The sequence below is a fragment of the Paraburkholderia sp. D15 genome, from assembly GCF_029910215.1.
GTDB lineage: Bacteria > Pseudomonadota > Gammaproteobacteria > Burkholderiales > Burkholderiaceae > Paraburkholderia.
On the sequence record NZ_CP110396.1, the window covers coordinates 1,887,368 to 2,002,710 of the forward strand.

Annotated in this window: 84 protein-coding genes (2 of these 84 running past the window's edge); 50 read left to right on the forward strand and 34 right to left on the reverse strand. The window is 65.1% G+C overall.

What is annotated here, in order from left to right; translation table 11 throughout:
* Positions 1 to 666 carry the 3' portion of an AraC family transcriptional regulator gene (locus tag LFL96_RS28300; RefSeq protein WP_281001200.1) on the forward strand. It extends 252 nt beyond the left edge of the window, so 666 of the gene's 918 nt are visible here — the last part of the coding sequence; its start codon lies off the left edge, out of view; the stop codon is at positions 664 to 666.
* 79 nt (positions 667 to 745) lie between these two features.
* Positions 746 to 1,363: a hypothetical protein gene (locus LFL96_RS28305; RefSeq protein ID WP_281001201.1), complete on the forward strand. Its 618-nt coding sequence runs from the start codon at positions 746 to 748 to the stop codon at positions 1,361 to 1,363.
* Between the two features lie 64 nt (positions 1,364 to 1,427).
* Here the strand turns inward: LFL96_RS28305 and LFL96_RS28310 are convergent, their stop codons facing one another.
* From LFL96_RS28310 to LFL96_RS28365, 12 genes are all read right to left on the reverse strand, one after another.
* Entirely contained in the window at positions 1,428 to 2,603 is a 1,176-nt protein-coding gene (locus tag LFL96_RS28310) for a serine hydrolase (protein ID WP_281001202.1), read from the reverse strand.
* Positions 2,604 to 2,727: 124 nt separating this feature from the next.
* Positions 2,728 to 3,561, reverse strand: a complete 834-nt coding sequence (locus tag LFL96_RS28315; protein WP_281001203.1) for an AraC family transcriptional regulator — start codon at positions 3,559 to 3,561, stop codon at positions 2,728 to 2,730.
* Between the two features lie 122 nt (positions 3,562 to 3,683).
* A complete protein-coding gene (locus LFL96_RS28320; protein WP_281001204.1) occupies positions 3,684 to 5,147 on the reverse strand; it encodes a DHA2 family efflux MFS transporter permease subunit in 1,464 nt (487 codons plus the stop codon).
* Between the two features lie 233 nt (positions 5,148 to 5,380).
* Positions 5,381 to 6,058 (reverse strand): glutathione S-transferase, encoded by a 678-nt coding sequence (locus tag LFL96_RS28325; RefSeq protein WP_281001205.1) that lies wholly within the window; start codon positions 6,056 to 6,058, stop codon positions 5,381 to 5,383.
* A gap of 151 nt (positions 6,059 to 6,209) precedes the next feature.
* Positions 6,210 to 7,850, reverse strand: a complete 1,641-nt coding sequence (locus tag LFL96_RS28330; protein WP_281001206.1) for an AMP-binding protein — start codon at positions 7,848 to 7,850, stop codon at positions 6,210 to 6,212.
* Between the two features lie 93 nt (positions 7,851 to 7,943).
* Positions 7,944 to 8,339, reverse strand: a complete 396-nt coding sequence (locus LFL96_RS28335) for a RidA family protein (protein WP_281001207.1) — start codon at positions 8,337 to 8,339, stop codon at positions 7,944 to 7,946.
* A complete protein-coding gene (locus LFL96_RS28340) occupies positions 8,336 to 8,779 on the reverse strand; it encodes a thioesterase family protein (RefSeq protein WP_281001208.1) in 444 nt (147 codons plus the stop codon). Before LFL96_RS28340 ends, LFL96_RS28335 begins: the two co-directional genes overlap by 4 nt.
* Positions 8,776 to 10,011, reverse strand: a complete 1,236-nt coding sequence (locus LFL96_RS28345) for an acyl-CoA dehydrogenase family protein (RefSeq protein WP_281001209.1) — start codon at positions 10,009 to 10,011, stop codon at positions 8,776 to 8,778. The genes LFL96_RS28340 and LFL96_RS28345 overlap by 4 nt, the downstream gene beginning before the upstream one ends.
* A 1-nt stretch (position 10,012) precedes the next feature.
* Positions 10,013 to 10,864: an enoyl-CoA hydratase family protein gene (locus LFL96_RS28350; RefSeq protein ID WP_281001210.1), complete on the reverse strand. Its 852-nt coding sequence runs from the start codon at positions 10,862 to 10,864 to the stop codon at positions 10,013 to 10,015.
* A 51-nt stretch (positions 10,865 to 10,915) separates the two neighbouring features.
* Positions 10,916 to 11,473, reverse strand: a complete 558-nt coding sequence (locus LFL96_RS28355; RefSeq protein WP_281001211.1) for a MarR family transcriptional regulator — start codon at positions 11,471 to 11,473, stop codon at positions 10,916 to 10,918.
* A complete protein-coding gene (locus LFL96_RS28360; protein ID WP_281001212.1) occupies positions 11,470 to 12,246 on the reverse strand; it encodes an SDR family NAD(P)-dependent oxidoreductase in 777 nt (258 codons plus the stop codon). The genes LFL96_RS28355 and LFL96_RS28360 overlap by 4 nt, the downstream gene beginning before the upstream one ends.
* Positions 12,243 to 14,615: a bifunctional salicylyl-CoA 5-hydroxylase/oxidoreductase gene (locus tag LFL96_RS28365; RefSeq protein ID WP_281001213.1), complete on the reverse strand. Its 2,373-nt coding sequence runs from the start codon at positions 14,613 to 14,615 to the stop codon at positions 12,243 to 12,245. The genes LFL96_RS28360 and LFL96_RS28365 overlap by 4 nt, the downstream gene beginning before the upstream one ends.
* Before the next feature lie 341 nt (positions 14,616 to 14,956).
* On the opposite strand from LFL96_RS28365, the gene LFL96_RS28370 reads away from it, so the two are divergent.
* Positions 14,957 to 15,799 (forward strand): M24 family metallopeptidase, encoded by an 843-nt coding sequence (locus LFL96_RS28370; protein WP_281001214.1) that lies wholly within the window; start codon positions 14,957 to 14,959, stop codon positions 15,797 to 15,799.
* A gap of 50 nt (positions 15,800 to 15,849) precedes the next feature.
* Here the strand turns inward: LFL96_RS28370 and LFL96_RS28375 are convergent, their stop codons facing one another.
* A complete protein-coding gene (locus tag LFL96_RS28375) occupies positions 15,850 to 16,743 on the reverse strand; it encodes a LysR substrate-binding domain-containing protein (RefSeq protein WP_281001215.1) in 894 nt (297 codons plus the stop codon).
* Between the two features lie 1,062 nt (positions 16,744 to 17,805).
* On the opposite strand from LFL96_RS28375, the gene LFL96_RS28380 reads away from it, so the two are divergent.
* The gene (locus LFL96_RS28380) at positions 17,806 to 19,365 is read left to right on the forward strand and encodes a hypothetical protein (RefSeq protein ID WP_281001216.1); all 1,560 of its coding nucleotides are present in this window, start codon (positions 17,806 to 17,808) and stop codon (positions 19,363 to 19,365) included.
* A 234-nt stretch (positions 19,366 to 19,599) separates the two neighbouring features.
* Here the strand turns inward: LFL96_RS28380 and LFL96_RS28385 are convergent, their stop codons facing one another.
* Entirely contained in the window at positions 19,600 to 20,472 is an 873-nt protein-coding gene (locus LFL96_RS28385) for a LysR family transcriptional regulator (RefSeq protein WP_281001217.1), read from the reverse strand.
* 228 nt (positions 20,473 to 20,700) lie between these two features.
* Between LFL96_RS28385 and LFL96_RS28390 the strand changes: the two genes are divergently transcribed.
* From LFL96_RS28390 to LFL96_RS28415, 6 genes are all read left to right on the forward strand, one after another.
* On the forward strand, positions 20,701 to 21,666 hold the full coding sequence (locus LFL96_RS28390; protein ID WP_281001218.1) for a sugar ABC transporter substrate-binding protein: 966 nt from the start codon (positions 20,701 to 20,703) through the stop codon (positions 21,664 to 21,666).
* 71 nt (positions 21,667 to 21,737) lie between these two features.
* Positions 21,738 to 23,342 (forward strand): sugar ABC transporter ATP-binding protein, encoded by a 1,605-nt coding sequence (locus tag LFL96_RS28395; protein ID WP_281001219.1) that lies wholly within the window; start codon positions 21,738 to 21,740, stop codon positions 23,340 to 23,342.
* A 12-nt stretch (positions 23,343 to 23,354) separates the two neighbouring features.
* Positions 23,355 to 24,356 (forward strand): ABC transporter permease, encoded by a 1,002-nt coding sequence (locus LFL96_RS28400; RefSeq protein ID WP_281001220.1) that lies wholly within the window; start codon positions 23,355 to 23,357, stop codon positions 24,354 to 24,356.
* A gap of 31 nt (positions 24,357 to 24,387) precedes the next feature.
* Entirely contained in the window at positions 24,388 to 25,326 is a 939-nt protein-coding gene (gene rbsK, locus LFL96_RS28405; protein ID WP_281001221.1) for a ribokinase, read from the forward strand.
* A gap of 134 nt (positions 25,327 to 25,460) precedes the next feature.
* The gene (locus LFL96_RS28410; protein ID WP_281001222.1) at positions 25,461 to 26,564 is read left to right on the forward strand and encodes a nucleoside hydrolase; all 1,104 of its coding nucleotides are present in this window, start codon (positions 25,461 to 25,463) and stop codon (positions 26,562 to 26,564) included.
* A 102-nt stretch (positions 26,565 to 26,666) separates the two neighbouring features.
* A complete protein-coding gene (locus LFL96_RS28415; protein WP_281001223.1) occupies positions 26,667 to 26,978 on the forward strand; it encodes a hypothetical protein in 312 nt (103 codons plus the stop codon).
* A gap of 39 nt (positions 26,979 to 27,017) precedes the next feature.
* On the opposite strand, the gene LFL96_RS28420 is transcribed toward LFL96_RS28415, so the two are convergent.
* The 3 genes from LFL96_RS28420 to LFL96_RS28430 all read right to left on the reverse strand — a co-directional run bounded on the left by LFL96_RS28420 (position 27,018) and on the right by LFL96_RS28430 (position 28,934).
* Positions 27,018 to 27,431: a transcriptional repressor gene (locus LFL96_RS28420; RefSeq protein WP_281001224.1), complete on the reverse strand. Its 414-nt coding sequence runs from the start codon at positions 27,429 to 27,431 to the stop codon at positions 27,018 to 27,020.
* A 228-nt stretch (positions 27,432 to 27,659) separates the two neighbouring features.
* Complete coding sequence (locus LFL96_RS28425) at positions 27,660 to 28,079, reverse strand: histidine kinase (protein WP_281001225.1); 420 nt, start codon at positions 28,077 to 28,079, stop codon at positions 27,660 to 27,662.
* Between the two features lie 63 nt (positions 28,080 to 28,142).
* Positions 28,143 to 28,934, reverse strand: coding sequence for a hypothetical protein (locus tag LFL96_RS28430; RefSeq protein ID WP_281003882.1), 792 nt, complete (start codon positions 28,932 to 28,934; stop codon positions 28,143 to 28,145).
* A 241-nt stretch (positions 28,935 to 29,175) separates the two neighbouring features.
* Here LFL96_RS28430 and LFL96_RS28435 point away from each other — a divergent pair, with 241 nt between their 5' ends.
* The 14 genes from LFL96_RS28435 (at position 29,176) to LFL96_RS28500 (ending at position 40,048) form a co-directional block, all read left to right on the forward strand.
* Positions 29,176 to 29,958 carry a helix-turn-helix domain-containing protein gene (locus LFL96_RS28435; protein WP_348638427.1) on the forward strand — a complete coding sequence of 261 codons (783 nt, stop codon included), beginning with the start codon at positions 29,176 to 29,178 and terminating at the stop codon, positions 29,956 to 29,958.
* Positions 29,959 to 30,076: 118 nt separating this feature from the next.
* The gene (locus LFL96_RS28440) at positions 30,077 to 30,478 is read left to right on the forward strand and encodes a VOC family protein (RefSeq protein WP_281001226.1); all 402 of its coding nucleotides are present in this window, start codon (positions 30,077 to 30,079) and stop codon (positions 30,476 to 30,478) included.
* A 55-nt stretch (positions 30,479 to 30,533) separates the two neighbouring features.
* Complete coding sequence (locus tag LFL96_RS28445; protein ID WP_281001227.1) at positions 30,534 to 31,406, forward strand: SDR family oxidoreductase; 873 nt, start codon at positions 30,534 to 30,536, stop codon at positions 31,404 to 31,406.
* A 131-nt stretch (positions 31,407 to 31,537) separates the two neighbouring features.
* Positions 31,538 to 32,119 carry a sigma-70 family RNA polymerase sigma factor gene (locus tag LFL96_RS28450; protein WP_281001228.1) on the forward strand — a complete coding sequence of 194 codons (582 nt, stop codon included), beginning with the start codon at positions 31,538 to 31,540 and terminating at the stop codon, positions 32,117 to 32,119.
* A gap of 12 nt (positions 32,120 to 32,131) precedes the next feature.
* Complete coding sequence (locus LFL96_RS28455) at positions 32,132 to 32,443, forward strand: hypothetical protein (protein ID WP_281001229.1); 312 nt, start codon at positions 32,132 to 32,134, stop codon at positions 32,441 to 32,443.
* A 2-nt stretch (positions 32,444 to 32,445) separates the two neighbouring features.
* The gene (locus tag LFL96_RS28460) at positions 32,446 to 32,748 is read left to right on the forward strand and encodes a ferredoxin family protein (protein ID WP_281001230.1); all 303 of its coding nucleotides are present in this window, start codon (positions 32,446 to 32,448) and stop codon (positions 32,746 to 32,748) included.
* Positions 32,749 to 32,868: 120 nt separating this feature from the next.
* The gene (locus LFL96_RS28465) at positions 32,869 to 33,666 is read left to right on the forward strand and encodes a sulfotransferase (protein WP_281001231.1); all 798 of its coding nucleotides are present in this window, start codon (positions 32,869 to 32,871) and stop codon (positions 33,664 to 33,666) included.
* Between the two features lie 281 nt (positions 33,667 to 33,947).
* Positions 33,948 to 35,882, forward strand: a complete 1,935-nt coding sequence (locus LFL96_RS28470; RefSeq protein WP_281001232.1) for an EAL domain-containing protein — start codon at positions 33,948 to 33,950, stop codon at positions 35,880 to 35,882.
* Positions 35,883 to 35,947: 65 nt separating this feature from the next.
* Entirely contained in the window at positions 35,948 to 36,367 is a 420-nt protein-coding gene (locus LFL96_RS28475) for a hypothetical protein (RefSeq protein ID WP_281001233.1), read from the forward strand.
* A gap of 115 nt (positions 36,368 to 36,482) precedes the next feature.
* Positions 36,483 to 36,704, forward strand: coding sequence for a hypothetical protein (locus LFL96_RS28480; protein ID WP_281001234.1), 222 nt, complete (start codon positions 36,483 to 36,485; stop codon positions 36,702 to 36,704).
* Between the two features lie 45 nt (positions 36,705 to 36,749).
* A complete protein-coding gene (locus LFL96_RS28485; RefSeq protein ID WP_281001235.1) occupies positions 36,750 to 36,983 on the forward strand; it encodes a hypothetical protein in 234 nt (77 codons plus the stop codon).
* Between the two features lie 53 nt (positions 36,984 to 37,036).
* A complete protein-coding gene (locus LFL96_RS28490; protein ID WP_281001236.1) occupies positions 37,037 to 38,728 on the forward strand; it encodes a metallophosphoesterase family protein in 1,692 nt (563 codons plus the stop codon).
* Positions 38,729 to 38,850: 122 nt separating this feature from the next.
* Entirely contained in the window at positions 38,851 to 39,291 is a 441-nt protein-coding gene (locus LFL96_RS28495) for a hypothetical protein (protein WP_281001237.1), read from the forward strand.
* A gap of 154 nt (positions 39,292 to 39,445) precedes the next feature.
* A complete protein-coding gene (locus LFL96_RS28500; protein WP_281001238.1) occupies positions 39,446 to 40,048 on the forward strand; it encodes a nucleoside 2-deoxyribosyltransferase in 603 nt (200 codons plus the stop codon).
* 10 nt (positions 40,049 to 40,058) lie between these two features.
* Here LFL96_RS28500 and LFL96_RS28505 read toward each other — a convergent pair whose 3' ends face one another.
* Both LFL96_RS28505 and LFL96_RS28510 read right to left on the reverse strand, forming a co-directional pair.
* Positions 40,059 to 40,616: a cupin domain-containing protein gene (locus LFL96_RS28505; RefSeq protein ID WP_281001239.1), complete on the reverse strand. Its 558-nt coding sequence runs from the start codon at positions 40,614 to 40,616 to the stop codon at positions 40,059 to 40,061.
* Positions 40,613 to 41,350, reverse strand: a complete 738-nt coding sequence (locus LFL96_RS28510) for an NAD(P)-dependent oxidoreductase (RefSeq protein WP_281001240.1) — start codon at positions 41,348 to 41,350, stop codon at positions 40,613 to 40,615. The genes LFL96_RS28505 and LFL96_RS28510 overlap by 4 nt, the downstream gene beginning before the upstream one ends.
* A 135-nt stretch (positions 41,351 to 41,485) precedes the next feature.
* Here LFL96_RS28510 and LFL96_RS28515 point away from each other — a divergent pair, with 135 nt between their 5' ends.
* Complete coding sequence (locus LFL96_RS28515; protein ID WP_281001241.1) at positions 41,486 to 43,105, forward strand: PLP-dependent aminotransferase family protein; 1,620 nt, start codon at positions 41,486 to 41,488, stop codon at positions 43,103 to 43,105.
* Here the strand turns inward: LFL96_RS28515 and LFL96_RS28520 are convergent.
* Positions 43,085 to 43,996 carry a LysR family transcriptional regulator gene (locus tag LFL96_RS28520; RefSeq protein WP_281001242.1) on the reverse strand — a complete coding sequence of 304 codons (912 nt, stop codon included), beginning with the start codon at positions 43,994 to 43,996 and terminating at the stop codon, positions 43,085 to 43,087. The genes LFL96_RS28515 and LFL96_RS28520 overlap by 21 nt on opposite strands.
* A gap of 113 nt (positions 43,997 to 44,109) precedes the next feature.
* Between LFL96_RS28520 and LFL96_RS28525 the strand changes: the two genes are divergently transcribed.
* Complete coding sequence (locus tag LFL96_RS28525) at positions 44,110 to 45,372, forward strand: MFS transporter (protein ID WP_281001243.1); 1,263 nt, start codon at positions 44,110 to 44,112, stop codon at positions 45,370 to 45,372.
* Positions 45,373 to 45,483: 111 nt separating this feature from the next.
* Here the strand turns inward: LFL96_RS28525 and LFL96_RS28530 are convergent, their stop codons facing one another.
* Complete coding sequence (locus LFL96_RS28530; protein ID WP_281001244.1) at positions 45,484 to 45,987, reverse strand: AidA/PixA family protein; 504 nt, start codon at positions 45,985 to 45,987, stop codon at positions 45,484 to 45,486.
* A 71-nt stretch (positions 45,988 to 46,058) separates the two neighbouring features.
* Positions 46,059 to 46,562 carry an inclusion body family protein gene (locus tag LFL96_RS28535; RefSeq protein WP_281001245.1) on the reverse strand — a complete coding sequence of 168 codons (504 nt, stop codon included), beginning with the start codon at positions 46,560 to 46,562 and terminating at the stop codon, positions 46,059 to 46,061.
* Positions 46,563 to 46,912: 350 nt separating this feature from the next.
* On the opposite strand from LFL96_RS28535, the gene LFL96_RS28540 reads away from it, so the two are divergent.
* Entirely contained in the window at positions 46,913 to 47,971 is a 1,059-nt protein-coding gene (locus LFL96_RS28540) for a flippase-like domain-containing protein (protein ID WP_281001246.1), read from the forward strand.
* Positions 47,972 to 48,009: 38 nt separating this feature from the next.
* On the opposite strand, the gene LFL96_RS28545 is transcribed toward LFL96_RS28540, so the two are convergent.
* Together LFL96_RS28545 and LFL96_RS28550 are read right to left on the reverse strand one after the other, a co-directional pair.
* On the reverse strand, positions 48,010 to 48,771 hold the full coding sequence (locus LFL96_RS28545) for a glycosyltransferase (RefSeq protein WP_281001247.1): 762 nt from the start codon (positions 48,769 to 48,771) through the stop codon (positions 48,010 to 48,012).
* A gap of 158 nt (positions 48,772 to 48,929) precedes the next feature.
* Positions 48,930 to 50,156, reverse strand: coding sequence for an NAD(P)/FAD-dependent oxidoreductase (locus tag LFL96_RS28550; RefSeq protein ID WP_281001248.1), 1,227 nt, complete (start codon positions 50,154 to 50,156; stop codon positions 48,930 to 48,932).
* A gap of 39 nt (positions 50,157 to 50,195) precedes the next feature.
* Between LFL96_RS28550 and LFL96_RS28555 the strand changes: the two genes are divergently transcribed.
* On the forward strand, positions 50,196 to 50,651 hold the full coding sequence (locus LFL96_RS28555; protein WP_281001249.1) for a MarR family transcriptional regulator: 456 nt from the start codon (positions 50,196 to 50,198) through the stop codon (positions 50,649 to 50,651).
* Positions 50,652 to 50,742: 91 nt separating this feature from the next.
* Here the strand turns inward: LFL96_RS28555 and LFL96_RS28560 are convergent, their stop codons facing one another.
* The 4 genes from LFL96_RS28560 to LFL96_RS28575 all read right to left on the reverse strand — a co-directional run bounded on the left by LFL96_RS28560 (position 50,743) and on the right by LFL96_RS28575 (position 57,294).
* Positions 50,743 to 53,070 (reverse strand): hypothetical protein, encoded by a 2,328-nt coding sequence (locus tag LFL96_RS28560; RefSeq protein WP_281001250.1) that lies wholly within the window; start codon positions 53,068 to 53,070, stop codon positions 50,743 to 50,745.
* 1,060 nt (positions 53,071 to 54,130) lie between these two features.
* Positions 54,131 to 54,982, reverse strand: coding sequence for a carbohydrate ABC transporter permease (locus tag LFL96_RS28565; protein ID WP_281001251.1), 852 nt, complete (start codon positions 54,980 to 54,982; stop codon positions 54,131 to 54,133).
* The gene (locus LFL96_RS28570; protein ID WP_281001252.1) at positions 54,979 to 55,869 is read right to left on the reverse strand and encodes a sugar ABC transporter permease; all 891 of its coding nucleotides are present in this window, start codon (positions 55,867 to 55,869) and stop codon (positions 54,979 to 54,981) included. Before LFL96_RS28570 ends, LFL96_RS28565 begins: the two co-directional genes overlap by 4 nt.
* A 192-nt stretch (positions 55,870 to 56,061) precedes the next feature.
* Positions 56,062 to 57,294, reverse strand: coding sequence for a sugar ABC transporter substrate-binding protein (locus LFL96_RS28575; RefSeq protein WP_281001253.1), 1,233 nt, complete (start codon positions 57,292 to 57,294; stop codon positions 56,062 to 56,064).
* A 336-nt stretch (positions 57,295 to 57,630) separates the two neighbouring features.
* Between LFL96_RS28575 and LFL96_RS28580 the strand changes: the two genes are divergently transcribed.
* The 6 genes from LFL96_RS28580 to LFL96_RS28605 all read left to right on the forward strand — a co-directional run bounded on the left by LFL96_RS28580 (position 57,631) and on the right by LFL96_RS28605 (position 65,558).
* Positions 57,631 to 58,404, forward strand: a complete 774-nt coding sequence (locus tag LFL96_RS28580; protein WP_281001254.1) for an SDR family oxidoreductase — start codon at positions 57,631 to 57,633, stop codon at positions 58,402 to 58,404.
* A gap of 47 nt (positions 58,405 to 58,451) precedes the next feature.
* Positions 58,452 to 59,552 carry a sn-glycerol-3-phosphate ABC transporter ATP-binding protein UgpC gene (ugpC, locus tag LFL96_RS28585; RefSeq protein WP_281001255.1) on the forward strand — a complete coding sequence of 367 codons (1,101 nt, stop codon included), beginning with the start codon at positions 58,452 to 58,454 and terminating at the stop codon, positions 59,550 to 59,552.
* A gap of 100 nt (positions 59,553 to 59,652) precedes the next feature.
* Positions 59,653 to 60,516, forward strand: a complete 864-nt coding sequence (locus tag LFL96_RS28590; protein ID WP_281001256.1) for an SIS domain-containing protein — start codon at positions 59,653 to 59,655, stop codon at positions 60,514 to 60,516.
* A gap of 204 nt (positions 60,517 to 60,720) precedes the next feature.
* Complete coding sequence (locus LFL96_RS28595) at positions 60,721 to 61,473, forward strand: hypothetical protein (RefSeq protein WP_281001257.1); 753 nt, start codon at positions 60,721 to 60,723, stop codon at positions 61,471 to 61,473.
* Positions 61,474 to 61,537: 64 nt separating this feature from the next.
* Positions 61,538 to 62,791, forward strand: a complete 1,254-nt coding sequence (locus tag LFL96_RS28600) for a DUF3142 domain-containing protein (RefSeq protein ID WP_281001258.1) — start codon at positions 61,538 to 61,540, stop codon at positions 62,789 to 62,791.
* On the forward strand, positions 62,778 to 65,558 hold the full coding sequence (locus LFL96_RS28605; RefSeq protein WP_281001259.1) for a hypothetical protein: 2,781 nt from the start codon (positions 62,778 to 62,780) through the stop codon (positions 65,556 to 65,558). The genes LFL96_RS28600 and LFL96_RS28605 overlap by 14 nt, the downstream gene beginning before the upstream one ends.
* 127 nt (positions 65,559 to 65,685) lie before the next feature.
* On the opposite strand, the gene LFL96_RS28610 is transcribed toward LFL96_RS28605, so the two are convergent.
* Both LFL96_RS28610 and LFL96_RS28615 read right to left on the reverse strand, forming a co-directional pair.
* On the reverse strand, positions 65,686 to 66,606 hold the full coding sequence (locus LFL96_RS28610; RefSeq protein ID WP_281001260.1) for a helix-turn-helix domain-containing protein: 921 nt from the start codon (positions 66,604 to 66,606) through the stop codon (positions 65,686 to 65,688).
* Positions 66,603 to 67,523: an IclR family transcriptional regulator gene (locus LFL96_RS28615; RefSeq protein ID WP_281001261.1), complete on the reverse strand. Its 921-nt coding sequence runs from the start codon at positions 67,521 to 67,523 to the stop codon at positions 66,603 to 66,605. Before LFL96_RS28615 ends, LFL96_RS28610 begins: the two co-directional genes overlap by 4 nt.
* A 270-nt stretch (positions 67,524 to 67,793) precedes the next feature.
* Between LFL96_RS28615 and LFL96_RS28620 the strand changes: the two genes are divergently transcribed.
* The 5 genes from LFL96_RS28620 (at position 67,794) to LFL96_RS28640 (ending at position 73,119) form a co-directional block, all read left to right on the forward strand.
* Positions 67,794 to 68,753 carry an MBL fold metallo-hydrolase gene (locus tag LFL96_RS28620; protein ID WP_281001262.1) on the forward strand — a complete coding sequence of 320 codons (960 nt, stop codon included), beginning with the start codon at positions 67,794 to 67,796 and terminating at the stop codon, positions 68,751 to 68,753.
* Positions 68,754 to 68,802: 49 nt separating this feature from the next.
* Positions 68,803 to 70,554 (forward strand): FAD-dependent oxidoreductase, encoded by a 1,752-nt coding sequence (locus tag LFL96_RS28625; RefSeq protein ID WP_281001263.1) that lies wholly within the window; start codon positions 68,803 to 68,805, stop codon positions 70,552 to 70,554.
* A gap of 107 nt (positions 70,555 to 70,661) precedes the next feature.
* Positions 70,662 to 70,898, forward strand: a complete 237-nt coding sequence (locus LFL96_RS28630; RefSeq protein ID WP_281001264.1) for a DUF2783 domain-containing protein — start codon at positions 70,662 to 70,664, stop codon at positions 70,896 to 70,898.
* A 63-nt stretch (positions 70,899 to 70,961) separates the two neighbouring features.
* Entirely contained in the window at positions 70,962 to 72,287 is a 1,326-nt protein-coding gene (locus LFL96_RS28635) for an MFS transporter (protein ID WP_281001265.1), read from the forward strand.
* 124 nt (positions 72,288 to 72,411) lie between these two features.
* Entirely contained in the window at positions 72,412 to 73,119 is a 708-nt protein-coding gene (locus tag LFL96_RS28640) for a 4'-phosphopantetheinyl transferase superfamily protein (protein ID WP_281001266.1), read from the forward strand.
* A 7-nt stretch (positions 73,120 to 73,126) separates the two neighbouring features.
* Here the strand turns inward: LFL96_RS28640 and LFL96_RS28645 are convergent, their stop codons facing one another.
* From LFL96_RS28645 to LFL96_RS28655, 3 genes are all read right to left on the reverse strand, one after another.
* A complete protein-coding gene (locus tag LFL96_RS28645) occupies positions 73,127 to 74,017 on the reverse strand; it encodes a hypothetical protein (protein WP_281001267.1) in 891 nt (296 codons plus the stop codon).
* Positions 74,018 to 74,028: 11 nt separating this feature from the next.
* Entirely contained in the window at positions 74,029 to 74,508 is a 480-nt protein-coding gene (locus tag LFL96_RS28650) for a hypothetical protein (RefSeq protein ID WP_281001268.1), read from the reverse strand.
* 139 nt (positions 74,509 to 74,647) lie between these two features.
* Positions 74,648 to 75,319 (reverse strand): nitroreductase, encoded by a 672-nt coding sequence (locus LFL96_RS28655; protein ID WP_281001269.1) that lies wholly within the window; start codon positions 75,317 to 75,319, stop codon positions 74,648 to 74,650.
* Positions 75,320 to 75,579: 260 nt separating this feature from the next.
* On the opposite strand from LFL96_RS28655, the gene LFL96_RS28660 reads away from it, so the two are divergent.
* A complete protein-coding gene (locus LFL96_RS28660; RefSeq protein ID WP_281001270.1) occupies positions 75,580 to 76,851 on the forward strand; it encodes a YbfB/YjiJ family MFS transporter in 1,272 nt (423 codons plus the stop codon).
* A 60-nt stretch (positions 76,852 to 76,911) separates the two neighbouring features.
* Here the strand turns inward: LFL96_RS28660 and LFL96_RS28665 are convergent, their stop codons facing one another.
* Positions 76,912 to 78,570 carry a cyclic peptide export ABC transporter gene (locus LFL96_RS28665; protein WP_281001271.1) on the reverse strand — a complete coding sequence of 553 codons (1,659 nt, stop codon included), beginning with the start codon at positions 78,568 to 78,570 and terminating at the stop codon, positions 76,912 to 76,914.
* Between the two features lie 220 nt (positions 78,571 to 78,790).
* Between LFL96_RS28665 and LFL96_RS28670 the strand changes: the two genes are divergently transcribed.
* The 10 genes from LFL96_RS28670 to LFL96_RS28715 all read left to right on the forward strand — a co-directional run.
* Positions 78,791 to 80,929: an AMP-binding protein gene (locus tag LFL96_RS28670; protein WP_281001272.1), complete on the forward strand. Its 2,139-nt coding sequence runs from the start codon at positions 78,791 to 78,793 to the stop codon at positions 80,927 to 80,929.
* Positions 80,929 to 89,169: a non-ribosomal peptide synthetase gene (locus tag LFL96_RS28675; protein WP_281001273.1), complete on the forward strand. Its 8,241-nt coding sequence runs from the start codon at positions 80,929 to 80,931 to the stop codon at positions 89,167 to 89,169. The genes LFL96_RS28670 and LFL96_RS28675 overlap by 1 nt, the downstream gene beginning before the upstream one ends.
* 262 nt (positions 89,170 to 89,431) lie before the next feature.
* Positions 89,432 to 91,630, forward strand: a complete 2,199-nt coding sequence (locus tag LFL96_RS28680; RefSeq protein ID WP_281001274.1) for a TonB-dependent siderophore receptor — start codon at positions 89,432 to 89,434, stop codon at positions 91,628 to 91,630.
* 51 nt (positions 91,631 to 91,681) lie between these two features.
* Positions 91,682 to 92,476, forward strand: coding sequence for an ABC transporter ATP-binding protein (locus LFL96_RS28685; RefSeq protein ID WP_281001275.1), 795 nt, complete (start codon positions 91,682 to 91,684; stop codon positions 92,474 to 92,476).
* A complete protein-coding gene (locus tag LFL96_RS28690; protein WP_281001276.1) occupies positions 92,473 to 94,554 on the forward strand; it encodes an iron ABC transporter permease in 2,082 nt (693 codons plus the stop codon). The genes LFL96_RS28685 and LFL96_RS28690 overlap by 4 nt, the downstream gene beginning before the upstream one ends.
* Positions 94,554 to 95,693 carry a siderophore-iron reductase FhuF gene (gene fhuF, locus LFL96_RS28695; protein WP_281001277.1) on the forward strand — a complete coding sequence of 380 codons (1,140 nt, stop codon included), beginning with the start codon at positions 94,554 to 94,556 and terminating at the stop codon, positions 95,691 to 95,693. The genes LFL96_RS28690 and fhuF overlap by 1 nt, the downstream gene beginning before the upstream one ends.
* Positions 95,686 to 96,639 (forward strand): iron-siderophore ABC transporter substrate-binding protein, encoded by a 954-nt coding sequence (locus tag LFL96_RS28700; RefSeq protein WP_281001278.1) that lies wholly within the window; start codon positions 95,686 to 95,688, stop codon positions 96,637 to 96,639. Before fhuF ends, LFL96_RS28700 begins: the two co-directional genes overlap by 8 nt.
* A gap of 395 nt (positions 96,640 to 97,034) precedes the next feature.
* Positions 97,035 to 105,248 (forward strand): non-ribosomal peptide synthetase, encoded by an 8,214-nt coding sequence (locus LFL96_RS28705; protein ID WP_281001279.1) that lies wholly within the window; start codon positions 97,035 to 97,037, stop codon positions 105,246 to 105,248.
* A gap of 71 nt (positions 105,249 to 105,319) precedes the next feature.
* Positions 105,320 to 114,160: a non-ribosomal peptide synthetase gene (locus tag LFL96_RS28710; RefSeq protein ID WP_281001280.1), complete on the forward strand. Its 8,841-nt coding sequence runs from the start codon at positions 105,320 to 105,322 to the stop codon at positions 114,158 to 114,160.
* A 44-nt stretch (positions 114,161 to 114,204) separates the two neighbouring features.
* Positions 114,205 to 115,343 carry the 5' portion of a SidA/IucD/PvdA family monooxygenase gene (locus LFL96_RS28715; protein ID WP_281001281.1) on the forward strand. It continues 232 nt past the right edge of the window, so only the first 1,139 of its 1,371 coding nucleotides appear in the window; the start codon lies at positions 114,205 to 114,207; the stop codon falls past the right edge of the window.

Here is a 115,343-nt window from a genome sequence, read left to right on the forward strand (position 1 = left end):
GGCGTCGAGATGCCGGCGCCCACCCCGCTAGGCAACAACGAATTCAGAATCGGCGCAGCGGATAACCCGATCGACTCGCGAATGATGGTGGGCCATTGCAGCTTCGGTTCGCCGGATGCCGCGCTGCTGGTGTCGCTGCTGCCGCAATACGTGCATGTGCGCGGCGAACATCGGTTGGCGACGCTCGTGCAACTGGTGCGAGAGGAATCGCGCGAGCAACGTCCGGCGCGAGAGGTGGTGCTGTCGCGTTTGCTCGAAGTGCTGCTGATCGAGGCATTGCGCTCGGCCGCGGGCACGAATGCGTCGCCGGGTCTCGTGCGTGGACTCGCCGATGGACGCCTGGCGGCCGCGATTCGCGGCATGCATGAACACCCGACGCGCGCGTGGACCGTCGCGCAACTGGCGAAGGAAGCCGCGCTATCGCGCTCGACGTTCTTCGAACGCTTCAGCCGCGCGGTTGGCGTGGCGCCGATGGAATATCTGCTCGGCTGGCGCATGGCGCTCGCGAAAGATCTGCTTCGTCGCAATGAAGGGCGCGTCGCCGAAATTGCGCAGCGTGTCGGCTATAGCTCCGCGAGTACATTCAGCGTCGCGTTCACGCGGCATGTCGGTCGTCCGCCCGCGCAATACGCGCGCGAACAGCAGGCGGTATTGAGTGGCGAGTAAACCGCATTCATCGTCATGAGCGGTCGACCTATGCAAAAATGCCGGGCATTCAATAAAACTTAACGACACGGAATCGCACATGGGCCTTCGCGAAGAACTCGCCGACTTTTATCGCCGTAGCGGATTCGGGCCGGTGGTCGGTGCAAGGCCGCGCACGGTGCCGGTATTTACGGGGTGCATGCTGGTGCCGCTGCCCAATATCGAAGTGCGGCGCCGTTATCTGAAGTACCACGACCTTCATCATCTGATTACCGGCTATAGCGTCGGTCGCATTGGCGAAGGAGAAGTGAGCGCGTGGGAGTTGGGAACCGGCTCGGCGTTCGTGTCGCCGACGCTCGGTGTCATGAACCTGATTGCATTGTCGACCGGGCTTGTGTTGAAACCAGGGCGTATGTGGGCCGCGTTCAAAAGCGGTTGCACGAGCCGCAATCTGTACCGCCAGGCGGTGCGCGCCGAAATCGATCGGGACCACTGGCAGGACGTGGACGCGCTCCGCGCGGACTTCCTTCATTCACGAAAGCGCCGAGGTATCGCCCCGTTGCGCGCGATCGAATTCGCGTGCTATTCGATCGCCGCGATGTTCATTCACGCACTGATTGCGATACCCGCGGTCATCATGCGGTTCGTGACCGATATCACCTTGGGGTATTCGTTTTTTCAGGCAGTGAAGCCGAAGAAGCGCACGGATCTTTACTGAGAACTTGAGAATTTGAGAACTCGAAGCGCTCGCCGGCTTCAATCCGGTTCACCGGAGAACAACCTCAACGCGCCCCGGGTTCCGCGCCGATTCCGCTGGCGTTCTCAGCGGCCTCGGTCAACCATACGAGCCGTTCCATCTTCGATTGCCCCATGCGTTTCGACGTGAGCCGCGAATCCACCAGATTCACCACCACGAGATCGAGCGACGGCACCACCACCGCGTATTGACCCAAATGACCATCGGCCCAGAACGTGGGTCGCAAGAGCGCCATCTTCGGCGTGCGGATGCCATCCGCCGGCGCGCTGGTCCACCACATGTACCCATAGCCGCCGGTCGGCGTATCGGATACCGCGCGCGTCGATTCGGCGACCCATTGCGCCGGCACGATCTGCTGGTCGCGCCAGCGGCCGTCATGCAGATACAGCAGCGCGAATCGCGCGAGATCGCGCGCGCTCATATTGAACGGATAAGCGGGGTAACGCGTGGCGAGACCGCCCGAAACATAGTGCCCATCCGACGGCCGGTAATCCTGCATGCCGACAGGCTTCGCGATCTCCGTTTGCAGCGCCTGGAAAATATCCGCGCCGGTCGCTTTCTCATAGATCGCACCGACCGTATTGAAGTCCCAGTTGTTGTAATACCAGAACGTCCCCGGTGGATGACTGTAACGCGGTGGCTTGGACGCCTCCATCTGCGCCGTTTCATAGACGGTCGGATGATAGACGCCCGAGCGTGCCTCCAGCAGCATGCGCACGGTCGCCTGCTTTTCGGTTGGCGTAAGCGCGGGCTCGTTGTCGTCGATACCGAGTTGTGCGAGCGTGTCGTCGAGGTGGATCTGTCCGCGCTCGACGGCTATGCCGATCAGTGCGCTCATGAAGCTCTTGCGTGCCGAGTGGAGATTCGATTTCCTCGATACGTCGCCCCATTCCGCGAGCACGACGCCATCGTGAACGATCATGCCGGACGTCGAGCCCTGCTGTTTCGCGTAGGCTACGGCGCGGTCGATTCCTTCCTGCGAGAAGCCATGCATGGGCGGCGCGGCGTGCGTCCACTCGGCGCCGGGATAGATGGATTGCGGCGTGTAGGAGACGGGCGCTTGCGCGGCGGATGCCGGCGATTGCTGCTCCGCTGCGCAAGCGCCGAGCATCGCAACGATGCCGGCGGCGAGCGCGCCGCGCGCGATGTGGGACACCCGATGGGTTGTGCAACGGCCCGACATTTCGTTCTTGTGTGGCATGCGTGGTCTCGCTGGCGGTTCGACTGCTGACTTTAACGTGATTCGCCGAAAAATCCGTCGTCGCATCGCCAGTCAGTTTGAACCATCGGCGTGACCACGTCGATGACGAAGGCCTACGCGCCGCTCAACGCTTCAGCGGCAACCAGATTTCGAATCCACCCATGCCGCTGATCGGATCGAACTTCTCGTCGTAACGTTCGAAGTTCGGCGCATCCGCCGGCGTGTGTCCCGATGCGGGCAGCCATTGATTCCAGATCGTATTCACGGTGCGCCGGATCGTCGACACGTGATCGCGATGACTGAACACCGCGTACCGTTGCGCGGGTATGCGCACCCGAGCGAATTCGGGCGGCAGTGCCGAAAAATCGCCGACTTCGACGCCGCATAGGTAGTCGAAGTTACCCGCGTCGTCGGCGTTGCAGCAGACGCCGTAGGCCACGCCGCCTACTTGCCCCGGCACCTTGCCGAAGTACGCGTTAAAGCGCTGCCACTGCGACGGAATGGCCGTGCTGGTATCGCACGTATAACGCTCGCTCAGTCCCGCGACGAGCAACGGCCGGCCGTCCTCGAAGCGAGGCGGTTCGAGATGCGTGAGTAAGGATTCGTCCATTTTGATCGGCTCCACGATGGCAAGGTTGTCGAGATGACCTCGTGCGCGCAACGCGTCGGGCGTAAGCCCGAACTGCTCGCGAAACGCGCGCGTGAATGCTTCGTGTGAGCCGTAGCCGGCTTCGATCGCGACCGCCAGGATATCGGGCGCGCCGTCGGCGAGCCGGCGTGCGGCTTCGCTCAATCGACGCGCACGCACGTAGCGCATCACCGACAAACCCGTGGCCGCTTCGAATGCCCGCGCCATGTGAAAGCGCGAGACGCAGCCACCATTGGCGATGTCGTCGAGCGTCAACTCGCCGGCAAAATGGCTTTCGATAAACCAGAGCGCTTTCCCCACCGGATTCATATCGGCCCTCACGTCAGCATGAAACCAGCTTAATCAAGCGCGGACGCACGCATTTGATCGGAATTGCGGTTGCGGCGTCGGCAGATCGAAACGCGTTTTCAAGGCGAGGGCGAATGCAATCGTCAGTTCTGCGTCGCCGCTTTGCCTTGCGTCGCGGAGGCGGATGTCTCGTCATGTTGAGCCGGGCGGCCCGCGCGCAACAACAAGCCGCCGAGAATGCCCGCTGCCGCCGCGAAAATCGCCCCGAACAGAAACGCCACGTGATACCCGCTATTGAGCGCCGCCACCGTGCCTTGCGACGCCTGCATCGCGTCGCTGCGCGCGGCGGCAAGACTCGCCAGCACCGCGAGACCGAGTGCGCCGCCCATCATGAACGACGTATTGACGATACCCGACGCAAGACCCGAATCGCTCGGATCGACATCGCTCATCGCGGCGAGCAGCACCGGATTGAACGCGATGCCCGCGCCGAAGCCGAGCAGGATCATGCCCGGCATCACGTCGATTACAAAGCTGCCGTCCACCGGTGCGCGAGCGAACAACGCGAGACCGCACGCGGCAACCAGCAGGCCGACGGCGAGCGGAATGCGCAGACCGAAGCGCATCACCGCGCGCGCCGAAAGGCCCAGCGAAAACAGACCCATGATCAGATTGGCCGGCAGGAACGCGAGCCCGACCTGTAGCGGCCGATAGCCGAGCACACGCTGCAGATACAGCGCCGAGATAAAGAACCACGCGAACATCGCCGCGGCCCACAGCACGCCGACCACATTCGCGGTCGCGACATTGCGCAGGCGAAACAGCGCGAGCGGCATCAACGGATGCTCGACGCGCGCCTCGATGATCAGGAACACGGTCAGCAACGCGAGCGCGGCGAACAGCAGGCCGAGCGTCTGCAGCGACGTCCAGCCGGCTTCGTTGCCGTTGACGACCGCATACACGGCGAGCATCAGCGATGCCGTCACCGACACCGCGCCCGCCACGTCGAGCTTTTCGCCGTGCGCGTGCCCCGGCGCCGACGGCAGCAGCGCGACGCACAGCGCGTACACCGCGATGCCGATCGGCAGGTTGACGAGAAAGATCCAGTGCCAGCTGAGCAGATTGGTCAGCAGACCGCCGAGCAACACGCCGATGCTGCCGCCGCCCGCACACACGAAGCCGTAGACGCCCATCGCCTTTGCGCGTTCGCCGGGTTCGGTGAACAGATTCATGATGAGCGACAGCGATACGGCCGATACGACAGCGCCGCCCAAACCCTGCACCGCCCGCGCGCAGACCAGCAGTACCTGCGAATTCGCGAGGCCGCACGCGAGCGAAGCCAGCGTGAACAACGTGATGCCGCCGAGGAACAGTTTGCGATGGCCGTACAGATCGCCGAGCCGCCCGCCGAGCAGCAGACAGCCGCCGAACGTCAGCATGTACGCATTGACCACCCACACGAGCGAGGTTTCGGTAAAGCCGAGGTCCGCCGCAATGGACGGCAATGCGACGTTCACGATCGTCGTGTCGAGCACGATCATGAGTACGCCGAGGCACAGAACGACGAGTGCCAGCCAGCGCTGCCTGCCGTGGAGGGAATGGGTCATGCGGGGACTCCTGTGGGGCGATCGACCGGTCTTGTTGCCGGGCTTCGGGCCGGCCGGTTCACGCGGATGGCGGACGGCACCGCTCGCTGCGAGCGGTGCCGGCAACCCGTTGACGACTATGGGTTTTTCAGTCTAGCACCCGCCAGTTTCGCGTCACAACTACGAGTTTCTGGGTGCAATGCGACACGCCGCGCCACACCACACCGCTCAGTGGTCAAGCCCCGTTACCAAACTCAATCGCCGCTGACCATTTCGTACTTGCCGCCGCGTTCCAGCGCTCGTTGATACGCCGGCCGCGCGTGAATCCGTTTGAGGAACGCATCGATCGCGGGAATCTGGCCGGCCATGCCGCCGCGCGCGGTGGCGGCTTCGAGCGGGAAGCTCATCTGCACGTCGGCCGCTGTGAAATCGTCACCGACGAACCAGCCGGTCGCACTCAATTCCTTATCGATGTAGCCGAGATGCAGCTTCAACTGCGGGTCGATAAAGCTGGATTGCAACGTGCCGGCGATCTTGCGCGCGATCGGCTTCGCGAAGAAGGGCATCGGCGCGCTGGCGATGCGCAGCGCCACCAGCTTCAGCAGCAGCGGCGGCATCGCCGAGCCTTCCGCATAGTGCAGCCAGTACGTGTAGCGCAGATGCTCGGGCGTACCTGGCGCCGGCGCGAATCGCCCCTGGCCATATTTACCGATCAGGTACTCGACGATCGCACCGGATTCGGCAATGGTCTGGCCTTCGTCGGTAATAACCGGCGATTTGCCGAGCGGATGCACCGCGCGCAACTCGGGCGGCGCGAGCATGGTCTTCGGATCGCGCTGGTAGCGCTTGATTTCGTACGGGACGCCAAGCTCTTCGAGTAGCCACAGCACGCGCTGCGAGCGGGAGTTGTTCAGATGATGGACAGTGAGCATGGTCAGGGGGCGAGGGTCGTGTTGGCGAATGGAGTGCCCATCATAGGGGCGTTGCGCAGAGGCGGGGCTCTAGTCGCACGTCGTCTCGCATGACTGTCGACGCATCGCGCTCATGCGGGAACGTAGGAACCGGACACGACCGTCCGGTCCCTTACGCCATCGCCCGTAACTCGAAGCGCTTCAGCTTGCCCGTCTCAGTACGCGGCAGCGCGCCGACGAAGCTGATCACGCGCGGATATTTATACGGCGCCACGCTGCGCTTCACGTAGCCCTGCAACTGCTCGACCATCGCGTCGCCGGCCTCATAGCCCGGATTCAGCACGACGAACGCCTTGACGATCTGGCCGCGCGTTTCGTCTGGCACGCCGATCACGCCGCATTCGGCCACCGCCTCGTGCTGCAGCAACACGCTCTCCACCTCGGGGCCGGAAATGTTGTAGCCGGCGGAGACGATCATGTCGTCGGCGCGCGCCTGGTAAAACACATAGCCGTCCGCGTCGAGATAGACCGAGTCGCCGGGCAGATTCCAGCCGTCGCGCACGAACTTCTTCTGCCGTTCGTCGGCGAGATAGCGGCAGCCGGTCGGGCCGCGCACCGCGAGCTTGCCGATCGTGCCGGGCGCGACCGGCTGCATGTCGTCGTCCACGGCTTGCACGACGTAGCCCGGCACCGCGCGGCCGATCGCGTGCGGGCGGATCGCATCGCCCTGCGCGGCAATGAAAATATGGATCAGCTCGGTACCGCCGATGCCGTCGATCATGTCGATGCCGGTCGCGTCGTGCCATAAGCGGCGCGTCGAATCGGGCAATGCCTCGCCGGCCGACACGGTCTTCTTCAAACTCGACATGTCGTGATGCGCGGCAAGCGGCGCCATCTGCCGGTAGAAAGTCGGCGCGGTGAACATCACCGTCGCGTGAAAACGTCCGACGGTTTGCAGCAGCGTCTCGGGCGTGAGCTTCTCGATCAACACGGTCGAGGCGCCCGCGCGCAGTGGGAAACACAACAGGCCGCCGAGCCCGAATGTGAAGGCGAGCGGCGGCGTGCCGCAAAAGATGTCGCTCGATGTGGGCTTCAACACGTGACGCGGAAACAGATCGCACATCGCCACCACGTCGCGATGAAAATGCATGCAGCCCTTCGGCGCGCCGGTGGTGCCGCTGGTGAAGGCGATCAGGCAGACGTCGTCGGCGGCGGTGTCGCACGCGGCGAAATGTTCGGGTTTGTTGACGGCCAGTGTTTCGAGCGAATCCGCGGCGTCGTCGTGAAAGAAGCGGGTTTGCTTCAGGCCCGCGCAATAGAACTCGTCGTTCGGGTCGGTGCAGCGGGCCAGTTCCCCGGTCAGGCGCACGTCGCACAACGCCGCGCCGACCTGCGCCTTGTCGATGATCTGCTTCAGTTCCTTCGCGCGCAGCAGCGGCATGGTCGGCACCACCACGAGCCCGGCCTTCAACGCGGCCAGCGCGGCGACCGCCATCTGCAACGTATTGGGGCCGCGCAGCAGCACGCGGTTGCCGGGCTGCAGACCCATCTCGTCGACCAGCACGTGCGCGCTGCGATTCACCAGCGTCAGCAACTCGCCGTACGTGGTTGCGCGCGGCGCGCCCTCGACGTCCGACCAGATCGCCGGGCGGTCGCGATGCCCCGCCTCGATGCTGCGTTCGAGCAGTTCCGTCGCGCAGTTCAGCCGCGCAGGGTAGGTCACGTCCGGGTTGTCGAGCAGAAGGACAGGCCATTGATCCTGCGGCGGAAGATTGTCGCGCGCGAAGGTATCGACGTGTGCTGACGGTTCCATCATGGTCTCCGGGGCGTGAGCCGGCTGAAGCGCTGGGGTTGGCTTGGTGAGCGTGCTCGTGCTGCGTGATGCTGGGTCGTTACGTCATGCGTGTTACTGCGGGATCACGGCGGTCGCCTCGATCTCCACCTTGGCCTCGTCTTCGATCAACGCGACGACCTGGACCGCGCTCATCGCGATGTCGTAGTCGCCGATCAGCGCGCGAAACGCGTGACCGATCTCGCGCAACGACGCGAGGTATTCGCGTTTGTCGGTGACGTACCACGTCATCCGCACCAGATCCTTCGGCGCGCCACCCGCCTCGTGCAGCACCGCGACGACATTCTTCAGCGCCTGGATCGCCTGGCCGGCGAACTCGCTGGTCTGGAAGCGCGCCTGGTCGTCCCAGCCGATCTGACCGGCGATGAACACCTGCGTGCCGGTGGCCGCGACGCCGTTCGCGTAGCCGCGCGGTTTGACCCAGCCGGCGGGAAGAAGAGCTTTTTTCATGAGCGATGCGCCTCGATAGAGTCGGGCTGAGGGGTGAACGCCGCGAGCGCACTCGCGATGTCCGGGGGAATGTCGATGGATGTGCCGCGGTCGAGCGAGGTCGTCACCAGCACCTGCTTCGCGCGAAAACGTGTCTCGCCGTTGCAGTGACCGACGATCTCGATGCCGATCGAACGGCGGCCGATCGTATTCACGGTCAGCGTCAGCATGATCGTCTCACCCATCTGGCTCGGCCGCGAAAACTCGCAGTCGAGCTTGACGATCGGCAGGCCGACGCGGCGCTGCGCGATCATGTTTGCGTAGTCGATCTGCAAGCCTTCGTTGAACCAGTCTTCGACTAGCGCGTTGGTCATCACCAGATACTGCGGAAAGAACACGATGCCCGCCGGATCGCAGTGCGAAAAGCGGATACGTACCGGCCTGTCGAAGCGCGCGCTCATGATGTGCCGTCCCGCGCGGTGCCGGCCGCATACGCCTTCAACAGATCGCGGCCGACGATCAATTGCTGCACCTCGGTCGCGCCTTCGTAGATGCGCAGCGCGCGGATCTCGCGATACAGCATCTCGACGGCGGTGCCGCTTTGCACGCCCATGCCGCCGAACAACTGCACGGCCGCGTCGATCACCTGCTGCGCGCCTTCGCTCGCGTGCCACTTCGCCATCGCGGCTTCGCGTGTGACGCTTTCGCCTTGATCACGCAACCAGGCGGCGCGGTAGACGAGCAGGGCGCTGCTGTCGATGGTCAATGCCATCTGCGCGAGCTTCGCCTGCGTCAGTTGAAAGTCGCCCAAGGTCTGGCCGAACATCTTGCGCGACGATGCGCGTGCGAGTCCCTCCGCCATGGCATGACGCGCGAAACCGAGCGACGCCGCCGCCACCGACGTGCGGAAAATATCCAGCGTTCGCATCGCCAGCTTGAAACCTTCGCCGGGCGCGCCGAGCATCTGGCTGCGCGGCACGCGTGCCCCCGCGAAATGCAGACGCGCGAGCGGATGCGGCGCGATCACGTCGATGCGCTCGGCTATTTCAAGCCCAGGCGTGTCCGCATCGACGATGAACGCGGTGATGCCGCGCGCGCCGGGCGCCTCGCCGGTGCGGGCGAACACCACGTAGAAGTCCGCGATGCCGCCGTTCGAGATCCACGTCTTGTCGCCGTCGAGCACGTAGGCGTCGCCGTCTTCACGCGCAGCGAGCGACATCGCGGCGACGTCCGAGCCCGCGTCGGGTTCCGACAGCGCGAATGCGGCGAGTGCCGTGCCGCTGGCGACGCGCGGCAGATAGCGCAGCTTCTGCTCGTGCGTGCCGCCGAGCGAGATCGCGCCGGAACCGAGGCCCTGCATCGCCAGCGCGAAATCCGCGAGCCCCGAATGTCTGGCGAGCGTTTCGCGCAGCAGGCAGACGGCGCGCGTATCGATCGTGTCGCCGTGGCCGCCGTAAGCGACGCCGCCCACGCCGTATTTCAGCCAGCCGGCCGAGCCGAGTTCGCGCACCAGATGGCGGCAGGTGGCGTCGACATCGTCATGCGATGGGTGCGATTGGGACGATTGGTGCGAGAGATTCGTCGCGCACCATTGTTCGATGCCGGCGGCGAGTGCGCGATGACGTGCGTCGAAAAACGGCCATGCCAATGCGCTGTGCAGGTCCGTGTGCGTGTCGTGATTCGTGGCGCTCACGTCAATCTCCCTCGAACACCGGCCGCGATTTCGCCGCGAACGCCTGGTATGCGCGCTCGAAATCGCGCGTGCTCATGCAGATGGCCTGCGCCTGCGCTTCCGATTCGATCGCTTCGTCGATGCTCATGCTCCATTCCTGGTGCAGCATTTTCTTCGTGATGCCGTGCGCGAAGGTCGGTCCGGCGACGAGATCGGCGGCGAGTTTTTGCGCGTCGTCGAGCAGCGAGGTGGGCTCGCACAGCCGGTTGTAGAAGCCCCATGCATGCCCTTCGTCGCCGCTCGCCGAGCGGCCCGTGAAGAGCAGTTCGGCGGCGCGCCCCTGGCCGATGATGCGCGGCAGGATCGAGCACGCACCCATATCGCAGCCGGCCAGGCCGACGCGCGAGAACAGGAACGCGAGCTTGCTGCGCGCGGTGCCGAGACGCATGTCGGAGGCCATCGCGAGGATGGCGCCCGCGCCGGCGCACACGCCGTCGACGGCGGCGATCACCGGTTGCGGACAGTGACGCATGGCCTTCACGAGGTCGCCGGTCATACGCGTGAAGAGCAGCAACTCGGGCATCGGCAGATCGATCAGCGGTGCGATGATGTCGTGCACGTCGCCGCCAGAGCAGAAGTTGTCGCCCGCGCCGTGCAGCACCACGGCCTTGACGTCGGTCGCGTAGCCCAGTTGGCGGAACAGGTCGCGCAACTCGGCGTACGACTCGAACGTCAGCGGATTCTTGCGTTCCGGACGGTTCAGCGTGATCGTCGCGACCTTGGCGGTGACCTGCCAGCCGAAGTGGCGCGCGTTGTAGTCGGCGAGCGTCAGGCGGTTGCCGGCCAGCAGCGCGTCGGCGTTGGATCGTGTCATGAGGGATGTCTCCAGTCTGTGTGTGCCGGTGCGGATCGCGTTGCGTGCGGCTCAGTCCTTCAGCGTGTCGAGCAGATGCTGCTTGAGCTTGCCGAGCCGCTGATGGGTCCGCGATTTTTCGTCGAGGCTCAAGCCGCCGAACAGTTCCACCACCCACTGTTCATGCGCGACCGCCATCCGGTCGAATGTCTTGCGGCCGGCCGGCGTGAGACACACGCTGATCGAGCGACGGTCGTTCGGATCGGTATCGCGCGATACCAGGCCTTCTTTTTCGAGCTGATCCGTGATGCCGGTGACGTTGCCGCCCGTCACCATCAAGCGGCGCGACAGCTCGGTCATCTTCAGGCCTTCGGGATGACGTTCGAGTTGCGCCATCAGATCGAAACGCGGCAACGTGGTGTCGAATTCGTTGCGCAGACGTTTGCGCAGTTCGGCCTGCACGAGGTTGGTGGTGGTCAGCATGCGCAGCCACAGACGCAAGCCCATGTGGCTATCGGCGCCGGTACTCATTTCGAGGTCCACGACGTTCTCCGCGGGGTTGGCGATGCCTTTGCGCGGCGGCCGGGTTTCGGTCGCGGCGGTTTTCCTTGCGTGGGTTGTCTTGCTCACATCACTTCTCCACCGGAGATGGATAGGGATTGCCCCGTGATCGCGTCCGAGCCGGGCTGGCACAGCCAGAGCACGGCGTCGGCGACTTGTTGCGGCGTCACGAAGCGGCGTTGCGGGTTGGAGCGCAACAGGGTGTCGCGCGCCTGTTGTTCGGTGCGCGCGGTCTTGCTGGTGATCTGCTCCAGCGATGCGTGCAGTAGTTCGGTTTCCGTGTAGCCTGGGCACACCGCGTTGACGGTCACCCCTTTCGTCGCGACTTCGAGGGCAAGCGAGCGCGTCAGGCCGATCACGCCGTGTTTCGCCGCGCAGTACGCGGCCACGTACGCATAGCCGATCTGGCCCGCGGTGCTGGCGATGTTGACGATGCGCCCGTGCCCGCGTTCGAGCATGCCGGGCAGCACTGCTCGCGTACCGAGGAACACGCCGGTGAGGTTGACGTCGAGCATGCGTTGCCAGAGCGCCATGTCGGTGTGCGCGAACGGCGCGGCCTGTGCTTGCCCTGCGTTGTTAACCAGAATGTCCACCGCGCCCGCCTGCGCGAATGCGGTCGTCACGGACGCTTCCTGCGAGACATCGACGCCGATGCAGGCGACGTCGCCGAGCGCGGCGCACGCTTCGCGCTGCGCTTCGAGCCGATCCGCGTTGCGGCCCATCAACGTGACGCGCGCGCCGGCACGCAGCAGCGTCATCGCGACGGCCGCGCCGATGCCGCTGCCGCCGCCCGTCACCACCGCGTGCTGCCCGGCGAGTGTGTTTGACGTGGTTGTACTCACACCGTGCCCTCCGCGCGCTGTGCGCGTTCTTGCGGCGACAAACCCGCGTTCGCTGCCGCCTGCGCGCGTTCGCGTTCCAGATTGCGCTCCAGCTGCGATTTCGCGGCCGTGTATGGCTTCGGCCACATCACATCGAAATAGCCTATTTTTGCGGCCTCGTTCAGCGTCCACGACGGATTCGCCAGATGCGGCCGCGCAATCGCGCAAAGATCGGCACGACCCGCCGCGATGATGCTGTTGACGTGATCCGCCTCCGAAATCGCGCCGACTGCAATGGTCGCGATGTCGGCCTCGTTGCGGATGCGGTCGGCGAACGGCGTCTGGAACATGCGCCCGTAGACGGGCTTTTCCGCCTTGCTGACCTGCCCCGACGACACGTCGATCATGTCCGCGCCCGCCGCTTTGAACGCACGCGCGATCTGCACGGCGTCGTCGGGCGTAGTGCCGCCTTCGACCCAATCGTTCGCGGAAATCCGCACCGAGATCGGCTTGTCCTGCGGCCAGACGGCGCGGATCGCGTTGAAGACTCGCAATGGGTAGCGCAAACGGTTTTCCAGCGAGCCACCGTATGGGTCGGTGCGATGGTTCGTCAGCGGCGACAGGAAGCTCGACAGGAAATAGCCGTGCGCGCAGTGCAGTTCGAGCCAGTCGAAACCGGCTTGCGCGGACATCTGCGTGGCGCGGACGAATTGCGCTTCGATCTCGTCGAGTTCATCAGGCGTGGCCTCGTGCGAATGCTGGCTGACGCCCGGCAGATATTGTTGCGGCGAAGCGGATACGAGCGGCCAGTTACCTTCCGCAAGCGGTTGATCGATGCCTTCCCACGCGACGCGTGTCGAACCTTTCGCGCCGGAGTGACCGAGCTGGATGCCGATTTTCGCGTCCGATTGCCGATGCACGAGATCGACGATGCGGCGCCACGCGTGCAGATGTTCAGGCGCGTACATGCCGGGGCACGCGGGCGTGATACGCGCTTCGGGCGACACGCAGGTCATTTCCGTCATGACCAGCGCGGCGCCGCCCATCGCGCGCGCGCCGAGGTGCATCAGGTGATAGTCGCCCGCGATGCCGTCGACAGCGGAGTACTGCGCCATCGGCGAGACCACCACGCGGTTTTTCAGCGTCACGCCGCGCAGCGTGAAAGGCGTGAACATCGGCGGGACGGAGTGCTTGTCCGGCGCGCGCGTCACGCCTGAGCGTTCGGCGAGCCAGTCTTCGAAACCGGATAGATAACGCGCGTCGCGCTCGCGGAGATTTTCGTGCGAGATACGTTGCGAGCGGGTGAGCAACGAGTAAGCGAATTGCTCCGGTTCGAACGACGTGTAACGGTCGACGTGTTCGAACCACTCGGTCGAATTGCGCGCGGCGTTTTGAATGCGCAGCACGTCGATGCTGCGCACGTCCGTGTAATGCTGGAGCGCTGCGGGCAGATCGCCCGGATGCGCGCCGATGCTGTTGGCGAGTTCGATGGAATCTTCAAGAGCGAGCTTGGTGCCCGAGCCGATCGAAAAGTGCGCGGTGTGCGCGGCGTCGCCCATCAGTACGATCGGCGTACGCGTGCCGTCGGCGTTATCGCGCCAGTGAACCCATTCCTGGTTGACCACGCGCGGAAAGCGGATCCATTGCGACGAGCCGCGCAAATGCGCGGCGTTCGAGAGCAACGGGTTGCCATCCAGATACTTCGCGAACAGCTTCTCGCAGAAGGCGATGCTGTCTTCCTTGCTCATCTCGTCGAGACCGGCGGCGCGCCACACGCGCTCGGGTGTTTCGACGATAAAGGTGGAGGTTTGATCGTCGAAGCGGTAGGCGTGCGCCTGGAACCAGCCGTGTTCGGTTTCCTCGAACGCGAAAGTAAAGGCGTCGAAGAGTTTCTTCGTGCCGAGCCACACGAAGCGGCAGTCGCGCATGTCGATGGCGGGCTGATAAGTCGCTGCGTATTGTTGCCGGATCGCACTGTTGGCGCCGTCGCACGCGACGATCAGGTCGGCTTCGTAGATCGAGTCGTCCGTGACCTGGGTTTCGAACACCAGTTTGACGCCGAGCGCCTCGCAACGCGCTTGCAGGATATTCAGCAGACGTTTTCTACCGATGCCGCAGAAGCCGTGACCCGACGAACGGACCGTCTCGCCGCGGAAATGGATTTCGATGTCGTCCCAGTGGTTGAACGCGTCGAGGATCGCGTCGGCGCTGGGGGCGTCCGCGGTGCGCAGATTGCCGAGCGTCTGGTCGGAGAACACCACGCCCCAGCCGAAGGTGTCGTATGGACGGTTGCGTTCGACGACGATGACTTCGTTCGCCGGGTCGCGGCTTTTCATCAACAGGCCGAAGTACAACCCGGCAGGGCCGCCGCCGATGCAGACGATGCGCATGCTTGTTCCCCAAGGTGATTCCGCTTGGAGGGTAATTTAGGCTTCGATAGTTTAGATGTCAAGTAAATGCGCGGGTGCTCCCGAAACGGGCGGATAGGGGTGCCACTCTTGAGCCCGTGCAAATTCGTTCACAACAGACGTGAAAAACCATCGTTGGACGGTGAGCGCCACCGAAATCAATACTTTGGACATGTCGAGGCGCTTCAACGGCGGCCGGCACGAAGTTGCGCTTGATGGTGTTTGTTCAACTTTCGCCGCACACACCGGGTCTGGTGGATGTATCGGAGGCGCGATCAATGCCGGGCGCAGCGTACGACTAACTGATGAACATAGGGCGATATATGAGCCACAACGTCGATTACAACGAGATCTCCATCAAAACCCCGGAAGAGATTGCAATGCTGCGCGTCGCGGGTCGTATTGCCGCACAAGTCCTTCAGGATCTGACTCCTCACATTCGGCCTGGCATTACGTCCCGTCAAGTCAACGACATCGCTTACGACTTGATCGTCAACAAGTACCACGCGGAGGTCGATCGCGAGGATCTCGCGGGCTACGACTCGAGCCAGTACGCGTGCATCTCGATCGCGCACAACGAGAACGCTTTCAGCGGCGAACCGAATGATCTGCCGTTGCAGAAGGGCGATCTTTTCGGCGTTGACGTGAGCATCAAGAAGGAAGGCTGGTGTGGCGATACTCAACGCATGTGGATCGTCGGCGAGGAGACGAGTTCGGAAGCGCGTCTCCTGATGTCGGTGGGCTACCAGGCCATGTGTCTGGGTATCAGCCTTGTTCGTCCAGGCGCGAAACTCCAGGATATCGCCCGTCGCGTGCAAGAGTATGTGGAATCTTTCGGATTCTCAATGCTTCGCGTTCCGAGCGGCACCGGTCACTCGATCGGTCAGGTTCATGCCGATGGCTGGCTTATTCCGTACTACGACTGCCCAACGAATGAAGGCCGTGTGCTCGAAAAAGGCATGGTGATCACGGTCGAACCGTTCATCTGCGCGGGCTCCGGAGACGGTATCCGACTGAATAACGTCACCCGCTCCGCGCAGACGGCAGATAAATCTCTCGCCGTATATTGGGAGCACGTTGTTGCAGTGACTGACAACGGTTGCGAAATTCTTGACCTGCGTGAAGGCGAAGACACGACGTTTTACGATGCGCGTTCGCGCCGTTAATCGCAGGTGGCTCCGCTCTCCAAAAGCGCCGTGATCTGACGTCTACGAAGTTAGTCTGATTCGTTGACTATTTCCGCAAGCCATTCTGCAAACTGCAGGATGGCTTCGCGCCTGGGGTTATCTTGGCGCCAGCAAACATGGTAGGGAAGCGTTGACGGAAGCCGGGCGCTACTGATTCGCACTAGCGTGCCGTCCCGCAGATAGGAATGGATGAGGCGCTCCCGAAGCATCGCTACGCCTTGGCCGGCGAGCGCTGCTTGCAGCAGCGATGCTGCGTCGCTGAACATGGGACCATGATTCGGCGCGCTGGCGCTAATTCCAGCGATATCGAAGAACTCTTGCCATGAGCGTCCTGCGAACCTCAATAACGGCACATGAGCGAGATTGTCGGTATCCAGCGGTGCGTGCCTGTCAAAGAACGCCGGGGTGCATACCGCGACAACCGAATCATCGAGCAGCTTCCTCGATTGAAAACCATCTCTATTAACGGGTCTATGCCAGATGCCAACGTCTGTCTCGTAGCGCTCAGGGACGTCCAGCGTATTGCGTATCGTGATTGAGAGGTCAAGATGCGGTTTGACCGCTGAGAATGCCTCGAGCCTTGGAATCAACCAGACGTTGGCAAAATCGGCCATTACGCTGATCTTGAGGACAAGCCGCGGTTGTTGCTTCGAGCTTTTGGCTTCGAGCAACGCAAACTCGAGATCGGCAAGGTTCTTGCGCACACGTTCTGCAAGTCGCGTGCAGGCCGCCGAGGGGATCATTTGCGTTTGTGCACGCTCGAACAACGGAATGTCGAGCAACGCTTCAATCTGCCGGATCTGATGACTGACGGCGCTGTGTGTCAGGTTCAGCTCATTCGCGGCCAGGGTGAAGCTGCGGCAGCGTTCAGCTGTTTCAAGCGCACGAAGCGCGGCAATGTTGAGGCGCAGTCGGTCGGTCATTGCGGTTGTCGAAAACGTAGGTTGGCAATTTGAAAATGCCGGCTCGGTGCGGGTCCGCACATTGTGCATTCCCCAATCCATTGGTGTTATGTCACCGCCGCCGGGCGGCGCCAGGCAGTGCGGAAGATTCGCGGTCGAATGCGGGAAGTCCGGTTCAATATGTCGATTTGAATAATCAATATTTACATTTATTTTAACTTCAATATTATTCGATCAACGCATCGCCTGCTTCTCTCTACCGACATTCAGCCTGAGGTTTGACCATCATGCGCTACACAAGGCTGCGCGCTTTCGCCGCCGTCGTTACCCTTTCTTCGCTCTCGCTGGCGTCGACCGCGATCCACGCATCGACCCACGACCCGCTGATGTCGATTGAACGATCTGATACGCCCGCGTGCTTCGTATGTCGGCACTGCACCGATACCCGCAGGGGAAAGGCTCCCGGAAACCGAACGAACGCGATCCAGATAAACGCCGCATACGAACATACGTGAAGACGGAACGTTTGCGAGCGCGCCTTATAGCGAGTGAGGAAGGCAGGGTGGATCGAAATGGCTTGGTGAAGAAACCGATAAATGGATCTGTAACGGTTCTGTCACGGCCCATATGCTGAAATAATCTGGGTGGCGCAAGAAAATTTATACGGACTTCCGTAAGTCGCCTGAGTTCTTAACGCATCGCTTATGTTTTCAGTGACGCTGCCTGACTTACAACAGCTTTGTCGAAATGCCGGTCATGGAAAGCCTGTCGCACGCGAGCCCGGGCTTTACTCGCGCACTGCTGGCAGCCGGCGCCGATCTGGACGGTCCGCTTTATCACGGGAAAACGGGATGCGAGAGGTGAGTGCGCAGGCTGCTTTGCAAGGCCTCTGGGCGTTTCCGGGTTTAAGAATCTCTACAGTGCAGCCGTAATAAGGTAATCGAAACGGCGGCTACTTCGAACATTCAAAATTCGGCATCTTTTCCGTCAACCGGACATTGTTTACCGGCACGTGAGTCTCGAATTGAAGCCGGCCGCTGTGCAACAGAGCATGTGCGTTCCCAGAATCTGAGAGAGGTCACCATGAGTACCGTATCGTCGTTGAACGCGAGCCTGTCGTCCAATCTGTTGCCGGCACTGAACGCGCCGGGCAAGTCGGCGGCGCTTGCCGACGTCACGTCCGCGGACATCGACGCGGCGTCGCCTTCGACGATCGTCACCATTCCGTCGGCGGTTGCCGAATCGCCGATCGTCTATACGCCGCAAGGGGCGTTGTTGGGTCTGGAGCCGACCACGACGTGGGCGCAAAGCAACAACACCGACGCCGTTTCGCTGGCCATGGCAGGCAATTACACGGCCAACACGATATCCGGCCAGTTCTACAACCTGGGTAGCACACTGCTCAATCGCTTCAAGACCACTGGCAGCGACTTTTCGCAGTCGGTCACGCTCGGTTCGACGGGTGCAGCGGGTGCTGCGAGCGCAATCGGCGCTTCGTCCACGCCGCAAGGTGATGCCAGGCTGACGGTCAAGACCGCGAGCGGCGTGACTGTCGTCATCGAGATGGATAGCGGCAACGGCACGTTGGGCGTCAGCGTGAACAGCAGCGGCAAGCTCAGCGACACCGAGCGCAGCGCGCTGGCCAAACTTGCCGATGGTTTCCAGAAGGCGATCAACGGACTGAGCGCGTCGCCGCCGACGGTCGATTTGAGTGGTTTGACGCAATTCGACACGTCGGTGTTGTCGTCGGTGAACTTGCAGTTCAATGTCACGGGTAGCGGACAACAAGATATCTCGGCCAGCTTTTCGCAGAACAGTTCGGCGAGAAGTTTCAGCGTGACGGATTCGCTCGGCACGATGAACGTCAAGGTCGATACGAGCAATGCCGCGCTGCTGGGCTCGGGCGCGCAACACGATCAGGCTATCGCAAGCTATCTGGCGCAGTTCGACAATGCCAGCGCGCGCGGGCACGGAAACGCGCAACTGATGAGCATGTTCAAAGACGCGTTCACGCAGTTGAACAGCAATGAGGGCACGCCGACGCAACAGCTTCCGGGTACGGCGTACGCGCCGTGGCTCGCGCAATCGGATCAGTCCATGCTGACGGGGCTCGCCGATTTCAGCGCTTCGATTACCGATACGCCGGTCTCGTCGAATCCGTACCGGCTAAGCGAACAGGACACGTTTTCCTATCAGGTCTCGCAAACCACCAGCACGCAAGGCAATCAATTCGACAGCCGGATTTCGCAAATGCAGCAGTCGCATCTTCAGGCGAGCTATCACCTGGCGTTGTCCGGCGGCGGCGCGCCCACGCTGGACGCGACGTTGGCCTCGCAGAACTACGACTACATGCGGATCGACGACAGCGCCAGTAGTGCCGTCAACATCGCGACTAAACAGGGCAAATTGCTGGCGGCGACGCTGGATCAGTCGTCCAGTCAGTCCACACGCCAATCCGAATATGTGAAAGGCGTGTTGACGTCGGATGTCACGACGCCGACTGAAACGTCGAATTCAAAAGATCTGCTGGCGCTGCTGAAACCTTTTCTGGAAAACGATCAGGCCGCGCAGAACAGCGACGGTTGGCAGAATGCGCTTTCCAGCATTCACGGAATGATTTTTCTGAACGCGAACGCTGCTTGAAAGACGCGATTCTGCCTCGGTAAATTCGGAACCGGCGGCAACCACCGGCATGGCGTGGTCAGCCGCGGTTAAAAACCGTCAATGCATTTTCGACAAGGCGATGAGCGTCCTGTTCGATAATCGCATTATGGGCGACGACCACGCGCGTAAAAGGCCACGCGAGAATGCGCACGCACCGGTAATGTCAAGGGATGCCGCATATGAGTCGAACGTGAGTTTTCCCGCCCGCAAAAACTACCGGAAAATCTCCGCAATCAAATTCGCCACCGTCCGGATCCGCTCGCTATCCCGCAACGCCGGATGCAGCACCATCCACACATCCTGATCCAGGGTCTTGATGTGCTTCTCCACGCACACCAGATCGCTAGTCGTATCCCCCGCCAACTGCGCGAGCACCCCCAATCCCGACCCGCCCAGCACGCCATCGAACACCCCCATCCCATAGCTGCTGCGCAACGACGGTGCCGGCGCGCCGGGTAGGGTTTTCAACCATTGGGTCGCCGGATGGTCCGGCTGCCGGTCGTCATAGCCGACGAAGGACAGTTTGTCCCATTCCTTCCTGGCGATCGCCGCTTTATGGCGCAGATAGTAGTCGCGCGACCCATACAGCCCGAAGCGAATCCGCCCGATCCGCCGTACATATAGATCGCCTTCTTCGGGACACTCCGACCACAGCGCAATATCCGCTTCGCGCCTCGCGAGGCTATACGGCCGGCGCGAGGTCAGCACCTCGATGGCCAGCCCGGGCAGCCGGTCCTGAAACGAGCCCAGCAGCTTCAGCAGAATGTACGACGGCCATTCCACCGCGTTGATCCGCACCGTGCCATGCGCCGCCGCCCCGCCATTGACGTCCGCCGCGCGCTCGATGCGGTGCGCCATCTCCTCCATCTGCTCCGCCCACGCCAACACCTTCGCGCCGAACGCCGTCACCGTGCAGCCCGACGGCACCCGGTCGACCAGCGGCTCGCCGAGCCGCCTTTCCAGCTCGGTCAGCCGCCGCGACAAGGTCGGCGCGCTCAGCTCGCAAGCCGTGGCGGCCGCCCGCATCGTGCCGCCACGGGCGATCGCCACCAGAATCCGCAGGTCGTCCCAATCGACGTGTTCCATTTTTGAAACATAAGGTTTTGAAATTTGGCATAGCATAACCCACTTACCGAGGATAGGATTGGTTTTGCCATGCTTGCCAGATACTGGGCAGGCCAGCCACGCGGGCCTTCAGGGCCCTTGCTGGCCATGTCGAAGGCGGCGGGTACGGCGTTCCAGACCATCACACGACCCAACAACGACTCAACGCAACGGCTCGCAGTCGAGCGAATGAGCGACACGGAGACATCAATGATTCGCCATTTCCAACCGGCGCGGCGCCGCGCCATCGTAGCCAGCGCAGCGTTCCTCGCTGTATCGATCCTCCCGATGCAAACGGCATTCGCCCAGGCGGCCCACAAGCCCAAGGTCGCGCTGGTCATGAAGTCGCTGGCCAACGAGTTCTTCCTGACCATGGAAACCGGCGCGAAGGATTACCAGAAGCAGAACCCGACCAAGTTCGACCTCGTGACCAACGGCATCAAGGACGAGACGGACACGGCCAACCAGATCCGTATCGTCGAGCAGATGATCGTGTCGAAGGTCGACGCGCTGGTGATCGCCCCGGCCGACTCGAAGGCGCTGGTGCCGGTTCTGAAGAAGGCGGTCGATGCCGGCATCATCGTGGTCAATATCGACAACAAGCTGGACTCGGACGTGCTCAAGTCGAAGGACCTGAACATCCCGTTCGTCGGCCCGGATAACGCGAAGGGCGCGCAGAAGGTCGGCGACTACCTCGCGAAGCACCTGAAGTCGGGCGATCCGGTCGCCATCATCGAAGGCGTGTCGACCACCACCAACGCGCAGCAGCGCTCGGCCGGCTTCAAGCAGGCCATGGCGACGGGCGGCATGAAGGTCGTCTCGCTGCAATCGGGCGAATGGGAGATCGACAAGGGCAACGCCGTGGCGAGCCAGATCCTCAACGCGAATCCGGACGTGAAGGCGCTGCTGTGCGGTAACGACAACATGGCGATCGGCGCGGTCTCCGCGGTGCGCGCGGCAGGCAAGGCCGGCAAGGTGCAGGTGGTCGGCTACGACGACATCAACGCGATCAAGCCGATGCTGGCCGACGGCCGCGTGCTCGCCACCGCGAATCAGTACGCGGCGAAGCAGGCCGTGTTCGGTATCGACACCGCGTTGAAGGCGCTCGCCGAGCACAAGAAGCAATCCGAGTTGTCGGGCGTCGTCGAAACGCCTGTCGATCTGGTTACCAAATAAGACCGCTCAGCGCGTGGCCGGCTCGTCCCGAGCGGCCACGCCGGGCGGTATCTGTCTGTTTTTTCCATCCGATGTCTACTCCGATCCCCTCCGTCGCCGCCGCCGCGCCCGTGTTACGGGTGCACGGCGTCGGCAAGACCTATGCCGAGCCGGTACTCGCCGACGTGTCGCTCGACCTCCACGCCGGCGAAGTGCTGGCGCTGACCGGCGAGAACGGCGCGGGCAAGAGCACGCTGTCGAAGATCGTCGGCGGGCTGGTCACGCCGACCGCCGGCACGATGTCGCTGAACGGCGCGGCCTACGCGCCGGCCAGCCGCAAGGAAGCCGAGGCGCTCGGCGTGCGCATGGTCATGCAGGAACTGAATCTCCTGCCCACGCTCTCGGTCGCCGAGAACCTGTTCCTGAACCGTCTGCCGCGGCGCGGTCCGTTCGGTTGGATCGACCGCGCCAAACTGCGCGAGGACGCGCGTCACGCGATGGCGCAGGTCGGCCTCGACGCGATCGATCCCGACACGCTGGTCGGCACGCTCGGCATCGGGCATCAGCAGATGGTCGAGATCGCGCGCAATCTGATCGGCGATTGCCGCGTGCTGATTCTCGACGAACCGACCGCCATGCTGACCGCGCGCGAAGTCGATCTGCTGTTCGAGCAGGTCGAGCGGCTGAAGGCGCACGGCGTCGCGCTGGTGTACATCTCGCACCGGCTCGAAGAGCTGAAGCGCATCGCGCGGCGTGCTGCCGTGCTGCGCGACGGCCGCCTCGTGCACGTCGACGAAATGGACAATCTGAGCACCGACCGCCTTGTCACGCTGATGGTCGGCCGCGATATCGGCGAGCGCATCGATCTCGGCGAGCGGCGGATCGGCAACGTGGCGTTCAAGGTGAACGGCATGACGCGCGAACCGGCGGTGCGCGACGTGTCGTTCGAGGTCAAGGCCGGCGAGATCTTCGGCATCAGCGGGCTGATCGGCGCGGGCCGCACGGAACTGATGCGGCTCATCTACGGCGCGGATCGCGCGGATGCCGGCACGGTCGAGGTGGCGCGCAACGGCGGCGCACCCGCGCCCGTCAAGATCGGCTCGCCGACGGACGCCGTGAAGAACGGCATCGCCTTGATCACGGAAGACCGCAAAGGCGAAGGCCTGCTGCTCACGCAACCGATCGCGGCCAACATCTCGCTGGGCCATCTGCGCGCGGTGTCGAGCAAGGGCGTGGTGGACGGCCGCCGCGAGTCGGCGCTCGCCACCCGGCAAATCGACGCGATGCGCATCCGTACCTCGGGACCGGCGCAGGCCGTGTCGGAGCTGTCCGGCGGCAATCAGCAGAAAGTGGTGATCGGCCGTTGGCTCGCGCGCGATTGCTCGGTGCTGCTGTTCGACGAACCGACGCGCGGCATCGACGTCGGCGCCAAGTTCGACATCTATGCGCTGATGGGCGCGTTGGCGCGGGAAGGGCGCGCGCTGGTCGTGGTGTCCAGCGACCTGCGCGAACTGATGTCGATCTGCGACCGCATCGGCGTCATGTCGGCGGGTCGCATGACGGGCCTTTTCGAGCGTGGCGCCTGGACCCAGGACGCGCTGCTGGCGGCGGCCTTCGCGGGCTACGCGAAGCGCGACGAGCTGCTGCACGCGCCGATCGAGCCCGACGCCCAGGCGCCCGATCATCAAGTCAATTAGTGGAGTATCAGCATGACCGCACCAACCAGTCTGCCCACCGCGCAGAGCGAACCCCCCAAGAGCGCACGGCCGGTCGGCACGCGCCTCGGTTTCTCGAACTACCTCGGCCTGCTCGGCGCGCTGCTCGGCATGATCGTGCTGTTCTCGCTGCTGAGTTCGCACTTCCTGAGTTACGACACGTTCAGCACGATCGCCAACCAGATTCCCGATCTGGTGGTGATGTCGGTCGGCATGACCTTCGTGCTGATCATCGCCGGCATCGATCTGTCGGTCGGTTCCGTGCTCGCGCTCGGCGCCGCGCTGACTAGCGTCGCCGCGTTGCAGTGGCATTGGCCGGCGCTCCCTTCGGCACTGCTCGGCATGGCCGGCGCGACGCTGACCGGTTGCCTGACCGGCGCGATCACCGTGGCATGGCGGATTCCGTCGTTCATCGTGTCGCTCGGCGTGCTCGAAGCGGCGCGCGGCGTCGCGTATCAGCTCACCAATTCGCGCACCGCCTATATCGGCGATGCGTTCGATTTCCTGTCCAACCCGATCGCGCTCGGCATTTCGCCGGCGTTCCTGATCGCCATCGTCGTGATGGTCGCCGCGCAGTTTCTGCTGACGCGCACGGTGTTCGGCCGCTACCTCGTCGGCATCGGCACGAACGAGGAAGCGGTGCGGCTCGCGGGCGTCAATCCGCGTCCGTACAAGATCGCCGTGTTCGCGTTGATGGGCCTGCTGTCCGGCCTCGCGGCGCTGTTCCAGATCTCGCGTCTCGAAGCCGCGGACCCGAACGCCGGCTCGGGCATCGAGCTGCAGGTGATCGCGGCGGTGGTGATCGGCGGGACGAGTCTGATGGGCGGGCGCGGCTCGGTCATCAGCACGTTCTTCGGCGTGTTGATCATCTCCGTGCTGGCCGCGGGCCTCGCGCAGATCGGCGCGACCGAACCGACCAAACGCATCATCACGGGGGCCGTCATCGTGGTGGCTGTCGTGCTGGATACCTATCGAAGCCGGCGTCGCGCCGCTTGAACCGGCCATTCGGTGAATGGCAAGCAGGAGAATGAACGTGTCAAAAGAGACGAAGCCGGGCCGCGTCCTGGTCGTGGGCAGCATCAATACCGATCTGGTCGCGCGCTCGCCGCATCTGCCGCGCCCGGGCGAAACGATCGGCGGCCATGAGTTCTCGCAGGTCGCGGGCGGCAAGGGCGGCAACCAGGCGGTCGCGGCCGCGCGCATGGGCGCGCAGGTGGCGATGGTCGGCTGTGTCGGTACCGACGCGAACGGTGCGCAACGGGTCAAGGATCTGGAAACCGAAGGGATCGATTGCAGCGGCATCGAAGTGCATCCCGCCCAGCCGACCGGCGTGGCGATGGTGACGGTGTCGGACGACGGGCAGAACACCATCGTCGTGGTCGCGGGCAGCAATGGCGAATTGACGCCGGAAGGCATCGCGCGTCATGAAGCCGCCGTCAAGGCGTGCGACGTGGTGGTGTGCCAACTGGAGACGCCGCCCGAAGCCGTGCACGCGACCCTCGCGCTGGCGCGCCGGCTCGGTAAGATCACCGTGCTGAACCCGGCGCCGGCCACCGGTCCGCTGCCGGTGGAATGGCTGCCGCTGGTCGATTACCTGGTGCCGAACGAAGTCGAAGCCGCGATTCTGGCGGGCCTGCCGGTCGAATCGGAAAGCGGCGCGCGGCGCGCGGCGACCGAACTGCAACGCGGCGGCGCGCGCAACGTGATCGTCACGCTCGGCGCGCAAGGCGCGTATCTGCTGGTGGACGGCGGCGAGGGCCGTCATTTCCCCGCGCCGCAAGTGCAGGCGATCGACACGACCGCCGCCGGCGACACCTTCATCGGCACGTTCGCCGCGCAGATTGCCGCGCGGCAGTCGCTGGACAACGCTATCGGCCTCGCGCAACGTGCGGCCTCCATCTCCGTGACGCGCGCCGGTGCGCAGCCGTCCATCCCGAATCGCGCGGAAGTCGATAGCGCAGCCTGACGCGTTCGCCCGTGGCGACACGCGGCGGCCCGTACCGCCACCCCACGAAGGTGGTTCGACGTTGACGTTGATTCACCGGCGCGCTCGCACGAGGGCGCCGGCTCCCCGATCACGATCTCGACTGGACGAAAAACATGAAATCACCATGTCTAGGTATCCTGATGATGTCGATGGTGCTGGGCGGTTGCGGCGGCACCATTGCACCCACCGATCCGCTGGCCAACGCGCCGAAAATCATCATCGATTCCGACTTCAATACGATGGGCGACGACGGTCAGCTGTTCGCGATGACCACGCAGTTGATGGGACAAGGCAAGGTCAATCTGCTCGGCTTGACCGTCGTTACCGGCAACGACTGGCTGCTGCAGGAAGAATCGGACGCGTTGAAGGCCGTGGAGCGCATGGGCGTGCAGAACGTGGTGGGCGTCTACGGCGGCGCGGACTACCCGCTGCAATACGACGTGGCGAGCATTCGCGCGCAGCAGGCCGCCAATCCGCAGGGCTATTTCGGCGCATGGAGCCGGCCCGAGCCGACCCAACAGTCGCAGCTCGTGGCGCCGCCGGACGGCTTCGCGGTGTCGACCAAGCTGCAAGCGCAGAGCGCCTCGGATTTCATGATCCAGACCATCAAGCGCTATCCGAATCAGGTCACGATTCTCGAAGTCGGGCCGCCGACCAACCTCGCCACCGCCATCATGAAAGCGCCGGAGATCGTGCCGCTGATCAAGCGGATCGTCTACATGGGCGGCGCGATGGCCGTGCCGGGTAATGCGAACGCGGTGGGCGAACTCAACTGGTGGTTCGATCCGCTCGCGGTGCGCACGGTGTTGCAGACGACGATTCCGCAAGCCGTCATTCCGCTCGACGTGACGAACACCGTGCCGCTCACGCAAAGCGTGTATGACCAGATCGTCAACAACCCGGCCAAACAGACGGCGGTGACGCGGGCGTACGGCATCGCCAATGCGGGCGCGTTCGCCACCAATACCGATCTGTTCGATACGTTGACCATCGCGTACTTCCTCGATCCGACGTATGCGACGCAGACCCACAGCGCTTACCTCGACATCGACACCACGAGCGGCGAAGATCAAGGGCACGTGATGGTCTACCCGGATCAGCCGGCCGCGGGCGCGTCGCCGAACAAGATTACTTACGTCACGCAGTTCGACAACGCACGCTTCTTCAATCTTTACGTCGATCTGTTGACGAGTCCGGTGCCGATTACGCTGCCGTGACGAGCGACAGGCTGGACGTGGCTGAATCGAAGCAGTAGTCTGAGCGTGCGGGACGACGTAGTTTGGCGATGCTGGTCCTAACCGACAACGTGGAGCCGGAATATGAACGTAAGCACCGAAACGCTCGTTGACATGCTGCGGGAAGTCGAAGCCGACGATCCCATCGATTACGCGGACCTGCCGTTCGGCGAGCAGGAACTCAGGCGCCTCGTCATGAGTTCACTCGTCGAGCGGCATCAGCAGGTCGAAGCGGGCGACATGAGCGTGTCCGACATTCACGCGCTCTATCTGCTGAGCACCGCCAAGCTGGTTCTGGAGAACACGGTGTTGCATGCGCGGCTGCTACTGCTTCAGGGGCAACATGTGGATGTGCAGGCGCTGCTGGCGCCGTTCACGCTGAAGGGCAAGTCCTGAACGAATGGCGTGGAGCATGGCTCGCCAGGCGGCGAGCCATTATTTGCCGGCGCCGCGCCGGATCGGCGTGCCGCGTTTTCTGCAGTCGGCGCACAGACCGAACAGGACGAGCCGGCGTCCCGATACCTCGAAGTCGAATTGTTCCGCGACCGCCCGTTGCCGCGCGTCGATCTCCGCATCGAAAAACTCGCTGATGCTGCCGCATCCGCCGCACACGACATGATCGTGCGGCTTGCCGTCGTTCAGTTCGTAGACCATGCGTCCGTCGCCGAACATGACGCTCGACAGCAACTGCGCGTCGACGAGCTGGCTCAGCACGCGATACACCGTCGCGAGACTCATGTTGCGCGAATCTTCGTTGAGCAGCCGGTAGACCTCCTCGGCGGCGAGGTGGGCATGCGCGTGGGCGTGAAAATACTCCAGCACCAGCACGCGCGGAAACGTGGACCGCAATCCGGCTCGCTCGAGGACTCTGTGAATGTTCATGGATCGGGTGAAAACGCAAGGCAGGCGGGGCGGCAAGACGGCGTGGGTCGCATCGCCAGTGGCCGAACTATGCGTGCCCGTTCCTTAAGGGAACCTTAACCGGGCGCTTTCGCCCCGGTTCATCCGCTTTCACGCGCTTTCCCCCGGTGTCCCCTATCGGCGATTTCGAGGTTCGAACCGGCAGGCAAGCTGGCGTCACGCCTTGCCGCTCATTCGGTCCATGATCGCCAGCAGGTCGTCGAGCGACTGCCTGCATTCGGCGGCGTTCGGTGTGCTCGCACGCAACGCACTCAGCGCGCGATCGATCGCCTTGTCGACCGTGTGCCAGTCCGCTGCCGCGCGCGGTTTCAACGACGGCTCGGCGTCGTCCCACGCGAGTTCCAGGTCTTTGATGCGTGTCTTGCCGCCGGCGAGATCGCCCTTGACGACGAGCGCGTGCGTGTCGGCGGCGATCTTGCGGAAAGGCGCGAGGTCGCCCAGTCTGGATGCTTTCGCCGGTTCCGCGGCGTCGGCGGAAAGGAGCACGCTGTGGCCCGATCCGATATGCCCGAAACTGAGGGCGGAAATGGCGATGAACGAAGCGATGACTGCCTTGCTGAGGGTCGATTGATTCATGAAGAATGCTTCCTGATGAGGTGAAGGGGTTGAACGCGGGACTATCGTGCGGCTATCGAGGGGTTACCGGATCTGACGCTTCGAACGTTGCGGGTTCAAGTTTCTTGCCGCGGCAGCGCGCAGTTGGAGCGCACGCTGTTCGACCGTGCTGACGTAGACGACCAGCGCGACGATTGCACTGAGAAACAGCAGACTCGTGTCGATCACGCCGAGCCCAATGCCGCCGTAAGCGCGCGGCTGCGCGAGCAGGTCGCCGAGCGACGCACCGAGCGGCCGCGTCAGAATGTAGGCGAGCCAGAACGTCAGTACGGGATTGGCGCCGGCGTAAAAGGCCGCGCTCACCAGTGCGATCAGCGCGCCGAACACGACCGCGCCGATCATGAAGCCGAGGCCGAGCGCTTCCGTCGCGAGATCGCCGGCCGCCGTGCCCAACGCAAAGGTGCACAGAATCGCGGACCAGTAGAACAGCTCGCGGCGCGTCGTGTTGATCGTGTGAATGGAGAGGGTCCGCTCACTGCGATACCAGAGCCCGAACACGATCGCGAGGGCCAGCGCGAATGCGATCGTGCTCGCGTAGAGACTGACGCCGAGCTGGTCGGTCAATGCGTCGGTGATCTGGGTGCCCACTACGCTGACCAGTACCACGGTCAGCCAGTAAATCCACGGTACGTAATGGCGCATACGCAACTGCGCGACGAGCGCCGCAAGCAGCAGCACGAGCATCATGCCGCCCGTCAGCGCGGTGCCCAGGCCGACGTGCACGGCCAGATAGTCGGCGCCGGTTTCGCCGACCGTGGTCGCCATGATCTTGATGGCCCAGAAGACGAGGGTCGCTTCGGGGACTTTGTTGCTCATCGTGCTGACACGATAGCGGGAGGTTTCTAGCACGGCGTTTCTCCTGTCGATAGCGAGCGATGCGATCACGCCTCGCCTCGCCTGTGCATCGACTATGCAATGGAGAACCTTATGCGGGCCTTATGAGACCTTATGCAGGCTTTGCGCGTGAGAGGCCAGCAAACGCCGCTACTGACGCGCCGCGCGATATTGCATAGACTGCAGCCTTGACCGTGTCCACTCCGACATCTTCGATCGCCGCATGCCTCGCCAGCCCAACGCCTCTCCGCTCAAACCGCGCCGCGCGCCCACCCAGCCGCGCTCGGAGCGCATGGTCGCGACCTTGCTCGAAGCCGCCGCCCAGGTGCTGGAAAGCAAGGGACTCGAAGGCTTCAATACAAATGCGGTCGCGGAGCGCGCCGGCGTGAGCATCGGTTCGCTTTACCAGTACTTCCCCAGCAAGGACGCGTTGACCTTCGCGCTGATGCAGCGCGAAAGCGATCTGTTCTATCGCGATGCATTGGCCGCACGCGATCATGCTGGCGGACCCGATGCGCTGGATCATCTGATCAGCGTGTCCGTGCGCCAGCAATTCGCGAGACCGACGCTCGCGCGCTTGCTCGATGTCGAGGAAAGCCGGCCGCACATGCGCGCGGCGTTGTCGGCGAAAGGATCGATGCGCACGCTGCTGATGGAGATCATTGAGCGTGAGGGTTTGCCGCCGCAGGAGAACCTCGTGGTCGCTTCGCGCGATCTGATGGCGATCATTCGCGGTCTCGTCGACGCCGCCGGCGAGCGGGAAGAGACCGACATGGCGAGCCTCATCCGTCGCGTGACGGCGGCCGTGCTCGGCTATTTGACGATGATGTCGAACACGGCCGAAGCCCTGCCACGCGCGCAAGCGCAATCCGATGCCGGGCGCAACGACGAGGACGGAGAACGCGCCGCTTCGCCGCAAGCGCCGGCGCAACCTGCCCGCCACGCATCGGGCAAACGCGAGCAAGCCGCGCGCAAGACCGCGCCGCGTGCCCGCAAACGCCCGTAGCACGGGCCTGAGCGACCGTCCACGTAACCGCCGTCGACGCGAGTATTGAACGCGAGCTTTTACTCGTAACATTCTCCGTACGGAACGCAACGAGCGATCCGCTTCAACGGAGATCGACATGAGCGATAGCACTACCATGAAGCTCAACCACCTGAGCTTCCCCTCGACCGATGCCGGTACGACCGCGGCATTCTTCATCGACCATCTGGGCTGTACCGGGACCTCGTTCGGCGCAAGCTGGATTCTGAAGCGCCCCGGCTTCGACATCGTGATCGAAGACGCAACGGACCGTGCGGTCGCATGGCCGGGCAATTTCCACATCGGCTTCGAACTGGATACCGTCGACGACGTGCGCGCCCTGCACGCACGCATGGCCGGCGCAGGCGTCGCGATGAAAACCGACGTGTTCAAACACGAACGCGGCTCGCGCTTTTTCTGCGAAGTGCCGGGCGGCGTGCTGGTGGAGATCAATACGCGCTCCGACGCCGACGAGCGATATCGCGGCACTTTCGAACATTGACAGGCCGGCTGCGTTGCCGGAAAGAACCGGCCGCGCACGGCAGGAGAACAAGCACATGCAAGTATTCGTAACCGGCGCCACCGGATGGGTGGGTTCCGCGGTCGTTCAGGAGTTGCTGCGCGCCGGTCATCAAGTGACCGGCCTCGTTCGCTCCGAAACCAATATGGCCGCACTGACCGCAACCGGCGCGCAAGCGATCCGCGGCACGCTCGCGGATGTCGATGCCTTGCATCGCGCTGCCTCGTCGGCCGACGCGGTCATCCACACCGCGTTCAATCACGACTTCTCCCAATTCGCCGCGAACGCCGAGGAGGAACGGCGCGCGATCGAGGCGATTGGAAGCGCATTGCAAGGTTCGAGCCGTCCGCTGCTCGTGACTTCGGGACTTGCGCGAATCGCATCGGGCCGTCTCGCGACCGAGGAGGACGTGCCCGATCCATCGTTTCTCCGCAAATCGGAGACGGCCGCGAGAGCCCTGGCGGCACGCGGCGTACGCGCCGCGACGGTCAGGCTGGCGCCGTCGGTGCACGGCGTCGGCGATCATGGTTTCGTGCCGATGCTGATCCGTATCGCCCGCGAGACCGGCGTATCCGCCTATCTCGACGAGGGCGCCAATCGCTGGGCCGGCGTGCATCGGCTGGATGCGGCGCGCGTGTATCGGCTGGCGATCGAGCAGGGCGTCACCGAGTCCGCGTACCATGCGGTCGCGGACGAAGGCGTGCCGTTCAAGGAGATCGCCGCCGTGATCGGGCGGCAGCTCGGTGTGCCGGTCGAAGCGCGAGGACGCGAGCACTTCGGCTGGTTCGCCGACTTCGTCGGGCTGGAAATGGCCGCGTCGAGCGAACGGACACGCGCCCGGCTGGATTGGTCGCCGGTCGGCCCGGACTTGCTTGCCGACATCGATCAAGCGGCTTATTACGCGAGCTGATCGGATTGAAAGGCGATCTGGCGCATCGGTATGACACGACTGTGCGCCAGATTCCAGCCGGCCTTATCGACGACCCAAATAAATATCCAGCCGTTTCACAATATCCGCGATCCTGACACGTCTTCAGGCGCATGGAACCGCAGCCCACCCCGGACACGATGACCGATCAAGACAGTGAAATCACCGCGACCGTGGTGCGCGAGCGCACGAGGCTCGGGAATTTCATCCGGCGTCGTGTGCGTGATCCCAACGAAGCGGAAGACATTCTGCAGGACGTCTTCCACGAATTCGTGCAGGCATATCGCCTTCCCGCACCGATCGAACAGGCGAGCGCGTGGCTGTATCGCGCCGCGCGCAATCGCATCATCGATCGCTTCCGCAAGAAGAAAGAGCAGCCGCTCTCCGAGCTCGCCGATCACGGCGACGACACGGACAACGAGTACCGACTCGATCTCGCGCTGCCCGCGCACGATGCGGGCCCCGAGGCGCTCTACGCGCGCGCGGTGTTGCTCAAGACCTTGCAGGAAGCGCTCGACGAACTGCCGCCGGCGCAACGCGACGTGTTCATCGCGCACGAACTCGAAGGGCGAACGTTCAAGGACATGGCGGCGGAAACGGGCGTCACGATCAATACGCTGCTCGCGCGCAAGCGCTATGCGGTGTTGCATCTGCGTGCGCAGTTGCAGATCGTGTACGACGAACTGGATCTTTAAAGGAGTCGACGGATGAAATGGCGGATGAGATGTCTCGCGAAGGTGCTGCTCGTCATAGTCGGGATCGCGGTACTCGGCTGGGCAGTGATGATGTTGTGGAACTGGGTGGTGCCGGCGCTGTTCGTCGGTGCGCGCGCGATCGATTTCGCGCACGCGTTGGGACTGCTGGTGTTGAGCCGCATTCTGTTCGGTGGCTTCCGTGGCCACGGCGGATGGCGCGGACGCCGTCAATGGCGCAAATGGCAATCGATGACGCCTGAAGAGCGCGAGCGATTCCAGGCGGAGTGGAAATCACGTCATGGCTTTCGCTCGGGAGATGAATGACCATGCGCCAAAAATCCGCCGCTGATGTCCAATGCAAGCAGAGCCCCGGTGTGATCGTGCCGGTGGTCGATCTGCGCCGCTGCGAAGGCAAGGGCGACTGCCTCGACGTGTGTCCGGAGAACGTGTTCGAGATCCGTCGCATCGACGACGCCGACTACCGCGAGCTTGGTGTGCTCAACCGCTTCAAGCTGCGCGTGCACGGCATGAAGGTCGCCTATACGCCGAACGCGGATGCGTGCCGCTCGTGCGGTCTTTGCGTGACGGCGTGTCCCGAGCACGCGATCAAACTGGCCCGGGCGTCCTGATCGCGGTTCTGGTTCTGCTGCAACCTGCGCGGCCGATGTGGCCAATCCGGCCATGGCCGCGTCAGGTTCGCGCCATCTCGATTGCGTATGCTCGAAACAGCGCGATCGTCAGGAGGGCAAATGGAACCATTCCCGCTATTCATCGTGGGCTCGCCGCGGTCCGGCACCACCTTCCTGTGCTCCGTACTGAACGTCCATCCGCTCATTCAACTGACCAATGAGTGCCGCGTCTTTGCGCTATTGAAGGACACGCTCGATGTCGGCAGCCGGCGACCGGATCTGCTGAGCGTCGCGTGTCGCGACCGCTTCAACCACTTCAGCCGACGCACGCTTGGCGCGTGGGTCGAACGTTTCTACCGCGAAGAACTCGGCTTGACGGCACCGATCTGGGGCGACAAGCATCCGTCCTACGCCGATCCCTCGGTGCTGTCCGGCCGCACGGGATCGATCGAACGTTTGCCGCGTTCCGGTTCGTGTCTGCGGCTGATACGCGAGCTCTTGCCGCGCGCGCGTTTCATTCACATTCATCGCGATCCGCGCCACGTGGCGAATTCGTTACTGCACAAACACTGGGCCGGTTCGATGGAAGACGGCGTCCGCGTGTGGGGGCAGTATGTGGCAGAGATCGTGGAATTCTTCGACGAGGTGCCCTCGCAACAGGCGCTGACGCTCGGCTATCGAACCGTGATCGAAGATCCGCACGCCACGGCGGCCAGCATCGGGCAGTTCCTCGGTCTTGCCGACGCATCGCCGATCAGCGACTTCCTGATCGCGCAACGTCACGCGCCGACGCCGTTCAGCGACCCCGTGACCGACATCGCCGATCTCTACGTCATTCCGCGTGCGTCGACGGTCGACGCGCGGCTTCTCGCGCTGGCGGGCAGCACGGCGGCTTATCTGGGGTATGCGGCGGCTTGACCGGAATACGCCGCAACGGCGTGTATCCGCTTCGGCAATTCACCGGCCATTCAGAGAATGGGACGCGGCGGCAATACACAATAAAGCAATAAAAAAGAACGCCGCAGCGCCGGTTGGGCAAGGCTTCCTCACTTTCCATAAGCCCGTCCGGGCACGGTATTTATTCAATTTTCCTGAATCCGAGTGCTTTCGCACACGGATTCAACCTTATTCATTGTGTTTACGTAATAATCCGGCAGCATAGCGGTATTGATCCACCAACCGATAAGAATGTGCAGGTCATGGCTTTCAGCGAACCAAGGTCTCCATTTTTCAAGTGGATCGTCTCTTCCGCGCAGAATCTGAGCGTGGACAATCGTCAGGTACTCCTCGCCAATCTGTTCACGCGCACCGCGTCGATCATTTTTGCGTCGATCTGCGAAATCAGTGTCTGCGCAACTGCTTTCTACCTCTATCCGAATGCGCTGTACGCGAGCTGGGGCAGTGCCGTCGTCGCGTTGCTGATCGCGCGCCTCGTGCTGATCTGGTTGTGCTGCACCCGCAGCGCGCGCGGCCAGCCGACTCCCACGTCCGCCTTCTTATTCGCCAGCGTGCTCTGGAGCGCGTTGTTCGGCTACGGTTCGCTGCTCTGCAATATCAGCGGCGACCCCACACTTTTTCTGCTCGGAAACGTTTGCGCGGTCGGTGTGATCGGCGGTTTGGCGGGACGCAATGCCGGCACGCCGCGTCTCGTGATGTTGCAGATCATCTTCATTCTGAGTCTGCTGGGTGTCGGCGCCGCATTGTCGCCCGGCTCGGGCAAACTCGTGTTGCTGTTTCAGGCGCCGTTCTGCGCGGCGGGTTTTTTCACCGTCGCGTTGCGCAGCAATCGCGACACGGTGGCTTTGTTGTCGGCGCGCGAAAACAGTCATCGTCTGGCGCGGCAGGACAGTCTCACCGGCTTGCCGAATCGCGCGCGGATCAGCGAGCTGCTGTCGGAGCGCACCGAATTGGGCGTGCTGCGCGAGGGGCAGTCGTTCGCGGTGCTGTTGATCGATCTGGATGGGTTCAAGGCGATCAACGACAGTCTCGGCCATGCAGCCGGCGATCAGATTCTTCAGGAAGCCGCGGGTCGTCTGCGCGACGTGCTGCCGGTCGGTGATCTCGTTGGCCGGCTGGCGGGTGACGAATTCGTCGCCATTTCCGACGGCACCGTGGAAGCGCGCGACGTTCGCATTCTCGCCGACCGGATCGTCAAGGCGCTGGCCCGTCCGTTCTCGCTGAGCGAAGCACTCGTGCATATCGGCGCGAGCGTTGGCGTGTCGCTCTATCCCGAGCATGCGCAGACCGGACCGCAATTGCTGATTTGCGCCGACCGCGCGTTGTATTCCGTCAAACGCAGCGGCAAGAGTGCGTATGCGTTATTCGATGCGTCAAGACATGCTTCGGATGAGAGCTTGAGTCTGCTGCGCAGCGACCTGGAAGGCGCATTGCAGTCGTATAGCGGCCTACGCATGGAGTATCAGCCGATCGTCGATCTCGCCAGCGGTATCGTGGCCGGACGCGAGGCGCTGATTCGCTGGACGCATCCGAGTCGCGGCGAACTGTCTCCTTCCGCGTTCATTCCAACCGCCGAACGTACCGGCCTGATTCTGGCGCTCGGCGAATGGGCGCTGCTGCAAGCGTGCAAGGAAGCGGTCACCTGGCAGGACAAGGTGACGGTCGCGGTCAACGTGTCGCCCGTGCAATTGCGCGAGGAATCGTTCGCGTCGAGCGTGGCGGCGATTCTGCGCAAGACGCGGTTGCCGCCGGTCAGATTGAATATCGAAGTGACGGAAACAGTATTGCTGAACGACGATGTCGTGACGCGGCGCAACGTCGCCAGGTTGCGCGCGTTGGGTATCGGCCTGGCGCTCGACGATTTCGGCACCGGTTTCTCGACCATGTCCACACTTGTGCGCTTTTCGTTCGACAAGCTGAAGATCGACAGTTCGTTCGTGAAGGAATCGGTGCATCGCCGCGAGTCGGCCGCCGTGGTGCGCGGGATCGTTGCGTTGGCACGGGAGATTGGCATACCGACCACCGCCGAAGGCATCGAAACGCAGGAGCAACTGGACTTCGTGCGCGTGTGCGGTTGCACGCATGCGCAGGGTTTTCTGCTCGGCAGACCGGTACGGGGTGAAGATATCGCGCGCATCGACGAGCGGTTAGACGCGCCTTCTATCGCGAAGCAATGAACGGTGGCGTGAATGGAGGTTGAAGCCGGATTGGCTTCGACATCGGCACAAGAGGCAGAACGACCATGACGTCTACATTGCAATTCCAGTTGAGACTCACGATCTCGCTCGAGCATGCGGATGCGTTACGCGCCGATTCGTCCGGCGCATCGCACCCTGCATTGCGTGATGTGCTGCACCGGCACCATGCGACGCTGAAGTGTCAGTACGATGCATTCGCCGATTACGTCAGCGAGGCGGAGCAGTCCGGAACGGAAAACTATCCGCTTTACGAGTGGACACGCGCGACGATCGAGAATCCGCAAAAGAAAGCAAAGTACCTTCGATCGTTCACGGTCTATGTGAACGATGCCGAGGTCTACGATCAGTCCGTTGCCGATAGCCTGGAAATGGCCCTGCGAAATCTGATCGGCGAGTACGGTATCGAGGGCGTCTCGCGCTTCGATACGAACCCCGCGAACAATCCGCAACCGCCCGCGCGTTAACGTGCAGATGACCGGCTAGTATCCCGTCGCCATTTGTCATGCTCGTTTGACATTTGACGACAAGCCGCCGGGATCGTGAGAGGATGCTATTTCACTTTTTCTCGAGGAGAGCGCCATGGGACTCTTGGACGAAGCAGGAAAGATTGCAGGGGCTATTGCGGCCGTCGAAGCAGCTGAAAAAGTGGACCCGGAAGCCGGTTTGCTGACCAAAGGCATTGCGGCTGTAGCCGGTTTCGAAGGCGCCGGTAAGCTGGAAGAAATGGTCGAAAAGAAAGACGACCAGAAACAGGACGACGCCGACGCGCAAGCCACCGACGACACCGCTCCGCAAGCTTAAGGCATCACGAAGAATCACGAAGTCCGCTGGCGCTGGATCCATCTGATGGATCTGGCGCGCAGCGGACTTTTTCATTGCGGCTTCGTCATGGCGCTCTCGCGCATTCGCACGCCCTCATCCGCATTCCGCAAGCAATCGATTCCTTTCATTAAGTTGATCGAATCACGAAATACGTCGGTGATTTGTAATCGACCCGCGAATCGTACCGTTGCACTCACCCGCCGCATTCCCGCACGACTGTTTTCATCCTTCATCCGGCTGTCATCGGCGCGCGGCTAGGATCGTTGCTGGCCGTTGCCGACATCCTTCCACCCCGATAAAAGAAAACAGACATGTCGAACAAAAAAGTTGCCGAAAACGCGTCTTCCGAACAAGGCGCCTCCATCGTTTCGCGTCGCGGTTTCCTGAAGTTTGCCGGTGCGTCCGGTTTCGCCACCGCCGCGAGTACATTCACGTCGGCGGCACGCGCCACCGACAGCGTGCCGGACGGCACGCCCGAACAGATCCATCTGACGTGGGGCAACGATCCGTCGAGCGAAGCAACGGTGTCGTGGGTCACACTCGCGCAGGCCGTGAAGCCGCTCGTTCGCTTCGGCGGCGCAAGCGGCAACAAGCACACGGTGCATGCCGTACAAAGCACCTACACCGACGGCCTCAATGGCGAGACGGTGTTTGCGTATCACGCGCGGCTGCGTGACCTGAAGGCCGACACCAGCTACGAATACGAAGTCACCGCCGAGAACGACAGCAACGCCGCGCAACCCTTCACCGCGAGTTTCCGTACCGCGCCGCGCGGCCGTGCGCCGTTTCGCTGGACCAGCTACGGCGATCTCGCGACGCCGAACACCGGCTGGGTGTTGTCCTCGCCGCAGAGCCGCTTCGCGGTGCAGGCCGTCGAACGTTTCCAGCCGCTGTTCCATCTGCTCAACGGCGACCTGTGCTACGCGAATCTGAATCCGATGCATCAGCCGGACGTGTGGCGCGACTTCGGCAACAACTGCCAGAGCTCGGCCGCGAACCGTCCGTGGATGCCGTGCCCCGGCAATCACGAACTCGAATTCAATAACGGCGAGCAAGGCCTCGCGTCCTACCTCGCACGCTATACGCTGCCGGACAATCACTCGCGCTTTCAGGGGCGCTGGTACAGCTTCCGCGTGAGTTCGGTGCTGTTCATTTCGCTCGACGCGGACGACGTCGTCTACCAGGACGCGGCCGCTTTCGTCGCCGGTCCCGCTCCGCTGGTGCCCGCGGCCAGCACCGGCAATCCGCCGATCCAGCCGGGCACGTCGCTCTATGTGCGCGGCTATAGCGAGGGCGAACAGACGCGTTGGCTCGAACGGACCCTGCGCCATGCATCCGAGGACGGCGAGATCGACTGGATCGTCGTGCAGATGCATCAGGATGCGCTGAGTTCGTCGAAGACCGGCAATGGTTCGGACAAGGGCATCCGCGAGGCATGGTTGCCGCTGTTCGATCGCTACGGCGTGGACCTCGTGCTGTGCGGGCACGATCACGATTACGAGCGCAGCTATCCGGTACGTGGTTGCAATCACAACAAAGGCACGGACATCGCAACGGGCCGCCCGGTCGATACGTTGCAGCCGAAGCCGGTGATGTCCGCGGTGTCGCCGGGCGCGTCGACGTTCGATACGAGCCACGGCACGATCCACCTGATTCTCGGCGGCGGCGGCACGAGCGCGCCGCTCGATGTGTACGGTGTCGATGCCGGCACGGGCCTGCCGCAAGCGCGCATTTTCACGCGCCCCAATCGTCCGGCACCGGCCGCGGCGGCCGGCACGTTCGCGCGCGCCAACGCCGATGCGGTGGAAGATGCGATCTGGTCCGCGCAGCGCGATACGGGCACGGGTTACGGCATCGCGGTGTTCGACCACGATCCGGGCGAGCGCGGCGGCGAAACGACGATCACGATGAACTACTATCACGCGCCCGGCGCGGATCAAACGCCGACACCGGATTACGAGCTCTTCGAAACCATCGAACTGAAGAAGAAACGGCGCGGATAACGCGACCGAATGGCATTGCATCTTTTGTTACACGTCTTACGGACAGGCGTTTTGATCGTTACAAAACGCTTTCATTTTGCCGGTTATACTCGGCGCCGTCCTCAACACAAAAGAGCTTTGCCATGTCGAAGAAACTCGTTCAGATGCTCGGTATCGCGGTACTCGCAACCGCCGCGTCCTTGCCGGCCATGGCCGGCGACATGAACAACGCGCTGGGCGGCGCACTCGGCGGCGTCGCCGGCGCGGCCCTCGGCGGTGCGATGGGCGGCAGTACCGGCGCCATTCTCGGCGGTGCGGTGGGTGGCGGTGCGGGCGGCGCGGTGACGTCGAATCGTCGCGAGCGGACCGGCGCGATCATCGGCGGCGCATTGGGCGGCGGGGCAGGCACGGCGGCCGGCAATGCGATGGGCGGCCGCTCCGGCGGTCTCGTCGGTGCAGCATTGGGCGGTGGTGCGGGCTCCGCGCTCGGCGGCAACATGTCGCGCTCGAACTCGTACTCGGACGACTATTCGCGTGGCTATCGTTCGGGCCGGCGTCATCATCGGCATCGTCACTACGATTGAGTGTCCCGTGACGGCGTGAGCGCGGCGAACGTCGATTGACGTTATTCTCCCTGCAGCAAGCGGGACGACGCACGCGGCGCTCGCCGCCGAAATCGCCGTGACGTCTCGCGTTTTAACGGCGGTTTTAACGCCACCTGCGAGGAGACGCATCAACATGCCACGAGTGTATTGCGCAGGTCCGCTCTTCAATGCGGCCGAACGCGCGGAAATGGATTCGATCGCGCACACGCTGGAAGCCGCGGGCTTCGCGACATTTCTCCCCCACCGCGACGGCCTGGAGTTTGCACGACTCAAGCCGGAACTCGAAAAACTCGGCGCGTCGGTGGACGAGGCCGCCCACATTCTCGATCGGGCGATCTTCAGCCTCGATACCCATCAATTGCTCGAACGCTGCGACGCCGTCGTCGTCAATCTGAATGGACGTGTGGCCGACGAAGGCACGGTGGTGGAAGCGTCGCTCGCCTGGCACGCGGGTAAGCCGTTAGTGCTTTTCAAGGCCGATGCGCGCTCCATGCTCAGCGGCTCCGACAATCCGATGCTGAGCGGACTCGGCGATTTTCACGTGATCGATCGGATCGCGGCGTTGCCGCAAGCGGTGCGCGCAAGCATCGACGAAGATCGTGCGGGGCGCGTCGCTCATACGCTTGCCACCGGCGCACGAATCGCTTCACTGCGCGAGCGCGGCGGTGACCTCGACGCGCTCGCGCGGACCTTGTTCGACGCGTTCAAACAGGCGTCACCGCGCGCGGCCGATTAAGCGCGGGCGATCAAGGCGGCAGCACCAGCGCGCCGCATCCGGTATCCGTGACGAAGGTCGCCAGCAGTTGCGCTGGATGCACCGGATCGGGATTTTCCGCGAAGGTGTGCAACGTGCCCGGCGGTTCGAACCACGTTTGCCCCACTTTGTAATCGATCGCGGGACCGCTGTTCAACTGCGAGCGGACAGTCCCCTGCAGCACGACCGCCGTCACCGAACCCGGATGACGATGCGCGGGCGTGAACGCGAGCGGCGGATAGTCGACGGTGATCGTTGTGATCGATTTGCCGGGCACATTCGGCAGCGCTTCGCACGACAACACCTTGACCACCGATGTGGGCCGGCTCGCAGCGCCGGCATTGGCGCCCGACGATGCCGCGGCCAGCAGCGGCGTATTGCCGCCGTCGTTTACCCCCGCACCGCAGAGCGTTGCCAGCCAGTCGATCGCGGAACGCGGCGCCGCCGGGCCGAGCGATAGCGTGGCGACGGCGACAGCCGCGAAAAGCGCAGGCTTGCCGAGTGCTGGATTGAACCGGTGGAACGAGCGTGACCTCGGTCGTGTGTTCATACGCGCACCGTCCGGCGCATATCGGCATGCCAGCCCAATGTGCGTTTGGCTTTCGCGCTGGTGACTTCGGCGTCGTCCTGCGCGAAGTTGTACACGCCGAACTTGTCCTGTTGCAGCACCAGCAGCGCCGCATAGGCCGCCGCATCGACGTGCAACGGACTGGCCCCCCTAGGCGCATCGGCGCCCGTACCGGGACCGTAGAGATGGCCGTAGCGCAGCACAGCGGCAGTCAGGGTCTGCACTTCGAGTACCTGCCGTTCGAGCGACACGACGCCCCGCACGCTGATGCCGCGCATGCCTTCGGCGTCGATGTCGAGCGGACTCTCTTCGTCGTATGGCGTGACGCCAGGCCGATAAGCCCACGCAATGCTTTGCGCGATGATCCGCTGCGCGCCCGCCGCACGTGCGGCGGCAAGCAGATTGCGGGTGCCCTCGTCGCGAATCCGCGCGTTGCCCTGCACGGCTTCGGCCATGCGCGCGGGATCGAGGCCAGCGGGCAGATCCGTCAATTGATGAATCACGCTCTGCGGTGCGATCGCGACGAGCGCGTCACGCAACGCGTCCGCGTCGAATACGTCGACGACGACCGGTTCAACGCCCGCTTTTTCCAGCGCTTTCGCACGCTCGGCGCGACGCGTGCTGCCGAACACGGTGTAGCCGGCATCGATCAACAGCGGCACCAGCGCGCTGCCGATCGCACCCGTTGCGCCCGCAACGAAGACCTTGTGTGCCATTTTCCCCTCTCTTCCGTAAGCGATATAAGCGATAGCGAATGTCCGCGACGGCCTGCCGTGCGTCCGATGAAGAGCAGAATAGGGCTGTTAATGGTTGGCAAAAAGGTCCATTATCGATAAATTGATTAGGCCAATTTGACGAGGGAAGACGTGCGGCGAGCGGAGCGGATCGAACTGGTATTGGCGCCAAGGCCGGAGGGCGTGTCGTTGCAGCGCTGGCTTTACGACGAATTGCGCGCGGCGATTCTGACGGGACGGCTGGCGCCGGGCGCGCGTCTGCCGTCCACGCGCGATCTTGCGGCGCGCTTCGGTCTTTCGCGTGGGACCGTGCTCGGCGCGTTTGCGCAGCTCGACGCGGAAGGCTACCTCGCGGGCGCCGTCGGGCGCGGGAGCTATGTGGCGGCCGAGTTGCCGGATCGGCGTATTGACAGCGGCGTGCGTGGCGGCCGTAGCGCCGATAGCGATCGCGGCGATCCCCACGAGCGTCAGTCGCTCAAAAAGCACGATGGCCGACCTTCGCCGCGCGCAGCCAATACCAGAGGTGACGACGCGGGACATCGGCATCAGCCGGCCGTTACGCTATCCGCTCGTGGACGTCTGCTCGCGCGCAGCGCGTTTCAACTGAGCGGCCGCTCGATTCCCGCACGCGCGTTCCGCGCGAGCCAGCCTGACCTCGACGCGTTTCCCTTCGATCTATGGGCGAGGCTGGCAGCCAAACGCACGCGCCGCACGCAGCGCGACTTACTTGGCGATGGTGAAGCGCAAGGTTACCGGCCGCTGCGTGAAGCGATCGCCGCTTACGTGGGCATGTCGCGCGGCATCGCGTGTTCGGCGGATCACGTCGTGGTGCTGGGCAGCGTTCAGCAGGCAATCGATCTGAGCGCGCGTCTGCTGCTCGATCCGGGCGATGTCGCGTGGATCGAAGACCCCGGCTATCTGGGCGCGCGTTTCGTCTTCGAGGCGGCGGGTGCGCGGGTGGTCGGCGTGCCGGTCGATGCGGGCGGACTCGATGTGGAATGGGCGCGTCGGCACGCCCCAGATGCGCGTCTCGCGTTCGTGACGGCGGGACGGCAAGCGCCGCTCGGACCGCCGCTCGCACTCGAACGCCGCCTGTCGCTGCTCGAATGGGCGCGCTCGCGGGGTGCGGTCGTCATCGAGGACGACTACGACAGCGAGTATCGGTTCGCGGGTCATCCGCTTGCCGCGCTGAAAAGTCTCGACGACGACGGTCACGTGATTTACTGCGGCACGTTCAGCAAGCTGCTGTTCCCCGCGTTGCGCACCGCGTATGCGATCGTGCCCGATCGCCTGGTCGAGCCGTTCGTGACGGCGTTGTCGCTGACGACGCGGCATGTGCCGCTGGATCAGCAATCGGTGCTGCACGAATTTATCGCCGACGGCCATTTCGGCCGGCACATCCGGCGCATGCGCGTGCTGTATGGCGAACGCGCCGAGGCGTTGGCGGCGGGCGTCGCGCGGCATCTCGCCGGTTTGCTCGAGGTGGCGCCGATCGTCGCGGGACTCGACGCGCCCGCGTTCCTGCCGCCCGGCACCGACGACAACGAAGCCGTGCGCCGCGCGGCGAATGCGGGCATCGAGACGCGCGCGCTATCGCGTCATGCGGTCGATCGGCCCGCGCCGGCGGGACTGGTGCTTGGGTTCGCGTCGGTGGGTGTCGAGGACATCGAGTCGGGTTTGATTACGCTGGCTCGCGCTATCAGTCCGATGCGGCGTTCACACGGAAATCGCGGATAAACGATCCAACGAGGCGGGAATTTCCTTTTCCAGCACGCTCATGATGACGCGCGTTCTTGACGGAACAGGACGCGCGCACAGTGCGTTCAATTCAAAGCCCGGCACCGTGTAATGCGGAAGCACTCGCACCAACTGCCCGCACTCGATTGCATCGGCGCAGACCGGCTCCTGAAGTACGCCGATTCCCGCACCCGCGATCAGCAACTCATGGACCGGTCGCCAATGACTGACGCTTATCGCTGGCGATACCGGCGCGGAAACCGGCGTCTGCCCGTCGAGTAGACGAAGCATGCCATCGCCGAAAAGACCCATCACGCGAATGAATGGATGCGCGATCAGTTCATCCGGATGAGCCGGTATTCCACATCGCTCCAGATAAGCCGGCGACGCGACCAGTACGCGCCGAACATGTCCCAGTCGACGCGCGGTAAAACTGCCTTCGCCCAATTGACCCAATCGCAACGAAATATCGACCCCTTCGGTCACGGGATCGACCATGCGGTCGTTGAGGATCAGATCGATGTCGAGTTGCGGATGCTGCTCGCGAATGCCCAACAGGATGCGCGGGAGGACGGTTTCGCCGAGCCCTTGCGGCGCGGCGATCCGGATCACGCCACGGAGTTGCGCGAGATCCGGATGCGAAACGGCGGCACAGGCTTCGTCGGTGGCGGCGACGATCTGCTTGCATCGTTCGTAGAAGAGCTTGCCTTCGTCCGTGCACGACACGACGCGCGTACTGCGCCGGAGCAGCTTGACGCCAAGATGTTGTTCGAGCCGTTCGATGCGCTCGCTCACGGCAGGTTGTCCAATGCCGAGGTCGCGCGCGGCCCTCGACATATTGCCGCGCTCCACTACCCGCACATAGATTCGCATCGCCGCCAGTAGATCCATGCGCCGTATCCTATCAGTTCCACCGATAGCTGTTATCGGGCGCGGCGGCCTACCGGCATGAAGGCGTCGAACGTTACCGTGACGAACATCGACACTTCGTTACGTTCGCGCTTATGTCCCGACTCGATTTCAAGCTTCTCGGTCCGTGCCTGCTCGCCATTGCGATCGACGCAATGGGATTCGGCCTCGTCTATCCGATGATGTCGGCTATCTTCAGCGACCCGCACGCGGGTGTGCTCGCCAGCAATACCTCTATCGCCACGCGCAATTTCTACCTCGGATTGGGCTACGGCATCTATCCGTTCTTCATGTTCTTCGGGTCGTCGCTCATGGGCAATCTGTCCGATGGGTACGGCCGCCGAAAGATCCTGTTGCTGTGTATCGCCGGACTCTCTGCCAGCTACTTCCTGATGGCGTTCGGTGCGCTGTACGCGAGCGTCTGGCTGCTGCTGGGCGGACGCGGGTTGAGTGGACTGATGGCCGGTTGTCAGGGTATCGCGCAAGCTGCCATCACCGATATGAGTACGCAGCAAAACAAGGCGTACAACATGAGCATCATGTCGCTGGCGTTCAGTGCGGGCGTGATTGTCGGGCCGGTGCTGGGCGGCGTCACGTCGGACCGGACGCTCTCGCCGTTGTTCAACTACGGCACACCGTTTCTGCTGGTCGGCGCGCTGTCGGCGGCGTGTGCGATCTGGACCGCGTGCTCGTATCGCGATGCGGTCGCGGCGCCGGGAAACGCGCGCGTCGATTTGCTGCTGCCGCTGCGCATCATCTATCAGGCCGCGACGCACGGGAAGGTCGCATTTCTGTCCGTGGTTTTCTTTCTGATGCAGGTGGGTTACGGACTTTATCTGCAAACGATCATGCTGTTGCTGCAAACGCGGTTCCACTATTCGGGTTCGCTGCTCGGCCTGTTCAGTGGTTTGATCGGCGTGTGTTTCGTGCTCGGTCTACTGTTCGTCGTGCGCTGGATGCTGCGGGTCTGGAACGTGGTCGAGATTGCCATGACGGGGTTGTTGATTGCGGGTGTCGGTCAGATTCTGTCGGCACTGTTTCCACGCGAGATGGTGTTGTGGTGCCTCGCCATGCTGGTCGGTTGTTTCGATATGGTCGCGTACACCACCATGTACACCGCGTTCTCCGATGCGGTCAGCGCGGAACGTCAAGGTTGGGCGCTGGGCATTGCGGGCTCCGTGATGGCGCTCGCGTGGGTCGTCACCGGCTTGCTGACCAACCTGTTGCCGGTGTTCGGAGAAACGGGTTTGCTTCTGGTCGGCGGCGTCAGCTTTCTGGTGAGCTTTGTGATGATGTGGGCCTATGGACGTCTGCACTCGCGTTCGCATTCGACGAGTCATACGAGCGCGAGCGCTTGACCGGATAGAGGGCACTGACTGTTTTGTCTGCGTTTCCCGGCGAAAGAAGACGAATGTGCCGGGCCTGCGGCGAAACGCGGGCCCGGCATGCCGGCAGGCTGTTGTTTCGCGCTACACGTCTATCTCGATGTCGATCTCCCAACTGAAGTAACCGCGAATTTTTTCATCGCCCCCAAGCACGATGAAGTCCGCGGTGCAGGACACTTTGCCGGCCGCCAGCACTGCGGCGCGCCAGTAGTGCTCGCTGATCTTCTGGCTCGTCGGTTGCAGCAGATCGGCCGGGTCGGGCACGGAAAGCGTGGCGTCGCGCGTTACCGCTTCCCAAGGTGCGATGACATTCGCGTCGCTCAACGTGAAGCGATAGAAGACCACGCTTTCGTGCGCCCGCAACGACAATGCGCTCGCACGCAGATGCAGTTCGTCCCCGGCGTTCAGCGTGGCGGCGATCCGGCTGTCGTTGTGGCCGATCTGCTGCGCGTCGGCGGCATTCACGACGTAGACGTGCACGCCGTCGATCGGCGTCGGCGCGTCGGCATCGAGACTGACGTCGGGATACGCAGTCAGCAGCGTAGCGGCATCGACGATGACGAGGACATCGTCATGCTGACCTGACATAGGCTCTCTCCCGCGTGACAAGTGACGAAAAGCGGGCGAGCCGCCGCGTGGCGGCTGCCCGCTCTACGGCATCAGTTGTGGATCGAGATGAACGGATCCCACGAGAAGCAGCCGTTGGACTTGCACGCGCGGTCGATGATCTGGAAGTTGAAGTGATACGTCACACGACCTTCCTTCAGCATTTCCGACGACCAGTAGTAGTTCGCGACCTTTTGGCAGGTCGGCACGGCCGGATTGCTCGTATTCGGCACCGGGATCGACGCTTCCGCCATCCGCGGCGTCGGCGTCGAGATCAACTCGTTGCCCACGTTGCCGATAAACCGATAGAAAATCGCCTGCGTTTCGAAGCCCAGCGAGAGGCTCGTTTCACGCCACCGGATCAGATCGCCCACTTGCGCCTTGATGTCGAGTTCGCCACCGGCCTGACCGGAGATCACGTTGTCCTGATTCGTGATCATGTAGACGTAACGCGGATCGATCTGCGTCGGCGCGTCAGGGTTTTTGCTAGGGTTCGGGTACGCTTGCAGGATGGTTGCGGTATCGAATGAGACGAGAACATCGGTCACGCGTGACATAGGAACTCCTAATTAATGTAGAGGGTCTTGCCGCTGCACGAACTCGCGTCGGGCGGTTCTGGACGCATGGTGTTCATGCTTTTTCCGAAAGAACCGCAGACGAAATATAGGTCGATGGATTCAGGTACGTAGCTGCCAGAACAGACAGGTACACCGCGTGTCGAAATAGCCTATGGTCGATTTTTTTCGCCGGCCGGCCTTGAAGCGATAGAGTTTGAAACCGACGTTTGTATGGGGCACGCAACCTGCGCTATCTGAGATGCGTGACAACTTCAAGTCAGTGCGAGCGTTGTCACGCCAATCACGAATCCGACATTTTTCCGACACGCGCATGTCGTAGCGTTCCAGTTTTGCAAAGCGTCGCGGCTCTTCATTTCCAAAAAAGCCTTGCCGGAATCTTACTTTTGACGAAACCACTTGCATTCGGCGTCACGCTACTCCTCGCTGTCGTGGGTGTCGTCTTCGCGATCGGCGCGCCGTTCCTGCTGGATTTTCACGCGACACTGACCGGACTGAAAGCCGCCCCGCCGAATCTGATCGTGGCGCTGGCGGCGAGCGCATTCATCAGTGCAGCGGCCAAAGCTGGCAAACAGCAATTGATGCAAACGGCGCTGGGTCTGCGCATTCGCCTGCGGCGCACGCTAGCGATTACATTCATCACCGACGCGGCGTTCCTGAGTTCACCATTCGGCGCGGCCGGTTACGGCGTGAACCTCGGACTGTTGCAACGCGCGGGCGCTTCGTGGACGCAAGCCACCACGGTCGTGAGCGGCGATCAGGCACTCGATCTCGCATTCTTCGCCGTTGCGGTGCCGGTCTCTTTTATTTCCTGCATTGGATTGCTGGCCGGCGTGATGTCGCCCAAATCTCTGCAGATGGTTGCGGCCGCATTCTTTACGATGCTCGTATTAGCCTGCGTGTTGTGGGTCGGCAGGCGAAAACTCGTGGCATGCACCGGCGGCGCGATGAGACGCGTCGGCATCACGTCCCGGTTTCCTGAAAAGTGGCGCGGTTTTGTGATCAACGTGCGTGACGAGTGGCGTCACCTGTTAAGTGGCTCCCGCTGGCGGCTCGGCGCGCTGCTGCTTCTAACGACAACGCAATGGCTGCTCCGCTACGGCGCGCTGTGGTTCATTCTGCTGAAGCAGGGTTATGCGTTGCCGCCAGGTTTCGTGGTGGCCGTTCAGGCGCTGGTGCTGCACGCCGCGTTATGGACAGGTATTCCGGCGGGTGGGGGTGGCGGCGATCTGGGACTTGCTGCCGCGTTCGGCGCGTGGGTGCCTCACGCGGCGGTCGGCGCGGCACTCATTCTGTGGCGCTTCGCGACGCTTTTCTGTCCGTTGGCCTTGGGGGGAGTGGGCATGCTTGCGTTGACCCTCGCCCGGGTTCGGGTCAACGGACGCGGTTGAACCTGAAGCGTGCTTGAGCCGCATTGGCTCGCCATGCACTATCGCGAACTGTCGGGCGTACCTTTCATTCGCGTGGCGAACGAGACGCGTCCGTGACGCACTCTGAGTTGCAGCAACTGGATGGTTTGTGAAATCAGTGCAAGCGGATAAACCGCTTTCAGCAGATCGGAGATCATCCGGCACTCGGCACGCACGCCGCGCCAATAGCCGAGCTTTTCCGTCTTGCGTGCCTGAGTCACGTGAGGCCAATGCGTGACCGCGATTCTCATGCGCCGCTCGATAATCAACCGGTTCATGAATACCTCGATGCCGAAACGCGGCAGCGCCTGAATCTGTTCGAGCGCCGCATACAGCAGCGCTTTCTTGACGACGCGTTCGCCCGAAACGAAATCGAGCCCGATTGCGCGGAATAGCGCGAGGCTGTTTTGCCTCAGGCTGATGCTGACCTCCGCGCGACCCTTGAGAACCGGTGCGGCAAGCGCGCTGATGTGCTCGGCGGCGAGTCCTTTGAGATCCGCGTCGAGCAGCATGAGCAGATCGCCCTGTGCCGCCGCGATACCGTCCACCATGGCGGCGCTTTTCCCGCCGTTCTTGCCGCGACGTATCAAGCGAACATTGGGAAACTGTTCGACGACTTCCACTGTGCCGTCGCTGGAACCGTCGTCGACCACGATCACTTCGCCTAACGCCGGATGCACGGCGGCGACCGCCAATACCTTGGCGATACGCGGTGCTTCGTTGTACGCGCAAATGATGCAGGAAATGAACTGCGAATTGTGAGCAGACGGGCTGGCTGTCATAGTTGGGCAGAAGCCGCACCTTGATCGCAACAACGACTGCGCAAGGCGCAATGGAAGGGTTCGTGATTGGCGTAATACCTGATTGCAATCACGAGCGTTTGATACGTCGCATCATCATACGCGAGACCTGGCCATCTGGTTCGTTGCTATCGGGAGGATCAGGCGATATCGCGTTGCGTTTCGCTGTTTGCGTCGACTTCATGCGTGCGCAGATGGGTTAGCACGTGCGCCAGCTCGTCGTGCGAGAGCTTTACGGCAGCGGCCAGGGCAGACATCTTTGCGGGTTCGACGACGCGATCGAACATGCGCGTTTCGTAATCGGCCACCGCGGCTCTCCAGTCGCTGCCTTTCGCGAGGCTGTCGGCCAGATTGCCGGCCAGTTCGGCGGCGTCGAGCATCGCCGCGTTCACACCTTCGCCGCCGAATGGCGACATCACGTGGGCCGCGTCGCCGATCAACGTCAAACCGTGCTGGTTTGGCCATCGGTGTCCCACAGGCAACGCGTAGATGGGCCGTGCGGCGAAGTGCTCGTTGCTCGCATGAATCAGCGCGAGGATGTTCGGTGCGAATCCCTCGAACTGATCGAGCAGCGCGCGGCGCATGGCGGGTGCGGATGAAAAATCGAACGTGTCGGCCACCCAGTTCGGACGTACGCGAAAGACGGCATACACGCGAATGTGCGCGTTGCCGTTGCGTTGAGCGATCAATGATCGCGCATTCCCTATCGCGGCCATTTTTCCGTGACCGACCAATGCCGCAATGTCCGGATGACGCGTATCGACTTCATCGATCCCGAACTCAATGAAAGTCAAACCGCTGTACTGTGGCTGGTAATGGGACAGGAGCGGCCGCACACGCGACCACGTGCCGTCCGCACCGACGATCAGACCGGCACTGGTTTGCCGGCCGTCGGCGAAACTGAGTTGCCAGTTGCCGCCGTCGAGCCGGCGCACGTCGTGCAACTCGCTGTTCCAACGCACCACATCATCGGGCAATGACGCCAGCAGCATGTCTCGCAACGCGCTGCGGTCGACCTCGGGCCGATCGCGGCTCGACGCATCCGCGCTTTCGAATCGAAGCGTTCCTGTTTTGTCGAACAGACGCGAGCCTTGATCGTCGTAACGCGCTATCCGTTGAAACTCCGTTGTAAGGCCGGCGCGCCGCAGCGCTAATTGGCCGGACTCCGCATGCAGATCCAGTGTGCCGCCTTGGGGGCGGTCGCTGGGGTTGGCCTCGCGTTCGAACACCGTCGACGCGATGCCATGACAATGAAGAATGCGTGCCAGCGTGAGGCCACCCGGGCCGCCGCCGACAATAGCGATACGAGGGAATGCATCCATGAACCGGCTCCAGACATATAATAGGCACCTATGTAGTTTAAACATAGGCGACTATGTTTCGTCAAGAAGAGAGCGAGGTGGACGATGCCGACCAGAAAACAGCTTCCCAATCCGATACCGCTTATCGGTCTCATCAGCCGTGGATACACGCGCATCTTCGACGCGCGCTTGCGTCAATTCGGCTTCGCGGTCGGACAGATTCCGGTACTGGTGGCATTGAAAGGAGGCAATGCATTGCCTCAGGCCGAGCTTGCGCGGCTGGCGAAAGTGGAACAACCGACCATGGCGCAGTTGTTGAATCGCATGGAGCGGGATGGGATCGTCGATCGAATTCCCGATCCGGCGGACAGGCGCAGCCGGTTGATTTCGCTCACGGCCGAGGCGGAGAAACGCATGCCGAAAGCGCGCGCGATCATGTTTGCGGGGAGCGATGAAGCGTTGTCGGGACTCAGCGACGCCGAAGTCGTGCAACTCTTCGATCTGCTGCAGAAGGTGAATGCCAATATAGAAAAAATGAGCGAGCAGGCGGAGGATGCCTGACTCGCTCATTTGGAATGGGCCGACGCGTCGCCGCTTTTAGCGGCGGCGCGTCGCGGTCTTCAGTGAAACTGTCGACCGGTTTGCGGTCTGCTTACTGACCCGTGTATCCGACCGGAACAGTCGAATTGGCCTTGGCGACCGTCGCGTTGCTCGACACGATGTACTGAGGCACTTCGGTGAGCGTCAGCGTGACTTGACCGTTGCTGTACGGCAGCGTGGTCACATTGCCGTAACCGTCGATGTCCGTCACGTTACCCGACGTCCCTGCGTTGTCGACCTTCAGCGTGTAGGTGGTCGAATAGCTCTGGCTATAGACACCGCCGCTCGTCGGCCATTGCGCATTGCTGTGCGCCCACGCCGCGGTCACGACCTTGCCGTTGCCGAGTTGCTGGAACGCATAAGCGTAGATGCCTTGCGGCGTGCCGTTCACGCGGCCCAGCGTATTCGTGCCGTCCAGCGCACGCGTCATCGTTGCGAAGGCCATCGCTTCAGGCTTCGGCGACAGGTTCGTCGCACCGAACGCGCCTTGTGCGTCGTTCAGGTCGAAGAACGAACCGTAGCCGACTTCACCCGGATAGTCCGGACCGTAGAACAGCGTCGTCATCTGTGCGCCGCCGCCCAGGATGATGATGTGCGCGCGCACGCCAACCGCTGCCTGCGCGAACAACTGGTTCTGCGACGGTACGTTCGGACCGTAGTTCAGACCCGGGTCGTAGCTCACGCCTGCTTCCGTGAAGAACAGCTTCATGTTCGGCTTGCCGGCTTGCATGATCGAACGCAGTTGCGCCATCTGGTTGTCGAGCGCGTTCGCCTGGTTCGCGGTGCTCGGATCCGAATCCTGCAACTCAGGCGGATGCGCCGGATAGGTGCCCGCGTTCCAGTAGCCGTGCGTGGCCACTGCATCGATGTAGTTCCACAGACCCAATGCGCCGAACTTCTGCAGATAGCCGGTGGTGCATGTATCGCAGTTCGCCGCGAACGGATTGGCGGTGCCCATCACGACCGCGTTCGGATCGGTCGAGTGAATGCCTTGATAGGCTGCCTTGTACATGGCGACGAAGTTTGCATCGCTATCGGCCCAGCCCAGGCTCGGCTCCCACGTCACCTGATAGTAGTTGCTTTGCTGGTTCGGATAGTTCGCGGCGCGGATCGCGCTCGTGTCGGTACCGACCTTGGCCATGAAGCTCTGGTACTCGGTCATGTTGACCGGCGCGTAGTAGCTGTCGGTGTACTGGCCGGTCTTCGAGTTCCATGCGGGAATGCCGTCGAGACGCACGATACGCATCTGATCCGGATTCGCCTTGTAGAACGGGTCGAGGTCGCTGACGCTCGGCGTGTACGTGTTCGGACCGTTCGGTTCCATCGTCGATTGTTCGCGGTCGTCGATCGTCCACGTAATGCCCAGATCGTGCAGCGCGGCGATGTTGCCGTTGAAACCCTGCATGCCGAAGCGATGCTGGTCCTGATGCGCGTACGTCACCGTGCCGAGCACCGAGCTCAGGTTCGGCAACACGCCGAACGTGGCGATGCCCGTCGGACGCGTACCGCTGTTCGGCAGCGTGCCGCCGTTCGAACGCAGCGTCGCGGTAAGCGCACCGTAACCCGACCATGTCGAGGTACACGGAATCGTGTTGGTTTGCACGCCGGTGCTGACCGGGAAATTACCTTGTGCCTTGATCGCGCCGTTCGAGTCGGCGACGGACCATACGACGGTGTCTGCGCTCGATACGTTGGTCGTGATGGCGAGCTTGAACGGTGCGTTGTTCTGGAACACACGCATGCCGTCGGTCGTCGGCGTGTCGGCGCTGATCACGCCCTTCGCGGTGCCGCCGGCGGTTTGTGTCGGTGCCGCGCACGACAGGGTCGAAGTGCCCGGAGTCGGGGTGGGCGTCGGCGTCGGAGCGGGTGCGGGCGTCGGGGTCGGTGCGGGGGCCGGTGTGGGCGTCGGCGTCGGCGTTTGCGTCTTGGCCGGAGCAGGTGTCGGCGTCGGGGTCTTCGACGGTGCCGGGGCAGGCGTAGGCGTCGGGGTCTTCGACGGCGTCGGCGCAGGCGCCGGTGCCGGTGCCGGAGCGGGTGCGGGCGCCGGAGTCGGCGTGGCGGAGACGGCTCTCACCCAGCACGACTTGCCGTAACCATATGCAGGGTCGCTCTGCGCAACCGCACCGACATAGCAGCCGACGCCGTTACTGAAAGTAGCGGGAGCGCTCAGCATGACCGACGGCGCGTTCGGCGGCACTGCGCCGAACACAACCGAGCCGGTGCCGAGGAACGAGCAGTTACCGTTTTCCTGGCCGCACAGCTTGTACTGTTGACCTGCCACGGTGATGGTGCTGCTTTGAGCCGCATGCGCGCTTTCCGCGCCAAACGATGCCAATACTGTTGCCGATGCAACCCCTACAAATTTCCAATATCTCATCATTGTCCGTATATCGCTAAAAGCTGGTTTTCCCCGAGGAATCTGCAAGATCGATCGAAGCCGTCCCGCGTTTGCGTTATTGAGTGCTGCGAGGTCAATCAGAAAGCGCGGCCGGTCGAGCGCACGAGGCTCGCCATGGCATCTGCCACGTTAAATTACGTAATCCTTACTATTCACTAGAAAAGATTCATTTGACGAAGCGCTCTCGGTGATTGCACCTTGGATGTGCAGCGCTGAAGATCGCGCGCTGCATGCGGATGAGCGTCACGTTGCTCATCCGCGATGGAGTCGAATCGACTGTCCAGGCTCCGCCCTCCAGCTCGCGAAAACGCGACCGGATAGACGGACACAAACGGCGATGACATGCCGATGACGTGACTTGTAACTGCTGGCGAGGCTCGCCCCAAACGCTGGCTTGCCGCGTATTGACCAACAACTTTCTGAAGGCGAGCGCGAGCGAAGAACTAAGGACAGCTGATGTTCGAGCTAAGTCCCTGTCCTTCGATATTGACTGCCTGACGCCGATACGAATCTGTCGATGCGACGACTGTCGAAGCTAACCCGAAGTCCACATGGGGCGCCGGAATGCACGCCATTTCCGTCGACGCAATAATTACCTGCGCGAAGACGAATTCACGCGTATCGAGTATTACTTACAGACCCTTTCGGCAGAGGAATTATAAACGTTTCACCGGTGCAACGTGGCGGCATTTCGAGACGATAAGTCATATTGCGAAGTATCGTCCGCGAGACGGGGCAGATGGCCTAGCAAAGTCCGCTCACGGGGGAACTCAGCCTCACCATCGCGGGGAAAAGATAAATGTTTGATTTGTCAGCGGATTGAAGCGTTTGACAATTGCGATGCTGTCAGGCTGATTGATATTATTATTATCAAATATAAAACGCAATTCGCAAAAGAGGAATAAAAAGGGTGCAAATAATCGTTTGATGTTGTGTCGCCATTTTAAGCGATATTTAATTGAATTCGCACCCTAATTTGAAGCGTAATTTAATCGTCAGGAAATGGGCGTGATTTGCGGATTTCAAATCACGCCAGCGCCTGTCATTTGACCGCGCCCAGCGCGAGCCCCTTGACGAGGTATCGCTGCAACCAGGCGAACACGATCGAAACCGGCAGCGTCGCGCACAGCGTCGCGGCCATCACCAGATGCCACTCGACGACGTACTTGCCCGCCACCATGTCGGTCACCTGCACGGTGAGCGTCTTGTTCTCCGGCGAACGGATCAGCGTATAGACGACCGCGAACTCATTCCATGCATTGATGAACGTGAAGATCGCGGTGACCACGATCGCGGGGACGGCAAGCGGCAGGAAGACCTTGAACACGGCTTGCGTGCGTCCGCAGCCTTCGAGCCACGCGGATTCTTCGAGATCCCGCGGGACCGTCTGGAAGTACGAAGACAGCATCCACACGGCGAAGGCGATGTTGAATGCGGCATACGAGACGATCACACCGATCTTCGAGTCGACCAGATTGCCGTCGCCATAAGGAATCATCGCGGCGAGACGGAACAGACCGACGACGAGCAGAATCGGCGACAACATCTGCGTGACCAGCAGAAACTGTCGATACAGACCGCGTCCGCGAAACGGAAAGCGGGCGAGCGCGTAGGCGGCCGGCAAGCTCACCGCGAGCGCGAGTGCGGTGGAAAGCAGGCTGATCACCGTGCTGTTACGCAACGCGACGCCGAAGTTCGCCGCCACCCACATGTCGCTGAAGTTGCTCCATTGCCAGTGCACGGGCAACCAGCGCGCCGGATAAACGAAAATCTCCGTGGCCGGCTTCAACGCAGTGAACAGCATCACCGCGAACGGAAACAGCACTACGACGACCAGCGGCGACAACGCGAGCCAGCACCACAGCGAGCGCTTCATCTTGATGCTGACACTCATGAAGGATCTCCTTCTTTCGCGGGTTGCAGTCGCAGATAGGCGATCGAGAAAACGAACAGCATGACGAGCATGATCAGCGATACGGCGGCGGCCTCGCCGGGCCGTCCGAGCCGGAAACCCAACTCGTAGAGATACGTGACGAGAATATGCGTGCTGTTGTCCGGTCCGCCCTGTGTCATGACCCAGATGATCGGAAACGAGTTGAACACGTAGATCACGTTCAACAGAATCGTCATGTTGATGAAGGGCCGCAGCAGCGGCATGGTCAACTGGCGGAACTGCTGCCACGCGCTCGCGCCATCCATGCGTGCGGCTTCGTAAATGTCGCCGGGAACGGAGGACAAGCCGCCGAGCAGAATCGTCACCGTGAACGGGATCGACACGAGTATGCCGACTGCGATCTCGACCGGAAATGCGAGCTCCGGCGTCGCGAGCCAGTGGATCGGGCCGTTGATCAAACCGAGCCGCTGCAACGTGACGTTGACCATCCCGTAGTCGTCGTTGAAGGCCCAGCGCCAGACCACGGCGGTCATGGTCAGCGAGACGGACCACGGCAGCATCACGATCGTGCGTGCAATGCCGCGGCCGTAGAAGTCCTGATTCAGAATCAGCGCGACAGGTACCGAGAACAGCACGGTGCCGCCTACCACGCACACCGTCCAGATGACGGTTCGTCGAGCGGCCGCGAGAAACGCGGGATCGCCGAAGATCGTATAGAAGTTCTGCAGACCGGTGAAATCGCGAATCGCGCCGAAACGCGACACCTCGTGCAGCGATTGCCACACGATGTTGAAGATCGGATAGCTGATGATGAAGAGCGCGAGGACAAGACTCGGCGCAATCAGCAACCAGGGCGCCCGCAGGCGCGAAGAAGCGGAACGGCTCATGCGTGCTCGATCGTAAGACGCGCTCGCGCTGTTTAGCGCACGCGCCGGGATGGGCCGGATAGTGCATTACGACCGAAACGCGCACCGCCTTCACAGCAGCAGCGCGCGTTCCGTGTTCAGCAAATCACCTCGAGATCATTCGGCAATCGAACGAATCGAACCGAACCGAAACATTCAATGCCGGCGGCGCGATCAATGACCGAGCGACTTGTTCGCCTGCGCAGCCGCTGCATTCAGTGCGTCGGCCGGCTTGGCCTTGCCGAGGTAGATCGATTGCATTGCGTCGGTCACGGCTTTCGCGGTGTCTTCCCAGCCGGTGACGGTCGGCGCGAAATGCGCGGTCGGCAGCAGGGCGACGAATGCCTTGGTGTCCGGATCGTTGAATGCCGGGTCGGTCGCTTCAGCCTTGGTGGTCGGCAGGAAGCCTTCGGTCGTCGTGAACTCGACGCGCGGTTCCTTCGTGAACAGATAGTCGAGGAACTTCCACGCGCTCTTCTTGACCTTCGAGTTCTTGAACATCACGATCGAATCGGTCACCGCGTAGGTGGCGTGCGTCGTGCCCATCGGGATCGGATCGATACCGTACTTCAGGTTCGGCGCTTCCTTCTTGATCTGCTTCGACAGGAACGGTGCGGAGATCACCATGGCCACACGGCCTTGCTTGAAGAGGTTCTGGACGTCTTCGCGGCTATAGCCGGTCACGCCGGGTTGCGTCAGCCCTTGATCGATCATCGATTTGTACAGCGTAGCTGCCTTGATGCCGGCCGGCGAATTGAACGCCGCCTTGCCGTCCTTGCCGACCACGTCGCCGCCATTGGTCCACAGCGCGTAGTAGTAGTAGACGTCCGTTTCGATTTCCTTGCCTTGCAGACCGAAGCCGGCAATGCCCTGCGCCTTCAGTTTCTTCGACGCGTCGATCACGTCGTTCCATGTCTTCGGACCGTCGGGATAGCCGACCTTCGCGAGCAGATCCTTGTTGTAGTACAGCGCGCGCGCGGATGCCGCGATCGGCAGGCCGTAGACCTTGCCGTTGATTTCACCCGGCGCGAGGAACGGGCCGATGAAGCGGCTCTTGAAGCTCGCGTCCATGTAACCGTCGAGCGGTTCGGCCACGTCGTCCTTCACGAAGTCGAGCAGCCAGCGCGTGCCGACGATCGCGAGATCGGCGTTGGCGCCGCCGGAAATATCCGTCTGGAGTTTCTGTTGCAGCGTGTCCCAGTTCACGTCTTCGATCTTGATCGTCGTGCCGGGATTGGCCTTCTCGAAGTTGCGGGCCATTTTCTCGAAGTACGGTGCGGTCGCATCGCTGTAGTGAGCGACCGTGACGCGGACCGTGTCGGCGTGAGCCGCGACGGCGATACCTGCAAACGCGAGCGCGACGGCGACTTTGCCTAGCGCGAGGGAAGCACGGGCATGCAACGACATTCTCTCTCTCCTGTGTCGATCGGAGTCGGCGCGCGAGCGATGGCTCCGGTCCCATCCAATGAAGGTGGGGGTGGTCTGCTGCCGTCGCCGGCCGCTTTGGGTTAAATTGTTTGAAAAAATCCTACATGACGAAAATTGGCTTGTCACGTAGGGTCTGCCATATTTTTTCTGGGCCGGTTTTGTGCCTAAGATGCTGTAAAGCAGGGATATTCTGCATATCGAGAAGTCACGGATTCCCAATCTTCGGGATGGCTAGACAACTACCTGATTTCAGCTTTGTAGGAAATTTACAGGCTGGTACGGGTAGCGAAACGAGGCTGGAAGAGCGAGGCGGACATGAATCGTGTGGTGCTGGTGACGGGCGCGTGCGGCGGGATCGGCAGCGTGTTGTGCAAACGTTTCGTGGAACAGGGCGACACCGTGCTGGCGCTCGACATCGACGCAACCGCGTTGCAGGCGTTGACCGGCCAGCTCGGTGCGGCGCGTGTCACCCCGATCGCCGTCGATCTTGGCGATGCTGCCGCCGTGCGTCAGGCCGTTGCGGATGCAACGAAGACGCGGGGCCCGGTCGACGTGCTGGTGGCGAACGCGGGCGCCGCGCAGGGGTTGACGCTGGCGAGCACGGACGCCGCGAGCTGGCAGCGCGACATCCATCTGAATCTGAATGGCACGTATCACACGGTGGAAGCCGTGCGCGCGTCGATGATCGAGCGGCAACGCGGTGCCCTCGTGCTGATCGGCTCGGTGAACGGCATGGCCGCGCTCGGGCATCCCGCGTATAGCGCGGCGAAGGCCGGGCTGATCAGTTATACGAAGGCGCTCGCGATGGAACTGGGCCGCTACGGCATCCGCGCGAACATCGTGTGTCCGGGCACGGTGAAGACGCAGGCGTGGCAGGCGCGCGTCGACAAGAACCCGCAGGTGTTCGAAGACCTGAAGAAGTGGTACCCGTTGCGCGACTTTGCGACGCCCGACGATATCGCCGACGCGGTGCTGTTTCTCGCGTCGCCGATGGCGCGCGTGATCACGGGCGTCGCGTTGCCGGTCGACGGCGGTCTGATGGCCGGCAACCGTTTGATGGCGGAAGAGTTGACGCTCGAATCGATTTGAGTCCGCGATACCCGATCGACTGAACCAGGCACGACGATGAGGACAGCATGGCAGCAGTGCAACTGAGCGGCATCTTCAAGCGCTACGGCGACACGCAGGTGGTACACGGCATCGATCTCGACATCGACGACGGCGAGTTCGTCGTGCTGGTCGGCCCGTCGGGCTGCGGCAAGAGTACGTTGATGCGAATGGTGGCGGGTCTCGAGGAGATCAGCGGCGGCGATCTGATGATCGGCGGCACGCGGGCGAACAGCCTCGCGCCGCAGCAGCGCAATATTTCGATGGTGTTCCAGAGCTACGCGCTCTATCCGCATCTGTCGGTCTACGAGAACATCGCGTTCGGTCCGCGCATTCGCAAGGAAACGCCGGCGAGTTTCAAACCGCGTATCGAAGCCGCGGCGAAGATGCTCAACCTCGGCAGCTATCTGGACCGTTTGCCGCGCGCGCTGTCCGGCGGTCAACGTCAACGCGTCGCGATGGGACGTGCGGTAGTGCGCGAACCTTCGCTGTTTCTCTTCGACGAACCGCTGTCCAATCTCGACGCCAAGCTGCGCGTGCAGATGCGCACGGAGATCAAGGCGCTGCATCAGCGCCTGAAGAACACGGTGATCTACGTCACGCACGATCAGATCGAGGCGATGACCATGGCCGATCGCATCGTCGTGATGAACGCGGGGCGGATCGAGCAGATCGGCCGGCCGCTCGAACTGTACGACCATCCGGCGAATCTGTTCGTCGCGAGCTTCCTCGGCTCGCCGTCGATGAATTTCGCCGAGGGCGTGGTGGCGAATCGCGCACAAGGGCAAGGTCAAGGTCAAGCGCAGGGCCTGACGCTGCAACTCGCGGGCGGCGGCGAGATCGCGCTGGAAAGCGCGCCCGTTTCGGTGGCGCCAGGCGCGAAGATCACCCTCGGCGTGCGCCCCGAACACATCGAGACGATGGCCCAGACGCCGGACGCGACGATGGAAGTCGAAGTGGTCGAACCGACCGGCGCGGAGACGCATCTGTACGGCAAGATCGGCGGCAGCACATGGTGCGTGACCACGCGTCAGCGCTCGAAAATCGAACCCGGCCAGCGGGTCGCGTTGCGCCTGCCGGCCGAACACATCCATCTGTTCGATACGGAGAGTGGGCGCAGGTTGGGTTGAACCGCGTGCCGTCGTGCGGGATCGTGCGCATCTTGCGGCGTGTTTCGCGACGTATCCGTTCGCGACGTACCAAGTCTGAGGCGATTTTAAGGAATACCGGGTGTCCGCACCGAATCTGATTCCCCACATCCGCGGCGCGCTGGCCAATCTGCGGCCCGCCGAGCGCAAGGTCGCCGACATGGTACTGAGCGATGTCGACTTCGCGATGCGTGCGAGCATCACCGAACTCGCGCAGCGCGCGGACGTGTCCGAGCCTTCGGTCACGCGCTTCTGCCGCGCGATCGGTGCGCATGGATTGCGCGACTTCAAGATGCAGCTCGCGCAGAGCGTGGCGGGCGGCGTGCCGTATGCGTCGACCGCGGTGGCGCGCGACGACGACGTGCAGACCTTGATGGACAAGGTCGGAGAAGCGGCCATCGACGGTATTACGCATGCGCGCGGCGCGTTGGACCCGGCGGTGGTGGAGAGCGCGATCGCCGCGCTATCCAGCGCGGGGCGCGTGTTTTTCTTCGGCGTCGGGTCCGGCTCCGGGCTCGTCGCGCAAGATGCCGCGTTGCGTTTTCTGCGGCTCGACATTGCATCGACCGCGTTTACGGATGGGCATCTGCAGCGTCTTTACGCGGGCTTGATGGAACCCGGCGACGTCGCATTTGCGATTTCGCATTCGGGCCGCAGCGTCGAAGTCAACGAAAGCATCCAGATCGCCAAGGAGCGCGGCGCGACGACGATCGCGCTGACCAATGTCGGCTCGCGGCTCGCGTGGCTCGTCGACATTCCACTGCTGCTGCGCGTACCGAGCCCGATCGATCCGAATACGCCGGGCGTGTCGCGCCTCGTGCATCTGTGCATCATGGACGCGCTGGCGATCGGCGTGGCGCTCAAGGCCGGTCCGAAGACGCTGGAAAAGATGCGCCATGCGAAGGCGAGACTGTCCTCGCATGAGCCCGAGGCCACGGGAGACTGAGTGTCGTCCCGCGACGCCAGTTCCTGATTTTCCGCCGACGGCGCGTTCGCGCCGAAGCACTCGGCTACGTTCACACGCCCGCCTCATCACTGTTTTACAACAGTCCCCGCTCGCCCTAAAATCCGCCGCAGCGTCTCGATCCGCTGACTAGCCGCGTCTGTCGCCTTTATCGCCTCTATTCACAAGAAGCAAACCGGAACAACAATGAAAAAAATCATCGCCTGCGCCGTGCTGTGCCTGCCTTTGTTCGCCCATGCCGATACCGAAACCGACGCGGCCTGCCAGGCGAACCTCGCTAAATGGATGAAAGCGCTCCACCCCGGCCGTCAACTCGACACCGAACATGCGTTGTGCAAGGTCTGGCCGGCAGATCCGTCGTTGACGCTCGCGGTGCAGCCGCTTCCGCAAGCCGGCGTGAATGACGACGGCGGCGTGTACGACCTCGAAGTGCTGGTCGCCGACAGCCAGTCCGGTGCGCTCGTCGCGCACTTCTACCAGCCGTCCGCAATTACGTCGGACGCGATCCGCTTCAGTTCCATCGACCTCGACACCGCGCGCTACCAATTGACGCCGCAGCTCCGCGCATTCGGCGTGCGCGTGACGTACGAGGGTTCGTCGCGCGTGAATCCCTACGGAGCGCAGGTGTTGAGCCTCTATGTACTGGACGGTCATGCGGTGCGCCGCGTGCTCGGCGACATGGTCGTCTCGTCCAACTCCGGCGAGTGGGATGACAATTGCGCGGGCTCGTTCTCGACGGTCGCGCGCACGCTGGCTGTGGGACCGGCGAATGCTTCCGGCTATGCAACGCTCAAGGTCGGCGAAACGTCGAAAGACAGCGTTAGCAAGAAGACCCGCAGCGATTGCAAGACGACGGAGAGCGCGCCCAAGCGCACGAGCACGATGTTGAACTACAGCGGCAGCGCTTATAACGTGCCGAAAGCCATGAAGTATGAGTGACAGCGGGCTACCGCTGGCGCATCGACGGCAGCGACCGCATTCGCGCCGCGCATTCGCCGATGCGATGGCTGCGGGTGCCGTGTTCATCGCGTTGTCGCTGATGTTCGCGCTCGGCGCATGCTCGCGTGCGCCGGCACGGTTGCCTGACGACGCATACGTCTGGCAACGCAAATGGACGCCGCCGGTTGCGGCCGCGATCCGGCAAAGCCAGGACCTCGTGCAGACATGGCATGTGCTGGCGGCCGAGCAGGACAAAGGCAGCGACTGGATGACCGTGACGCCGGATTGGCCGGCGCTGGCGGCAACCGGCAAACCGGTCGTCGCGGTGATACGGCTCGATGGCCAATTCGGCAGCCAGCCCGGCAGCCAGCCTGGCAGCCAACGCGACGAACCGGACGCATCGACGCTGCAACGCATCGTCAAACTCGCCGCCGACTGGAAACAACACGGCGTCAGGCTCGCCGCGATCGAAATCGATCACGACTGCGCGACCTCGCGCCTCGCCGCCTACACGCAGTTTCTCGCGTCGTTGCGCGCGCAACTGGACCCGGCCGTCCAGCTCACGATCACGGCCTTGCCCGCCTGGCTCGACAGCCCCGCGCTCGACGCGTTGCTGACACACGCCGATGCGTCGATCCTCCAGGTCCACGCGGTCATGAATCCCGTGCAGGGCTTGTTCGACCCCGCGCGAGCCCGCACGTGGCTGCACGCGTACGCGCGCCGCACGCAACGGCCATGGCGCGTCGCGTTGCCTACTTACGGCTCGCGCGTGACGTGGGGCGACGACGGCCGCGTGGCCGGCATCGAAAGCGAACGGCCGATGTTGCTCGCCAGCGGTTTCGCGCAAGGTCTGTCGCATGAGCTGGTGGCGCAGCCCGAACAGATCGGCGCGTTCGTCGCGCAGATCGAGCGCGATGACTTGCCGGGATTGAGCGGCATTGTCTGGTTCCGCTTGCCCACCGACGTCGACGAACGCGCGTGGAGCGTCGCCACCTGGCGCGCGGTATTGACTCGCGCGCCGCTGAACGCCGATCTCTCCGCCGATGTCCGCGCGAACGCGCAGCAACCGGGGCTATTCGACGTGTCGCTGGTAAGCGGCGGCAACGCCGACGCGATGCTGCCCGCCGTGGTCCGCGCCGATGCCGCGTGCGAAGCGGCCGACGGCATCAACGGCTACGCACTCGATTACGACGCGCGCGGCATGCTGCTGCGTCGCGTTCAACCTGGCTTGCTGCGCGCGGGCATGCGCCGCGACATCGGCTGGCTTCGCTGCCGCGAAGCCGATCACCATAAGGTTTCCGTTCATGTTGAACCGTAAATACGTTGCGTGGAGTGTCGTGTCGGGCAGCGCGTTCGCGCTGCTGGCCGGCGCCGTGATCGTCGAGGCGTGCGGGCCGTTCTTTCCGCTGCAATTGCTCGACAATCGCGCGGGGACGTTGTCCGGTACGCCCAATAATTCGTTTGCCTACGAGGCGGCGCGGCTCGTCACGCCGACGGACCGTTTGCTCGCGCCCGAAGCGGCGCCGGTCGCGGCGGGCTCGCAACCGGTCGATCCGGCGAAAGCGGTGCTGGCCGGTTTGACGCCGGCGCAAGTGGCGACGCTCGCGACAATGGCCAAGGCGACCGACGGTGACGCGGCGTACGCGCAAGGTGCGGGCGTGCCCGATGCGCAGCGCCTGTTTGCCGCCGCGGACGTGGACTATGGGCAGGCGTTGGCGAGCTGCGCGGGTAAGGCATCGGCGGCGGAGGTGGGCGAGTCGGCCGATGCGGACCATGCGTCCTCGACGGAGGACGGCACGGCATCGAGCGCCGCGACATCGGCGGCTGCTTCATCCGACTCCGCCGCAACCACCAAACATCCAGACACCGCGACGGACAACACCGCCGCGTCCAGCAATATCGCGCCGCCATCCACCTGCGTGGCGGCCCGCGAACCCTTGCTGATGCGCGCCAGCAAACGTCTCGAAGCGATCCTTGCGCTGCCGGCCGCATCGGCCGCGCCGCGCGCGGTCGCCGCCGCCACCGAACTCGCGGCGATCGCCCAGGCGCGCGCCGATGCCTGCACGGATGCCAACGCCGACACCTGCAAGGCCCTCGCCGCGGCATTGCCGGCCGCCTACGCGCGCCCGCGCGTTCTCGCCGCGAACGGCGCGCCCGATCCGCAAGGCCTCGCCGTCGCCAGTTACGGCGACGAAGCGCTTACCTATCTGCACGCTGCGAAAACGAATCAGCAGTGCGACTACCGCAGCTTCCTGAACGAAACGCCGTGCGCCGCGGCGATCGCGCCCGCGAACCTGAAACGGGCCCTCGGTCTTTACGCGCAACAGGCCGCGCGCGGCGGCGCGAGCGGGCTGCAGTCGTTGCGTTTCATCGCGTCGTGGGCGCTGTCCGATCCGGCGAGAGTGGCCGCGCTGATCGACGATCCGCTCGCGCAGCGTCTGCTGGTGGCGTACGCCCTCGCGCGCGAAGGTGACATCGTCGACGACAAACCGGCGACCGCGTTCGAATACTTCGGCGGCTACGACAATAGCTTCGGTCCGACCGGTTACGCGGATGCCGCGCGCGGCGACAAAGGCATCAAGCCGAACCCGGCGCTGGTGTCGCTGGTCGAGGCGATCCGGCAACGCGGCATCGAACGCGTGGCGGGCGCCGATCGGCTTGCCGCGCTCGCGTATCGCGTGGGCCGCTACGATTTCGCTGCCACGTTGGTGACGCGCCAGCACAGCGCGCTGGCCAGCTGGGTCAGCGCGAAACTCGCGTTGCGCCGCGGTGATACGGCGGCCGCCGTGCAGGCCTACGCGCAGGCCGCGAAGGGTTTTCCGGTGAACGACGCAAGCGTCGAACCGGCGGCCACGCGGCTGATCCAGGGCGAGCAGGCGGTGCTGACCTTGTCGCGCGGCCAGTATGTCGAGGCGCTTGGCTATCTGTTCGACGCTGCGTCGCGACAGGACGAAGCCGGCATGGACGCGGATTCCGTGATCGAAGTCGCGTATGGCAGCGACATGGCCTACATCGCGGAGCGCGTGCTCACGGTGGACGAGTTGAAGCAGTTCGTCGACCGGCGCGTGCCGGCGTGGTCGGTCGCGCCGCCGTTGCCGGCCGATCCGAACGCCTATTACGCCGCGCGTCCCACGGCCGGCGATACGTTGCGCTATCTGCTGGCGCGCCGGCTGGTCCGCGACGGCCGCATCGACGAAGCGCTGCCGTATTTCCCGGCCGACGACGATCCGCGCTACAGCGCCTACGACTGGAAAGACGGCCACACGATCCGCACGCAACTGCATTTGCGCACGCTCGCGCGCGACTATGGCGATGCGCTCGACAAGGGGCAGCACGCGTGGACCCGCACGAATCGCGCGCGTGGCTGGTTTGCCGCCGCGACGCTTGCGAAACGTTCCGGCATGGAACTGATGGGTTACGAGCAAGGGCCGGACTATCACGACATCGGTGGCGATTTCGAGGGCGGCTCGGGGCGTTCGGGGGTGATCGGCGCACGGGTGCAAGCAGGCGCGGACGCGGCTACGGCTACGGCAACATCCGCGGATGCGGCGAGCGAAGCGTCCGCGCAGCAAGTGGAGACGCCGGCGGCGCGTGCCGGGCGCGATCTCGCCGGCCCCTACGTGACGGCCGATGAAAAACGCCGTTACGCAGTCACCGAGAGCAAGCCGTTCGCGCGCTTTCACTATCGCGAGATTGCAGCGGACTACATCGGTAAGGCCGCCGACGCATTGCCGGCCCGCTCGCAGGCATTTGCCGCCGTGCTATGCCGGGGCACCGACTGGATGCACAACTACGATCCGGACACCGCGCAGGCTTTTTACAAGCGCTATGTGAAGGAAGGGGCGTACGTGGACCTGGGCGGCGCGTTCGGCACGCTGTGCCCGGAACCGGATTTCCGTGCGGCGGCGACCTTCACCTATACGCAGGCGTGGCGCGACGTGCGACGCGAGGTCGGGCGGCATAAGAAGCGTGCGGCGTTGATCGGATTGCTGGTGCTGGCCGTGGTGAGCGGTGCGGGCGGGTGGTGGTATCGGAAGCGGGCGGCGCGAGGGCGTGCGAGCGCAGACCGGCAGTCCGTCAAATAAGGTTGTCGCTTCGTCGCGGATAAAAAACGGGCGCCCTGACGACGTACGTTAGGGCGCCCGTTTCTCTGCGGTTTCGATTATTTCTCTCGCAAAACGATTACAAAACGACGTTTCTCGAAAAAAACGATTACGCCATCGCGTTTTGCACCGCCTGGTTCCCGTCGTTCCCCACCCCCGCCATCCACCCAAACCGCCGCGACAGCCTGAGCGTGGCCGCTCGCAACGTCTGCGCCGGGCCGCCGGCCGGCTCGTCGTCGAAGCTGCCGCTCGGTCCCATCAGCGCCAGCACCAGACAGATGCTGCCGGTGTGATCCAGCACCGGCGCCGCCAAGGTACTGATACCGGGCACTGGACGGCTCAACGCGGTATCGATGCCATCCGCGCGAATCTGCGCGAGACGCTGAGCGTAAGCGGCATGCAACGCCGGCAATGCCCCGATGGCACCCGCCGCACCCACACCTCGCCCTTTCCCCACAAAAATTTCCGCTGCGTCCGCCCCCGCCAATCGCAGATGATCCTGCGCGAGCAAGCCGGCGCGCACATCGTCGGCGACATACGCGGCGAACACACGCCCGATCGCCGTATTCACCAGCGACATCACCGTGCCGACTCGCAAGCTCACATGCAGCGGCCGCGCCGATTCCTCCAGACGCACGACGGTCGGCCCAAGCGGCCCGAGCACCGCCATCGCGACGCTCATTGCCGTCGATGCCGCGAGCTCGACCACTTCGGGCTCCGCCTCACGGGTCGGCGAGAGACGCTGCAGGCCGATCAACCCGAGTTCGAGCGCAAGCGGCCCCGCTTCGAAACACCCCGATGCGTCGCGTTTGAGCAGACCGATTTTCAGCAGGCTCACCAGGTGCGGAAACGCCTTCGCCGGCGGCATGCCGGCCGCGCCCGCGAGATCGCGCAAGTTCAACGGACGGGCGGCCGCGACCAGGGCCGCGAGCAATTCGCCGGTGTTGTCGAGCGACTGGATGCCGCGCTGCGGTTTGGTATCGCCGGAAGCGCCGGAAGCGGCGAGAGAGGTGTCGGAGGAATCGGTCACGATGCGCAGGAAGCAGACAGGGTAGACGTTGCCGCGAGTTCGACGCCAATGTCGCGGGCCGTGGCGAGCAACGCGCGGGCGATGGGTCCGCCGGCGGCGACATCGATCGCACCGGTCGAGCCGATCACCGTCAGCGCGAGCGACAGCGCGCCATCGGCGTCGAGCACCGGCGCGCTCAAACTGCTGATGCCGGGACTCGGCGCATCCACGCTGCGCGCGAGACCGCGCGCGCGAATCTCGTCGAGCGTGGCGTCGAATGCGGCGCTGTCGGCGGCGGCCGTCATCGCGCGGTTCGCGCCGCCCGACTGATTCGCCCACATCGCGTCGCGCGTCGCGCGCGGCAGATAAGCGCAGAACACGCGTCCCGTCGAGGTCGCCGGCAGGGACATCACCGTGCCGACGTGCAGATTCACGTGCAACGGAAACCCCGCATGTTCGTACCGGACGATGGTCGGCCCCTGCGGCCCGGCAATACAGATCGCGACGCTGAAGCCGATCGACTCGGCGAGCGCGGCGACCCGCGGCACGGCGGCGCGGAACGCCGGCTGATTCTCCAGATGCAGCAGACCGAGCCGCAGCGCCAGCGGACCGGGTTCGTAGCGGCCCGACAGCTCGTCGCGCTTGATCAGGCCGAGGCGCGACAGACTCACCAGATAGGCGTGCGCCTGGCCCGGCGCGAGTTGCGCGGCGCTCGCGAGGTCGGACAGCGCCAGCGGCGTGCGCGCGTGCGCGAGCGCGAGCAGCACGCGGCCGCCCACCTCGACGCTCTGAATGCCGCGCTGCGGCTTGCCGCTCCCGGCGTTCTCGCCGCCGCTCGCGGCCGTGCCCGCACCCGCATCTGTACTGCCCGCACCTTGACCGGCGGCCGGTTTCGCTGCTTTCACCACGCTCGCGCTCGTCCGTGAAAAAGGGTCCATGTTAACCGATGACATCGCCCGATCCCCGGCTCGCCTCGCGTAATCCACCGCGATCTGCCTACATCTTAGGCGCTCGATGATTTGCGTATAGCGATACATTTCGCTATTGACAAATAAACTGACGCGGCCATAAGATGCCTTCACCCCGACACACCGGCGCAGTCACAGAGTCAAACACGGGGCGAGACAAGTCCTCCAGTACCGTCAGCCCGCGCACCCTGTGCGTGGCCGGCCGTCTCGCCTCACGTCCTACTTTTGAGGGAGACAAGCATGGCAAAGGCATTCGCATCCCAGGCCGATCTGGAAGTCAAGAAAGTCACGTGGACCCAGCTGTCCGAGAACGCCTACGCGTACACCGCCGAGGGCGATCCGAACTCGGGCGTGATCATCGGCGATGACGGCGTGCTGATCGTCGACACCACCGCCACCCCGGCCATGGCGCAAGACCTCATCGCGAAGATCCGCAGCGTCACCGACAAGCCGATCAAGTACGTCGTGCTGTCGCATTACCACGCGGTGCGCGTGCTCGGCGCATCGGCGTATTTCGCGGAAGGCGCGCAGCAGGTGATCGCGAGCCGCGGCACGTACGAGATGATCGTCGAGCGCGGCGAGGCGGACATGAAGTCGGAAATCGAACGCTTCCCGCGTCTGTTCGCGGGCGTCGAGACGGTGCCCGGCCTGACCTGGCCGACGCTGGTGTTCGAGAAGGAAATGACGCTGTTCCTCGGCAAGCTCGAAGTGCGCATCGCGCATCTCGGCGCCGGTCATACGAAGGGCGACACGGTGGTGTGGCTGCCGTCGCAGAAGGTGCTGTTCTCCGGCGACCTCGTCGAATACGACGCGGCCTGCTATTGCGGCGATGCGCAGCTCGAACAATGGCCGGCCACGCTCGAAGCGTTGCGCGCGTTGCAGGCCGACAAGCTGGTGCCGGGCCGCGGCCCCGCGCTGACCACGCCGGACGACGTGAACAAGGGTCTCGACTACACGAAGGATTTCGTCACCACGCTGCTGCAGCAAGGCCGCGAAGCCGTGGCGCAAAAGCTCGACCTGAAGGACGCGATGGCGCTCACGCGCAAGGCGATGGATCCGAAGTTCGGCCACGTGTTCATCTACGAGCACTGCCTGCCGTTCGACGTGTCGCGTGCGTTCGACGAAGCGAGCGGCATCGCGCATCCGCGCATCTGGACCGCGCAACGCGACAAGGAAATGTGGGCCGCGCTGCAGGCCTGAGCGACACCGTGCATGAGCGACGCCGAGAAGAGCAGGACGGAGACTTGAGATGAGTATCAACTACCAGACGCTGTCGTTCGACTACCAGCCGTGTCGCGAGCAGCAAGCGCGGGAAGGTGTCGAGCCGGCGGTCTATCCGGTGATCGTGGTGGGCGCGGGGCCGGTGGGCCTCGCCAGCGCGATCGACATCGCGCAGCAGGGCGTGCCGGTCGTGCTGGTCGACGACGATTGTTCGTTGTCCACCGGTTCGCGCGCCATCTGCTTTTCGAAGCGCTCGCTCGATATTTTCGACCGCCTCGGCTGCGGTCAGCGGATGGTGGAGAAGGGCGTCAGCTGGAACGTCGGCAAGGTGTTCCTGAAGGACGAGCTGGTCTACACCTTCAATCTGCAACCCGAACCTGGACATAACCGGCCCGCGTTCATCAACCTGCAGCAGTACTACGTCGAAGGTTTCCTGCTGGAGCGTGCGCGGGAACTGCCGAATCTCGAGATCCGCTGGAAGAGCAAGGTGGTCGGCGTGCAACAGCACGGCACGCCAGGCACGCACGACGCCGGCGTGACGCTGACGATCGATACGCCCGACGGCGCGTACCCGCTGCGCGGTCGCTACGTGGTGGCCGCCGACGGTTCGCGCAGCCCCATGCGTAACCTGATGGGACTCGACAGCAAGGGCGTCACGTTCAAGGATCGTTTCCTGATCGCCGACGTCAAGATGGAAGCGGACTTTCCGACCGAGCGCTGGTTCTGGTTCGATCCGCCGTTCCATCCGAATCAGTCGGTGCTGCTGCACCGGCAACCGGACAACGTGTGGCGGATCGACTTCCAGTTGGGCTGGGACGCGGACCCGGTGCTGGAAAAAACGCCGGAACGCGTGATTCCACGTGTGCGCGCCTTGCTCGGCGCGGAGACGAAATTCGAACTGGAATGGGTCAGCGTCTACACGTTTTCGTGTTTGCGCATGGACCGGTTCCGGCACGGCAACGTGTTGTTCACGGGCGACTCCGCGCACGGCGTGTCGCCCTTCGGCGCGCGCGGCGCGAACAGCGGCGTGCAGGACGCGGAAAATCTCGCGTGGAAACTGGCGCTGGTGCTCGAAGGCAAAGCGTCCGATGCGCTGCTCGACACCTATGCAAGCGAACGCGAATTCGCCGCCGACGAAAACATCCGCAACTCCACCCGTTCCACCGATTTCATCACGCCGAAAAGTCCCGTGAGCCGCGTGTTCCGCGACGCGGTGCTGAAGGTTGCTCGCAAGCATCCGTTCGCGCGGCAGTTGGCGAACAGCGGGCGTTTATCGGTACCGGCGGTGTTGCGCGATTCGCCGCTGAATACCGCGGACTGCGATAGCTTCGAAGGACAGATGGTGCCGGGAGCGTCGTGCGTGGATGCGCCGGTTGGCATTGCCGCGACGGAAGCTGCATCGCCGGGTTGGCTGTTGCAACAACTTGGCCAGCAATTCACCGGCGTGTTGTTCTGCGGCGAGCAGGGCGTCGATCCGGCGACACGCGCTTCGTTGAATGCGCTCGGCAAGGGATCGATTCCGCTGAAGCTCGTGGTGGTCGCGAGTAAGGAAACGCAAGGCGATGCGCTCGCGTCGTCGTTTGCTTCCGATGCAGCCTCGGCAAGCGTTGCGGTTCTCCACGACATCGAAGGACTCGCCGGCACGCGGTACGACGCGAGAGCCAATACGTTCTATCTGATCCGGCCGGATCAGCACGTGTGTGCGCGTTGGCGGCAACTCGACACGCACGCGGTGGAGCAGGCATTGAAACGCGCGCTGTGTGTCGAAGGAACAGCCTGAAGGCCTGAATAAAAGCGCGGCGGGTTATACGACACGCTGACGACGCGGACACTTGCGGGACACGCAAGGCATCGGCAGCACATGGAAAAGACTGGGAAGAGACAGACATGGCACTGAACACGCAACCGAATCTCGCGCGTCCCGACGATTTCTACGAGGCGCTGATCGACATGCATCGCGATCTGGACGATGCGCAGAGCCAGTCGGCGAACGCGCAACTGATCCTGCTGCTCGCGAACCATATCGGCGATCACGCGACGCTGCTCGAAGCGATGCGCTATGCGCGCGAGGGCGTGATCGATGTGACGGAAGCCGCGGCACGCACGCATTCGCTGGCAGCCTGAACGCGGCGCAACAAGACGCCGGACCCGGCGGGTCCGTTGGACCCTCACGTTTGGAGATAACCGATGAGTCAATCCTTCGCCCCCGCGCTCGACGCGAGCGCGTCCGCTATCGCACACGACGATCTGCTCTACCGCAAGGTCTCGCTGCGGATCATTCCGTTTCTGTTTCTCTGCTACGTCGTGTCGTTTCTCGACCGCATCAACATCGGCTTCGCACAGTTGCAGATGAAGCACGACCTCGGTTTCAGCGATGCGATGTACGGGCTCGGCGCAGCGGTGTTCTATGTCGGCTATGTGCTCTGCGAAGTGCCGAGCAACATGCTGCTGGCGCGCTTCGGCGCGCGCCGCACGTTCACGCGGATCATGTTGCTGTGGGGTATCGCTTCGGTCGGCATGATGCTGGTGTCGAAACCCACGCACTTCTATCTGTTGCGCTTCATGCTCGGCGTGTTCGAGGCGGGTTTCTTTCCCGGCATCGTGCTGTATCTGACCTACTGGTATCCGGCGCGGCGGCGCGCGGCCGTCCTGTCGATCTTTTTCGCGGGCGTCGCGGTGGCCGGCGTGTTGGGCGGCCTCGTGTCCGGCTGGATCATGCGCGACATGAGCGGTGTGCTGGGCCTCTTCGGCTGGCAATGGATGTTCGTGATCGAAGGCGCGCCGGCCATCGTGCTCGGCCTGCTCGCCGCGTTCTATCTGGTGGACGGCCCGCAGAACGCGACGTGGCTCAGCGCCGGCGAAAAAGCGCAACTGATCGCGCAACGCGACGACGACCGCCGCCCAACGGATGCACATTCGTCGCGCTCGTTTCTGCAGGCGCTGCGCAATCCGCGCGTCTATCTGTTCGCGTTCATCTACTTCTCGCTGACCTGCGCGTCGTTGACGCTGAACTTCTGGATGCCGTTGATGATCCGCGATTTCGGCATGCACGACGTGCTGGCCATCAGTTTGTACACTGTGATTCCGAATGCGATCGGCGCGGTGGGGTTGATTCTGATTGCGCGTCATTCGGATCGGCGCGGCGAACGTCGTCGTCATTTCGCTGTATGCACGATCGGCGGCGGCGTGGCGCTGTCGTTGCTGACGCTGCATTTGAGCAGCTTTCCCGCGATGCTCGCGATTCTCTCGCTTGCCTCGGTGCTGATCTTCGCGGCGCTGCCGATCTTCTGGACGGTGCCGTCAGGTTATCTGTCGGGTTCGGCGGCGGCGGCGGGAATTGCGTTGATCAGCAGCATCGGCATTACGAGCGGGATTGTCAGTCCTTACGTGATCGGTCTGATCAAGACGCATACCGGCAGCATGGATAACGCGCTGTATCTGTTGAGCGCGCTGTTGTTCATCAGCGGTGTGGCGCTGCTGCGTGGCGTGCCGAAGGAAATGAAACGTATCTGAAGCGCAGGGATGGCGCGCGGGATCGGGTAGAGTCGCGGATGGTGTTGCGTCGCCTTTTCCGGCGGCGTTATCTTTGTCCGATTCCACGCTTCACGCTATACGCTTTACGACACGCGCGCCGAAGATGCCATTCATCGAACCTGTTCCCTTGCCGCACGGCGGCCCGTCCGATATCACGCTGTGGCGTATCGACTTCCCGTTCGACGCATCGCTCGACGACTCGCCCGCGTTCGCCTGCCTCAGCGACGATGAACGCGTGCGCGCCGGCAGATTTCTTCGTCATGAGGATGCGGTTCGTTTTGGCGGTACGCGTGCCGCGTTGCGTGAGTTGCTGGCTCGGCATCTCGAGGTGACCGCGCAGGCGGTGCGCTTCGCAAAAGATGCCAACGGTCGCCCGCAACTCGCGCAATCCGCTGCGTTCGATTTCAACGTCTCGCACACCGGCGCGCACGGCTTGATCGCGATATCGCCGTTACGGCGCGTGGGCGTGGATATCGAGCAGCATCGCGTGGGATTCGACTGGCGGTCGATCGCGCCGCTGACGCTCGATCCCGCCGAGGTGACGTGGCTGGAGCGTCGCGATGCCGTGGAGCAAAGCAGTGCGTTCTACGATGCATGGGTCGCCAAGGAAGCGCTCGTCAAGACGACGGGCGCGGGCATTGCGCGTGGTCTGCAGCATCTGGCGGTGCTGCCTCGCGAAGATGCGCAGGTGGTGTTGCGCAACGGCATACCGGACGACATGCGCGATATCGCCGCGCAGTGGATTGCGGCGCCGCAGGGGTATTCGGCGTGCGTGGCGTGGTCGATGACACCCTTCTCGCACAGACGCTAACGCACGGTTATTTGCCGATCGCGTCAGCCGGGCCGGTCGCGCCAATCGTCTCAACCGCGCCCGCCTTCCCACCCGTCCCCAGCGCCAACGATTTCGGCCACCCGAACGTATGCAGTTGCATGACCGGCTGCGCAAGCGCGACGGCCGCACGGATCTTGCCGCCCATCGGCAGATCGAGCACATGCCAGTGACCGTGTTCGGCGAGGTCGAACGCCACGCAGGTCGTGTCGCCTAAAAGCCGGTCCACGTCGATATCCACCGGCGCGTAACGCAGCGCATTGCAGAGGCTGCCGTAACGCGCGCGGCGGCGCGCGCCGTCCGGTGTTTCGTCGAGCAGCGCGCCGGGTGCGGGCGCAACGACGCTCAACCCCAGCGTCGCCGATGCCACGCCGACCACGATCCATATACCGCCATAAGCGATGTCGATGGTGATGCCGCGCCCATCGTGCGGATGACGGGCGCGCAATTTTTCATTGCCGTCGTCCTGCAGATCGACGTCGCGCGGCTTGCAGTCGAACAGATTCGCGACGATCCAGCGCACCACCACGCGCGCGCTGATGAAGCGCTTGCGCAACGCCGCGTTCGGATGCAGCCGCGCGCGCTCGCGTTCGCTTTTCGACAGCCAGCTATCGCCTTCCTGCACCGGCACCGGTAGCCATTCGCAACGGAATCGCCACAGATGCAGCTCGCCCGAGCGCGGCGCGCGCACGCCGCGCGGGTAGTGACGTGTCAACGAGTGCGACGTGAAGGCGGGTGGCGCGACGCTGACCAGCGCATGCGCCGCGCGAACGGGCGCCTTCTGATCACGATCACCGTTATCGCGCGTGCGCGAGGATGCGGATGAGGTTGAAGTCAACGAAGGCCGGGGGGCGGCCGCCGGGTCCAATTCCAATGACATGGGCTGCGTCCTCAATGCATATACGTGACGCGGCGCGCCTGCACGTCGAGTTCCATGCCCGCTTCGAGCAGATCGATCGCAAACCAGCGGATCAGTTTCAGCACGCCGCTCACGGCCGGCGCGGGCAGCCATTCGCTCAACATGCGCAGCGCGGCGCCGCTGTGGGTCTTCTGCAGCAGCGCGATGGTTTGCAGGATCACGGCTTCGTCCTTGCCGAGATCGCTGGCGCAGCGGCAGCGCATGTCGAGCGGACGGTAGGACACGTGCATCAACGAGCGCATCAGCAGATCGAAATGTTCGATGCCGTCCTGGCGCACGCCCACGCCGCTCAGAATGTCGCGCCATTGCACGCCGCCGCGCGCCGATTCGCAGGCGGGCCGCAGCCACGTGCGCACGGCGCTGAGGACGGTGCGCTCCGGCGCATCGGTGGTGTCGAGCGGATGATCGTCGATCAGCTCGGGACGGCTGCTGTGGTGAGAGCGGAAGTTCATCGTGGCTCCTGTATGGACACGGTCCATGAGTCGCGCCGGCCGGATGGATTGCGTGCCGCGTCGCAGGCCAGCGCATGACGCTTGCGACGCAAGGGCGATGACGCGTTGGATGTCGACGCGTGCATCAGGGGGCCGTCGATCAATTGCGCGGCGGTTGCGGGGGCAACCATTCGCGCACGTGCGCACTACGCGCGGGACGGACCGGCGGTTGAGCCGGCGTCTTCGCGGTGCCGACGAACAGAAAGCCGAGCAGCCGTTCGTTCGCGGCGAAACCCAGCGCGTCGCGCATGCGTGGTTCGTAGCTGTCGGGCCCGGTGGCCCAGAAACCGCCGTAGCCCAGCGCGTGGATCGCGTTGAGCAGATTCATCGTGGCGGCGCCGGCGGCGAGCAGTTGCTCGATCTCCGGCGCTTTCGGATGCGCGGACACGGCCGCGCCGAGCGCGATCACGAGCGGCGCGGCAAATGCCTTTTGCCGCCGATGCGCATGCGCCGAACGCGGCTCGCCAGGCGTTCGCGCGCAGGCGAGATCGACCAGCAGATCGCCGAGCGCGCCGCGTGCTTCGCCGCGAATCGTGACGAAACGCCATGGACGCAGATTGCCGTGATCGGGCGCGCGCAACGCGGCGTCGAAGATCAGGTCGAGTTCGGCGTCGGCGGGACCGGGCTCGGTGAGCGGCCATTGCGAGTGGCGTGACAGCAGCACGTCGAGCGCCGCCGACGCAGGCGACCCGGGCGAGGCGGCCGAAGTGGTCGCCCCTTTTGTGGCAGGCGGCGTGTCGATGTCGAGGCGGCTGATGTCGAGCGTGTTCATGGTGTTGGATTCGACTGAAGGTAGGCCTGAATGATGGCCTATTTATCTCGTAAATGCAAATCATTCGCATTTACATGGAGTGTCATTTTTCGTGGTTTTGCCGTGCAGGCTGTTCTGATAGGCCCGTGTCTGGCGACGCGAAGCGCCGCGTCGCATAAAAGGATGCGCACGGCCGGCTACCATAAGGCAACTAACGGTCAACCCCGCCCGGCGCCCCCGGCTATGATGGCGAAGCGCCGCAATCGACGTCCGCACCCTGGATGGCTTGCAGCCTTCCTGCCCACTTCCGCCTCGCCCATGACGACAAAATCACTCGACGCCGCGGGGCCGTCCACGGCCACCGATGCGGCGCACCGTTCCCGACGCTCCTGCTCGCTGCCGCGCTTTCGCTCGGCAGCGCGATCGCGCTAGGCCTCGCGCGCTTCGCCTACGCGCTGCTGTTGCCGTCGATGAAACTCGACCTCGGCTGGAGCTTCGCGCAAGCCGGCGCGATGAACACGGCCAACGCGCTCGGGTACCTGCTCGGCGCGCTGGCTTTCCCGCGCCTCGCGCGCCGCTGGCAGGCGGGTACGTTGTTCAACGCAGGCTGCGTCGCCACCGCGCTGTTGATGGCGGTGAGCGGCGTGCTTGCCGACACGCATGCGTTGCTCGCGCTGCGCGTGATAACCGGCGTGACGAGCGCCGCGATCTTCATCAGCGGCGGCGTGCTGGCGGCGCGCCTTGCCTCGGCGAGACCGCGCGATGCGGGCCTCGTGCTCGGCCTTTACTACGGCGGTACGGGCTGGGGCATCGTGGCGTCGTCGGTGCTGGTGCCGCTGACCATCGTCAACGCGATGCATGGCTGGCAGTTCGCTTGGTTCGCGCTGGCCGCCGCCTGCGCGGCGTTTGCCGCGGTGGCGATCGGCGCGGCCCGCAAGATCGAGCGCGTGCATCCGGCGGTGCACGCGGCCGCGCAAGCGTCCGGCCACGCCGACGTACCGCGCTGGCCGCGTTTCAGCCTGGCGCTCGCGGGCTACGGTTTGTTCGGCGTCGGGTACATCGGGTATATGACCTTCATCGTCGCGCTGCTGCGCAATGCGGGGATGAGCGCGTCCGTCGTCACCGGCTTTTATCTGCTGCTCGGCGTGGCGACGGTGGTGTCGGCGCGGGTCTGGTCGGGGTTGCTCGACCGGATGCGCGGCGGTCAGGCGTTGGCCGTGCTCAACGCGCTGCTCGCGGTCGCGACCTTGCTGCCTGCGTTGTTCACGCAGCCTTGGGTGGCGTTCGTGTCGGGCGTGCTGTTCGGCGCGACGTTTCTGTCGGCGGTCGCGTCGACGACCGCATTCGTGCGCCACAATCTGCCCGCGAGTCACTGGGCCAGGGGCATCAGCGCGTTCACGATCGTGTTCGCGTTCGGGCAGATCGTGGGACCGATGGTGATCGGCTGGGTGTCGGACGGTGCGGGTCTCGCGCGTGGGCTGGTGTACTCGGCGCTGCTGCTCGCGGCGGGCGCGGTGCTCGCCGCGTGTCAGAAGGCGCTGACGAAAGCGTGAAGAGGCTTGACGTCAAGCTTCTGTCTCACTCAAGCGCAGGCGCCAATTCAAGTAAAAAGCTCAAGCACTGACCTGTTCCCCGATCCGCACATGCTCGACGATCTGCCCATCCTCGAGCTTGATACGCCGGTCGGCGAGATGGAAGTAACGGTCATCGTGGCTGATGGCCAGCACCGTCTTGCCGCGCGCGCGCAGATCGGGCAATAGCACCTGATAGAACACATCCTTGAACGCCGGGTCCTGGTCCGCGGCCCATTCGTCGAAGATATAGAACGGCCGGTCTTCCAGATACGCCACCACGAGCGCGAGCCGTTTGCGCTGACCTTGCGACAGATCGCGCGTCGAGAACGCGCCGTCGTTCACGCGCACCTTGTGATCCAGATGCAGACGCTTGAGCAGTTCGTTGCCCAGGCGGTCGAGCCCTTCGCGCGGCAGACCGACGAGCGAATCGAACAGATGGAAGTCCGAGAAGATCGCGCTGAAGTGCTGGCGATACGCATCGCGCGACGAGTCGTCGACGAGATGACCGTCGATGCGGAGCTCGCCTTTCTCGGCGATATAGAGTCCGGTGAGCAGCTTCGCGAGGGTCGTCTTGCCGCTACCGTTGCCGCCGACCAGAAACACGATCTCGCCCGGCGTGAACGACAGATCGATCGGGCCCAACTGGAAGATCTCGTCGGCGCGCTCGTGATAGTAGCTGTGCTGCAAGCCCTTCACGTCGATACGCGCAAACGCGGGCGCGACGTTGTTGCCGGGCGCGGGCGTCTCGGCATTGCGCATCTGCTGCACGGCGGTTTCGATCCGCTCCAGCGCGACGCGCGCGAGCTGCACCTGCGGCAGGTTGTTCAACAGGCTGTCGAGCGGCACCATCAGATACAGAAACACCACCACGAAGCCGGAACTCGTATGCGCGTCGAGCCCCGCATAGCGCGTGAAAAAGAACGTCGTCACGCCGATGATCACGTACAGCAGGAACAACCCGAAGTTGCTCGCGCCCGTATAGATCAGCATGCCGCGCACGCGCGTGGCGCGCACCGATTCGAGTGCGGGACTCAGCACGTTGTCGAGAAACTCGTCGCCGCGCTTGCGGTTGAGCTTCAGCTCCTTCGCCCCTGCGATCAGCGAGCCGAAATACCCGAGCGACGCGTCCTGCAACGCCCCCGCCTTGCGCAGATAAACCATCGCGCGACCATGCGCGAGGTGGAACGCGAGCGAGCCGAGTCCGAGCGCGGCCGCGACGAACAGCAGCGTGCGCCACGACAGCATGCCGAGATACACGAGACTGCCCGCCACGATCGCGCCGTTCATCACGATGATCGGCAGGCTCGCGAACAGGGTCGCGACGAGCGCGGCGTCGTCGCTGGCGAGCGACTGCAGGCGCGACGCGCCGATCGTTTCGATCTGCCGGTACGGCGCGCTGCGGATGTGCGTCGACAGATGGCGGCGCAGGCTCGCGAGTGTCGTCTGCGTCAGATTGACGAACACCGATACCGCGACGAGCCGCAGCACCAGCGCCGCGCTGCACACGGCGAGAAAGCGCCAGCCGAGGCCGGGCAGTTCGGCGGCCTGTACGTTGAGCGCCGTGTTCAACAGCGCGACGAGCGCGACGCCCGCGAGGCCGCTCAGAATGCTGGCGCCGGTGGCAAGCGCGAGCCGGCCGCGTACCTGGCCGATCAGCATGGCCATCGTACGCGGGGGGGTAGGTGCGTTGGATCTCATCGAATTCCTGTCTGCTGAGGGTGGGACGCCATGCCGGCCTGGTTCGCCCGTGACCCGTCCAGAGGAGCCTGGACGGGATCGCGCGCAAGCCAGATGCGGCGTGTTGCTCATTAGACGAACGAGCGCGAAAAAAAAATAGGCCCGCGCGGACTGTACATTTTTGTCCGCCGTTCGTCATGAGGGTGTCGCTGCTCTCTTGCCGGCTTTGCGCCGGACTGACATGGCCATCCAAACCGCATACACCGCATCCACGCATTCCCTGCCGGGAACCACGATTCCCGGCGCCGTCGCCGCAACTGCCGGGTCGGCGCATCCGCATGCCCGGCCGCGTCCGGTCCACGAACTGATCCGCGAACGCGCGCGGCAGCGTCCCGGCGCCCTTGCCATCGTCGACGGCGAACGGCGGCTCAGCTTCGCCGAACTCGACGCCGCTTCCGACGCGCTCGCCGCGCGGCTGGCCGCGCACGGCGCGGGGCCGGAAGTACCGGTCGGCGTCAGCGTCAAGCGCTCGGCCGAACTGTTCGTCGCGCTGCTTGCCGTGATGAAGTCCGGCGCGGCCTTCGTGCCGCTCGATTTCGCGTATCCGCGCGAGCGCCTCGACTATATCGCCGCCGATGCGGGCATCGCGCTGTGGCTGGTCGGGCCGGGCATCACGGCGTCGGAGGGTTTCGATCCGGCACGCGTGCTGGCGTTCGATACGCTCGATCTTCTTGCGTTGAAGTCCACATCGACATCTATATCCACGCCCGCGTCGACGCCCGTGCCTTTCGTCACCGATATTCACGAGCGGCAACTGGCCTATCTGATCTATACATCGGGCTCGACCGGCGCGCCGAAGGGCGTAGCTGTCGAACACGGCCCGCTGTCGATGCACTGCCAGGCGATCGTCGAGCGTTACGGCGTCGTCGATAACGACATCGTGCTGCACTTCGCGTCGGTCAATTTCGACGGCGCGCACGAAGGCTGGCTCGCGCCGCTGATCGCGGGCGCGGCGATCGTCGTGAGCGGCGACAGGTTGTGGGACGCGGCGCAGACCGTCGACGCGGTGCAGCGCGAGGCGATCACGGTGGTTGCGTTTCCGCCGGCTTATCTGCGCCAGGTCGCGGAATGGTGTGCGGCGCGCGCGATCCGGCTGCCGGGCGTGCGTTCCTATACGACGGCCGGCGAGGCGATGTCGCGCGAGACGCATTCGGTGATCGAAGCGGCGCTCGCGCCGCCGCGTCTGGTGAACGGCTACGGTCCGACCGAAACGGTGATCACGCCGCTGCTGTGGACCAGCGACGACGCCGATGGTCTCGGCGACAGCGCGTATCTGCCGATCGGCACGCCGGTCGGCGAGCGGCACGTCGCGCTCGATCCGCAGGACGATGGCGAGCAGCGGGCAGCCGGCAATCAGACCGCCCCCACGAGCCGGCCAGCGCAAGGCGGCAGTGGCGCGAACAGTGCGAACGACCTGCAACCCCCGCACGAAACCGCAACGGCACCGGCCAATCCGGCCCACCGCGAAGCCCATCGCGGCGAACTGCTGATCGGCGGGTACGGCCTCGCGCGCGGCTATCACCGCCGCGCCGCGCTAACAGCCGAGCGTTTCGAACCGGACCCGGACGGCGCCCCAGGCTCGCGCCGCTACCGCAGCGGCGACGTCGTCGAGGCGCTGCTCGGCGGCGGCTACGCGTACCTCGGCCGCACCGATGATCAGATCAAACTGCGCGGCCTGCGCATCGAGCCGGGCGAGATCGAGCGTTGTCTGCTGGGATGCGACGGCGTGCGCGAAGCCGCCGTGGTGGTGCGCGAAACCGCGGCCGGCCGTCAACTGGTCGGTTATCTGGCCTCGGGCATCCAAGCCGGCGCAAATACCGGCGCCAGCCCGGCCGCGGCGTCCGTCGACAACGCGTTGCCGAACATCGAAGCCGCCCGCGCGCGCCTCGAAGCGCATTTGCCCGCGCACATGATCCCGGCGAGCCTCGTTGCGTTGCGCGCGTTGCCGCGCCTGCCGAACGGCAAGCTCGACCGCGCCGCATTGCCCGCGCCGGAACTTCCACGCGCGCCGTATCGCGCGCCCGCCGGCGAGGTCGAGCAGACGCTCGCCCGTCTCTGGTCGACCCTTCTGAACGTCGCGCCGATCGGCGCCGACGACCATTTCTTCGAACTCGGCGGCAATTCGCTGCTGGCCGCCAGTTTGCAGGCGCTCGTGCGCGAACGCCTGCAAGCCGGCTTCGCGATCGAAACGCTGTTCGAGGCGCCGCGGCTTGCCGAGCTGGCGCGCCGCATCGACGGTGAACGCGATGTCGCGAACGACGAGCAGGCGCGTGCGCTGGCCGAGATCGATGCCTTGTTGAGCGAAGAGGAGCGCAACTGATGGAGCAGTTCGATAAACACGCGCTGGCACGCCGCATCGCCGCGCTGGCGCCGGATGCGCGCGGCCGTTTGCTCGGCGCGCTGGCGGAGAAGGGCATCGACTTCGCGATGCTGCCGATCGTGCCCGCGAAAACGCTGCACGCGGAGCGACCGCTGTCGTTCCAGCAGCAACGGATGTGGTTCGTGTCACGCCTGGGCGGCGCCGAATCGGCGTTCCATATTTCAGGCCTGCTGCGCATGGACGGCGCGCTCGACCGCGCCGCGCTGCAACGCAGTCTTGATCTGCTGATCGCGCGTCATGACACGCTGCGTAGCCGCTATGCCGAAGACACGGCCGGTGTGCCATGGCAGACCGTCGTGCCGCAGGTCGCCGCGCCGCTCGCATTCAGCGATCTGCGTGAATTGCCGCACGCGCAACGCGAAGCGCACGCCCAGGCGCTCGCGCGCGAGGACGCCAACCGTCCGTTCGATCTGGCCGTGCCGCCGTTGCTGCGCGCGCGCCTGATCGTGCTCGACGACGATTGCCACTGGCTTGCCTTGACCATGCATCACATCGTCTCGGACGGTTGGTCCGGCGAGGTGATGCTGCGCGAGCTGTGCACGGCGTACGCGGCGCTGACCGGCAACCATGCGATGGGAGCGTCGGCGGAAACGTCGGCGCTAACAGCAACGCAAACGGCAACGCAGTCGCTGCCGCCCCTGCCGATCACCTACGCCGACTACACGCTGTGGCAACGCGACCTCGCGGGCACGGGCGTGTTCGAACGCCAACTCGGCTACTGGCGCACACAGCTCGGCGCAAACGACGCTAGCAGCGCAAACGGCGCAAACGACGCAAACCGCGCAGGCCCCGCCCGTCTGCCGCTCACGACCGATCGTCCGCGCGGCGCGGTGCAGAGCTTCGTCGGCGCGCGGTTGCGCTTCACCTTGCCTGCCGCGCTATCGGCGCAGCTGCGCGCGCTGGCGCTCGCGCACGACACCACGCTGTTCAACGTGCTGCTGACGGTGCTGCACGCGGTGCTCGCGCGGCTGAGCGGCGAGACCGACATTCGCGTCGGCGTGCCGAGCGCGAACCGCGCGCGGGCCGAACTCGCGCCGCTGGTCGGCTTCTTCGTCAACACGCTGGTGATTCGCTCGACACCTTTGCCGGACCGGCCGTTCGATGCGCTGCTCGCCGCCACGCATCAGGCGATGCTCGACGCGCACGCGAATCAGGACGTGCCGTTCGAACAGATCGTCGAAGCGTTGCAGCCGGATCGCAGCCTGTCCGCGAACCCGCTGTTCCAGGTGAAGTTCACCCAGCAGTTGCCGCTCGTCGCGCATACGTTGCCGGGCGGTTTGACGATGACGCCGCTCGCGCTCGACGACGACGCGACCCGCTTCGATGTCGGCCTCGACGTGACGGATCTGCCGGACGGCATCGAAGGCGTGGTGAGTTATGCAAGCGACCTCTTCGACCGCGCGACGATCCAGCGTCTCGCGGATGCATTCGCGGGCATCGCAGCGCAGATCGCTGCCGCGCCGCGCACGCCGGTCGGCAAGCTGACGTTGCCGGGCGCGCGCGACGGCGCGACCGGCGCGTCGCGCGCATGGGCGCATGGCGATGTGCTGTCGGTGTGGCGGGCGCAGGTCGCCGCGCAACCCGACGCACCCGCCTTGAATACGGACGCGGGCGGTGAAGTGTCGCGCGCCGGACTCGATGCGGCCACCGATCGCATCGCGCAACGTCTGATCGCGCTCGGCGCGAGCGCCGACAGGCGCGTGGCGTTGTGCGCGCCACGCTCGGCGGCCTTCGCGATGGGACTGCTCGGGATCATGAAAAGCGGCGCCGCGTACGTGCCGCTCGACCCGGCCGCGCCGCCCGCGCGTCTGGCGGAGATGCTGGCCGATAGCGGGGCGCTGTGCGCGCTGGGTTTCGGCGCGGGCGTCGATGCCTTGCGTGCGGCGGGTTGTGAGCCGTTGGTGCTGACCGGGATCGCGACGAAGCCGCTGCTCGACGCGCGCGCGGCCGGCGAAGGTGCGTCGGGCAACGGTGTTGCGGGTCGTGACGCATCGGAGAACATCGCGACGGATCGCACCGCGCAGCGCGACGCCGCTTCGAGCGAAGCCGCGTTCACCGCGCCGTCCATTCACCCGCATCAAGCCGCGTATCTGATCTATACGTCGGGTTCCACCGGCAAACCCAAGGGCGTCGTGGTCAGCCATGGCGCGCTCGCCGACTACACCCAGGGCGTGATCGAACGCTTCGGCTGGGATTCGACGTTGCGCATGGCGATGGTCTCGACGGTCGCCGCCGACCTCGGCCACACCGTGCTGTTCGGCGCACTGTGCAGCGGTTCCGCGCTGTACCTGCCCGACGCCGATTGTGCGTTCGATCCGGGCCGTTTCGCCGATTACATCGCGCGTCATCGCATCGACGTGCTGAAGATCGTGCCGAGTCATCTCGGCGCGCTGCTGCAGGCGGAATGCGCGGCCGACGCGTTGCCCGCGCAGGCGCTCGTGCTCGGCGGCGAACCGCTGCCGGCGTCGCTGGTCGAGCGGGTGCGCTCGCTCAAACCCGCGTGCCGGATTTTCAATCACTACGGGCCGACCGAAACGACGGTCGGCGTGCTGGCCACGCAGGTCGGCGAAGGCGGCCTCGGCGCCGAGGTGCCGATTGGCCGGCCGTTGCCGAACGCCTATGCGCAGATTCTCGATGCGCGTCTCGAACCGGTGCCGGCCGGCGTCGAAGGCGAGTTGTATCTGGGCGGTCCGGGCGTCGCGCGCGGCTATCTCGGCCGGCCCGATCTGACGGCCGAGCGTTTCGTGCCGGACCCGCGCGGCACCGGCGAGCGTCTGTATCGCAGCGGCGACCGCGCGCGCTGGACCGCCGACGGTTCGGTGGTGTTCATCGGCCGCGCGGACGATCAGGTCAAGATTCGCGGCTATCGTGTCGAGCCGCGCGAGATCGCACACGTGCTGCGCGAGCATCCGGATGTCGCGCAGGCCGAAGTGATCGCCGCGACGCGCGACGACGGCGCGTATCAGTTGCTCGCCTACGTGGTCGGCGAGACGACGCGGCAGGCGGAGCCCGCCGCGCTGCGCGCGCATCTCGCCGCGCAACTGCCCGACTACATGGTCCCGGCGCAGGTGATCGTGATCGAACGCATGCCGCTGACGCCGAACGGCAAGCTCGACCGGCGCGCGTTGCCGGCGCCGCAAGCGGTCGCGCAAGCCGCGCCGGGCGACGAGGCGCCGCAGGGCGACACCGAGCGCACGCTGGCCGAAATCTGGCAGCAGGTGTTGCGCTTGCCGTCGGTCGGCCGTCATGCGAATTTCTTCGACCTCGGCGGCGATTCGATCCTCAGTCTGCAGATCATCGGACGCGCACGGCGTGCGGGGCTCAAGCTCACGCCGCGTCAGGTGTTCGAGCAGCAGACGATCGCGGCGCTGGCGCAGGTAGCGGTGCCGTTCGTGGCTTCGGCTTCGGCCGCGGCCGGCAATGCGAAGCCGAAGACGAAGGCCGCGGTGACGGCGGTCGCATTGACGCCCGCGCAGTCGCGCTTCTTCGCGCTCGATCTGCCGAATCCCGCGCACTGGAATCAGTCGGTGCTGTTGCATTGCCCGACGCCGCTCGACCCGGCCGCGCTGGATGCCGCGTTCGCGGCGCTGATCGCGCGTCACGATGCGCTGCGCTCGCGCTTCGTGCGGGACGCGCGGGGGCAATGGCAGACGCAATCTCTTCCTCATGCGCAAGTCGTCGCGTCCTGCATCGCCCACGGCGCCGCCGTCGATGCCGACGATTTGACGCGTCAATGCGAAGCCGCGCAACGCAGCCTCGATCCGGCCAATGGCGTGCTGCTGCGAGCGTTGCACGTGAACGTGCGGCACGCCGCTGCCGACCACGACGGCGACTGCAACGAGCGCCTGTTCATCGCGATCCACCACCTTGCCGTCGATGGCGTGTCCTGGCGCATCCTGATCGACGAATTGGAGCAAAGCTATCGCGCGGCGCTGTCGGGCCGCCCTGCCGACTTGCCGGAACCCGGCATCGGCGCGCAGGCGTGGGCCGCCGACTGGCAACGCCGGCTGGCGAGCGGCGCGCTGGCTGCTTCGGCCGATGCCTGGCTGGCGGCAGGCGAGGGCGTCGCGCCCTGGCCGCTCGATTCGCTGGGCGCGGCACGGCAGGCGGCCGGTCATCGGAACAATCGCGAAGACCACGCTGAACACACCGGTGCGCCGCGCATCGCCGCGGTACGCGTCGCACTCGACGCCCCTGCAACGCAAGCCTTGCTCGCGTTGCCCGGCATCGACCGTCGTCTGCATATCGACGATCTGTTGCTGACCGCGTTCGCCCAGGCGCTGGCGCGCGTCGCCGGCACGCAGGACGCCGCTGTCTGGACCGAAGTGGAAGGCCACGGCCGCGACGAACTCCCGGCCTGGCGCGATGCGCCCGACGCGACGCGCAGCGTCGGCTGGTTCACCAGCCTCTACCCGCTCGCGCTGAACGCCGACACGAATCTCGCCACCGCACTCAACCGCAATCGCCAGCGCCGTCATACGTTGCCCGACGACGGCGTGAGCTTCGGCCTGCTGCGCGAACTCGGCGACCCGGCGACGCAAGCGCGGCTGCGCACGTTGCCGTTGCCGACGCTGCGTTTCAACTACCTCGGACGCGTCGACGCGGGCGTCGACACCTCGGGCCTGTTCGCGCTGAGCGACGAGCCGCGCGGCAGCGAGCGCGATCCGCTGGCGCCGCCGCCCGCCGCGCTGGCGCTCGACGCGCGCGTGCAGGGCGGCCGCCTTCACGCCGACTGGACCTTCGATACCGCGCGTTGCGCGCAACCTCAGGTCGAGACGGTCGCCGCCGCGTTCCTGGCGGCGCTGCACGAGCTGATCGCGCTTTGCACGCAAGACGGCTTCGCGACGCTTGCTCCGGTCGATTTCCCGGCCGCGCCGGTCGATGTCGCACAGGTCGCGGGCCTGCCGGCATCGCCCGCGCGGATTGAAGATCTGTATCCGTTGTCGCCGATGCAGCGCGGCATGCTGTTCGAAGTGCAATACGCGTCGGACGAGGCGCGCTATCTGAACCAGTTCGCGCTGACGCTCGATGCGCTCGACGTCGCGCGCTTCGAGGCGGCGTGGCACGCGACGTTGCAGCGGCATCCGGTGCTGCGCACCGCAATCGCGTCCGCATCGGGCGTCGTGGATGCCGACGGCGCCGAGATCCCGCTGCAGTGGGTGGACCGCGTCGCGCGGATGCCGATCGAGCGGCACGATCTCAGCGCATCGGCGGACCCTGCCGCCGATCTCGCGCGTTTTGCGAAGGTGCATCGCGAAACGCCGTTCGACCTCGCCCGCGCGCCGTTGATGCGCACCACGCTCGTGCGCTTGCCGGATCAGCGGCACCGCTTCCTGTGGACGCGTCATCACCTGCTGCTCGACGGCTGGAGCAGCGCGCGCGTGCTGGCCGAAGTGGTCGCGCGCTATCGCGATCCCGACGCGGCCATGTGGTCCGCGCCGATGCCGCGCTATCGCGACTACATCGGCTGGCTGACGGCGCACCGCGCGTCGTTCGACGAGGCCGGCCGCGACTTCTGGCGCGCGCGGGTGAATGCGCCGTCCGAGCCGACCTTGCTGGCGGCGGCACTGCCGGCGCCGGCTAAGGCGGACGTCAAGCAAACCGCCAACGCAACTGATAAGGCAGCCGATATCACGCACCACGACTTCGTCGACATCGGCTGGACTCAGGCGCAGACCGATGCGCTCGCCGCGTCCGCGCGCGCTCAACGGATCACGCTCAACACGCTGCTGCAAGGCGCATGGCTCGTGCTGCTGCAACGCTACACGGGGCAGACCACGGTGGCGTTCGGCGCGACCGTGGCCGGCCGCCCCGATTCGCTGCCGGGCGCGCAGGAAATGGTCGGCCTCTTCATCAACACGCTGCCGATCGTGCGCGAGGTCGAACCCGCCGCGCAGCGCGATGTCTGGCTGCGCGCGCTGCAGGACGAAAATCTCGCGCTGCGCGAACACGAACACATGCCGCTCGCGGAGATTCAGCGCTTGCGCAGCGGTGGCGGCGCGCTGTTCGATACCTTGCTGGTGTTCGAAAACTATCCGCTCGATACCTCGATGCACGAGCACGCCGGCGACCCGCGCGCGTTGCGTTACAGCGAAGTGGCCACCGTCGAAACGACCGGCTACGCGATGAGCGCCGTCGCTACCGTCGAACCCGAACTGAGCGTGCGGCTCGGTTTCGATACGACCCGCTTCGAGCGCGCGGCGGTCGAGCGCCTGGCCGTGCATCTGCGTGAAGTGACCGCGCAGCTCGCCGATCCGTCGATCGTCGCGCTCGGCGAGATCACCTTGCTCGACGCGGCGCAGCGCGCGGTGTTCGAGCGCGACAGCGTCGGGCCACGGCTGACGGTGCCGGACGAGCCGGTTCATCGGTTGATCTCGCGCCGCGCGCAATCGGCGCCTGCTGCGATCGCCGTCTCGTGCGCCGGCGTGGAGCTCGATTACGCCGCGCTGGAACAGCGTAGCGACAGGCTCGCGCGGCGGCTGCGGGCGTTGGGCATCGGCAGCGAGGATCGTGTCGCGATTGCGATGCAGCGTTCGGCCGACATGCCGGTCGCGATCCTGGCGGTGTGGAAGGCGGGCGCGGCTTATGTGCCGCTCGATCCCGAGTATCCGCTCGATCGCATTGCCTACGTGCTGGAAGACGCCGGCGTGCGCGCCGCGATTGCCGACGACGTGGGGCGCGCGCGTCTGCCGGCGTCGCCGGCAGTCGTGATCGTGTCGCCCGAGGAAGGCGATGAAGCGGCCGATGGGCAAGCGCAACACTTGACCGGCCTCGCACTCGATCATCCGCCGGTCGCGTTGTGCCAGGCCGCTTACGCGATCTACACGTCGGGCTCGACCGGACGTCCGAAGGGCGTCGTCATCACGCACGAAACGCTCGCCAACTTCATGCAGGCGATGCAACGGATGCCGGGGCTCGCCGCCACCGACAGGCTGCTGGCCGTGGCGTCGTTGTCGTTCGACATCGCCGTGCTGGATCTCGTGCTGCCGCTGGTGGTCGGCGCCCGCGTGCATCTCGCGCGGCACGACGAAGCGCGCGACCCGGCCTGGCTGATGCGCGCGCTCGCCGATGCCACGCTGATGCAGGCCACGCCCGCCACCTGGCGAATGCTGGTCGAAGCCGGCTGGCGGCCGTCGCCCGGCATGCGCATGTTCAGCGGCGGCGAGGCGCTGCCCGCCGATCTCGCGACCGCGCTGGCGTTGCCGGGCGCGGAGCTGTGGAACCTGTACGGACCGACCGAGACGACCATCTACGCGAGCGGCACCCGCATCGATACCGTCGATCCGGTCAATCAGTCGATTGGCCGGCCGATCGCCAACACCACGCTGTACGTGCTCGATGCCGCGTTGCAGCCCGCGCCGGTCGGCGTGGCCGGGGAGTTGTACATCGGCGGGGCGGGGCTCGCGCGTGGCTATCACCAGCGCGGGGCGTTGAGCGCCGAGCGTTTCGTGCCCGACCCGTTCGCATCCGCGACGACGCCGGGTGCGCGCATGTATCGCAGCGGCGATCTGGTGCGCTGGCGCCCGGACGGCGGCGTCGAGTATCTGAGCCGGATCGATCACCAAGTGAAGGTGCGCGGTTTCCGGATCGAACTCGGCGAGATCGAAGCCGTGCTCGCGGCCGAACCGGGCGTGCGCCGGGCGGTCGTGATCGCCCGCGAAGGGGCGGGCGGGCCGCGTCTGCTGGGTTACGTGTGTGCGAACACCGGCGCGTCGCTCGACGTGATGTCGCTGCGGGCGGCGCTGGCGAGCCGCTTGCCGGCCTACATGCAGCCGTCGCACATCGCGATTCTCGACGAGATGCCGCTCACGCCGAACGGCAAGCTCGATCGCCGCGCGCTCCCCGACCCCGCCGACGACGCGAACCGCGCCGACGCCGCCAGCGAACCGCGCACGGCCTTCGAAGACGACATCGCGGAGATCTGGCAAGCGTTGCTCGGCGTGACGGCGATAGCCCCGAGCGACGACTTCTTCGCGCTCGGCGGCCACTCGCTGCTGGCGACACGGCTGGTCGCGCGGATCTCGGCGAGCTACGGCGTTCAATTGCCGCTGCGCACCGTGTTCGAGGCGCCCACGTTGCGCGCCTTCAGCGCGAACGTGGAGCGCTTGCGTGGTGCATCGACAACGGCTGCGTCGCTCGACCGGCTCGACGCGTTGCTCGACGAGTTGAGTCTCGATTGACCCGCCTTTGAAGGGCTATCGACCGTCAACGCGAGCTAACGCACGCAACGCAAACGATTAGCACACCCGACGCACGGACCCCGATCGGCACCACAGTTTGGGTCCGTGCGTCATTTTGTTATTGATAATGAGAGTGATTGTTATTTAGAATCCGCATTCGCTTTGAATAAAGATGGGCAAAACGGGCATGACGGGCGATAGGTCCGGGGCATCGGATCGAATGCGCCTCGGGACATGGGTTGCTAGACCACACGGGAAAAAAATGACAGCAGGGTTTCAGAAGAAGACACTCGCCATCCTGGTCGGGATGATGATGGGCGCGATGCCCGCATGGGCCGCCGATGCGGCCGCCACGACGGCATCGCCCGACGACGGCGCCGCCAGGGATGCGACGACGCCGGCCGGCAACACGCTGCCGGGCATCAAGGTGCAAGCGACCCGCGAGAACGCCTACGGCCCGGTGAACGGCTTCGTGGCCTACCAGGGCAACGGCGCGACCAAGACCGGCACGCCGATTCATGAAACCCCGCAATCGATTTCCGTGATCGGCCGCGACCAGCTCGACGACCGCAACGTCACGAACCTGAACGACGCGCTGCACTACACGGCAGGCGTCGCCACGTACTACAGCAACGACACGCGTAACGACGCGTTCGAAATTCGCGGCTTCAGCTCCGACTTCTTCTATCTCGACGGCTCGCGTCTGCCGGCCATTCCGTTCCGCGCGCTCGACCAGTTCCGGGTCGATCCGTACACGCTCGAACGCATCGAAGTGATCAAGGGACCGGCCTCGGTGCTGTACGGTCTGGGCGAACCGGGCGGCATGGTCAACATGGTGTCGAAGATGCCGACGGAAAACGCGCGCGGCCAGGTCGATCTGCTGGCGGGCAGCTACAACCACTACGGCATCGGCATCGATACGTCCGGTCCGGTGGATGCGGACAAACGCGTGCTGTACCGCTTCATCGCGCAGGAAACCTATAGCCAGAACCAGGTCGACTCGGTGCACGGCAACCGCACGCTGATCGCGCCGTCGCTCACGCTGCGTCCGACCAACGATACGTCGCTCACGTTGATGGCCACGTATCTGCACGACAACACGATGGACTCGAACAACTTCCTGCCGTACTACGGCACGGTTGCACCGACCATCTTCGGACAGCACATTTCGACCAGCCTGCCGACCAGCAACCCCGGCTACGAAAACTACGACAAGACGCAGTATTCGTTCTCGTATCTGTTCGAACATCATTTCGATCCGAACTGGACGTTCAAGCAGAACTTCCGCTATTCGCACGTCGACCTGAACAACCAGGCGTTGTTCGGTTACTCGCTGAGCGCGGACCAGCAGACCATCCAGCGCGCGGCGATGAACCTGAAGTCGAGCTTCAACGACATCGACGTGGACAATCAGTTGCTGGGCAAGGTGAAGACCGGGCCGGTGGAACACACCGTGGTGGCGGGTTTCAACTTCACCAACCAGAACTTCATGGACAACGAAGGTTATACGTACACGGGCTACGCCCTGAATCTGTATAACCCGACCGCGCTGAACCTGCCGGTGGTCACGCCGTCGTTCAACGATACGCAGATGCGCCAGGTGCAGCGCCAGTTCGGCCTGTACGTGCAGGACCAGATGAAGTTCAACAAGCTGATCCTGGTGCTGAGCGGCCGCGAGGACTGGGTCTCGTCGACCACGCTCGACAACTTCACCAGCTCCTACACCGCGCAGCACAGCAGCGCGTTCAGCGGCCGCGCCGGCCTGATGTATCTGTTCGATTCGGGCATCGCACCGTACGTCAGCTACTCGACCTCGTTCCAGCCGGTGATCGGCAACGACGCGTACGGCAGCCCGTTCACGCCGCTGCGCTCGAAGCAGGTCGAAGTCGGCGTGAAGTATCAGCCGACCTTCATGAACGCGACGTTCTCGGCCGCGCTGTTCGATCTGCGTCAGAACAACGCGTTGACCGCCGCACCGGACCCGGCGCTGACCGGCAGCGTGCAGACCGGCCAGATTCGCAGCCGCGGCCTCGAACTCGAAGCGACCGCCGAGCTGACCGACAACCTGAAGCTGCTGGCCGCATACACGTATCAGAACGTGGTCATCACGAAGGGCAGCGCGCTCGATCCGACGGTCGGCCTGAATCCGACGGCGACGCCGCGTAACTACGCGTCGTTGTGGCTCGACTACTCGCTGAAGGCCGGTCCGATGCGCGGCCTCGGTTTCGGCGCGGGCGTGCAGTACATGGGCCCGACGTATGCGACCGCGGATAACTCGCTCACCGTCGGCTCGTTCACCGTCGCGGATGCGGCCGTGCACTACGACATCCCGCACTGGCGCTTCGTGCTGTCGGCGAACAACCTGTTCGACCGCACGTACGTCGCGCGATGCGGCAACACGACCCGCTGTCAGTATGGCGAACGCCGCAACGTGCTCGCGACTGCCCGTTATTCGTGGTAAGCAACACGTCACACACTGCTCGCAAGCCGCCGCCAGGGAGCCGTTATGCGCATGAATGAAGTCCAGGCCGCGGCTGCGCTGCGCGCCGAGAATCTGAGCGTCAGACTCGGTGCGCGCACCGTGCTCGACGGATTGTCGGTCGCGTTCGAAGCCGGCCGCATCACCGCGTTATGCGGGCCGAACGGTTGCGGCAAGAGCACCTTGCTGCGCTCGCTCGGTGGCCTGCTGAAGCCGGGCAGCGGCGAGGTCTGGCTCGACGGCCGTCCGCTCGGCGGCTTCGCGCCGCGCGAGCGGGCCCAGCGTCTGGCCATGCTTGCGCAGAATCCGCTCGTGCCCGAAGGCATGCTTGTCGAGGAACTCGTCGCGACGGGCCGCTACTGCTACACGGGCATCGGCGCGCGGCCCGGTCCCGAGGATCGCGCCGCGATCGAGCGGGCAATCGAACGCACGCATCTGCAAGCGCTGCGCAAGCGCGATCTGGTGCAACTGTCGGGCGGCGAGCGGCAACGCGCGTTCATCGCGATGGCGCTCGCGCAAGGCGGCCGCGTGCTGCTGCTCGACGAACCGACTACCTTCCTCGATATCCATCACCAGGTCGAAGTGCTGACGCTGATCCGCGATCTCGCGCGGGAAATGTCGTTGACCGTGGTGTGGGTGCTGCACGACCTGAATCAGGCGGCTTTTTTCAGCGATGAAATCATGCTGATGAAAGACGGCCGGATTCGCGCGCGCGGCGTACCCGAAACCATCATGCAGCCCGACGTGCTCGAAGCCGTCTTCGAGACGCCGATGCGGCGCCTGACCGTCGACGGCGAAGCAATCTGTCTGCCGCGGATGGCGCCATGAGTACCGCCGGCTCAACGCAGCCAGCGCAGGCCGCGCACGCAGTCGCGCTGCGGCCGCGGCGCGATCTGTATCGCTATATCGCCGCGGGCGGTTTCGTCGCGCTGGCCGCGATGCTCGTATGGAACACGTTGTTCGCGTACGGCGTGCCCGCATCCGGATGGGCAAGCGGGTGGTCCCTGACGTCCGGTGCATCCGCCGGTAGCGCTTCGGTCGCACGACTGCTGTTCATCGATCTTCATCTACCGCGCGCGTTGGCTGGCGCGCTGGCCGGTGCCGCTTTCGGCATGGCCGGGGCGCTGCTGCAAACGGTCACGCACAACCCGCTTGCGTCGAGCGATCTGCTCGGCGTGACGACCGGCGCCCAGCTTGGACTGGTCGCCACTTTCATCTGGAGCGCGCTGCCGGTCGCGCCCACCATCTTTGCCGGCGGGTTGATTGCCGCCGGCCTCACGTTCGCGGTCGCGGGCGGCTGGCGCGCGTCGCCGCTGCGCATGACGCTCGCCGGCGCGGCCACCGCGCTCGCGTTGAACGCATTGCTCACGCTCGTTCTCACGATCAGCGACGATTCCGCCGTGAGCATCGTGCAATGGAGCACCGGTTCATTGCAGCAGATCGGCTCGGGCGGCATAGCGACCGCGGCGCTGCTCGCGGTGCCGGTACTGGCGCTCGCCTGGCTGCTGGGGCGCGGTCTCGATCTGATCCGTCTCGGCGACGAGCAGGCGAGCCTGCTCGGGCTGCGTCCGCAAGTGTTGCGCGCGGCGTGCGTGTTGCTGGCCACGTGGCTCACGGCCATCGCGATCGGCCGCGCGGGGCCGGTCGGCTTCGTCGGCCTCATTGCGCCGAATCTGTTGCGCGCGGCGGGGATGCACCGGCCGTCGCGCCTGATTCCGCTGTCCGCGCTGTGGGGCGCGGTGTTGCTGCTGATTGCCGATGCCGTGGTGATCGCCGCGGGCGACGACGGCCTGCTGCCGCTCGGCGTGATGACCGCGCTGATCGGCACGCCGGTGCTGCTGGTGATTCTGCGCCGTAGCGCGGCGCCGGGTTCGGCGCGTCTGACGATGAGCGCGAGCGATGCCGCCCCGCGCATCGCGTCGCCGCAGCGTCTGTTCTGGGCCGGCGGCGTGGTCCTGCTCGCGTTGCTGTTCGTCGCCGCGTCGCACGATTCGAGCGGCATGTCGTTGCCGACGATGCTGCACGGCGTGTTCAACGGCGATCCGCGCGCGTTGGCGATCGCCGAACTGCGCGTGCCGCGCACGCTGATCGCGCTGCTCGGCGGCGCGCTGCTCGCGGCGAGCGGCACGCTGCTGCAAGGCATGACGCGCAATCCGCTGGCCGGCCCCGAGATGTTCGGCGGCACGGCGGCGGCCAGTCTCGCGATGCTGCTGATGATGCTGCTCGTGCCGTCCGCCGCCGCATCGATGGCGTTCTGGGGCGTGCCGCTCGCGTGGGCCGCATCGGCGGCGGTGCTGGGTTTCGTGATCGTGCTCAACTGGCGCGGCAATCTCGAACCGATGCGCGTCACGCTGACCGGCCTCGCCTGCTCGGCGCTGCTGGCCGCATTCCTCAACGTCGTATTGCTGCAGTTCCACGTGCATATCACCCAGGCGCTGAGCTGGCTCGTCGGCAGCACGTACGCGCAGGGTTGGGCCGCGCTTGTCGCGATGCTGCCGTGGGCGGCGCTCAGTTTGCCGTTCGCGTGGCGCGCGGGGCGCTGGCTCGAATTGCTGTCGCTCGGCGATGCGTCGGCGGCGTCGCTCGGGCTCGACGTGTCGCGTGTGCGGTTCGCGCTGCTCGCGGTCGCCAGCCTGATGACGGCGACCGCCGTGGCGGGCACCGGCCCGGTCGCGTTCGCCGGGTTGATCGCGCCGCATGCCGCGCGTCTGATCGGACTGCGTGGGCAACGCCAGCAGATCGGCGCATCCATGTTGATCGGGGCGTTGCTGCTCGGGCTTGCCGACTGCATCGGACGGGTGGCGTTCGCGCCGCGCGACCTGCCGCTCGGTATTCTCACCGCCGCGCTTGGCGCACCTTATTTTCTGTGGCTGCTCGCACGCAGCTATTTGCGGCGTACCGCTTGATGGCTACTGCACTGAATTTCGAAGCGCTGCTCGCGCGACCCGCGCTCGCCGAACTGCGCGACTACTGCGCATTCGACGACGACGGCCGGCGCCGTGTCCCCGGTTCCATCCTGCTCGATCCGGCTGCGCTCGCGCTGGAGTTGCAGCGTTGCGCGGCGCGCGACCGGGAAGCCGGCTTGCGAGTCATGGAGGGGGACGCCGCGCCAGAAAGTGACGCGGCGCGTGTCAGTCCCGTATTGATGCGGGCGTATGCCTCCGAATGGTCGATCTATCTCGCGGGCACCTTGCTGTATCTGGTGGCCGTGCCCGCGCTGCTCGCGAATGCGGTGCCGGATCTGTCGCTGGCGAATCTGTCGTTCGTGCCGGAGGGGTATCCGAAGAGTGTGCGGCTTGCGCGTGAGCTGAAGCCGGTAGCGGCCGATCCCGCCGCGCGTTACGGTGTGCTGCTTGGCGAAGTGTTTCCCGCCATGGTGATGGCGTTGCAGCGGGTCAGCGGCATCGCCGCCGACATTTTGTGGGTGAATCTCGCGACGCGTATCGATACGGTATTCGTCGCGCTGGCCGAGCATGTGCCGTCGCATGCGGACGCGGCGCTCGCGGAGCGCGACGTGTTGTTGTCCGCGCCGCTCGCGCTGGATGGCGTGAGTCCGAATCCGTACCGGCAGGCGTTCCGGTTTCAGCATGATGTGCATCCGCTCGCGCCGGAGCCGTTTCGCGTGCGGCGCAACTGCTGTCTGCGATATGCGTTCGACGATCACTACAAGTACTGCACGACGTGTCCGCTGCTGCGCAAGTTGCCGGTGGAGGAGCGTGACGCGCATTTCGAGCGGCTGGCGGCGTATGAAGATGATCATGACCATGAGCACGGACATGACCACGATCATGAACACGGGCACGGGCACGGCCACGGCCACGGGCATGAGCATGAGCATGAGCATGAGCATGAGCATGAGCATGAGCACGGCCATGAGCATGAGCATGAGCATGAGCATGAGCATGAGCATGAGCATGAGCATGGCCATGAGCATGGTCACAGCCACGGCCCCAAGCGCGAGCATGCCCATGACCGCGGCTCGAACCAGGCCCACGCCCATGACCACCCGCACGACACCGGCTGCGGAGGCGCCTGCCATGAATAACACCCGCCGTCGTTTGCTGGCCGCGTCGCTCGCGTTGCCGCTCGTCGGCTGCATGCGCTCGGCCAACGCCATCGTGCCGACGCCGCTCGGCGTCAGCTCCCCGACGCTGCCGGCCGACGCGCGCCGGATCGTTTCGCTGGAATTCGTGTTTACCGAATCGCTGCTCGGTCTCGGCCGCGCGCCGATCGGCACCGCCGATCCGGATGTCTACCGCCGCTGGGTCGGCATCGACGCCGATGCGCTGCGCGACACCGTGTCGGTGGGTACGCGTCAGCAACCGGATCTGGCGGCGATCGCCGCGCTGAAGCCGGACTTGATTGTCGGCTATGCGCAGCGTCACGCGCGGATCGCCGAGCGCCTGGCGAGTATCGCGCCGACGGTGATCTACGATCTCGAACCGCCACCCGGCGAAGACGACGCGTACACGCGCTTATTGCGCGTCTACGATGACCTCGCGAGCCGCGTCGGCGCGCAGCAGGCCGCCGGCGCACTGCGCGCAAGGCTCGATCAGGCGATCGCCGCGACGCGCGCGCAAGTGTTGGCACACGGTCTCTCGCATCGACCGACCGCGCTGATGTCGGCGCTGGCCGGCGATGCAGGTTTCTGGGGTTTCGACCGTCGTAGTTCGGTGGGCGCGTTGCTGGATCACGTCGGCCTGAGCAATGCCTGGTCGACGACGTCGGTGCGCCGGATGGGCGTGCGGGTCGGCTTCGACGCGCTGTACGACCATCCGGACTGGCTGCTGTTGCTGCTCGATCAGCCGGATCAGCCGCTCTACAGCGAGCGCTTGTGGCGCGGGTTGCCTTCGGTGCAGGCCGGCCGGATCGGTTATCTGCCGCGCGGCACGTGGACCTTCGGTGGGCCGGTGGCGATGACGACGTTCGTCGAACGTGTCGGCGCCGCGTTGCCGATGGTCGAGTCGCGCGACGGTCGCGCCGCCGGTTGACGCATAAGCAACGCGCCATCGCTTGCGGGGCGTGACTGTGTCATAGCGGCGCGCCAGGGCGCTTTCGTCTCATTCGCGAGGCATAGCTTCGACCTGAACGCCTTCCTGAGTTCGTCGCGCCCACCGCACGCACCTCGCTGACCGCGCTCACCGCATTCCCCGCATTCTCCGCATTCCCCGCATTCACCGCATTCTCCGCGCTGGCGCGCACGCCGAGCCGTACTCGCCAGCGCCATCAAACTACCTCCGCGCCCGCATCACGCCCGCATCACCTCGCATCGCTTCGCCGCATTCCCCGCATCCCCCTGAACAATTTCCGGTCCCATTCGTCAAGCAGGTGAGACGCAATAGCCGCGGCAACGTGGCGCGCCCCCGACGCTTATCACGACGCAAACATGAACCAGCCACCAGCTCAGGACACCGCGGGCCAAACCGCCGCCGCGCGCGACCGTCGCGCGATCTCCGCCAGGTACGCCGCATTGAGCGCGGACAAACGCGCGCAACTGCGCAGCCGCGTCGCCGACCTGAACATCGATCCCGCGCAATTGCCGATCGTGCCGATCGCCGCGCGCGATGGCGATGACGCCGGCCACGCGCCGCTCTCCGATAGCCAGGCGCAACTGTGGTTTCTCGCGCGGCTCGAACCGGACAGCGCCGCCTATCACATGAGCGGCGGCGTGCGTCTGGACGGCGCGCTCGACGAACGCCGCCTGCGCGCCGCCGTGGCCGCGCTGGTCGAGCGTCACGAGATGTTGCGCACGCGGATCGTCGAACGTGACGGCGAACCCTTGCAGATCGTCGATGACTTCGACGCCGTGCAGGCCGAGGCGTTGTGCGAGTTCCACGATCTGCGCGTCGCGGGCAGCGGAACCGAAGCCGACGCCGACGCCGCCTCCAAAGCCAGCATCGCCGCCTTCACCCAAACGTTTTCGCTGCGTCCCTTCGATCTCGAACGCGGGCCGCTGTGGCGAATCGCATTCCTGACGATCGGCGCCGACGCCCACGTGCTGCTGTTGACCATGCATCACCTGATTTCCGACGGCTGGTCGCTCGGCGTGCTGGTCAAGGATTTCGTCGCGGGCTACGCGGCCGACGCCGCGCCAACGCGCGACGCGTTACCGGTCCAGTTCCGCGACTATGTGGTCTGGCAGCGCGAATGGCGCGACGAAGCGCGCGAGGCGGCCGATCTCGACTACTGGCGCAGCCGTCTTGGCGAGCCGCAAGATCCGCTCGCGCTGCCGTACGACCGCGCTCGCAACGGCGCGCGCGGCACGCATGGCGCGCGCGTGATCCGCGTGCTCGACACGCAGCAGGCGCAGGCCTGGCGCGCGTTCGTGCGCAGCCGGCGCGGCACGGTGTCGGCGGCGATGCTGGCCGTCTTCGATGTGCTGCTCGCGCGTCATAGCGGGCAGCGCGATCTGCGCGTCGGCATGCCGCTCGCGAATCGCGACCGCGCGGAAACCGCCGGCCTGATCGGCTGCTTCGTGAACACCGTGGTGATCGACGCGCAACTGGACAGCGCCGCGCCGTTCGACGCGTTGCTGGCCCAGGTGCAGCAGCGCGTCACGCAAGCGCTCGCGCATCAGCAGGTGCCGTTCGCACGCGTGGTCGAAGCGCTGCGTCCGCCCGCGATCGTCGGCGTCACGCCGGTGTTCCAGGCGATGTTCAACCTGCTCGACGTCTCCGGCGACGGCCTGCCCGAGTTGCCGGGGCTGCGCGCGTCCGAGTGGCGCGGCGAGCATCCGGTCGCGCGTTTCGATCTGACGCTCGACATCCGCGACGATGCCGACACCTTCGAATGCGCGCTCATCTACGCAACCGATGTGTTCGACGAAGCCACCGTCGCGCAACTCGCCGACGACTTCGTGAGCCTGATCGGGCAGATCGTCGCGCAGCCCGACTGTGCATTGGGGAATCTGCGCGTGGCGGCGGACGCAGCGTCGGCAGTTGCGGCGTCGGCCGGATCGATTGCAACGGCATTCCCGGCCTATCCGTTCGTTCCGCTGACCGACCGTCTGTTCGCGCTGTCGCAGTCGCAACCGGCGGCCCGTGCCGTGCACGCGGAAGACGCGCAACTCGACTATCGACAACTCGCCTCGGCCGCGCGTGCCGTCGCCGCGCGTTTGCTCGAAGCCGGCGTGCAGCGCGAGGAACGTGTCGGTCTGTGCGTGCAGCGCACGGCCGCCTTGCCGGCCGCGCTCTACGGCGTGCTGGCGAGCGGCGCGGCCTATGTGCCGCTCGATCCGGGCTATCCGGTCGAGCGGTTGCAATACATCATCGCGGATGCGGGCATTCGCCGTGTCGTCGCCGACGCGGCGTCGCGCGACAAACTTGCCGAATTGCTGACGCCGCTCGACTGCATCGTCGTCTCGATCGATGGCAACGAAATCGGCAACGAAGGCGGCAACGAAGGCGGCAATGAAGGCCGCACCCAGGACGCAAACGCTGGAAGCCACCGCCATGTCCTGCCGGCTCCGCACCCCGACCAACTCGCCTACGTGATCTATACGTCGGGCTCGACCGGTCAGCCGAAAGGCGTCGGCGTCACGCATCGCAACGTCACGCGTCTGCTCGACGCGACCCACGCGCAATTCGGCTTCGGTCCCGCCGACGTGTGGAGCTGCTTCCACTCGTACGCGTTCGACTTCTCCGTCTGGGAATACTTCGGCGCGTTGTCGTTCGGCGGCACGGCCGTGGTGGTGCCGCATGGGGTCGCGCGTTCGCCGCAAGACTTCCACGCGCTGCTGCGCGAGACCGGCGTGACGATCCTGAATCAAACGCCGTCCGCGTTTCTGCCGCTCACCCAGGTCGAACTCGATCTGAACGCGCCGCTCCCCGCTTTGCGCTGCGTGATCTTCGGCGGCGAAAAACTCGAACCGGCGACGCTATCGCGCTGGCTCGCATGGCGCGGCGCGCGCGCACCGCGCCTCGTGAACATGTACGGCATCACCGAAACCACGGTGCACGTCACCGCGCGCGATATCACGCTCGCCGACACCGAAGCCCTCACCGCGGCCGCCAGCGCGCCGAGCCTGATCGGCGCGCCGATTGCCGACCTGAGCCTGCACGTGCTCGACGCGGATCTGAACCCCGCTCCTTTCGGCGTGTGCGGCGAGTTGTGTGTCGGCGGCGCGGGTCTCGCGCGTGCGTATCTTGGCCGTCCGGGGCTGACCGCGAGCCGCTTCGTGCCCGACCCGTTCGGGCCGCCGGGCGCGCGGCTCTACCGGTCGGGCGACGTCGCGCGCCGGCATCGCAACGGCGAACTCGAATACCTCGGCCGTAACGACGCGCAGGTCAAGATTCGCGGCTTCCGGATCGAGCCGGGCGAAATCCAGGCGGTGCTGATCGAGCATCCCGCGATCCGTTCGGCGGTGGTCGTGCCGGGTGCCGATCCGCAAGGCGGACTGCGTTTGATTGCCTACTACGTCAGTGCGGATGCCGACGTCGATGCGGCCGCGTTGCGCGAACACATTGCCGCGCGTTTGCCTGCGCACATGGTGCCGGCCGCCTTCGTGCCGATGGAGGCGTTGCCGCTGACATTGAACGGCAAGCTCGACGTACGCGCATTGCCGGCGCCAGGTGAAGTCGTGGTCGAACGTTCGCGTATCGCGCCGCGCACGCCGCAGGAAATCGCGCTCGCCGCGATCTGGCAAGACGTGCTGGGCGGCGCGCTGCCCGGCGCCGACGACGACTTCTTCGCGCTCGGTGGGCACTCGTTGTCGGCCGTCAAGGTGGTCGCGCGCGTGCGTCAACGGCTTGGCGTGAGCTTGCCGTTGCAGAGCGTGTTCAGCCTGCCGGTGCTGTCGCAACTCGCACGGGCTATCGAGGAGGCCGCGCTCGCCGCCGCGGAATCGGCAACCCAAGCCGCATCGGCAACCGGGGCATCCGCAAACACAACCGCATCCGCCGACACGGCGCCGATCGCGCGCCGTCCCGCGAATGCGCAAGCGGACAACCTGCCGCTCTCGTTCGCGCAGGAACGTCTATGGGTGTTGTGGCAACTGGAACCGGAAAGCGCCGCGTATCACGTACCCGGCGCGGTGCGTCTGAGCGGATCGCTCGACACAGCGGCCGTGCGTGCCGCATTCGACACGATCGTCGCGCGTCACGAAGCGCTGCGCACGACCTTCGTGGCCGTCGACGGCAAGCCGGTCCAGCGCGTCGCCGGCGCGGTCCGCTACGACTGGCGCACGGCGACGCTCGATCACGCCGAGCCACGCGCGCTGGCCGCCGCGTTGCACGACTGCGTGAGCGAGCCGTTCGATCTCGAACATGGCCAGTTGCTGCGTGTCGTCCTGCTGTCGTCGAGCGAGACCGAACACGTGCTCGCGGTGGTGATGCATCACATCGTGTCCGACGGCTGGTCGATGGACGTGCTGATCGACGAGTTCAGCGCCTGCTACGAAGCATCGCGACGCGGCTTCGCGCCCGATCTGCCGCCGCTGCCGATCCAGTGCGCGGATTACGCGTACTGGGAACGCGCCGAAGGCGGCCGCCGCGCGGCCGATCTCGACTGGTGGTGCGAGCGGCTTGCGGGCGACCAGCCGGTGCTGAACCTGCCGCTGACACGCGCGCGGCCGGCGACGCGCAGCGCGGCCGGCGGCCGTTGCCTGCGCCGGATCGATCCTCGAACGACGCGCGCGCTGCGCGAGTTGTCGCAACGCGAAGGCGCGACCTTGTTCATGGTGCTGCTCGCGTGCTATCAGACGCTGCTGCATCGCTATAGCGGGCAGGGCGATATCCGCATCGGCATTCCGGTCGCGAATCGCGAACGGCTCGAAACGGAATCGCTGATCGGCTTCTTCATCAATACGCTGGTGATTCGCGGCGCGCCGGCCGGGCATCGGCCGTTCGATCAACTGCTCGCCGCCACGCGCGCCGAAGTGGTCGCCGCGCAGGCGCATGCGTCGGTGCCGTTCGCGCAACTGGTGGACGTCGTGCAGCCGCAACGCGATCTTGGTCTCACGCCGCTGTTCCAGACCATGTTCAACCTGCAGGTCACGCCGGCCGAACAATTCGCGAGTCTGAGCGGCATCACGGTCAGCGCGCTGGATCTGCCGGAACTCGGCGGCGAGACCGCGCAGTTCGACCTCACGCTCGACATCACCGATCAGGGCGACGCGCTGCGCGTGTCGTTCGGCTACGCGAACGATATTTTCGACCGCGCGGTCATCGATCAAATTGCGGATCACTATCTCGAACTCGTCGTGCAGGTGCTGGCCGCGCCTCGCCAGGCGCTCGCGGCGATTGCGCTGACGCCGGCGCGGACGGTAGGCGCGCCGGTCGCGGCGGAGCAGCCTTATGTGCCGGTGCTCGAACGTTTCATGCGCCAGGTGCAGGTGCAACCGGCGGCGCCCGCGTTGCGTTCGCCGGCCACGCCCGCCGAACCCGCGTTCGACTACGCGACGCTCGCCGCGCGCGCGCGCCAGGTGGGAGCGGTGCTGCACGCGGCCGGTGTGCGCGACGAAGCGCGCGTCGGTTTGTGCGTGTCCCGTTCGCCGTCGATGGTGGCCGCGCTGTTCGGCATCTGGAGCGCGGGCGCCGCCTTCGTGCCGCTCGATCCGGAATATCCGCCCGAGCGCCTCGCGCAGATCGTCGCCGATGCCGGTATCGATCACGTGGTGGTGGATCGCGTCAGCGCCGCGCGTCTGAGCGGCGTGCTAGCGGGACTCACGCTGCATGCGATGGAGGACATGGACGCGCGCGCGGCAGCGAATGCGTCGCGATCGTCATCGCCGTTGTCCTTCACTCCACATATGCCGCGCATGCCGCTCGCGCCGCAACTCGCGTACGTGATGTACACGTCCGGCTCGACCGGCGTGCCGAAGGGCGTCGCGATGACGCACGCCGCGCTGTCCGTGCACGTCGACGACGTGATCGCGCGCTTCGGCGTCCACGCGGGCGATTGCGTGCTCCAGTTCTCGACCATCAATTTCGATGCCGCGCTCGAACAGTTGCTGCCCGCGCTGTGCGTCGGCGCGCGCGTCGTGCTGCGCGGCCCGGATCTTTGGAGCTGGCCGGAATTCAACGCGGTGCTGCGCGACGAAGCGGTGAGCGTGACCGACCTGCCGACCGCGTTCTGGCAGCAATGGCTCCGCGATCTGCCGGCGGCGCTGCCCGCGCTGCGTCTCGTGACGATCGGCGGCGAAGCGCTGAACGGCGCGGCGCTCGCGCAGTGGCTCGGCTGCGGCTTGCGCGACGTGCGCTTCGAGAACACTTACGGCCCGACCGAAGCGGCGATCTCCGCGCTCAGCCGCCGCACCGAAGCGGCCGACGTGGACGCGCCGGTCGTCACGATCGGTCTGCCGTACCCCGGCCGTATCGCGCGTCTGCTCGACGAGTGGAGCAATCCGACGCCGGCGGGTGCGACAGGCGAGCTGTGCATCGGCGGCGAGGCATTGGCGCGCGGCTATCTCGGCCGGCCGGCGACGACCGCCGAGCGCTTCGTGCCGGACCCGTTCGGTCCGCCGGGTTCGCGCCTCTATCGCACCGGCGACGTGTGCGTGCTGCGCGCGGGCGATGCGCGGCACGGTTTCGACTACGTCGGACGCGACGACCGCCAGGTCAAGCTGCGCGGCTACCGGATCGAGTTGTCGGAAGTGGAGACCGCGTTGCGTGGGTTGCCTGGTGTGCGCGAGGCGATCGCGGTGATCAGCGGGGCGGACGACGCGCGCAAGCTGCTCGCCTACGCGGTGATCGACGACGCCGACAGCGAGCGTGCGGGCACGGCCCTGCACGCGGCGCTCGCGGAGCGCCTGCCGGCCTACATGGTGCCGGCGGCGGTCGTGCCGCTCGCGGCCTTGCCGCTCACGCCGAACGGCAAGGTCGACAAACGCGCGCTGCCGCCACCGCTGCTCGATAACGCCGACGCGCCGCGTGAGCTGACCGCCGCGCGTGACGAACGCGAAGCGCGTCTGCTCGCGATCTGGCGCGCGGTGCTGGGCCGCGACGAGATCGGCGTGGACGACAACTTCTTCGCGCTCGGCGGCGATTCGATCCTCGCGATTCAGGCAATCAGCCGTGCGCGTGCCGAAGGCATGGCGTTGACCGTGCGCGAACTGTTCGAACATCAGAGCGTGGCCGCACTGGCGCAACGCGTGCCGCAAGCGGCGCCGCAGCGCGCCTATCGCGAGGTTGCGGGGGCGCTCGCGCTGACGCCGATTCAGCGCTGGTTCTTCGACGAACATCCGGACGGCCCGGCGCATTGGAATCAATCGGTATTGCTTGCGGCGAACGAGCGCTTGTCCGACGCTGCGCTGCAAGTCGCCGTGCAGACCGTGATGCAGCGTCACGACGCGTTGCGTTTGCGTTTTTCGCGCGACGTTTCAGGCGCCGCGCGAGGCGAGTGGACCCAGCGCAGTCTGGCACGCGACGCGGCTTCCGATGCGGACGCGGCCAGTGCGATCGAATGTATCGATTTGCGCGGCGAAGCCGACTGGCAAGCGGCGATGTCCGCGCGCGGCGCGCAGGTGCAGGCGTCGCTGGATATCGAGCACGGGCCGGTATGGCGCGCTGTTCGCTTCGACGTCCCCGATGGCGGTTCGCGTCTGCTGCTGGTCGTGCATCACCTGAGTATCGACGGCGTGTCGTGGCGCATTCTGCTCGAGGAACTGGGGCAAGCGTACGAACAGGCGCTAGCGGGACAGTCGATCGAATTGCCCGCGCAGAGTCTGAGCTGGGGCGACTGGACCGAAGCGCTGTCCGCTCACGCGCAGCGCGACACGGTGCGCGACGAATTGACCTACTGGCGCGCGCAATTGTCGGCGGCCTCGGCGTGGGACGACGCGGCGCGTGCACGTGGCGGGCTGCCGCTCGCGGCTCGGCTCGACGAGGTGGATCGCACGCTCGGCGCGAGCCAGGTGCTGCGTCGCAAGCTCGACGAAACGCGTACGCGGGCGTTGTTGCAGGAAGCGTCGTCGACGCAGCAAGGTCGCGTGGACGAGTGGTTGCTGGCTGCGCTGGTGAACACGCTCGCGGGATGGAGCGAACGCGCGGGCGTGCTGATCGAACTCGAAGGCCACGGCCGCGAGGAAGTGATCGACGGGGTGGATCTGACGCGCACGGTGGGCTGGTTCACGACGCGGTATCCGGTGTGGTTCGACGCGGTGAATGACGCAACCACCGACGCCGCGACCACGCTCGCCTCGGTGAAGACCACGCTGCGCAACGTGCCGAACAAAGGCCTGCACTACGGCGTACTGGAGTCCCTGAGCGGCGCAAATGAACGCAACGCGATCGCCGCCTTGCCGCGCGCGCAGGTGAGCTTCAACTACCTCGGCCAGTTCGGCCAGAGCGACAGCGCTACGCAGAACCGCATGCGCATCGCGACCGGCGAACACGCGGGCCAGGCCGCCGGCGCACACACCGTCTTCTCGTATGCGCTCGAACTGAACGCATTGATCGTCGACGGGGCGTTGTCGATCGACTGGCGTTACCTGCCGGGTCTGATCGACAGCACGCGTGCGCAGGCGCTCGCCGACACCTTCGACGCGCAACTCGACGCCTTGCTGCAAACGCGGATCGGCAACGACACGCTGGCCGTTCATGGTTTCGACAGCGATCTCGCCGGCGAAGACCTCGACGCCTTGCTCGACCAACTCGACGACTGAACCGGACCGCCCGATGGGCGGTTTGCTCCAACGAAAAATAGTAGTGATTCTCATTAATGAGTGAAGCCATCATGACGACGAACCCGGATTTCCGTCGCAAGAGCAACATCGAATCGGTGCACCGTTTGCTCGGCGTGCAACCGGGCCTGTTGACCCAGGCCTTGCAAGCGGGCGCCGACGATCCGTACTACTCGCAATACGTGTTCGAACTGGAAGGCGCGCTGTCGATCGATGCATTCGACGGCGCGTGGCGCGACGTGGTCGCGCGTCACGAAATTCTGCGCGCGGATTTCCGCTGGGAAGGACTCGCGCAGCCCGCGATGATCGTTTATCGCGAGACGGACGCCGGTTGCGAGTACGACGATTGGCGCGCTCTGTCCGACGCGCAGCAGCATGCGCGTCTCGCGCAGGCGTGGGACGCGCGGCGCGCGGAGGGTTTCCATCTGGCGCGCGCGGCATCGTTGCAGTTGCATTTGATCCAGGTGGCGGAGCAGCGCTTCTGGTTCGTGTGGCGCATGCATCACGTGCAGCTCGACGGCTGGAGTCTGCCGATCGTGCTGCGCGAAGTGATGGCGCGTTACGCCGCGCGCAGCGCGGGGCTGGGTGGACCGCTTGCGCCCGCGCCGGGTCTGAAGGTCTATCGCACCTGGCTCGACGCGCAGGATCGCGACGCGGCCGAGGCGCGCTGGTGCGCGGCGCTTGCCGGCCTCGACGTGCCGACGCCGCTGCCCGCAAGCGCCGCGCAGACCGATGCGCAACGGCGCTACGCGGAACTGCGTCTGCGCCTCGATCCGGCCGCGAGCGCGGCGCTGGTCGAATTCGCGCGCGCTCAACGCGTGACGCTCGGTTCGGTCGTGCAGGCGGCGTGGGCGTTGCTGCTCGCGCGCCGCGCCGATCGCGAGGAAGCCGTGTTCGGCGTGACGGCGGCGGGACGGCCGGCCGAGATCGACGGCATGGACGCGATGGTCGGCGTGTTCATCAACACGGTGCCGATGCCGGTGCGGCTGTCGGCGTCGCAAACGGTCGGCGACTGGGTGCGGGCGCAGCAGGCGCAGTCGTTCGCGTTGCGCGCGGTCGAGCACGTGCCGCTTGCGCGGATTCAGGCCGTGGCGAACGGCGGGCGGGCGCTGTTCGACAGCATCGTCGTGATCGAAAACTATCCGGTCGATTCGAGCGGCGCGCGCGCGGGCGATCTGCAGGTCAGGATGCTCGGCGCCGCCGACGTGCATGAGCCCGGCATGCGCTATACCGATGGCCGCAATCCCTATCCGCTCAGTCTGATCGTCGCGACGGGCGCGCAGTTCGACTACGTGCTGGCGTATGACACGCGGCGTTTCACGCATGCTGCCGTCGAGACGATCGGCGCGCAGTTGCGTGAGGTGCTGGCCGCCTTTGTCGCGCATCCGGAACGCGCGTTGGGCGAGATCGGCTTGCGGCCGCCAGCTTCGCCGGATGCGACGGCCGGTTCGAGTGTGCAACCGGCGCAAAGGGCGCAGCCAGCGCAGGCTTCGGTGGCTTATGTGCCGCTCGCTGCCGGCAATACCTTGCTCGCGCGCATCGCGCAACACGTTCGCACGCGGCCCGATGCCGAGGCGCTTGCCGATGGCACGCGATCGCTCGACTGGCGCGCAGTGTGGAACGCTTCGGGACGACTGGCGCAACGGCTCGTCGATGCCGGCGTGACCCGCGAGTCGCGCGTTGCGGTCGTGTTGCCGCGCGGCGTCGATTTTGTACTCAGCGTGCTCGCGGTATGGCGTGCGGGCGGCGCGTATGTACCGCTCGATATCGCTGCACCCACCGAACGTCTTGCGTGGCAGGTGAGCGATAGCCAGGCGCACGGCGTGATCGCGGGGAGCGATGTCGATGCGTGGTTGCCGTCCGGTACGAAGCGAATCGACCCGGCGGAGGTTCTCGCCACGTTTGATGTCAACGCAACTGCACATGCAAATGAAAATGAAAACGAAAACGCCGCCGCCGCCGAACCGGACCTCGACATCGCACTCCCGCTGCCCGGCCAGCTCGCCTACCTGATCTACACCTCCGGCTCGACCGGCCGTCCGAAGGGCGTGATGATCGCGCACGACGCACTGAGCGCCTATCTCGACGCGTTGCTCACGCGCGTGCCGGACGGCATCGAGCGCGCGGCGTTTCTGTCGACGCCTGCCGCCGACCTCGGCCACACGACGCTCTTCGGCGCGCTGTGGGCCGGCTGGACGCTGCACATCCCCGCCGAAGCGCTGAGCTTCGATCCCGACGCGTGCGGCGACTATCTGCGCCGCCATCGCATCGACATGCTGAAGATCGTGCCGTCGCATCTCGGCGGCTTGCTGCAAGCCGCGCAACCCGGCCACGTGCTGCCCGCGCGTTGCCTCGTGCTGGGCGGCGAGGCGGCGAGCGGCGCGCTGATCGAACGCATTGCCGCGCTCGCGCCGCACTGCGTGGTGCTCAATCACTATGGTCCGACCGAAACCACCGTCGGCGCGTTGACGTGGCGCAAGCCGGCCGCCGATGTCGCGAGCCTGCCGCTCGGGCATCCGCTGCCGCACGCGAACGTGCGGTTGCTCGACGCGCACGGCAATCTCGCGGGCGACGCGGCGTACGGCGAGATCTGCATCGGCGGCGCGTCGGTGGCGCGCGGTTATGCCGGTCGGCCGGGGTTGACCGCAGAGCGTTTCGTGCCCGATCCGTCGGGGCATGGCGCACGCGTGTACCGCACGGGCGACCGTGGCCGCATCGACGAGCAGGGGCGATTCGTGTTCCTCGGCCGCCGCGACGATCAGGTGAAGATTCGCGGCTATCGCGTCGAACCGGAAGAGGTCGGCGCGTGCCTGCGTGCGTTGCCGGGCGTGCGCGACGGCATCGTGATCGCACGCGAAGACGACGCCGGCCGCGTGCAACTGCATGCGTTCGCCACCGGTGACAATCTGCGCGCGGACGCGTTGCGCGCGGCGCTCGCGCAGACCTTGCCGGATGCATTGGTGCCCGACACCTTCACCGTGCTCGACGCGTTGCCGCTCACGCCGAACGGCAAGATCGACCGTCGCGCGCTGACGCCGATGCAAGCAGGCGCGGGCGCCGATGCGCGCGCCGTCGTCGCGCCGCGCACCGAGGCGGAAACGACCCTGCTGGCGATCTGGCAGGCCGCGCTCGGCCGCGAGGATATCGGCGTGACCGACAACTTCTTCGAGATCGGCGGCGATTCGATTCTCAGCCTGCGGATCATCGCGAAGGCGCGGCAAGCTGGGCTCGGCCTGACGCCGAAGCAGGTCTTCGACCATCCGACGATCGAGGCCGCCGCGGCGGTCGCGAAGCCGGTGACGCCGAAAGCGCCACGCGCGAGCGGCGTGGGGGTGGCTTCGGCTTCTGCGTTGGCTGCATCGTCGAACGCGGTGTCGAACGCGGCAGCGAGCGCTTCGGCCACGTTGCCGCTCACGCCGATTCAGGCTCGCTTCTTCGCCGAGCATCCCTCTGGCCCGAATCACTGGAACCAGTCGATGCTGCTCGCCGCGAACGAGCGTCTGTCGCTGGACGCGTTGCGCACCGCCGTGCACACCGTGATGGGCCGCCACGACGCGCTGCGTCTGCGCTTCACGCGCGAGGGCGAAGGCAACGGCAACGGCAACGGCGCAGCGGGCCGCTGGACCCAGCGTTGCGCGCCGTCCGAAACGAATACGGTGGACTACGTCGATCTGCGCGACGAGGCCGACTGGCAAGCAGCGATGTCCGCGCGGGGCGCGCAGGTGCAGGCGTCGCTCGATCTGGCGCAGGGACCGGTATGGCGCGCGGTGCTGTTCGACGTGCCGGGCGATAACTCGCGTCTGCTGATCGCCGTGCATCACCTGAGCATCGACGGCGTGTCGTGGCGCGTGTTGCTCGAAGATATCGGCGATGCATACGAACACGCGCTGGCGGGCCGTCCGATCGCGTTGCCCGCACCTAGCCTCAGCTGGAGCGAATGGACGGCGGCGCTGTCCGCGCATGCGCAGCGCGACACGGTACGCGACGAAGTGACCTACTGGCGCACACAGTTGTCGGAAACCACGAACTGGAGCGATGCGACGCGCGCGGCCGGCGGTTTGCCGCTCGCGTCGCGTCTCGACGAAACCGACAGCACGCTGGGCGCGAGCCGTACGATTCTGCGAGAACTCGATAGCGCGCGGACTCGTGCGTTGTTGCAGGACGTGCCGGGCGCGTACCGCACGCGCATCGATGAAGTCCTGCTTGCCGCGCTGGTCGAGACGCTCGCGGGCTGGAACGACGCGCAGGGCGTGCTGGTGGAGCTCGAAGGCCACGGCCGTGAAGACGTGATCGACGGCGTGGATCTGACGCGCACCGTCGGCTGGTTCACGACGCGTTATCCGGTCTGGTTCGAAGCGGCGCACGGCGGCGTGCCAACCCTGGCGGCGGTGAAGACCGCATTGCGCGGCGTGCCGAACAAAGGGCTGCACTACGGCGTGCTGGAATATCTCGGCGGCGCGGCGGAGCAGGCGGCCATCGCCGCGCTGCCGCGTGCGCAGGTGAGCTTCAACTATCTCGGCCAGTTCGGTCAGAGCGATCGCGCGGATCAAGGCCGCATGCGTATCGCCGCCGACGAACACGCGGGCCGCGCCGCGAGTCCGCTCGAACGTTGCGGGCATGCACTCGCATTCAACGCGTGGATCGTCGACGGCGCGTTGTCGATCGAATGGCGGCATGTGCCGGGTGCGGTCGCGCCGGCCACGGCGGAGGCGTTGGCCAGCGCGTTCGATACCCATCTGCGAGCGTTGATCGACCACTGCGCGACGGCGCCGCGCGCGGCGACCTCGGCGGATTTCCCGTTGTCCGGTCTCGACGAAGCGGGCCTGCACGCGCTCGCGTTGCCGCTCGACAACGTCGACGACATCTATCCGGCCACGCCGTTGCAACAGGGGCTGATTTTCCACGCGCAATTGCGTCAGGGCAGCGGCACCTACGTCAATCAATTGCGCCTGACGCTGAGCGGCGCGCTGGATGCCGCGCGTCTCGCCGATGCCTGGCGCGCCACGGTCGCGCGTCATGACGTGTTGCGCACCGCGTTCCGTTATCGCGGCGATGGCGAGTTGCTGCAAGTGGTCTATCGCCGGGCGGAGTTATCCGTGGCATTCCACGCGTGGCACGGCGAAAGCAACGGCGTGCGTTACGACGACCGCCTGCATGCATGGTGCGCGCAGGATCTCGCGCAAGGTGTCGAGATCGAGTCCGCGCCGCTGATGCGTGTGAACGTGTTCGCGCGTCCGGACGGCGCGCACGATCTGATCTGGACCAGCCATCATGCGTTGACCGATGGCTGGAGCAGCGCACGTCTGCTCGATGAAGTCGGTGCGCACTATGCGGCCGCGACGCGTGGTGAGACCGCGCGGCTCGCGCCGGCGGGGCGCTATCGCGATTACGTCGCGTGGCTCGGTGCGCAGGGTCCGGAGGCCGCGGCGCAGGCGGTATGGCGCGAACGCTTCGACGGCTTCGACGATCCGGTGATGCTCGACGCCGCGCTCGGCCGCACCGCGCAACCGCGTCAAGGGCTGTTCCATGTCGAGCAACGCGTGTCGGTCGAGGTCGAGCAGGCGTTGCGAACGGCGGCGCAGCGCGCGCAGGTCACGCTGAATACGTTGATCCAGGGCGGCTGGGCATTGCTGCTCGCGCGCTATGGCGGCCGCGACGCGGTGATGTTCGGCGTGACCACGTCGGGGCGCAGCGCGGGCAATGAACGCGTGCCGGGCATCGACGCGATGCTTGGGCTTTTCATCAACAGCCTGCCGCTTGGTGTGCGCGTGCCGGCGGATCGCGCGGCGGCGGACTGGCTGCGCGATCTGCAACGCGCGAACGCCGAGCTGCGCGAACACGAGCACGTGTCGCTCGCGCAGGTGCAACGCTGGCTCGGCCGTAGCGGCAGCGCGTTGTTCGATACGCTGCTCATTTTCGAAAACTACGATACCGGCGAGCGTCGCCCCGGGAGCGCGGCCGATGCCGGCGGTCTCACGGTCAGCGCGGCGGCGGCGGTCAATCGCACGCACTATCCGCTGACGCTGAGCGTGACGCCGGGTCAGACGCTGTCGTTCGAATGGGCGTGGGACGGCGAGTATCTCGATCGCGCGACCGTTTCGCGGCTGGCGGCCGATTATCTTGGGTTGCTGACGCAACTGGCCGAGGCGGCGAGTGCGACGGTCGATGTGGCCGATGCGGTTCACGCTGCCAATGCCAAAGCGGCGAAGGTCGGGGCGATCGGTGTGCGGCGTGACGCTCACGATGCGGTAACGGTCGCTCCCGCCAGCGCGATCGCGCTGCCGTCTTGCGTCGCGCGTACCGCGTCGCAAGACGGCGCGCGCATTGCGATTGCGTGCGGCGAACGGCAACTCGACTACCGCACGCTGGTCGCGCGGTCGCAGGCACTCGCTCGCAACCTGCTGCGTTCGGGCGTGACGGGTGAAGCGCGGGTCGGCGTGTGCGTCGCGCGTTCGGAACAACTGCCGCTCGCGTTGCTGGGTGTGCTGACGAGCGGCGCGTGCTATGTGCCGCTCGATCCCGACTATCCGGCGAGCCGTCTGCAATGGATGATCGAAGACGCCGGCATTCGGACCGTCGTGATCGATGCCGCCACGCGGGCACGCGTTGGCCATCCCGGTTCGCTGTTCGATGGCTTGACGCTAATCGATGTCGAGACCGCGAGCGTTGTCGAGGTCAGTGATCTCGACGGCACGACTCCCTCCGATTTGCCCGCGCTGCATCCCGAACAACTCGCGTATGTGATTTACACGTCCGGCTCGACGGGCCGCCCGAAGGGCGTCGCGATCAGCCACGGCGCGCTCGACCGCTTCCTGCAGTCGATGACCCGCGTGCCCGGCCTCGCCCATGACGACGTGCTGTTGTCCGTCACGTCGCCGTCGTTCGACATCTTTGCGCTCGAAGCGTACGCGCCGCTGCTGCTCGGCGCGCGCGTCGAGATCGCGACGCGCGCCGAGGTGGTGGACGGCGAGCGCCTCGCCGCGCGTCTCGCGCAGACCGGCGCGAACGTGATGCAGGCAACGCCGAGCGGCTGGAAGTTGTTGCTTGCCACCGGCTGGCAGGCGCCCGCCGGTTTCCGCGCGCTGTGCGGCGGCGAAGCGCTCGCTGACGATCTCGCCGCGGCGCTGCGTGCACGCGGCGTCGCGTTGTGGAACATGTACGGCCCGACCGAGACGACGGTGTGGTCGAGCGTGGCGCACATCGACGGCACCGCGCCGATCGCGCTCGGCGCACCGATCGACCACACGGCGTTGCGCGTGCTCGACGCTCATGGTCATCAAGTGCCGCAAGGCGGCGCGGGTGAGCTGTACATCGGCGGCGAGAACCTGGCGCGCGGCTATCTCGGCCGCGCCGCGCTGACCGCCGAGCGCTTCGTGCCCGATCCGTTCGGCGCGCCGGGCGCGCGTCTGTACCGCACGGGCGACGCGTGCCGCGTCGGCGTGGATGGATATTTGCGTTACCTCGGCCGTCTCGATCAGCAGGTGAAGTTGCGCGGGCATCGCATCGAGATCGGCGAAATCGAGGCAGTGCTGCGCGCGCAACCCGGCGTGCGCGATGCCGCGGTCGTGCTGCTCGACGGTGACGGGCAGGCCGCGCGTCTGGCCGGTGCGCTGGTACGTGCCGATGCCGGCGGACCTGGTGAGCCTGGTGAGCTCGCGCTCGAAGCCCTCCAGCGCGCGGTGGCGGCGGCCCTGCCGTCGCACATGGTGCCGACGGTGTGGCGTGTGTGCGAGGCGTTGCCGCAGACGCCGAACGGCAAGCTCGACCGCCGCGCGCTCGCCGATGCGTGCGCCGCCGAAGCCGCGCCGGCGGCGGCGCGCCGCGCGCCCCGCACGCCGCTCGAAACCACGCTTGTCGATACGTGGCAGCGCGTGCTCGGGCAAAGCACGATCGGCATCGACGACGACTTCTTCCAGCTCGGCGGCGATTCGCTCGCGGCGATGCGCGTGATGGCGCAACTGCGCGCGGCCGGCGTCGCCGCATGTTCGCTCGAAATGCTGTTCGTGCAACGCACGCCGGCCGCGCTGGCGGCGGCGATCGAAGAAGGCGCGGCGGACTGGCCCGGCAATCTGGTCGCGTTGAATGGCGCGCCGAAGCACTCGGCCACGACGCTGTTCTGCATTCACCCCGGCTTCGGTCTCGTCAACGGCTATGCGCCGCTCGCCGCCGCGTTGCCGCGCGATGTGCGGGCGATCGGCGTGCAATCGCCGCGCTACACCGAAGCGCAATGGCAACCGGCCGACTTCGCCGCGTGGATCGCCGACTACGTCGCGCGGATTCGCGCTGCGCAGCCGCACGGCCCGTACCGCCTGCTCGGCTGGTCGCTCGGCGGTCTGCTCGCCGCGCACATCGCGCAGGCGCTCGAACGTGCAGGCGAAACGGTCGCGTGGCTCGGCGTGCTCGATACCGATCCGGACCCGGCGCCGGTCGATCCGGATGCGAGCGTGCTCGACCTCGACACGCTGCGCGGCTATCTCGCCCCGCGCTCGCCGGAACGCGCGGCCGCGCTCGATACGCTGCACGCCACCGGCGACAGCCCCGCTGCCTTGCTCGACGCCGCGCGCGCCGCGGGTCTGATCGACGCCGACGAACAAGCCACGCTGCACAGCCTCGTCGACGTGGTGCGGTTGCAGCGTCGCTTGCTGGCGGGACGTCCCGCGGTTCACGTGCGCGCCGACATCGACGTGTGGCAGGTCAGCGACGCCACGCGCTCCGACGCCTCCGCGTGGCGCGCCGTCACCGGCGGCGTCGCGCATGCGGTGGCCGCGCTCGCGACGACGCACGACGCCATCGTTCATCACCCGTCGGTACGGGATGCCGTGCGCGCGCGTTTGCGCGCGGGCGGCGCCACCGTCGACGACATCCATTCAGTAGACAACGGAAGGCCGCAATGAGCGGCCGCTCCATCCCGAATCATTTCCAAAAGGAGTGCGTAAGCATGGCCGTCGATCATCCTGTTTCTCTGCCGGCGCTGGACCTGCTCGGCATCGGTTTCGGTCCCTCGAACCTGGCGCTCGCCATCGCGCTCGACGAGGACGCGCGTGCCAATGGCCGCCGGCTGAAGACCGGCTTCATCGAAAAGAAGCACGGGTTCGCGTGGCATAGCGGCATGCTGCTGCAGGACAGCCGCATGCAGATTTCGTTTCTGAAGGATCTGGTCACGCTGCGCGATCCGTGCAGCCCGTTCTCGTTCCTCAAGTATCTGCAAACGCAGGGACGTCTGGAGGATTTCGTCAATCTGCGCAGTTTCCTGCCGACCCGCATCGAGTACGACGGTTATCTGCGCTGGGCCGCGTCGTCGTTCGACGATCAGGTGCATTACGGCGAGGCCGTGCTGAGCGTGAAGCCGCGTAGCGCGGGCGGCAAGGTGCGCGCGCTGGAAGTCGTGTCGCGCCGCGCGGACGGCAGCGAGACCACGCGGATCGCGTCGAATCTGGTGATGGCGGTGGGCGGACGTCCGTCGCTGCCGGCGCCGCTTGCCGCGCTCGCCGGACAGAACTCGCCGGCCGCGCGCCGGCTCGTGCATTCGTCCGGCTATCTGCCGGAGATCGACGCGGCGTTGCGCGCGAGCCGCGCCGAAGCGCAGGCGGCCGGCCGCCGCGTGCGCGTGGCGGTGCTGGGTGGCGGGCAGAGCGGCGCGGAGATTTTCCAGGACCTCGTGCAGCGCGGCAGCCTCGACGACGATCTCGACGTGACGCTGGTGATTCGCGGCAGCGCGCTCAAGCCCGCCGACGACAGCCCGTTCGTCAACGAGATCTTCCACGCGGACTTCACCGACTCGATCTATCACCGCACGCCGGAAGCGCGGCAACAGTTCTTCGACGAATATCGCGGCACCAACTATTCGGTGGTCGACGTCGATCTGCTCGAACGTCTCTATGAACTCTTCTACATGCAGAAGGTGAGCGCGCAGCCGCGTCATGCGTTGCTCACGCAGCGGCAGTTGACGGCCGCGACGCCGGGCCGGCACGGTCTGGCGCTGACCTTCGAGGATCTGGCGCGCAATGTCACCGAGACCAGCGAGTTCGACGTGGTGGTGGCCGCGACGGGTTACCGGCGCGACGATCATCGTCGTCT

Bases quoted from the DNA above. Each gene is read 5' to 3' on its own strand.
- LFL96_RS28305 (WP_281001201.1), top strand. From the start codon at position 746: ATGGGCCTTCGCGAAGAACTCGCCGACTTTTATCGCCGTAGCGGATTC.
- LFL96_RS28310 (WP_281001202.1), bottom strand. From the start codon at position 2,603: ATGCCACACAAGAACGAAATGTCGGGCCGTTGCACAACCCATCGGGTG.
- LFL96_RS28315 (WP_281001203.1), bottom strand. From the start codon at position 3,561: ATGAATCCGGTGGGGAAAGCGCTCTGGTTTATCGAAAGCCATTTTGCC.
- LFL96_RS28320 (WP_281001204.1), bottom strand. From the start codon at position 5,147: ATGACCCATTCCCTCCACGGCAGGCAGCGCTGGCTGGCACTCGTCGTT.
- LFL96_RS28325 (WP_281001205.1), bottom strand. From the start codon at position 6,058: ATGCTCACTGTCCATCATCTGAACAACTCCCGCTCGCAGCGCGTGCTG.
- LFL96_RS28330 (WP_281001206.1), bottom strand. From the start codon at position 7,850: ATGGAACCGTCAGCACACGTCGATACCTTCGCGCGCGACAATCTTCCG.
- LFL96_RS28335 (WP_281001207.1), bottom strand. From the start codon at position 8,339: ATGAAAAAAGCTCTTCTTCCCGCCGGCTGGGTCAAACCGCGCGGCTAC.
- LFL96_RS28340 (WP_281001208.1), bottom strand. From the start codon at position 8,779: ATGAGCGCGCGCTTCGACAGGCCGGTACGTATCCGCTTTTCGCACTGC.
- LFL96_RS28350 (WP_281001210.1), bottom strand. From the start codon at position 10,864: ATGACACGATCCAACGCCGACGCGCTGCTGGCCGGCAACCGCCTGACG.
- LFL96_RS28365 (WP_281001213.1), bottom strand. From the start codon at position 14,615: ATGCGCATCGTCTGCATCGGCGGCGGCCCTGCCGGGTTGTACTTCGGC.
- LFL96_RS28370 (WP_281001214.1), top strand. From the start codon at position 14,957: ATGAGCCACAACGTCGATTACAACGAGATCTCCATCAAAACCCCGGAA.
- LFL96_RS28375 (WP_281001215.1), bottom strand. From the start codon at position 16,743: ATGACCGACCGACTGCGCCTCAACATTGCCGCGCTTCGTGCGCTTGAA.
- LFL96_RS28380 (WP_281001216.1), top strand. From the start codon at position 17,806: ATGAGTACCGTATCGTCGTTGAACGCGAGCCTGTCGTCCAATCTGTTG.
- LFL96_RS28385 (WP_281001217.1), bottom strand. From the start codon at position 20,472: ATGGAACACGTCGATTGGGACGACCTGCGGATTCTGGTGGCGATCGCC.
- LFL96_RS28390 (WP_281001218.1), top strand. From the start codon at position 20,701: ATGATTCGCCATTTCCAACCGGCGCGGCGCCGCGCCATCGTAGCCAGC.
- LFL96_RS28395 (WP_281001219.1), top strand. From the start codon at position 21,738: ATGTCTACTCCGATCCCCTCCGTCGCCGCCGCCGCGCCCGTGTTACGG.
- LFL96_RS28400 (WP_281001220.1), top strand. From the start codon at position 23,355: ATGACCGCACCAACCAGTCTGCCCACCGCGCAGAGCGAACCCCCCAAG.
- rbsK (WP_281001221.1), top strand. From the start codon at position 24,388: ATGAACGTGTCAAAAGAGACGAAGCCGGGCCGCGTCCTGGTCGTGGGC.
- LFL96_RS28410 (WP_281001222.1), top strand. From the start codon at position 25,461: ATGAAATCACCATGTCTAGGTATCCTGATGATGTCGATGGTGCTGGGC.
- LFL96_RS28415 (WP_281001223.1), top strand. From the start codon at position 26,667: ATGAACGTAAGCACCGAAACGCTCGTTGACATGCTGCGGGAAGTCGAA.
- LFL96_RS28425 (WP_281001225.1), bottom strand. From the start codon at position 28,079: ATGAATCAATCGACCCTCAGCAAGGCAGTCATCGCTTCGTTCATCGCC.
- LFL96_RS28430 (WP_281003882.1), bottom strand. From the start codon at position 28,934: ATGAGCAACAAAGTCCCCGAAGCGACCCTCGTCTTCTGGGCCATCAAG.
- LFL96_RS28435 (WP_348638427.1), top strand. From the start codon at position 29,176: ATGCCTCGCCAGCCCAACGCCTCTCCGCTCAAACCGCGCCGCGCGCCC.
- LFL96_RS28440 (WP_281001226.1), top strand. From the start codon at position 30,077: ATGAGCGATAGCACTACCATGAAGCTCAACCACCTGAGCTTCCCCTCG.
- LFL96_RS28445 (WP_281001227.1), top strand. From the start codon at position 30,534: ATGCAAGTATTCGTAACCGGCGCCACCGGATGGGTGGGTTCCGCGGTC.
- LFL96_RS28450 (WP_281001228.1), top strand. From the start codon at position 31,538: ATGGAACCGCAGCCCACCCCGGACACGATGACCGATCAAGACAGTGAA.
- LFL96_RS28455 (WP_281001229.1), top strand. From the start codon at position 32,132: ATGAAATGGCGGATGAGATGTCTCGCGAAGGTGCTGCTCGTCATAGTC.
- LFL96_RS28460 (WP_281001230.1), top strand. From the start codon at position 32,446: ATGCGCCAAAAATCCGCCGCTGATGTCCAATGCAAGCAGAGCCCCGGT.
- LFL96_RS28465 (WP_281001231.1), top strand. From the start codon at position 32,869: ATGGAACCATTCCCGCTATTCATCGTGGGCTCGCCGCGGTCCGGCACC.
- LFL96_RS28470 (WP_281001232.1), top strand. From the start codon at position 33,948: ATGGCTTTCAGCGAACCAAGGTCTCCATTTTTCAAGTGGATCGTCTCT.
- LFL96_RS28475 (WP_281001233.1), top strand. From the start codon at position 35,948: ATGACGTCTACATTGCAATTCCAGTTGAGACTCACGATCTCGCTCGAG.
- LFL96_RS28480 (WP_281001234.1), top strand. From the start codon at position 36,483: ATGGGACTCTTGGACGAAGCAGGAAAGATTGCAGGGGCTATTGCGGCC.
- LFL96_RS28485 (WP_281001235.1), top strand. From the start codon at position 36,750: ATGGATCTGGCGCGCAGCGGACTTTTTCATTGCGGCTTCGTCATGGCG.
- LFL96_RS28490 (WP_281001236.1), top strand. From the start codon at position 37,037: ATGTCGAACAAAAAAGTTGCCGAAAACGCGTCTTCCGAACAAGGCGCC.
- LFL96_RS28495 (WP_281001237.1), top strand. From the start codon at position 38,851: ATGTCGAAGAAACTCGTTCAGATGCTCGGTATCGCGGTACTCGCAACC.
- LFL96_RS28500 (WP_281001238.1), top strand. From the start codon at position 39,446: ATGCCACGAGTGTATTGCGCAGGTCCGCTCTTCAATGCGGCCGAACGC.
- LFL96_RS28505 (WP_281001239.1), bottom strand. From the start codon at position 40,616: ATGAACACACGACCGAGGTCACGCTCGTTCCACCGGTTCAATCCAGCA.
- LFL96_RS28510 (WP_281001240.1), bottom strand. From the start codon at position 41,350: ATGGCACACAAGGTCTTCGTTGCGGGCGCAACGGGTGCGATCGGCAGC.
- LFL96_RS28520 (WP_281001242.1), bottom strand. From the start codon at position 43,996: ATGGATCTACTGGCGGCGATGCGAATCTATGTGCGGGTAGTGGAGCGC.
- LFL96_RS28525 (WP_281001243.1), top strand. From the start codon at position 44,110: ATGTCCCGACTCGATTTCAAGCTTCTCGGTCCGTGCCTGCTCGCCATT.
- LFL96_RS28530 (WP_281001244.1), bottom strand. From the start codon at position 45,987: ATGTCAGGTCAGCATGACGATGTCCTCGTCATCGTCGATGCCGCTACG.
- LFL96_RS28535 (WP_281001245.1), bottom strand. From the start codon at position 46,562: ATGTCACGCGTGACCGATGTTCTCGTCTCATTCGATACCGCAACCATC.
- LFL96_RS28545 (WP_281001247.1), bottom strand. From the start codon at position 48,771: ATGACAGCCAGCCCGTCTGCTCACAATTCGCAGTTCATTTCCTGCATC.
- LFL96_RS28550 (WP_281001248.1), bottom strand. From the start codon at position 50,156: ATGTTTAAACTACATAGGTGCCTATTATATGTCTGGAGCCGGTTCATG.
- LFL96_RS28555 (WP_281001249.1), top strand. From the start codon at position 50,196: ATGCCGACCAGAAAACAGCTTCCCAATCCGATACCGCTTATCGGTCTC.
- LFL96_RS28560 (WP_281001250.1), bottom strand. From the start codon at position 53,070: ATGATGAGATATTGGAAATTTGTAGGGGTTGCATCGGCAACAGTATTG.
- LFL96_RS28565 (WP_281001251.1), bottom strand. From the start codon at position 54,982: ATGAGTGTCAGCATCAAGATGAAGCGCTCGCTGTGGTGCTGGCTCGCG.
- LFL96_RS28570 (WP_281001252.1), bottom strand. From the start codon at position 55,869: ATGAGCCGTTCCGCTTCTTCGCGCCTGCGGGCGCCCTGGTTGCTGATT.
- LFL96_RS28575 (WP_281001253.1), bottom strand. From the start codon at position 57,294: ATGTCGTTGCATGCCCGTGCTTCCCTCGCGCTAGGCAAAGTCGCCGTC.
- LFL96_RS28580 (WP_281001254.1), top strand. From the start codon at position 57,631: ATGAATCGTGTGGTGCTGGTGACGGGCGCGTGCGGCGGGATCGGCAGC.
- ugpC (WP_281001255.1), top strand. From the start codon at position 58,452: ATGGCAGCAGTGCAACTGAGCGGCATCTTCAAGCGCTACGGCGACACG.
- LFL96_RS28595 (WP_281001257.1), top strand. From the start codon at position 60,721: ATGAAAAAAATCATCGCCTGCGCCGTGCTGTGCCTGCCTTTGTTCGCC.
- LFL96_RS28600 (WP_281001258.1), top strand. From the start codon at position 61,538: ATGGCTGCGGGTGCCGTGTTCATCGCGTTGTCGCTGATGTTCGCGCTC.
- LFL96_RS28605 (WP_281001259.1), top strand. From the start codon at position 62,778: ATGTTGAACCGTAAATACGTTGCGTGGAGTGTCGTGTCGGGCAGCGCG.
- LFL96_RS28615 (WP_281001261.1), bottom strand. From the start codon at position 67,523: ATGGACCCTTTTTCACGGACGAGCGCGAGCGTGGTGAAAGCAGCGAAA.
- LFL96_RS28620 (WP_281001262.1), top strand. From the start codon at position 67,794: ATGGCAAAGGCATTCGCATCCCAGGCCGATCTGGAAGTCAAGAAAGTC.
- LFL96_RS28625 (WP_281001263.1), top strand. From the start codon at position 68,803: ATGAGTATCAACTACCAGACGCTGTCGTTCGACTACCAGCCGTGTCGC.
- LFL96_RS28630 (WP_281001264.1), top strand. From the start codon at position 70,662: ATGGCACTGAACACGCAACCGAATCTCGCGCGTCCCGACGATTTCTAC.
- LFL96_RS28635 (WP_281001265.1), top strand. From the start codon at position 70,962: ATGAGTCAATCCTTCGCCCCCGCGCTCGACGCGAGCGCGTCCGCTATC.
- LFL96_RS28640 (WP_281001266.1), top strand. From the start codon at position 72,412: ATGCCATTCATCGAACCTGTTCCCTTGCCGCACGGCGGCCCGTCCGAT.
- LFL96_RS28645 (WP_281001267.1), bottom strand. From the start codon at position 74,017: ATGTCATTGGAATTGGACCCGGCGGCCGCCCCCCGGCCTTCGTTGACT.
- LFL96_RS28650 (WP_281001268.1), bottom strand. From the start codon at position 74,508: ATGAACTTCCGCTCTCACCACAGCAGCCGTCCCGAGCTGATCGACGAT.
- LFL96_RS28655 (WP_281001269.1), bottom strand. From the start codon at position 75,319: ATGAACACGCTCGACATCAGCCGCCTCGACATCGACACGCCGCCTGCC.
- LFL96_RS28660 (WP_281001270.1), top strand. From the start codon at position 75,580: ATGGCTTGCAGCCTTCCTGCCCACTTCCGCCTCGCCCATGACGACAAA.
- LFL96_RS28665 (WP_281001271.1), bottom strand. From the start codon at position 78,570: ATGAGATCCAACGCACCTACCCCCCCGCGTACGATGGCCATGCTGATC.
- LFL96_RS28670 (WP_281001272.1), top strand. From the start codon at position 78,791: ATGGCCATCCAAACCGCATACACCGCATCCACGCATTCCCTGCCGGGA.
- LFL96_RS28675 (WP_281001273.1), top strand. From the start codon at position 80,929: ATGGAGCAGTTCGATAAACACGCGCTGGCACGCCGCATCGCCGCGCTG.
- LFL96_RS28680 (WP_281001274.1), top strand. From the start codon at position 89,432: ATGACAGCAGGGTTTCAGAAGAAGACACTCGCCATCCTGGTCGGGATG.
- LFL96_RS28685 (WP_281001275.1), top strand. From the start codon at position 91,682: ATGAATGAAGTCCAGGCCGCGGCTGCGCTGCGCGCCGAGAATCTGAGC.
- LFL96_RS28690 (WP_281001276.1), top strand. From the start codon at position 92,473: ATGAGTACCGCCGGCTCAACGCAGCCAGCGCAGGCCGCGCACGCAGTC.
- fhuF (WP_281001277.1), top strand. From the start codon at position 94,554: ATGGCTACTGCACTGAATTTCGAAGCGCTGCTCGCGCGACCCGCGCTC.
- LFL96_RS28700 (WP_281001278.1), top strand. From the start codon at position 95,686: ATGAATAACACCCGCCGTCGTTTGCTGGCCGCGTCGCTCGCGTTGCCG.
- LFL96_RS28705 (WP_281001279.1), top strand. From the start codon at position 97,035: ATGAACCAGCCACCAGCTCAGGACACCGCGGGCCAAACCGCCGCCGCG.
- LFL96_RS28710 (WP_281001280.1), top strand. From the start codon at position 105,320: ATGACGACGAACCCGGATTTCCGTCGCAAGAGCAACATCGAATCGGTG.